Annotated in this window: 106 protein-coding genes, 1 tRNA gene and 2 pseudogenes (2 of these 109 only partly in view); 43 read left to right on the top strand and 66 right to left on the bottom strand. The window is 70.4% G+C overall.

Features of this window, described 5'->3' with window-relative positions; genetic code table 11:
- The 3 genes from ACLQ2T_RS07935 to ACLQ2T_RS07945 all read left to right on the top strand — a co-directional run.
- Positions 1-141: the final stretch of an osmoprotectant NAGGN system M42 family peptidase gene (locus ACLQ2T_RS07935; protein WP_425765337.1), read on the top strand. The gene continues 1,053 nt to the left of window position 1, outside the view; the window shows 141 of its 1,194 coding nt (coding positions 1,054-1,194); the start codon falls outside the window, past its left edge; its stop codon occupies positions 139-141.
- Positions 142-461: 320 nt separating this feature from the next.
- Positions 462-1,391, top strand: a complete 930-nt coding sequence (locus tag ACLQ2T_RS07940) for a ribonuclease Z (RefSeq protein WP_425765338.1) — start codon at positions 462-464, stop codon at positions 1,389-1,391.
- Positions 1,388-1,900 (top strand): GNAT family N-acetyltransferase, encoded by a 513-nt coding sequence (locus ACLQ2T_RS07945; RefSeq protein ID WP_425765339.1) that lies wholly within the window; start codon positions 1,388-1,390, stop codon positions 1,898-1,900. The genes ACLQ2T_RS07940 and ACLQ2T_RS07945 overlap by 4 nt, the downstream gene beginning before the upstream one ends.
- 122 nt (positions 1,901-2,022) lie before the next feature.
- Here the strand turns inward: ACLQ2T_RS07945 and ACLQ2T_RS07950 are convergent, their stop codons facing one another.
- A complete protein-coding gene (locus ACLQ2T_RS07950; protein WP_425765340.1) occupies positions 2,023-3,393 on the bottom strand; it encodes a cystathionine beta-synthase in 1,371 nt (456 codons plus the stop codon).
- Between the two features lie 86 nt (positions 3,394-3,479).
- Positions 3,480-3,836, bottom strand: a complete 357-nt coding sequence (locus ACLQ2T_RS07955; protein WP_425765341.1) for a YkvA family protein — start codon at positions 3,834-3,836, stop codon at positions 3,480-3,482.
- Positions 3,837-3,975: 139 nt separating this feature from the next.
- Between ACLQ2T_RS07955 and ACLQ2T_RS07960 the strand changes: the two genes are divergently transcribed.
- Genes ACLQ2T_RS07960 through ACLQ2T_RS07970 form a run of 3 tightly spaced genes read left to right on the top strand, consistent with a single transcriptional unit; the run spans position 3,976 to position 7,190 of the window.
- Positions 3,976-5,025, top strand: a complete 1,050-nt coding sequence (locus ACLQ2T_RS07960; protein ID WP_425765342.1) for an SGNH/GDSL hydrolase family protein — start codon at positions 3,976-3,978, stop codon at positions 5,023-5,025.
- Positions 5,026-5,077: 52 nt separating this feature from the next.
- Positions 5,078-5,881 carry an SGNH/GDSL hydrolase family protein gene (locus ACLQ2T_RS07965; protein WP_425765343.1) on the top strand — a complete coding sequence of 268 codons (804 nt, stop codon included), beginning with the start codon at positions 5,078-5,080 and terminating at the stop codon, positions 5,879-5,881.
- Positions 5,882-5,930: 49 nt separating this feature from the next.
- Positions 5,931-7,190, top strand: a complete 1,260-nt coding sequence (locus tag ACLQ2T_RS07970) for an acetyl-CoA C-acetyltransferase (RefSeq protein ID WP_425765344.1) — start codon at positions 5,931-5,933, stop codon at positions 7,188-7,190.
- A gap of 27 nt (positions 7,191-7,217) precedes the next feature.
- On the opposite strand, the gene ACLQ2T_RS07975 is transcribed toward ACLQ2T_RS07970, so the two are convergent.
- From ACLQ2T_RS07975 to ACLQ2T_RS08040, 14 genes are all read right to left on the bottom strand, one after another.
- Positions 7,218-7,574, bottom strand: coding sequence for a hypothetical protein (locus ACLQ2T_RS07975; protein WP_425765345.1), 357 nt, complete (start codon positions 7,572-7,574; stop codon positions 7,218-7,220).
- 204 nt (positions 7,575-7,778) lie between these two features.
- Positions 7,779-8,675: a Bax inhibitor-1/YccA family protein gene (locus tag ACLQ2T_RS07980; RefSeq protein ID WP_425765346.1), complete on the bottom strand. Its 897-nt coding sequence runs from the start codon at positions 8,673-8,675 to the stop codon at positions 7,779-7,781.
- Between the two features lie 103 nt (positions 8,676-8,778).
- Positions 8,779-8,859 (bottom strand) — tRNA-Leu (locus ACLQ2T_RS07985).
- A 207-nt stretch (positions 8,860-9,066) separates the two neighbouring features.
- Positions 9,067-10,380: an NAD(P)/FAD-dependent oxidoreductase gene (locus ACLQ2T_RS07990; protein WP_425765347.1), complete on the bottom strand. Its 1,314-nt coding sequence runs from the start codon at positions 10,378-10,380 to the stop codon at positions 9,067-9,069.
- A gap of 155 nt (positions 10,381-10,535) precedes the next feature.
- The gene (locus ACLQ2T_RS07995; RefSeq protein ID WP_425765584.1) at positions 10,536-11,099 is read right to left on the bottom strand and encodes a hypothetical protein; all 564 of its coding nucleotides are present in this window, start codon (positions 11,097-11,099) and stop codon (positions 10,536-10,538) included.
- A 58-nt stretch (positions 11,100-11,157) separates the two neighbouring features.
- Entirely contained in the window at positions 11,158-12,534 is a 1,377-nt protein-coding gene (locus tag ACLQ2T_RS08000; protein ID WP_425765348.1) for a DUF58 domain-containing protein, read from the bottom strand.
- 6 nt (positions 12,535-12,540) lie between these two features.
- Positions 12,541-13,548 (bottom strand): AAA family ATPase, encoded by a 1,008-nt coding sequence (locus tag ACLQ2T_RS08005; RefSeq protein WP_425765349.1) that lies wholly within the window; start codon positions 13,546-13,548, stop codon positions 12,541-12,543.
- Positions 13,548-14,132 (bottom strand): hypothetical protein, encoded by a 585-nt coding sequence (locus ACLQ2T_RS08010; protein WP_425765350.1) that lies wholly within the window; start codon positions 14,130-14,132, stop codon positions 13,548-13,550. The genes ACLQ2T_RS08005 and ACLQ2T_RS08010 overlap by 1 nt, the downstream gene beginning before the upstream one ends.
- Entirely contained in the window at positions 14,129-14,917 is a 789-nt protein-coding gene (locus tag ACLQ2T_RS08015; protein WP_425765351.1) for a DUF4129 domain-containing protein, read from the bottom strand. The genes ACLQ2T_RS08010 and ACLQ2T_RS08015 overlap by 4 nt, the downstream gene beginning before the upstream one ends.
- 18 nt (positions 14,918-14,935) lie before the next feature.
- Entirely contained in the window at positions 14,936-15,676 is a 741-nt protein-coding gene (locus ACLQ2T_RS08020; RefSeq protein ID WP_425765352.1) for a uracil-DNA glycosylase, read from the bottom strand.
- A complete protein-coding gene (locus ACLQ2T_RS08025) occupies positions 15,669-16,355 on the bottom strand; it encodes a dienelactone hydrolase family protein (RefSeq protein WP_425765353.1) in 687 nt (228 codons plus the stop codon). The genes ACLQ2T_RS08020 and ACLQ2T_RS08025 overlap by 8 nt, the downstream gene beginning before the upstream one ends.
- 155 nt (positions 16,356-16,510) lie before the next feature.
- On the bottom strand, positions 16,511-17,443 hold the full coding sequence (locus ACLQ2T_RS08030) for an exopolyphosphatase (protein ID WP_425765585.1): 933 nt from the start codon (positions 17,441-17,443) through the stop codon (positions 16,511-16,513).
- 22 nt (positions 17,444-17,465) lie between these two features.
- Positions 17,466-17,831, bottom strand: coding sequence for a hypothetical protein (locus tag ACLQ2T_RS08035; protein ID WP_425765354.1), 366 nt, complete (start codon positions 17,829-17,831; stop codon positions 17,466-17,468).
- Entirely contained in the window at positions 17,828-18,088 is a 261-nt protein-coding gene (locus ACLQ2T_RS08040) for a hypothetical protein (RefSeq protein ID WP_425765355.1), read from the bottom strand. Before ACLQ2T_RS08040 ends, ACLQ2T_RS08035 begins: the two co-directional genes overlap by 4 nt.
- Before the next feature lie 157 nt (positions 18,089-18,245).
- On the opposite strand from ACLQ2T_RS08040, the gene ACLQ2T_RS08045 reads away from it, so the two are divergent.
- The gene (locus tag ACLQ2T_RS08045) at positions 18,246-19,064 is read left to right on the top strand and encodes a helix-turn-helix domain-containing protein (RefSeq protein ID WP_425765356.1); all 819 of its coding nucleotides are present in this window, start codon (positions 18,246-18,248) and stop codon (positions 19,062-19,064) included.
- Positions 19,061-19,255, top strand: coding sequence for a DUF397 domain-containing protein (locus ACLQ2T_RS08050; RefSeq protein WP_425765586.1), 195 nt, complete (start codon positions 19,061-19,063; stop codon positions 19,253-19,255). The genes ACLQ2T_RS08045 and ACLQ2T_RS08050 overlap by 4 nt, the downstream gene beginning before the upstream one ends.
- Before the next feature lie 210 nt (positions 19,256-19,465).
- On the opposite strand, the gene ACLQ2T_RS08055 is transcribed toward ACLQ2T_RS08050, so the two are convergent.
- Genes ACLQ2T_RS08055 through eno form a run of 4 tightly spaced genes read right to left on the bottom strand, consistent with a single transcriptional unit; the run spans position 19,466 to position 22,522 of the window.
- The gene (locus ACLQ2T_RS08055; RefSeq protein ID WP_425765587.1) at positions 19,466-19,981 is read right to left on the bottom strand and encodes an amino-acid N-acetyltransferase; all 516 of its coding nucleotides are present in this window, start codon (positions 19,979-19,981) and stop codon (positions 19,466-19,468) included.
- An 8-nt stretch (positions 19,982-19,989) separates the two neighbouring features.
- Positions 19,990-20,547: a DUF501 domain-containing protein gene (locus ACLQ2T_RS08060; protein ID WP_327022702.1), complete on the bottom strand. Its 558-nt coding sequence runs from the start codon at positions 20,545-20,547 to the stop codon at positions 19,990-19,992.
- Positions 20,548-20,569: 22 nt separating this feature from the next.
- Entirely contained in the window at positions 20,570-21,208 is a 639-nt protein-coding gene (locus tag ACLQ2T_RS08065; protein WP_425765357.1) for an FtsB family cell division protein, read from the bottom strand.
- 30 nt (positions 21,209-21,238) lie between these two features.
- Positions 21,239-22,522, bottom strand: a complete 1,284-nt coding sequence (gene eno, locus ACLQ2T_RS08070; protein WP_357528403.1) for a phosphopyruvate hydratase — start codon at positions 22,520-22,522, stop codon at positions 21,239-21,241.
- A 210-nt stretch (positions 22,523-22,732) separates the two neighbouring features.
- On the opposite strand from eno, the gene ACLQ2T_RS08075 reads away from it, so the two are divergent.
- Complete coding sequence (locus ACLQ2T_RS08075) at positions 22,733-23,425, top strand: hypothetical protein (protein ID WP_425765588.1); 693 nt, start codon at positions 22,733-22,735, stop codon at positions 23,423-23,425.
- 3 nt (positions 23,426-23,428) lie between these two features.
- On the opposite strand, the gene ACLQ2T_RS08080 is transcribed toward ACLQ2T_RS08075, so the two are convergent.
- From ACLQ2T_RS08080 to mfd, 4 genes are all read right to left on the bottom strand, one after another.
- A complete protein-coding gene (locus ACLQ2T_RS08080) occupies positions 23,429-25,048 on the bottom strand; it encodes a DUF885 domain-containing protein (RefSeq protein WP_425765358.1) in 1,620 nt (539 codons plus the stop codon).
- Between the two features lie 119 nt (positions 25,049-25,167).
- Positions 25,168-26,163 carry a nucleoside triphosphate pyrophosphohydrolase gene (locus ACLQ2T_RS08085; protein WP_425765359.1) on the bottom strand — a complete coding sequence of 332 codons (996 nt, stop codon included), beginning with the start codon at positions 26,161-26,163 and terminating at the stop codon, positions 25,168-25,170.
- A 2-nt stretch (positions 26,164-26,165) separates the two neighbouring features.
- Entirely contained in the window at positions 26,166-26,939 is a 774-nt protein-coding gene (locus ACLQ2T_RS08090) for a hypothetical protein (protein ID WP_425765360.1), read from the bottom strand.
- A gap of 68 nt (positions 26,940-27,007) precedes the next feature.
- Positions 27,008-30,694, bottom strand: a complete 3,687-nt coding sequence (mfd, locus tag ACLQ2T_RS08095) for a transcription-repair coupling factor (RefSeq protein WP_425765589.1) — start codon at positions 30,692-30,694, stop codon at positions 27,008-27,010.
- 385 nt (positions 30,695-31,079) lie between these two features.
- Here mfd and ACLQ2T_RS08100 point away from each other — a divergent pair, with 385 nt between their 5' ends.
- Positions 31,080-31,751: a hypothetical protein gene (locus ACLQ2T_RS08100; protein ID WP_425765361.1), complete on the top strand. Its 672-nt coding sequence runs from the start codon at positions 31,080-31,082 to the stop codon at positions 31,749-31,751.
- Positions 31,752-31,849: 98 nt separating this feature from the next.
- Here the strand turns inward: ACLQ2T_RS08100 and ACLQ2T_RS08105 are convergent, their stop codons facing one another.
- The gene (locus ACLQ2T_RS08105; RefSeq protein WP_425765362.1) at positions 31,850-32,890 is read right to left on the bottom strand and encodes a S66 family peptidase; all 1,041 of its coding nucleotides are present in this window, start codon (positions 32,888-32,890) and stop codon (positions 31,850-31,852) included.
- A 251-nt stretch (positions 32,891-33,141) separates the two neighbouring features.
- Between ACLQ2T_RS08105 and ppc the strand changes: the two genes are divergently transcribed.
- Positions 33,142-35,928 carry a phosphoenolpyruvate carboxylase gene (gene ppc / locus ACLQ2T_RS08110; protein ID WP_425765363.1) on the top strand — a complete coding sequence of 929 codons (2,787 nt, stop codon included), beginning with the start codon at positions 33,142-33,144 and terminating at the stop codon, positions 35,926-35,928.
- A 188-nt stretch (positions 35,929-36,116) separates the two neighbouring features.
- Here the strand turns inward: ppc and ACLQ2T_RS08115 are convergent, their stop codons facing one another.
- The 7 genes from ACLQ2T_RS08115 to ACLQ2T_RS08145 form a co-directional block, all read right to left on the bottom strand.
- On the bottom strand, positions 36,117-37,016 hold the full coding sequence (locus ACLQ2T_RS08115) for an ROK family protein (protein ID WP_425765364.1): 900 nt from the start codon (positions 37,014-37,016) through the stop codon (positions 36,117-36,119).
- Positions 37,017-37,114: 98 nt separating this feature from the next.
- Positions 37,115-38,575, bottom strand: a complete 1,461-nt coding sequence (locus ACLQ2T_RS08120) for an argininosuccinate lyase (protein ID WP_425765365.1) — start codon at positions 38,573-38,575, stop codon at positions 37,115-37,117.
- Between the two features lie 46 nt (positions 38,576-38,621).
- Complete coding sequence (locus ACLQ2T_RS08125; protein WP_425765366.1) at positions 38,622-39,479, bottom strand: creatininase family protein; 858 nt, start codon at positions 39,477-39,479, stop codon at positions 38,622-38,624.
- The gene (locus ACLQ2T_RS08130) at positions 39,467-41,206 is read right to left on the bottom strand and encodes an ABC transporter permease (RefSeq protein WP_425765590.1); all 1,740 of its coding nucleotides are present in this window, start codon (positions 41,204-41,206) and stop codon (positions 39,467-39,469) included. The genes ACLQ2T_RS08125 and ACLQ2T_RS08130 overlap by 13 nt, the downstream gene beginning before the upstream one ends.
- 5 nt (positions 41,207-41,211) lie before the next feature.
- Complete coding sequence (locus ACLQ2T_RS08135) at positions 41,212-42,285, bottom strand: ABC transporter ATP-binding protein (protein WP_425765367.1); 1,074 nt, start codon at positions 42,283-42,285, stop codon at positions 41,212-41,214.
- 64 nt (positions 42,286-42,349) lie between these two features.
- A complete protein-coding gene (locus ACLQ2T_RS08140; RefSeq protein WP_425765368.1) occupies positions 42,350-43,408 on the bottom strand; it encodes an extracellular solute-binding protein in 1,059 nt (352 codons plus the stop codon).
- Positions 43,409-43,709: 301 nt separating this feature from the next.
- Positions 43,710-44,861: an ROK family transcriptional regulator gene (locus ACLQ2T_RS08145; RefSeq protein WP_425765369.1), complete on the bottom strand. Its 1,152-nt coding sequence runs from the start codon at positions 44,859-44,861 to the stop codon at positions 43,710-43,712.
- Between the two features lie 523 nt (positions 44,862-45,384).
- On the opposite strand from ACLQ2T_RS08145, the gene ACLQ2T_RS08150 reads away from it, so the two are divergent.
- The 3 genes from ACLQ2T_RS08150 (at position 45,385) to ACLQ2T_RS08160 (ending at position 52,837) form a co-directional block, all read left to right on the top strand.
- On the top strand, positions 45,385-48,111 hold the full coding sequence (locus ACLQ2T_RS08150) for a sugar-binding protein (protein ID WP_425765370.1): 2,727 nt from the start codon (positions 45,385-45,387) through the stop codon (positions 48,109-48,111).
- 124 nt (positions 48,112-48,235) lie between these two features.
- Positions 48,236-49,408: a DNA recombination protein RmuC gene (locus ACLQ2T_RS08155; RefSeq protein ID WP_425765371.1), complete on the top strand. Its 1,173-nt coding sequence runs from the start codon at positions 48,236-48,238 to the stop codon at positions 49,406-49,408.
- A 162-nt stretch (positions 49,409-49,570) separates the two neighbouring features.
- Positions 49,571-52,837, top strand: a complete 3,267-nt coding sequence (locus ACLQ2T_RS08160; protein WP_425765372.1) for a S8 family serine peptidase — start codon at positions 49,571-49,573, stop codon at positions 52,835-52,837.
- 111 nt (positions 52,838-52,948) lie between these two features.
- Here the strand turns inward: ACLQ2T_RS08160 and ACLQ2T_RS08165 are convergent, their stop codons facing one another.
- From ACLQ2T_RS08165 to ACLQ2T_RS08175, 3 genes are read right to left on the bottom strand one after another with little or no spacing between them, the layout of a single operon-like run.
- Complete coding sequence (locus tag ACLQ2T_RS08165) at positions 52,949-53,851, bottom strand: hypothetical protein (RefSeq protein ID WP_425765373.1); 903 nt, start codon at positions 53,849-53,851, stop codon at positions 52,949-52,951.
- Positions 53,852-53,902: 51 nt separating this feature from the next.
- Entirely contained in the window at positions 53,903-54,337 is a 435-nt protein-coding gene (locus ACLQ2T_RS08170; RefSeq protein ID WP_425765374.1) for a hypothetical protein, read from the bottom strand.
- Between the two features lie 55 nt (positions 54,338-54,392).
- The gene (locus tag ACLQ2T_RS08175) at positions 54,393-55,370 is read right to left on the bottom strand and encodes a 4-hydroxy-3-methylbut-2-enyl diphosphate reductase (protein ID WP_425765375.1); all 978 of its coding nucleotides are present in this window, start codon (positions 55,368-55,370) and stop codon (positions 54,393-54,395) included.
- A 156-nt stretch (positions 55,371-55,526) separates the two neighbouring features.
- Between ACLQ2T_RS08175 and xseA the strand changes: the two genes are divergently transcribed.
- Together xseA and ACLQ2T_RS08185 are read left to right on the top strand one after the other, a co-directional pair.
- Positions 55,527-56,756, top strand: a complete 1,230-nt coding sequence (gene xseA / locus ACLQ2T_RS08180) for an exodeoxyribonuclease VII large subunit (protein ID WP_425765376.1) — start codon at positions 55,527-55,529, stop codon at positions 56,754-56,756.
- An 85-nt stretch (positions 56,757-56,841) separates the two neighbouring features.
- A complete protein-coding gene (locus ACLQ2T_RS08185; protein WP_425765377.1) occupies positions 56,842-57,063 on the top strand; it encodes an exodeoxyribonuclease VII small subunit in 222 nt (73 codons plus the stop codon).
- 156 nt (positions 57,064-57,219) lie between these two features.
- On the opposite strand, the gene ACLQ2T_RS08190 is transcribed toward ACLQ2T_RS08185, so the two are convergent.
- The 3 genes from ACLQ2T_RS08190 to ACLQ2T_RS08200 all read right to left on the bottom strand — a co-directional run bounded on the left by ACLQ2T_RS08190 (position 57,220) and on the right by ACLQ2T_RS08200 (position 59,796).
- On the bottom strand, positions 57,220-58,059 hold the full coding sequence (locus tag ACLQ2T_RS08190; RefSeq protein WP_425765378.1) for a hypothetical protein: 840 nt from the start codon (positions 58,057-58,059) through the stop codon (positions 57,220-57,222).
- A 192-nt stretch (positions 58,060-58,251) separates the two neighbouring features.
- The gene (locus ACLQ2T_RS08195; protein ID WP_425765379.1) at positions 58,252-59,052 is read right to left on the bottom strand and encodes a hypothetical protein; all 801 of its coding nucleotides are present in this window, start codon (positions 59,050-59,052) and stop codon (positions 58,252-58,254) included.
- Positions 59,053-59,154: 102 nt separating this feature from the next.
- Positions 59,155-59,796, bottom strand: coding sequence for a DUF4245 family protein (locus tag ACLQ2T_RS08200; protein ID WP_425765380.1), 642 nt, complete (start codon positions 59,794-59,796; stop codon positions 59,155-59,157).
- Positions 59,797-59,953: 157 nt separating this feature from the next.
- Here ACLQ2T_RS08200 and glpX point away from each other — a divergent pair, with 157 nt between their 5' ends.
- Both glpX and ACLQ2T_RS08210 read left to right on the top strand, forming a co-directional pair.
- A complete protein-coding gene (gene glpX / locus ACLQ2T_RS08205; RefSeq protein WP_425765381.1) occupies positions 59,954-60,985 on the top strand; it encodes a class II fructose-bisphosphatase in 1,032 nt (343 codons plus the stop codon).
- A gap of 109 nt (positions 60,986-61,094) precedes the next feature.
- On the top strand, positions 61,095-62,006 hold the full coding sequence (locus tag ACLQ2T_RS08210) for a DMT family transporter (protein WP_425765591.1): 912 nt from the start codon (positions 61,095-61,097) through the stop codon (positions 62,004-62,006).
- 9 nt (positions 62,007-62,015) lie between these two features.
- On the opposite strand, the gene ACLQ2T_RS08215 is transcribed toward ACLQ2T_RS08210, so the two are convergent.
- From ACLQ2T_RS08215 to ACLQ2T_RS08235, 5 genes are all read right to left on the bottom strand, one after another.
- A complete protein-coding gene (locus ACLQ2T_RS08215; protein WP_425765382.1) occupies positions 62,016-62,669 on the bottom strand; it encodes a rhomboid family intramembrane serine protease in 654 nt (217 codons plus the stop codon).
- 147 nt (positions 62,670-62,816) lie between these two features.
- Positions 62,817-63,497 (bottom strand): transglycosylase SLT domain-containing protein, encoded by a 681-nt coding sequence (locus tag ACLQ2T_RS08220; RefSeq protein ID WP_425765383.1) that lies wholly within the window; start codon positions 63,495-63,497, stop codon positions 62,817-62,819.
- A 284-nt stretch (positions 63,498-63,781) separates the two neighbouring features.
- Positions 63,782-65,197 carry a PhoH family protein gene (locus ACLQ2T_RS08225; RefSeq protein ID WP_425765384.1) on the bottom strand — a complete coding sequence of 472 codons (1,416 nt, stop codon included), beginning with the start codon at positions 65,195-65,197 and terminating at the stop codon, positions 63,782-63,784.
- A 383-nt stretch (positions 65,198-65,580) separates the two neighbouring features.
- Positions 65,581-65,916, bottom strand: a complete 336-nt coding sequence (locus ACLQ2T_RS08230; RefSeq protein WP_425765385.1) for a hypothetical protein — start codon at positions 65,914-65,916, stop codon at positions 65,581-65,583.
- A 28-nt stretch (positions 65,917-65,944) separates the two neighbouring features.
- The gene (locus ACLQ2T_RS08235; protein ID WP_425765386.1) at positions 65,945-66,289 is read right to left on the bottom strand and encodes a hypothetical protein; all 345 of its coding nucleotides are present in this window, start codon (positions 66,287-66,289) and stop codon (positions 65,945-65,947) included.
- A gap of 264 nt (positions 66,290-66,553) precedes the next feature.
- On the opposite strand from ACLQ2T_RS08235, the gene ACLQ2T_RS08240 reads away from it, so the two are divergent.
- From ACLQ2T_RS08240 to otsB, 3 genes are all read left to right on the top strand, one after another.
- Positions 66,554-66,997, top strand: a complete 444-nt coding sequence (locus tag ACLQ2T_RS08240; RefSeq protein ID WP_425765387.1) for a helix-turn-helix domain-containing protein — start codon at positions 66,554-66,556, stop codon at positions 66,995-66,997.
- Positions 66,998-67,157: 160 nt separating this feature from the next.
- Entirely contained in the window at positions 67,158-67,511 is a 354-nt protein-coding gene (locus ACLQ2T_RS08245) for a hypothetical protein (protein ID WP_425765388.1), read from the top strand.
- Positions 67,512-67,578: 67 nt separating this feature from the next.
- Entirely contained in the window at positions 67,579-68,403 is an 825-nt protein-coding gene (otsB, locus tag ACLQ2T_RS08250; RefSeq protein ID WP_425765389.1) for a trehalose-phosphatase, read from the top strand.
- A gap of 19 nt (positions 68,404-68,422) precedes the next feature.
- On the opposite strand, the gene ACLQ2T_RS08255 is transcribed toward otsB, so the two are convergent.
- The 3 genes from ACLQ2T_RS08255 to ACLQ2T_RS08265 all read right to left on the bottom strand — a co-directional run bounded on the left by ACLQ2T_RS08255 (position 68,423) and on the right by ACLQ2T_RS08265 (position 72,014).
- Positions 68,423-69,193, bottom strand: coding sequence for an isoprenyl transferase (locus ACLQ2T_RS08255; protein WP_425765390.1), 771 nt, complete (start codon positions 69,191-69,193; stop codon positions 68,423-68,425).
- Between the two features lie 89 nt (positions 69,194-69,282).
- A complete protein-coding gene (locus ACLQ2T_RS08260) occupies positions 69,283-70,134 on the bottom strand; it encodes a hypothetical protein (RefSeq protein ID WP_425765391.1) in 852 nt (283 codons plus the stop codon).
- Between the two features lie 32 nt (positions 70,135-70,166).
- Complete coding sequence (locus ACLQ2T_RS08265) at positions 70,167-72,014, bottom strand: phosphoenolpyruvate carboxykinase (GTP) (protein ID WP_425765392.1); 1,848 nt, start codon at positions 72,012-72,014, stop codon at positions 70,167-70,169.
- Positions 72,015-72,430: 416 nt separating this feature from the next.
- On the opposite strand from ACLQ2T_RS08265, the gene ACLQ2T_RS08270 reads away from it, so the two are divergent.
- Together ACLQ2T_RS08270 and ACLQ2T_RS08275 are read left to right on the top strand one after the other, a co-directional pair.
- On the top strand, positions 72,431-72,958 hold the full coding sequence (locus ACLQ2T_RS08270) for a GtrA family protein (RefSeq protein WP_425765592.1): 528 nt from the start codon (positions 72,431-72,433) through the stop codon (positions 72,956-72,958).
- Positions 72,959-73,021: 63 nt separating this feature from the next.
- Positions 73,022-73,738 carry a GtrA family protein gene (locus tag ACLQ2T_RS08275; RefSeq protein WP_425765393.1) on the top strand — a complete coding sequence of 239 codons (717 nt, stop codon included), beginning with the start codon at positions 73,022-73,024 and terminating at the stop codon, positions 73,736-73,738.
- A gap of 122 nt (positions 73,739-73,860) precedes the next feature.
- Here the strand turns inward: ACLQ2T_RS08275 and ACLQ2T_RS08280 are convergent, their stop codons facing one another.
- Together ACLQ2T_RS08280 and ACLQ2T_RS08285 are read right to left on the bottom strand one after the other, a co-directional pair.
- On the bottom strand, positions 73,861-74,418 hold the full coding sequence (locus ACLQ2T_RS08280; protein WP_425765394.1) for a PH domain-containing protein: 558 nt from the start codon (positions 74,416-74,418) through the stop codon (positions 73,861-73,863).
- 253 nt (positions 74,419-74,671) lie between these two features.
- Positions 74,672-75,556, bottom strand: a complete 885-nt coding sequence (locus ACLQ2T_RS08285) for a biotin--[acetyl-CoA-carboxylase] ligase (protein WP_425765395.1) — start codon at positions 75,554-75,556, stop codon at positions 74,672-74,674.
- A 67-nt stretch (positions 75,557-75,623) separates the two neighbouring features.
- On the opposite strand from ACLQ2T_RS08285, the gene ACLQ2T_RS08290 reads away from it, so the two are divergent.
- A complete protein-coding gene (locus ACLQ2T_RS08290; RefSeq protein ID WP_425765396.1) occupies positions 75,624-77,207 on the top strand; it encodes an acyl-CoA carboxylase subunit beta in 1,584 nt (527 codons plus the stop codon).
- A 164-nt stretch (positions 77,208-77,371) separates the two neighbouring features.
- Here ACLQ2T_RS08290 and ACLQ2T_RS08295 read toward each other — a convergent pair whose 3' ends face one another.
- From ACLQ2T_RS08295 to ACLQ2T_RS08305, 3 genes are all read right to left on the bottom strand, one after another.
- Positions 77,372-78,286, bottom strand: a complete 915-nt coding sequence (locus ACLQ2T_RS08295) for a hypothetical protein (protein WP_425765397.1) — start codon at positions 78,284-78,286, stop codon at positions 77,372-77,374.
- The gene (locus ACLQ2T_RS08300; protein WP_425765398.1) at positions 78,279-78,779 is read right to left on the bottom strand and encodes a SigE family RNA polymerase sigma factor; all 501 of its coding nucleotides are present in this window, start codon (positions 78,777-78,779) and stop codon (positions 78,279-78,281) included. The genes ACLQ2T_RS08295 and ACLQ2T_RS08300 overlap by 8 nt, the downstream gene beginning before the upstream one ends.
- 89 nt (positions 78,780-78,868) lie before the next feature.
- The gene (locus ACLQ2T_RS08305) at positions 78,869-79,612 is read right to left on the bottom strand and encodes a M50 family metallopeptidase (protein WP_425765399.1); all 744 of its coding nucleotides are present in this window, start codon (positions 79,610-79,612) and stop codon (positions 78,869-78,871) included.
- Between the two features lie 41 nt (positions 79,613-79,653).
- Between ACLQ2T_RS08305 and ACLQ2T_RS08310 the strand changes: the two are divergent.
- Positions 79,654-79,920: pseudogene (locus ACLQ2T_RS08310) on the top strand (Uma2 family endonuclease); the annotation flags it as partial.
- 117 nt (positions 79,921-80,037) lie between these two features.
- Positions 80,038-80,790 carry a GH25 family lysozyme gene (locus ACLQ2T_RS08315; RefSeq protein WP_425765400.1) on the top strand — a complete coding sequence of 251 codons (753 nt, stop codon included), beginning with the start codon at positions 80,038-80,040 and terminating at the stop codon, positions 80,788-80,790.
- Between the two features lie 74 nt (positions 80,791-80,864).
- On the opposite strand, the gene ACLQ2T_RS08320 is transcribed toward ACLQ2T_RS08315, so the two are convergent.
- Positions 80,865-81,092: a hypothetical protein gene (locus ACLQ2T_RS08320; protein WP_425765401.1), complete on the bottom strand. Its 228-nt coding sequence runs from the start codon at positions 81,090-81,092 to the stop codon at positions 80,865-80,867.
- A 63-nt stretch (positions 81,093-81,155) separates the two neighbouring features.
- A complete protein-coding gene (locus ACLQ2T_RS08325; protein ID WP_425765402.1) occupies positions 81,156-83,354 on the bottom strand; it encodes a protein kinase domain-containing protein in 2,199 nt (732 codons plus the stop codon).
- Between the two features lie 92 nt (positions 83,355-83,446).
- Here ACLQ2T_RS08325 and ACLQ2T_RS08330 point away from each other — a divergent pair, with 92 nt between their 5' ends.
- Both ACLQ2T_RS08330 and ACLQ2T_RS08335 read left to right on the top strand, forming a co-directional pair.
- Entirely contained in the window at positions 83,447-83,659 is a 213-nt protein-coding gene (locus ACLQ2T_RS08330) for an acyl-CoA carboxylase subunit epsilon (protein WP_425765403.1), read from the top strand.
- Between the two features lie 123 nt (positions 83,660-83,782).
- Entirely contained in the window at positions 83,783-84,244 is a 462-nt protein-coding gene (locus tag ACLQ2T_RS08335) for a hypothetical protein (protein WP_425765404.1), read from the top strand.
- A 169-nt stretch (positions 84,245-84,413) separates the two neighbouring features.
- On the opposite strand, the gene ACLQ2T_RS08340 is transcribed toward ACLQ2T_RS08335, so the two are convergent.
- Positions 84,414-84,584: a hypothetical protein gene (locus ACLQ2T_RS08340; RefSeq protein WP_425765405.1), complete on the bottom strand. Its 171-nt coding sequence runs from the start codon at positions 84,582-84,584 to the stop codon at positions 84,414-84,416.
- Between the two features lie 1,024 nt (positions 84,585-85,608).
- Between ACLQ2T_RS08340 and ACLQ2T_RS08345 the strand changes: the two genes are divergently transcribed.
- The 3 genes from ACLQ2T_RS08345 to ACLQ2T_RS08355 all read left to right on the top strand — a co-directional run bounded on the left by ACLQ2T_RS08345 (position 85,609) and on the right by ACLQ2T_RS08355 (position 88,183).
- Entirely contained in the window at positions 85,609-86,790 is a 1,182-nt protein-coding gene (locus ACLQ2T_RS08345; RefSeq protein WP_425765406.1) for a S8 family serine peptidase, read from the top strand.
- Between the two features lie 73 nt (positions 86,791-86,863).
- On the top strand, positions 86,864-87,520 hold the full coding sequence (locus tag ACLQ2T_RS08350) for a Maf family protein (RefSeq protein WP_425765407.1): 657 nt from the start codon (positions 86,864-86,866) through the stop codon (positions 87,518-87,520).
- A 9-nt stretch (positions 87,521-87,529) separates the two neighbouring features.
- Complete coding sequence (locus ACLQ2T_RS08355) at positions 87,530-88,183, top strand: O-methyltransferase (RefSeq protein WP_425765408.1); 654 nt, start codon at positions 87,530-87,532, stop codon at positions 88,181-88,183.
- A gap of 42 nt (positions 88,184-88,225) precedes the next feature.
- On the opposite strand, the gene ACLQ2T_RS08360 is transcribed toward ACLQ2T_RS08355, so the two are convergent.
- Together ACLQ2T_RS08360 and ACLQ2T_RS08365 are read right to left on the bottom strand one after the other, a co-directional pair.
- A complete protein-coding gene (locus ACLQ2T_RS08360; protein ID WP_425765409.1) occupies positions 88,226-88,621 on the bottom strand; it encodes an ester cyclase in 396 nt (131 codons plus the stop codon).
- A 62-nt stretch (positions 88,622-88,683) separates the two neighbouring features.
- Positions 88,684-88,803 (bottom strand): annotated as a pseudogene (locus ACLQ2T_RS08365) (short-chain dehydrogenase); the annotation flags it as partial.
- On the opposite strand from ACLQ2T_RS08365, the gene ACLQ2T_RS08370 reads away from it, so the two are divergent.
- On the top strand, positions 88,802-89,128 hold the full coding sequence (locus ACLQ2T_RS08370; protein ID WP_425765410.1) for a hypothetical protein: 327 nt from the start codon (positions 88,802-88,804) through the stop codon (positions 89,126-89,128). The pseudogene ACLQ2T_RS08365 and the gene ACLQ2T_RS08370 sit on opposite strands and share 2 nt — an antisense overlap.
- A gap of 114 nt (positions 89,129-89,242) precedes the next feature.
- On the opposite strand, the gene ACLQ2T_RS08375 is transcribed toward ACLQ2T_RS08370, so the two are convergent.
- The 3 genes from ACLQ2T_RS08375 to ACLQ2T_RS08385 all read right to left on the bottom strand — a co-directional run bounded on the left by ACLQ2T_RS08375 (position 89,243) and on the right by ACLQ2T_RS08385 (position 92,241).
- Positions 89,243-90,433: an MFS transporter gene (locus tag ACLQ2T_RS08375; protein WP_425765411.1), complete on the bottom strand. Its 1,191-nt coding sequence runs from the start codon at positions 90,431-90,433 to the stop codon at positions 89,243-89,245.
- A 75-nt stretch (positions 90,434-90,508) separates the two neighbouring features.
- Positions 90,509-91,264, bottom strand: coding sequence for an ABC transporter permease (locus ACLQ2T_RS08380; RefSeq protein WP_425765412.1), 756 nt, complete (start codon positions 91,262-91,264; stop codon positions 90,509-90,511).
- A gap of 17 nt (positions 91,265-91,281) precedes the next feature.
- Complete coding sequence (locus tag ACLQ2T_RS08385) at positions 91,282-92,241, bottom strand: ATP-binding cassette domain-containing protein (protein ID WP_425765413.1); 960 nt, start codon at positions 92,239-92,241, stop codon at positions 91,282-91,284.
- Between the two features lie 183 nt (positions 92,242-92,424).
- Between ACLQ2T_RS08385 and ACLQ2T_RS08390 the strand changes: the two genes are divergently transcribed.
- Complete coding sequence (locus ACLQ2T_RS08390) at positions 92,425-94,173, top strand: acetyl/propionyl/methylcrotonyl-CoA carboxylase subunit alpha (RefSeq protein WP_425765414.1); 1,749 nt, start codon at positions 92,425-92,427, stop codon at positions 94,171-94,173.
- A gap of 23 nt (positions 94,174-94,196) precedes the next feature.
- Here ACLQ2T_RS08390 and ACLQ2T_RS08395 read toward each other — a convergent pair whose 3' ends face one another.
- Positions 94,197-95,093, bottom strand: a complete 897-nt coding sequence (locus tag ACLQ2T_RS08395; RefSeq protein WP_425765415.1) for a LysR family transcriptional regulator ArgP — start codon at positions 95,091-95,093, stop codon at positions 94,197-94,199.
- 70 nt (positions 95,094-95,163) lie between these two features.
- Here ACLQ2T_RS08395 and ACLQ2T_RS08400 point away from each other — a divergent pair, with 70 nt between their 5' ends.
- From ACLQ2T_RS08400 to ACLQ2T_RS08430, 7 genes are all read left to right on the top strand, one after another.
- On the top strand, positions 95,164-95,760 hold the full coding sequence (locus tag ACLQ2T_RS08400; RefSeq protein ID WP_425765416.1) for a LysE/ArgO family amino acid transporter: 597 nt from the start codon (positions 95,164-95,166) through the stop codon (positions 95,758-95,760).
- A 59-nt stretch (positions 95,761-95,819) separates the two neighbouring features.
- Entirely contained in the window at positions 95,820-97,259 is a 1,440-nt protein-coding gene (locus ACLQ2T_RS08405) for a GuaB1 family IMP dehydrogenase-related protein (protein ID WP_425765417.1), read from the top strand.
- 58 nt (positions 97,260-97,317) lie between these two features.
- Complete coding sequence (locus ACLQ2T_RS08410; RefSeq protein ID WP_425765418.1) at positions 97,318-97,785, top strand: MarR family winged helix-turn-helix transcriptional regulator; 468 nt, start codon at positions 97,318-97,320, stop codon at positions 97,783-97,785.
- Positions 97,779-99,512 (top strand): ABC transporter ATP-binding protein, encoded by a 1,734-nt coding sequence (locus ACLQ2T_RS08415; protein ID WP_425765419.1) that lies wholly within the window; start codon positions 97,779-97,781, stop codon positions 99,510-99,512. Before ACLQ2T_RS08410 ends, ACLQ2T_RS08415 begins: the two co-directional genes overlap by 7 nt.
- Positions 99,509-101,539, top strand: a complete 2,031-nt coding sequence (locus ACLQ2T_RS08420; protein ID WP_425765420.1) for an ABC transporter ATP-binding protein — start codon at positions 99,509-99,511, stop codon at positions 101,537-101,539. Before ACLQ2T_RS08415 ends, ACLQ2T_RS08420 begins: the two co-directional genes overlap by 4 nt.
- A 291-nt stretch (positions 101,540-101,830) precedes the next feature.
- Positions 101,831-102,445, top strand: a complete 615-nt coding sequence (locus tag ACLQ2T_RS08425; RefSeq protein WP_425765421.1) for a DedA family protein — start codon at positions 101,831-101,833, stop codon at positions 102,443-102,445.
- A 117-nt stretch (positions 102,446-102,562) separates the two neighbouring features.
- The gene (locus ACLQ2T_RS08430; protein ID WP_425765422.1) at positions 102,563-103,237 is read left to right on the top strand and encodes a DUF998 domain-containing protein; all 675 of its coding nucleotides are present in this window, start codon (positions 102,563-102,565) and stop codon (positions 103,235-103,237) included.
- Here the strand turns inward: ACLQ2T_RS08430 and ACLQ2T_RS08435 are convergent.
- Positions 103,194-104,597: an NAD(P)H-quinone dehydrogenase gene (locus tag ACLQ2T_RS08435; protein WP_425765593.1), complete on the bottom strand. Its 1,404-nt coding sequence runs from the start codon at positions 104,595-104,597 to the stop codon at positions 103,194-103,196. The two genes, ACLQ2T_RS08430 and ACLQ2T_RS08435, sit on opposite strands and share 44 nt — an antisense overlap.
- A 106-nt stretch (positions 104,598-104,703) precedes the next feature.
- On the opposite strand from ACLQ2T_RS08435, the gene ACLQ2T_RS08440 reads away from it, so the two are divergent.
- Positions 104,704-105,159 (top strand): gamma-glutamylcyclotransferase, encoded by a 456-nt coding sequence (locus ACLQ2T_RS08440; RefSeq protein ID WP_425765423.1) that lies wholly within the window; start codon positions 104,704-104,706, stop codon positions 105,157-105,159.
- A gap of 174 nt (positions 105,160-105,333) precedes the next feature.
- Here ACLQ2T_RS08440 and ACLQ2T_RS08445 read toward each other — a convergent pair whose 3' ends face one another.
- Genes ACLQ2T_RS08445 through ACLQ2T_RS08455 form a run of 3 tightly spaced genes read right to left on the bottom strand, consistent with a single transcriptional unit; the run spans position 105,334 to position 107,701 of the window.
- Positions 105,334-106,071 carry an SCO6745 family protein gene (locus tag ACLQ2T_RS08445; RefSeq protein ID WP_425765424.1) on the bottom strand — a complete coding sequence of 246 codons (738 nt, stop codon included), beginning with the start codon at positions 106,069-106,071 and terminating at the stop codon, positions 105,334-105,336.
- A 59-nt stretch (positions 106,072-106,130) separates the two neighbouring features.
- A complete protein-coding gene (locus ACLQ2T_RS08450; RefSeq protein ID WP_425765425.1) occupies positions 106,131-107,063 on the bottom strand; it encodes a hypothetical protein in 933 nt (310 codons plus the stop codon).
- A gap of 5 nt (positions 107,064-107,068) precedes the next feature.
- On the bottom strand, positions 107,069-107,701 hold the full coding sequence (locus ACLQ2T_RS08455) for an MBL fold metallo-hydrolase (protein ID WP_425765426.1): 633 nt from the start codon (positions 107,699-107,701) through the stop codon (positions 107,069-107,071).
- 116 nt (positions 107,702-107,817) lie between these two features.
- On the opposite strand from ACLQ2T_RS08455, the gene ACLQ2T_RS08460 reads away from it, so the two are divergent.
- On the top strand, positions 107,818-108,798 hold the full coding sequence (locus tag ACLQ2T_RS08460) for a DUF4349 domain-containing protein (RefSeq protein WP_425765427.1): 981 nt from the start codon (positions 107,818-107,820) through the stop codon (positions 108,796-108,798).
- Here ACLQ2T_RS08460 and ACLQ2T_RS08465 read toward each other — a convergent pair.
- On the bottom strand, positions 108,755-109,999 hold the full coding sequence (locus ACLQ2T_RS08465; RefSeq protein ID WP_425765428.1) for an amidohydrolase: 1,245 nt from the start codon (positions 109,997-109,999) through the stop codon (positions 108,755-108,757). The genes ACLQ2T_RS08460 and ACLQ2T_RS08465 overlap by 44 nt on opposite strands.
- Before the next feature lie 454 nt (positions 110,000-110,453).
- Positions 110,454-112,037, bottom strand: a complete 1,584-nt coding sequence (locus tag ACLQ2T_RS08470; RefSeq protein ID WP_425765429.1) for an acyl-CoA mutase large subunit family protein — start codon at positions 112,035-112,037, stop codon at positions 110,454-110,456.
- Between the two features lie 210 nt (positions 112,038-112,247).
- On the opposite strand from ACLQ2T_RS08470, the gene ACLQ2T_RS08475 reads away from it, so the two are divergent.
- Positions 112,248-113,669, top strand: the 5' portion of a protein-coding gene (locus tag ACLQ2T_RS08475) for a protein kinase domain-containing protein (protein ID WP_425765430.1). The gene runs 675 nt beyond the window's last position; the window shows 1,422 of its 2,097 coding nt (coding positions 1-1,422); its start codon is at positions 112,248-112,250; its stop codon lies beyond the right edge, outside the window.

Below are 113,669 nucleotides of genomic sequence, written 5' to 3' on the forward strand. Positions count from 1 at the left end.
TACCTCCAGAGCGACCTGGTCTTCCCCGAGTGGGACGCCGAGCCGGAGGGGGACCTGGCGAACTTCCCCTCCCTGTCGGTGCAGCCGGCAAACGAGGACGGCCCCCGCGAGGGCCCGATCGGCATCGCCCCCGGCGCGTGAGGTGGCCCGGCATTCCCGACCGGCGTGTGATCGAAATCCGTTGCCGCCGACCCCGGCCGTGGATAACGTGACGGGTACACGGGAAAGGAGGTGGTCCAGACTTGTATAGCAATCGGACTCGTGAGGTGGCTGTCCGCTAGCCGCTGTCCTCGACAGTGACCGTCTGATCCCAGGCGGGCAGTAAGAAGTCGTCGAGACCGTGTGGCAGCGGTGCGGCGAATCCACGACAAGCCACCCGACCCCCGGGGTGCCGACCCAGTCCAGTCGGCCCGCCTCAGCGCGGAAGCCCCGGGGGTCGCTTCATGTCAGCGGAGGCCAGGGTGTCCATGCGTGAGCTGGTGGTGCTCGGTACGGCCAGCCAGGCCCCGACCCGGGCCCGCAACCACAACGGGTACGTGCTGCGCTGGGACGACGAGGTGATCCTCTTCGACCCGGGTGAGGGCAGCCAGCGGCAACTGCTGCACACCACGGTCACCGCCACCGACCTGACCCGGATCTGCATCACCCACTTCCACGGCGACCACTGTCTCGGTCTGCCCGGCACCATCCAGCGGCTCTCCCTGGACCGGGTCTCCCGGCCGGTGGCGGTGCACTTCCCGGCCGAGGGTGCGGAATACTTCGCCCGGTTGCGGCACGCCAGTTCCTTCTACGAGACCGCCGAGCTTGCGGTGACACCGATCGAGGCGGACGGGCAGCGCATCGCGTTGCGTTGCGGCACCCTGGAGGCCCGCCGGCTGCGGCACCCGATCGACACGTACGGCTATCGGCTGGTGGAACCGGACGGCTGCCGGATGCTGCCGGAGCGGCTGGCCGCGTACGGCATCGGTGGGCCGGCCGTCGGCGAGTTGCAGCGCGTCGGCCACCTGGACCTCGACGGGCGACGCGTCACCCGCGACGAGGTGAGCGTGCCGCGACCCGGGCAGCGGTTCGCCTTCGTGATGGACACCGGCCTCTGCGACGGGGTGTACGCGCTGGCCGAGCACGCCGACCTGCTGGTGATCGAGGCGACCTTCCTGGAGTCGGAGGCGGCCCTGGCCGCCGAGGTCGGGCACCTGACCGCCGCTCAGGCCGCCCGGGTGGCCGCCGAGTCGGGGGTACGCCGTCTCGTGCTCACCCACTTCTCCCAGCGGTACCCCGACCTGCGCCGCTTCGCCGAGGAGGCCCGCGCCCACTTCGACGGCGACCTGGTGATCGCCGAGGATCTGACCACCGTGCAGGTCCCGCCCCGGCGGGTACCCTCGGCCGGGTGACTGTCACGCTGCGTGCCGCTACCGCTGACGACATCGCGGCGGTGGGACGGCTCCACCAGCGTTCCCGGGTCGCCGCGTACTCGTCGATCCTGCCGCCGGAGGCACTGGCCGACCCGACCCCGGAGGCGTTGGCCGAGTACTGGACGCTCCGGTGGAGCTATGAGCGGACCGACCACCGGATGACCGTGGCCGAGCGGGACGGCATCCTGGTCGGCTTCAGTTACCTCGGGCCGGACGACGAGGGCGCCCCGGACACCGGCCTGCTCAACGCCCTCCACCTGGAGCCGGCAGAGCTTGGTCGGGGCATCGGTCGGGTCTTGATGATCGACGCGCTGGCCACCATGGGAAGGCGCGGTTGGCGTCGCGCGGTGCTCTGGGTGCTGCGCGACAACGCGCACGCCCGCCGCTTCTACGAGCGCGGCGGCTGGCAGCCGACCGGGGCGGAGCGCGACGAATCGATCGGCAACATCAGCGTCCGGCAACTGCGCTACACCCGCGCTTTGGGGTAAGGAAGGGCCCCTTATTAACGCCTACGGTAGAGCAAGGGCCCCCTGTTAACAGCCGATCTAGCGACGTTAACAAGGGGCCCCTGCTATGCATGAGGCGTTAAAAGGGGGCCCTTCCTTTCACCTCAGCGGGCGCCGAGGTGGACGAGCAGGTCCTGGCGGGTGAGGACGCCCTTGGGCTTGCCGTCGATCAGCACCAGGGCGGCGTCGGACTTCTCCAGCAGGTTGACGGCCTCGCTGACCGGCTGGCCACCGCCGACCATCGGCAGCGGCGGGGCCATGTGCCGCTCGATCGTGTCGTGCAGCTGAGCCTGACCGGTGAACAGGGCGTCGAGCAGGTCCCGCTCGGCGATCGAGCCGGCCACCTCGCCGGTCACCACCGGGGGCTCGGCCTTGAGCACCGGCAACTGCGAGACGCCGTACTCCCGCATGTAGTCGACCGCGTCCCGGACCGTCTCGGTCGGGTGGACGTGCACCAGCTCAGGCAGGCCGCCCGGCTTGCCGGCCAGCGCCTCGGCCACGGTCGGCTCGGAGCCGGAGTTGTCGAGGAAGCCGTACCGGGCCATCCAGGTGTCGTTGAAGATCTTGGAGAGGTAGCCCCGGCCGCCGTCCGGCAGCAGCACCACGATCACGGCGTCCGGGCCGGCGGAACGAGCCACCTCCAGCGCGGCCACCGCCGCCATCCCGCAGGAGCCACCGACCAGCAGCCCCTCCTCGCGGGCCAGCCGCCGGGTCATCTCGAAGGACTGCTTGTCCGAGACCTCGATGATCTGGTCGGCCACGCTGCGGTCGTAGGTCTCCGGCCAGAAGTCCTCGCCGACCCCCTCGACCAGGTACGGCCGGCCGGTGCCCCCGGAGTAGACCGAGCCCTCCGGGTCCGCGCCGATGACCTTCACCGTCCCGCCCGAGGCCTCCTTGAGGTACCGGCCGATGCCGGAGATGGTGCCGCCGGTGCCGACCCCGGCCACGAAGTGGGTGATCCGCCCCTCGGTCTGCTTCCACAGCTCCGGGCCGGTCACCTCGTAGTGCGAACGGGGGTTGGCCGGGTTGGCGTACTGGTTGGGCTTCCAGGCGCCCGGGATCTCGCGGGCCAGCCGGTCGGAGACGTTGTAGTACGAGCGGGGGTCCTCCGGCGCCACTGCGGTCGGGCAGACCACCACCTCGGCGCCGTACGCCCGCAGCACGTCCTGCTTGTCCTGGCTGACCTTGTCGGGGCAGACGAAGACACACTTGTAGCCCCTGAGCTGGGCCACCAGGGCCAGTCCGACCCCGGTGTTGCCACTGGTCGGCTCGACGATGGTGCCACCGGGCTTGAGGATGCCGGCCGCCTCGGCGTCCTCCACCATGCGCAGCGCGATCCGGTCCTTCACCGACCCGCCGGGGTTGAGGTACTCCACCTTCGCCAACACGGTGGCCTGGATGCCCTCGGCCACGTTGCGCAGCCGTACCAGCGGGGTGTTGCCGATCAGCTCGACGACGTTGTCGTAGTACTGCACCTCGTTGTGCCCTTCTCCTTCGACGCCGGCGCCGCAGGCCTGGCGGGGATGTCTGACGTGAAATTCCCGCGCCAAGGGTACGTCGGTCAGGGCACCACGTGGCCGGGGACCACGGTGCTGGTGCGAGCCTCCCATTCCAGGAAGCGCTCGGTCTCGGCGAGCACGGCCCCGGCCAGCCAGGTGACCATCACCGCGTCGTCGATCAACCCGAACACCGTCAGGAACAACTCCGGGACCGCGTCGACCGGGGAGACGATGTACGCCGTCGCCGCCGTCATCATGGCCAACCTCAGGCCCCCGTCGTACCGGCCACGGGCGGTGGCGGCGATCATCCGGGGCAACGCGCCGACCCGCGCGCCGAGCGACGGTCCACCCCGGGCACCAGCGGTCAGCGCCCGGCCCAGGGCCACGAAGGCGGCACCCCGCTTCAACGTCCTTGCCATCGTCGTGCTCCTCTCCAGGTGCAGCGTGACGCCTGCACGCAACACCCTGCCATCAAATACCCAGACGGGTCGGAATCCAGGCACCGGGGTGCGGTCGCGAGCACCGCAGAAGGTCGTACCGCCGCGCTAATGTCGCTGTATGGGGCCCGTTGGTTCTGTCGTACCCGAACGTCCGCGTTGGCCGGGCGCCTGGCGGGTGGCCCGGGTGGCCGCGCTCGGCACCGGTGCCACCGCGGCGGCTGCGGCAGCGGCTACCGGCGTGCTGCTCGGGCAGGCCCGCCGGGCTCGCCGCATCATTCCGATGGCCGAGGCACCGCCACCACGCTGTGACGGGGTCTACGGGGCCAAGTTTCCCGGTCCGGCGCTCACCATGGTCGTGCTCGGCGACTCCATCGCCGCCGGTTACGGCGTGCACCGCCGCCGGGAGACCCCCGGTGCCCTGCTGGCCACCGGTCTGTCCCGACGCCTCCAGCGCCCCGTACGCCTGCACCGCTTCGCGGTGGTCGGTGCCATCTCCGCCGGCCTCAAGTTCCAGGTCGAGGCGGCTCTGGAGTGCGAGCCGGATGTCGCCGTCATCCTGATCGGTGGCAACGACGTGACGAACCGTGCCCCCCTCGGTCTGGCCGTGCGACACCTCGTCGAAGGGGTCCGGGCACTGCGCACGGCCGGCGCCGAGGTGGTCGTCGGCACCTGCCCTGACCTGGGCACGATCCGTCCCATCAAGCCACCCCTGCGCTGGCTGGCCCGCCGGTGGAGCCGACAGCTCGCCGCCGCCCAGACCGTGGCCGTGGTCTCGGCCGGTGGTTGGACGGTCTCCCTCGGTGACCTGCTGGGGCCACGCTTCACCGCCGAGCCGGGGCGAATGTTCGCCTGGGACCGGTTCCATCCCTCCGCGGAGGGGTACGCCGTGGCCGCCGCCGCCATCCTGCCCACCGTGCTCGCCGCACTCGGTCACGGAGCGGAACGCAGGCCTTCGCCAACCCGCGTCGAAGGCGTACGGTCGTTGCCGAGGGCCGCTCACGAAGCGGCGAGGCATCCGGGCACGGAGGTCAGCGGCACGCAGGTTCGTGGCAGTGAGAGCGGTCCCGGTGGCCGCTGGGCGCAACTGCGTCGCCGAGGGCTGTTCGGTATCGGTGCGATGTCATCGCCGACCGGTGCCGACTCACCCGCAGTGGAGGAATTCAGATGATCGACCGGACGAGGCTCGCGTTCACCAGGGCTACCCGGGCTGGGGCAGCGCGATGACCAGCAACGTACCCGGGGGCCGGGTAGCCGGCTGGCTGGCCCGTACGGCCGCAGCCTCGCTGCTCGCCGGGACCCTGGGCGGCGCGGCGGTGCTCGCCGGTCAGGCCGTGGTGGCCCGCAGCCGCCGCTACGCCCAACCCGAACTGGGGCTCGCCCTGCGGGCCACGGTCGGCCGTGTCGACGCCCCGCCGCTGCGGCTGGTGCTGCTCGGTGACTCCTCCGCTGTGGGGGTCGGTGTCGACCGTCTCGGCGACACCATCGGCGGGCAGTTGGCCGAGTTGCTGGCGGAGGGTCCGGCCGGACGCCGGGTGCGGCTGTCCAGTGTCGGTGTCTCCGGGTCGCGCTCCACCGACCTGGCAACCCAGGTGGCCCGGGCGTTGCTCGGCGAGCAGCCGGATGTGGCGGTCGTCCTGATCGGAGCGAACGACGCCACCACCCTGCGCAGGCCGTCGGATGCCGCCGCCTACCTGGGTGCGGCCGTGCACCGGCTCCGCCAGGCCGGGGTGGAGGTCGTCGTCGGCACCTGCCCGGACCTCGGCGCGGTACCGGCCATCGCCCCACCCCTGCGCCAGGTCGTCGGCTGGGTCGGCCGCCAGGTCGGCCGGGCACAGATCAAGGCGGTCCTCGACGCCGGGGGTACGGTGGTCGACCTGGCCGCCGAGACCGGGCAGGTGTTCCGCGCCGACGTCGGCACCTTCTGCCACGACGGCTATCACCCCTCCGCCGACGGCTACCGGGTCTGGGCCCACGCCCTGCTGCCGGCGGTGGCCGCCGCAGCGGCCGTCACCCAACGCCGCTGACCCTCGCTGGCGACTTCCACACAAGTTACTCGCGGGTTAACGTTGGGTCATGCCGATTGAGTCGCCACGCGATGCCGTGATCGTCGCCACCACCCGCTCGCCCATCGGTCGGGCCCACAAGGGGTCCCTCCGTAATGTTCGTCCGGACGACCTCGCCGCCACCATCGTGCAGGCCGCCCTGGACAAGATCCCCCAGCTCGACCGGCAGGAGATCGACGACCTCTACCTGGGTTGCGGCCTGCCCGGCGGCGAGCAGGGCTTCAACATGGCGCGGGTGGTCGCCGTCCTGATGGGCCTCGACCGCCTGCCGGGTGCGACCCTGACCCGGTACTGCGCCTCCTCCCTCCAGACCACCCGGATGGCGATGCACGCGATCCGGGCCGGCGAGGGGGACGTGTTCATCTCCGCCGGCGTCGAGGCCGTCTCCCGGTACGCCCGGGGTAGCTCTGACGGCCTGCCCCCGGAGGCGCAGGCCCTGCTGGGCCGCTGGGAGAACCCCCGCTTCGCCGAGGCCCACCAGCGTTCCAAGGCCCGCTCCGAGGCCGAGGCCCCGGTCTGGACCGACCCTCGCGAAGAGGGCGCCCTCCCGGACGTCTACCTCGCCATGGGGCAGACCGCAGAAAACCTGGCCCAGGTGTACGACATCTCCCGCGCGGACATGGACGCCTTCGGTGTGCGCAGCCAGAACCTGGCCGAGAAGGCGATCGCGGACGGTCTCTGGGCCCGCGAGATCACCCCGGTGACCACCCCGGACGGCACGGTGGTCAGCACGGACGACGGACCGCGTGCCGGGGTGACCCTGGAGGCCGTCTCCGCCCTCAAGCCGGTCTTCCGGCCGGACGGTCGGATCACCGCCGGCAACTGCTGCCCGCTCAACGACGGCGCCGCCGCCGTGGTGATCATGAGCGCGCAGCGGGCGCAGGAGTTGGGCGTCACCCCGCTGGCCCGGATCATCTCCACCGGCGTCACCGCCCTGTCCCCGGAGATCATGGGGCTCGGCCCGGTCGAGGCGAGCCGGCAGGCGCTCAAGCGGGCCGGCATGACCATCGACGACGTGGACCTGGTCGAGATCAACGAGGCCTTCGCCGCCCAGGTCATCCCCTCGTACCGGCAGCTCGGGATCCCCGAGGAGAAGCTGAACGTGATGGGCGGGGCGATCGCCGTCGGCCACCCGTTCGGGATGACCGGCGCCCGGATCACCGGCACTCTGCTCAACGCCCTCCAGTGGCATGACAAGACCATCGGCCTGGAGACCATGTGCGTCGGCGGCGGACAGGGCATGGCCATGGTCCTGGAGCGCCTCAGCTAAGCGGCACGGCGACGGGCAGCAGGTTCCTCAGAGTGCGGCTCGGGTCGCGGCCACCTCGGCCGTGGCCCGAGCCAGCACCTCCTCGGACGGACCGGCGGCGAGCAGATCGGCCGCGACCACCCGCAATTGGTCGGCCAGAGCCAGGTCGTTGTCGAGCCGGGGCACGACCCGCCGTGGCTGCCCCGCCGTGTCGGCACCCAGGTCGGCGAGGTCCTGAATCAGTCGATGCACCAGATCGGCCCGGGACACGTTGCCGGTCGAGGCGGTAACCGACCACCGTCCCTGCTGCCAGTGCCCCACCTGACGCACCAGCAACTCCACACCCCGCCCCAACTCCACACCCCGCCCCAACTCCACATCCCGCACCCCCAAAACCCTACCCACCCCCTCCCCTCCCACCCGCACCCGTCGCACCCCCAGACCGCGTTGATCATGAGGTTGACGGCAGCGTGGAGATCAACGAGTGCGCCAACCTCATGATCAACGGGGCGGAGGGCGGAGGGCGGGGAGGGCGGGGTCCGGGGATGACGACGGCGCCCGTCCCCTGGGTGGGGGGCGGGCGCCGGTCGGTCGTTGGGCGCGGTGAGGTCAGTCGTCGCCCTGGAAGTAGCTCAGCAGTCGCAGCATCTCGATGTAGAGCCAGATCAGGCTGACCAGGATGCCGAACGCGGCCACCCAGGAGTAGCGCTGCGGCAGGCCCATCCGGACGCCGTCCTCGACCTCCTTGAAGCTGAGCACGAAGCTCAGCGAGGCGACCACGATGCAGATCAGGCTGAAGCCGATGGCCAGCGCGCCACCGTCACGCAGGCCGGTGTTGACGCCGAACAGCGACAGCACCAGGTTGATCATCATGACCGCGAACAGGCCGGCCATCACCGCGATCAGACCCTTGGTGAACTTCGGCGTGGCCCGGATGACCCGTGCCTTGTAGAGCATGGTCATCACGAAGAAGACACCGAAGGTCGCGACGACCGCCTGGATGACGATGCCGGGGTAACGCGCCTCGAAGAACTTACTGATCGCGCCGACGAGGACACCCTCGACGAGGGCGTACGCGACGATCAGCGCCGGGTTCGCCATCTTCGAGAACGAGATGATCAGGCCGAGCACCAGGCCGACGATGGCCGCGCCGATCCAGGCGACACCGAGCAGCGCGTCCGGCACCAGGGCCCAGGCCGCTGCGGCGGAGACACCGACGATGGCCAGGAGCATGACCGTCTTGACCACCACGTCGTCGATCGACATGGGGGTGACCGCCTGCGGCGCCGCGGGGAAGCCGGGCGCACCGGGGTAGCCCGCCTGCGGCGGGTACTGCTGGGGGTAACCAGGCTGTGGCGGGTAGCCGGGCTGCTGGGGGTAGCCGGCCTGCGGGTACTGCTGGGGGTAACCGGGCTGTCCGTACGGCCCGGTGGGGGCGTACCCGGCGGCACGCTCCCGCTCGGCCGCCTGGCCGAGCCGAGCGAGTACCGGGTTCGAAGTCTTCACTGTCTGGCCTCCCTAAGGGGGTCGTGGCACGTCAACGCGCCCTATAAGAGTAAACGGCCGAAACAGCCGGGTGGACGTCGGAAGGCTGAAGGAACGCTGAGAGTGCCCGGGGCGGGGGTCGAACCCGCACGCCTTTCGGCAGCCGCTTTTAAGGCGGCCGTGTCTGCCGTTCCACCACCCGGGCGGGTGACCCCGACGCGCCGGCACGCGCGGTGCAGTGCCACGGTAGCGGTTTCCCGGCCGGTGCGACGTCCCGTGTGCCGGCCGCCCCGGCCCGAACTCGCAACGACGCACGTCAACGCGCTGCGCCCTGCCGCAACGAGGCAGCACAGGGGGCAGGCGTTAAAAGGGGGCCCCTCCTCTACGCGAGACGTTAAGAAGGGGCCCTTCCTTACTTGCGGGAGGCTTCGGCGAAATCCTCGCGGGGGTCGTGCAGCTGGCCCAGGGCGACCACCTCGCGCTTGAGGACGAAGGCCAGCGTCCAGTCGACCACCACTCGGATCTTGCGGTTGAACGACGGGATCCGGCTCATGTGGTACGTACGGTGCATGAACCAGGCCGGCCAACCGGTCATCTTGATGCCGTAGACCTGGGCCACACCCTTGTGCAGGCCGAGGCTGGCCACACTGCCGGCGTGCTTGTGCTTGTAGGCGACCGGTTCCCGTCCTCGGATCACGGCCGCGATGTTGTCGGCCATCCGCTGGGCCTGCCGTACGGCGTGCTGGGCACTCGGCGAGCAGTAGTTGCCCGGTGCCTTGGTCAGGTCCGGTACGGCGGCACAGTCGCCGGCACTCCACGCGCCCTCGACGATCCGGTCGCCGTCGACCACCTGAAGGGTCGGCAGGCAGGTGACCCGGCGCCGCTCGTCGCGGGGGAAGTCGGTGGCGTCCAGCATCGGCGAGGGCTTCACCCCGGCGGTCCAGACGATGGTGTCGGAGGCGAAGCTGTCTCCGTCGGAGAGCTTGACCACCCCGTCGACGCAGGACTCCAGGCGGGTGTCCAGCCGGATGTCCATGTCCCGCTTCAGCAACTGCTGCACCGTGTAGGCACCCATGTCCCGGTCGACCTCCGGCAGCACCCGCTGGGTGGCCTCGACCAGCACCCACCGCATGTCCGAGGTCTTCAGCTCCGGGTAGTACCGCAGCGCGTCGCGGGCCATGTCCTCCATCTCGGCCAGGGCCTCGATGCCGGCGTACCCGCCACCGACGAAGACGAAGGTCAGCGCCCGGCGGCGCACCTGGGGGTCGGTGGTCGCGGCGGCCACGTCCAACTGCTCCAGCACGTGGTTGCGCAGGTAGATGGCCTCACCGATGGTCTTGAAGCCGATGCCGTGCTCGTGCAGCCCGGGGATCGGCAGGGTGCGGGAGACCGAGCCGGGGGCGACGATCACATGGTCGTACGCGATCTCCCGGGGCGGGCCCACGATCGGCTGGACGGTGGCGATCTTGCGGTCGTGTTCGATGCGGGTGACCGCACCGGCCAGCACCGTGCACTTGCGCAACTCCCGACGCAGCGGCACCACGGCGTGTCGCGGAGAGATGTTGCCGCCGGAGGCCTCCGGCAGGAACGGTTGGTACGTCATGTGCGGCTGGGGGTCGACGACGACGACCTCAGCCTCACGGGAACTCAGCTTCTTCGACAGGCGCAGCGCCGCGTAGAGACCGACGTGCCCGGCACCCACCACAAGGATCCGCTTCGGATTCACGCCTACCATCTTTCCCCCAGCGACGGCGCTAATCCCGCTCACGGCGGCCTTCTGTGACCGAGCACAACCTCCCTGTGATCTGGGCTACTCAGTCAATCAACCGCACTTCGGGCATGGGTGGCGCAGCGCCCCACCGGGCCCGCAAACCCCTCAGGTCACCGGCGTTTCAGCAGCCAGGCCAGCCACGCGGTCACCCCTAGAGCGACCACGAGACCGGCGATCGTGACGGACTGCCAGCCGGCCGTGCCCGCCCCGATGCGGCCCACCTCCAGCAGCAGCACCCCGAGCACGGCAGTGGCGAGCAACACCCACCCGGTACGCGTGAGCCAACGCACGATCAGGTCCGGGTCCACCACCGCGTCGTACGGCAGGACCGCCACCAGGGCGCAGAGGGTGTGGGTGAGATAGAGGAGCACCGCCACCGCCATCAGTCGCCACAGGGCGACCGGTCGGCCGTACCCGTCGGTGGCCATCAGCCAGCCCCCGACGGTGACCAGCGCGGCGAAGGTGGGCCAGAACCGGTGCGGCGCCAGCGCGGGCAGGGCCGCGACCCCGAGCAACGCCAGCAGTGCCTGCCCCAGGACGACCTCGGCCGGGTACGCCAGCAGCAGCCCCGCCAGAGCGCTGATGAAGATCCCCAGGCGGACCAGCACCGGGGCCAGTGCGATCCGGCTCGCCACCGTCTGCAACGCCCGGATCCGACCAGTGAGGGTTCCGATCACCGGGCCGGCCTTTCGTTCGCGACTGCGGGACTCCGCTGCGCTGCATTCCTCGCGCTCACCGGCCACCGACCCGGGGGGCGGTAGCCAGGCGGGCCACGTCACGCAGTACCTGGTCGAGGCTGCCCGCGCCGGCCCACGGTACGACCGGCACGCCGTGCTCGCGTAGTTGCGCGATCATCGTGTCCCGGTCCAGCCGCCACAGCCGGTACGCCACCTCGGCCCAGCCACGATCCTTCGGCGGCGACAGGTCGGCCGGCAGGGTGTCCACGGCGACCACGAACCGTCCCGAGCGGGCCAGCCGGGCCAGCATCTGCGCGGACCGCTCCTCCAGCAGTGGGGTGAGCACCACCACCAGGGCGTCCGCGGAGAGCAGCTGCGAGCCGAAGACCTGGTCGTACGGCTCGTGCGGGGAATGCTGGGCCTTGACGTCCAACAGCCATTCCAGGACGGTCAGGTACTGCCGCCGCCCGGTGGCCGGGCGCAGTCGCCGGGCGTTCGGGCCGTACTCCAGCAGGGACACCCGGTCGCCCCGGTGCAGGTAGTGCTCGGCGATGGCGGCGGCGGCCCGGACGGTGGTGTCCAGCACCGTGGCCGTGCCGGCGATGCCGCCGGAGCGGCCCGCCTCGGCCAGCACGTCGAGCAGGACGACCACCTCGGCGTCCCGGTCGGAGAGGGTGGCCGCCACGTGCAGTTGCCGGGCCCGCAGCGACACCCGCCAGTCGATCCGGCGGAGCCGGTCGCCGGGGGCGAAGACCCGTACCCCGGCCAACTCTCCGCCTTCCCCGGCCCGCCGGGAGTGGTGCGCGCCGACCAGCCCGGCCGCCCGGGGCATCGCGTTGACCGCCTCGAAGGGCTCGGTTCTCGGGTACACCCGGTTGACGACCGGTTCGACGATCACCGCGCGGGAGACCAGCAGGCCCTGCGCGGCGGCGACCCGGGCCCCGGCCGGGCCGAACGGGTGCCGCCCCCAGCGCAGAGCGGTGCCGGTCAGTTCCAGGTCCACCGCGGTGTCCGGGTCCACCGAGGTGACGAACGGCCGGTCGGTCACCGAACGGCGGTCGCCGCTGCGCCCGCTGACCGCCCCACCGGCCAGGGCGGCCCGGTCGATGCGCAGCCAGGGCGAGACCCGGGTACGCAGCACGGCCACGTCGTACGGTGTCGCGTCCGGGTTGCCCACGCTGACCCGCCCGACCAGCTCGCCCCCCTCCACCAGGTGTCCCTCGTCGACACTGACCCACACCCGGGGCAGCTCGGTGGGCCGATTGCGCAGCGCGTACGCCGTGCCGAGGGCGAAGGGGGCAGCCAGCACGATCAGGTCCACCCGACCCAGCAGCACCGCCGCGACCAGCAGCAGGCCGGTGAGCAGCACCGCCCGACCGAGCGCCGGGGTGGGCGCCCAGTTGGCCGGTGCCGATCGATCCGCGAGCCTCACGTCGGGTCAGATCCCCTGCCGACCGGCGGCGTAGCTGGGCAGTGCCCCGCTGGCCGGTGCCGGGGTCTGGTCGAGGACCTCACCGACCACGAAGGACGGATCGACCCGACGCAGCCACATCTCCGGCCGCAGGGTGATCCGGTGGGCCAGGGCCGGCACCGCCACCTCCTTGACGTCCTCCGGCACCACGAAGTCCCGCCCGGAGAGCACCGCCCGTACCCGGGCCAGCAGCAGCAACGCCAACGAGCCGCGCGGGGAGGCACCGACCAGCACCGAGGGGTGTTCGCGGGTGGCCGCGGTCAACGCCACCATGTAGCGGCCCACCGAATCCTCCACGGTGACGTCCTCCAACGCCCCCTGCATGGCCCGCAGGGTCGCCGCGTCGACCACCGGCTTGATCTCGGCCTCCTCACGGCGGCGGGCCATCCGACGGCGCAGCACCTCCCACTCCTCGTCCTGGGGCGGATAACCGAAGGACACCCGCAACAGGAACCGGTCCAGCTGCGCCTCCGGCAGCGGATAGGTGCCCTCGTACTCGATCGGGTTGGCGGTGGCCAGCACGTGGAAGGGCTCGTCGAGCCGGTAGGTCACCCCCTCCACCGAGACCTGCTTCTCCTGCATCGCCTCCAGCAGGGCGGACTGGGTCTTCGGCGGAGTCCGGTTGATCTCGTCGGCGAGCAGCAGATTGGTGAAGACCGGCCCGGCCCGGAAGGCGAAGTCCCCGCTGCGCTGGTCGTACAGGAAGGAGCCGGTGACATCGGCCGGCAACAGATCCGGGGTGAACTGCAGGCGCCGGAAGTCCAACCCGAGCGCCTGGGCGAAGCACCGGGCGGTGAGGGTCTTACCCAGGCCGGGCAGGTCCTCCAGCAGCACGTGGCCACCGGCGAGGATGCCGGCGAGCACCAGTTCCAGGGCGTCCCGCTTGCCGACCACGACCTGGCCCACCGCGTCCAGTACCGCCCGGGCGAGGTGACCGACCTCGGTGGGGGGCATGGTCCGGGCGGTGTCGTTCATCAGATCTTCTCCAGTTCGGCGACGATCACCGCGAGGTCGCGCGGTGAGGGGGTACGGCGAGGCGGGTTTTCCAGGAACGTGCACAGACGCTCACCCAGCAGAGCACGGGCCCGGGTCGGGTCCGACTCACGGGTCACGCCGTGCTTGAGGCGGAGCCGCTCGTCGGCCAGTTCCGCCAGCCGAGGCAGGACCAGCCCGCTGAACCGCTCCGGGCGGGACTTCGTCCACTCCAGCGGCACTTCCCAACGGTTGATCGCGGTACGCAACGCGTCCCGGGAGTCCCAGTTGTACATGCCGTCCTCCTCGCCACCGGCACCTGAGGTGGACCGTGGGGGCTTCGGCTGCGGGGCGAGCAGGACGACGATGCGACGCACCAGCAGCAGGGTGACGACCGCGGCCACCAGCACCAGCAACGACACCCGCAGGCCGACGGCGCGGAGCCCGGCGACGAGCACCACCGTGCTGGCGGCGGCGACACCGAGGAAGGTGGCGACGGACCGTACCCGCCCGGCCGGGCGCTGCTCGGGCTGGACCGACCGGTCCTCGGAGAAGCTGAGCAGGTCGTCGATGCTGGTGCTGCTCATGTCGTCACCTGCTCGACCGTGGCGGCGAGTTCACCGCGCAACCGGCGCAGGGCGGCCCGCGCCTGGTCGCGGGTGTGTTCGTCGACCGGCCGGGTGGCGTACCGGGCCTCCCGGTAGACGTTCGCGAACTCGCCCAGCACATCGGCGCTGACGATGGCCGGCACACCGGCGGAGGGGTCGCCCCGCAGCAGCCGGGTGACCAGGTCGGTCGGGGTGTCGCCGGTCAGTCGGGGCACCCCGGCCGCAGCGGCGGCCTCTTCGAGGCGTACCCAGCAGGCGATCACCGCGGTCCGGGGGTCGGTGGAGCGATCGTCCAACTCGACCAGACCGGCGTCGACCGCGGCGACGACCTCCCGGGCGGTGCCTTCGGCGTTGCGTCGGGCGACACCGACCGGCAGCCGCCGGGTGACCCGCCGGGCCAGCGACCGCATCACACTCCACCCCAGATAGCTGAGGGCGGCCAGCAACGCCATCCCCAGCAGCACCACGGCCACCAGGCCCAGCCAGGCGGGCAGGGCCGTGCTGGCCTGCTCGGCGGCTTGCCGAGGCTCGGCCGGAATGGAGGGTCTGGGGTCACCGGTCGGGTATTCCAGCACGAAGGGAGCGTCCTGCACGGCGGGCGGGATCCGGCTGGCCCCGATGGAGGAATGGGTGGCGGCCAACGCCACGGCAGCCAGCAACGCGGCCACCACCGCGACCGGCCACCACCTGCGTACGAGGTCCATTCGGTCTACCTCCGGGCCACCGGGGCGTACGCCGGGCAGGTCAGGGGTCCTGTCCGTCATCGCCACCACCCCGCAGCCTCAGTCCACCTCGGCCAGTCGTTTCGCCTCGGTGAACACATCGTCCAGCATCTCTGGTGTCAGCCGTCCCGTGAAGGTGTTCTGCTGGCTCACGTGGTAACAGCCGAGCAGTTCCGGTACGGCCGTGCCGGACCAGTGTGCCCCATGGCCGAACGACGGTCGCGGGCTGGGCGCGGCGACGCCATAGACGTCTCGCGACACCGGCCACCACGCGGCCCAGGCGAAGGCGCCCAGTGCGACCACCACCCGCAGGGTCGGTCGGATCAGAGCGACCTCTCGATGCAGCCAGGGCGCGCAGGTGTCCCGCTCGGCGGGGGTGGGCTTGTTGTCCGGTGGGGCGCAGCGCACGGCGGCGAAGATCCGGGTGTGCCGCAGGGCCAGTCCGTCGTCGGCGGCCACGCTGGTCGGCTGGTTGGCCAACCCGGCGCGGTGCAGGGCGGCGAAGAGGACGTCGCCGGAACGGTCACCGGTGAAGATCCGCCCGGTGCGGTTGCCGCCGTGCGCCGCCGGGGCCAGCCCGAGGATGCCGATCCGGGCCATCGGGTCGCCGAAACCGGGCACCGGTCTACCCCAGTACTCCTGGTCCCGGAAGGCGGCCCGCTTGGTGCGCGCCACCTCCTCCCGCCAGGAGACCAGCCGGGGACAGGCGTAACAGTCGCTCACGGCCGCGTCGAGGTCGGTCAGGTCGGTCGCCCGCGCAGCGCGGGCGACCACCTCGACGGGGGTACGCGACTCAGCCAAGCTTCGCCCGGAAGAGTTTCAGGCTGCGGGCCCAGGCACTGGTGGCGGCCCGCTGGTCGAAGTGCTCCGGCCGGTCCTCGTTGAAGAAGGCGTGCGCGGTGCCCGGGTAGTCGTGCAGGTGGCAGGTGCCCCCGGCGTTCTCGATGGCCCGGCGTACGGTCTGCACCCCCGGGTCGGCCGAGGTGCCGTCCGCCTCGGAGCAGTGCACGAGGGCGTCCTTACCGGCGTAGTCCGGCCACTCCGACCGCATCCCCTCCCAGGGCAGGCGGGGATAGAAGGCGGTCGTGGCGACGATCCGCTCGGAGAAGTTCCCGGCCCACAGGGCCAGGCTGGCCCCGGCGCAGAACCCGGCACAGCCGATCTTGCCGGCGACCTCGTGTCGGCCGGCGAGGTACTCGGCCGCTGCGGCGATCTCCCGCGCCGCCTCGTCCATCTGCGGCCCGTTGAGCATCTGTCGAGGCTCGGTCGGCTTGCCGGCCGGTTCCCCGCGCCGGAAGTCCGGGGCCAGGGCCACGAAGCCCGCCTCGGCGAACCGGTCCACCACCGACTGGATGTGCGGCGCCAGCCCCCACCAGTCCTGGATGACGATGACGGCGGGGCTGGCCGTGCCGGTGGCCGGTATCGCGAGGTATCCCTCGTACGTACCGCCACCACCACGGTAGGTAACCATTTCGCCCATTGGCCCGTCCTCCTAGCGGTCAGTCATCGTTGGCTGGTCGCCCAGTGGTCCTACGTGCCGGTAGCCTGCCACGCGGTTACCTCCCGCCGGAAGATGCCGGGACAGTGGCATACACCTCCCCGAAGAGATCCGGGTTCGTCCATCGCGGGGGCCGTTCAGTCGGCGAGACTCCAGGCGATGCCGTCGAGGATGTCGTGCTCGGAGGCGACCACGGAGTCCAGGCCGGCCCGTTCCATGATCACGCGGAGGACGAGGGCGCCGGCACCGATCACGTCGGCCCGGCCGGGGTGCATCACCGGGATCGCCAGCCGCTGCTCCCGGGTCATCGCCAGCAACTGTGCGGTCACCTCGGCCACCCGGTCGTACGACACGCGGGCGTGGTGGATGCGGCTCGGGTCGTACTCGGTGAGGTCCTGGGCGATCGCGACCACGGTGGTGACCGAACCGGCGAGCCCGACCAGGGTGGCCGCCTCGCGTCCCGGCACGGCGGTCAGCGCCCGGTCCACCGCGACCGCGATGTCCGCCTGCGCGGCGGCGATCTGGTCGAGGCCGGGCGGGTCGTCGTGCAGGTGCCGCTCGGTCATCCGGACACAGCCGATGTCCATCGAGATCGCCGCGTGCACCCCCGCCTCCCGGCTGCCGACGACGAACTCCGTCGAACCACCCCCGATGTCCACCACCAGGTACGGCGACCGGGCCTCGGCGGGCAGCCCGCGCACCGCCCCGGTGAAGGAGAGCCGGGCCTCCTCGTCGCCGCTGACCACCTCGGGCGGCACACCCAGGGTCTGCTCCACCATGGTCCGGAAGTCGGCCGCGTTCTCGGCGTCCCGGCTGGCCGAGGTGGCGCACATCCGCACCCGTTCGGCCCCCAGCTTCGCGATGTCGGCGGCGTAGTCGGTCAAGGCGATCCGGGTCCGCTCGATCGCCTCCGGCGCCAGTCGGCCGGTGGCGTCCACCCCCTGACCCAGCCGCACGATCTCCATCCGCCGGGTCAGGTCGACCAGGGGTGCGGTCGAACCCGCCGACGGGTCAGGCAGGTCGGCGACCAGCAACCGGATGGAGTTGGTTCCGCAGTCGATGGCGGCCACACGCGTCGTCACGTCGGTCACCTTATAGCGCCGCCGCGTCGCGAACGGCTACTCGCCGGTCGGCGTCCCGCCGGGCTTTCCGTCCCCGTCCCGCCCACCCGACGAACCGGTCGAACAACGCCGTCGGCTCGGGCCCGTCATGTGGGTTGAGGTGGTAGAGGTCGCGCATGGCCTCGTACATCAGGCCGGCGAGGTAGATCGTCAGGCCGACGGCGTTGCGGTCGAACTCGGCGCGGAGCAGGAGCCGCGCCTCGGTGCAGGGCCAGGGCTGCCCGTCGACCCGACAGCACCACAGCGGCCGCAGCGGGGTGTGGGGAGCGTTCGCCCCGCTGGCGTACGGGCGCACAGGGTGCGGACCCCGGCCCGGCACGAGTTGAGTGGTGATCATCGTTGCCCGCCGTTCGCCCGCCACTGCTGGCCGGGGGTGAGCCAGCCGGGGCGACCGGGGCGTTGGGTCGGCAGCGGCTGGGTGGGCTCGCGCAGCCATTCGGGCAGATGGGTGCCGCGCCTGCGGCGGGGCAGGACGGCGAGGAGCACCGTCGGGCAGAGAAACGGTCGGGTACGCACATCGGCCTCCGGCAGGTGATTGAGAGGGGCCGCCCCGAGACGGGGGAAGGCCAGGGGCGGCCCCGACACGAAATCCACCCCGTCCCTTCTTGGATAGGAGCAGATCCGTATGTGTGGGAGTCTGCCTAGGACCACACGGGTGTCGATACGTGCTCGCGACATCTGCGCAGGTGGAAGCGGCTAGAGAGCCGGTTTGACGAGACGTCGGGCGGAATTGGGCAGAGGTGAGGAATCGATGGGCAACGCGATCGACTACGTACGTGAGGAACTGCGGCTGCTCCGGGCTCACCTCGGGTTGAGTCAGGACGATTTCGGCCGGGCCATCGGCTATTCCGGCTCGCACGTCAGCTCGGTCGAGACCGGCGGCCGGCCACCCACGAAGGACTACATGCTGGCCGTCGACCGCGCCCATGACCCGGCCTTCGACGCGGAGGCGGCGGAGGGGCGGTTCGGCCGGATGCTGCGGGAGTTGTCGAAGCTGGAGCAGACCCCGTCGTGGCTGCGGGAGTGGATCGAACTGGAACGCGAGGCGGCGCTGCTGCGCTGGTACGAACCGGCGTTCGTGCCCGGCATCTTCCAGACCGAGGCATACGCCCGGGGAATGATGGACAACGGCCTGCTCTTACCCGACCAGATCGACCAGCGGGTCGCGTCCCGGCTGGACCGGCAGGCGATCCTCACCCGGGACGTGCCGGTGCCGGTGGTGGCGGTACTCGACGCGATGGTGCTCCGGCGGGGCATCAACGGGCGCCCCGACATCATGCGGGAGCAACTCGAACGACTCGTCAAGATCACCGAGCTGCCGCACGTGCAGATCCTCGTGGTGCCGGAGGAGACCGAGATCTACCCTGGGTTGCAGGGAGGGTTCATCCTCGCCACTCTGGGCGACGGCTCAGTGGTGGCCCACCTCGACCACCAGGTCCGGGCGCAGATCGTCAACCACACCGACGATCTGGCCGCCCTGCAACGGACCTGGGAGGCGGTCCGGGGCGAGGCGCTCCCCCGCAGACAATCCCTCGACCTGATCAAGGAAGCGGCCCAGACATGGACATGACAGATGCCAGGTGGCGCAAGTCGACCTACTCCGGCACCAACGGCGGGTCGTGCGTGGAGGTGGCCGACAACCTGAGCGGGGTCGTGCTCGTCCGCGACACCAAGGACCGAGACGGCGGCACCCTCGCCTTCACCCCGACCTCCTGGGCGAGTTTCATCGCGCTGGCGAAGACGACCGCCCCGACCCCCTGACCGCCCGCTGACGCCGAAGCCCCGACCAGCCGAAGCCCCGACTGGGCGGGCTTCGGTGTGTCGGCCCAGCGGGCGACCCCTACTTGGCGAACCCGTGTCCCGAAGAACCGCGAGAGCGCAAACGGCTCAGCTCGACAGGGCCTGAAGCGGCAACCTCACCCGGCTCGCAGGCATCCCGCCACGCCGGGCGGGCAGCCCGTTACGCCGAGGTCAGAGGCGCAGCAGCATCCGGGTGTTGCCCAGGGTGTTCGGCTTGACCCGTTCCAGGTCGAGGAACTCGGCGACACCCTCGTCGTAGGAGCGCAGCAACTGCTCGTAGACGGGATGCGGCACCGGCGCACCGTCGATCTCGGTGAAGCCGAACGAGGCGAAGAAGCTGGTCTCGAAGGTCAGCACGAAGATCCGGGCCACCCCCAGCCCCCGGGCCGCGTCGATCAGCTCGGCGACGATCCGGTGCCCGATCCGCCGCCCTCGACAGGACGGGTCGACGGCGACGGTACGGATCTCGGCCAGGTCCTCCCACATGACGTGCAGCGCGCCGCAGCCCACCACCCGGCCGTCGCTGACCCGGCTGGCCACCCGGAACTCCTGCACTTGCTCGTAGAGGGTCACGGTGGCCTTGCTGAGCAGCCGCCGGTCGTCGGTGTAGGTGTCGACCAGTCGCCGGATGGCCCGTACGTCGGCGGTACGGGCCCGCCGGATCACGATGTCGTCAGGCACCGTCACCTCGGCGGTCACTCAGTCTCCGGCAGGTCGACGCAGCGCCCGGCCGCCCACCAGGGCTCGACCAGGTCGAGGGTCTCGTCCCCGAACGGGTTGACTCCGGGCCCGGCGCCGAGGGCGTGACCCAGGTGCACATGCAGGCACTTGACCCGCCCGGGCATGCCACCGGCGGAGATGCCGGCGATCTCCGGTACCTCCGCGATGGCCTCCCGGCGGGTCAGGTAGTCCTCGTGCGCGGCCCGGTAGCGGGCGGCCAGCTCCGGGTCGGTGGCCAACCGGTCGGCCATCTCCCGCATCAGTCCGGCCGACTCCAGTCGGCTGCACGCGGCCGTCGCCCGGGGGCAGGTCAGGTAGTACAGCGTGGGAAACGGGGTGCCGTCGGCCAGCCGGGGGGTCGTCTCCACCACGTCGGGCAGGCCGCAGGGGCAACGGTGGGCCACCGCACGGGTCCCCCGGGGCGGGCGGCCGAGCTGGGCGGCCACCGCCGCCAGGTCGGCCTCGGTGGCCGGCTCACGCTTCGGTGGGGGTACGGAAGCCGCCGCCGGCTCCGGCGGTGGTACGACAGTCACGGTGCCATCTCTCGTTCGGTGCTCACTCGTCCAACTGCGAGTCGGTCGTCGGGTCTAGCTGCGCGGCGTCAGCGGCCCGCACACTCGACCAGAGGGTGTCGTACCAGGGGTCCGGCTCGACCGGTACCTCCGGTTCCCCGCTCCGGCCCGCGTCCCGGGCCGCCCCGACCGGATCCTCCAGCAGGATCACCATCTTCTCGCCGGGCCGGTGCATGAAGAACCGTTCCCGGGCCTTCGTCTCGATGTACGCCTCGTCCTGCCACTTCTCGGCCTGGCTGGTCAGCTCGGCGATCAGTTCCCGTTGGGCCGCCTGCGCGGCCTCCATCCGTTCGATGTCGGCCTGCTGATCCAGGTAGACCCGGACCGGATAGGTGTAGGCCAGCGCCAACGCGATCAACACCGCGACGAGGACGGTGGCGCGGCCGGTGAGACCTCGGGGTCGGGGGGCGGCCATCCGGGTCACCCCGCCGGCCGCCGCCCGCCTGGCGGCAGGCCGCTTGGCGGAGCGTACGCCCTCGGCACCGCGGGCGGCCGACGGTGCGCGACCGGCGGTACGCGACTGGGCGCGCACCCCGCTGTCACGGACCGTGCCTCGCCCGGTGCCGGGGCGGACCGGCCGGCGGGCCGGACGCTGACCACCCGGCGTGCGGCGCTGCTGCATCACACCCCTCCCCCGAGGTCTCGCTTCGGCTCAGGCGGAACGGTAGCGCGGGAAAGCGCCCGCGCCGGCGTACCGCGCCGCGTCGGCCAACTCCTCCTCGATCCGCAGGAGCTGGTTGTACTTCGCCACCCGGTCCGAGCGGGCCGGGGCACCGGTCTTGATCTGGCCGCAGCCGGTGGCCACCGCCAGGTCGGCGATGGTGGTGTCCTCGGTTTCCCCGGACCGGTGGCTCATCATGCACTTGAAGCCGGCCCGGTGGGCCAGGTCGACCGCGTCCAGGGTCTCGGTCAGCGAACCGATCTGGTTGACCTTCACCAGTACGGCGTTGGCGGCCTTCTCGGCGATGCCCCGGGCGATGCGCTGCGGGTTGGTGACGAACAGGTCGTCGCCGACGATCTGGATCCGGTCCCCGATCGCGGCGGTCAGGGTCTGCCAGCCGGTCCAGTCGTCCTCGGCCAGGGGGTCCTCGATCGACACGATCGGGTACGCGTCGGCGAGCTTGGTGTAGTACTCGCTCATCTCCTCGGCGGTCTTGGCGACCCCCTCGAAGGTGTAGCGGCCGTCGGCGAAGAACTCCGTGGCCGCCACGTCCAGGGCGAAGACGATGTCCGTACCGAGCCGGTAGCCGGCCTTCTCCACCGCCTCGGCGATCAGGTCCAGCGCGGCGGCGTTGGTGGGCAGGTTCGGCGCGAAGCCCCCCTCGTCGCCGAGCCCGGTCGACAGGTCCTTCTTCTTCAGCACCGACTTCAGCGCGTGGTAGACCTCCGCACCGGAGCGCAGCGCCTCCCGGAAGCTGGGGGCGCCGATCGGCGCGATCATGAACTCCTGGATGTCGACATTGCTGTCGGCGTGCGCCCCACCGTTGAGGATGTTCATCATCGGCACCGGCAGCAGGTGCGCGTTCGGGCCGCCCAGGTAGCGGAAGAGGCTCAGCTCGGCGCTGCCGGCCGCGGCCTTGGCCACCGCCAGCGAGACGCCCAGGATGGCGTTGGCGCCCAGCTCGGCCTTGTTGTCGGTGCCGTCGATGTCGAGCATCTTCTGGTCGATGACCCGCTGCTCGCTGGCCTCGTAGCCGATCAGCTGGTCGACGATCCGGTCCTCAATGTTGGCGACCGCCTTCTCCACTCCCTTGCCCAGGTAGCGGCTCTTGTCACCGTCGCGCAGCTCGATCGCCTCGAAGGCGCCGGTCGAGGCGCCGGAGGGCACGGCCGCCCGGGAGATCGTCCCGTCGTCCAGCCCGACCTCGACCTCGACGGTCGGGTTACCCCGCGAGTCCAGGATCTCCCGAGCCTCGATTACCTCGATGGTTGCCACTGAGTCGCTCCCTTTGTGTGGTCTCGTCCGGTATCGGCCGCGACGGTGCGGCTGAGGCAGGTGTTGAACGCAGCGTATCGGTCCCGGCCTGCCCGCATGGCGACCGGGCGGGTCCTGGGCGGCCGGGGCAGGTCGGACATTCCCGGATTCTCGTGCGCCAACCGGCAACGAGTTTGCGTGAGCGGGACCCGATCGATCAGGCTTGTCGCCATGCCCGCCGCCTCGACCACCCTTCGCACCCTCGCCGCGTCGGTCGCCGTGTTGCTCACCGTCACCGGATGCCAGGCTCTGGACGACGCCGGGCGGGCCATGGGACGGTCCGACATCGTCAATGATCTGGCCGCCCGGATCGACCGGGCCCTGGAATTGACCTACTCGGCGGAGTACCAGCTCGGCGGAGGGCGGACCGCCCTGATCACCCAGGCCCAGGACCCGGCCCGGTCCGCGTACGAGTGGCCCGGCGGGAAGCTGACGGTCACCGCCGAGGCGACCACCCACTGCGAGACCGAGGGCAAGCGCCCGGTCTGCACCCTGGAGGCGCCACCGGCCGTCAACAGCAAGCCCTCCGTGGTGGTCTACGCCGCCGCCGAGCGGGAGGGTCTGGTCACCCCGCCGATGGTGATGGGGCTGCTGACCGCCGCCGCCCTGGACCCGGGGACGGTCATCACCCAGAGCAGCACCACCGTCGCCGGGCTCCTGGCCACCTGCGTCGAGGTGCGGCAGGGCAGCGAGGACTTCTCCGCCTGCGTGACCGGTGAGGGCGCGCTGGGCAGCTTCACCGGCCGGGTCGACGGCGAGCCGGTGGAACTGGCGCTGAGCCGATTCCAGGAACAGGTCGACGGGACGGCCTTCGAGCTGCCGCAGGGCGCCGGGATCGTGGATCGTCGGCAGGCCGGCTCCTGAGCCTCACACCCCCAGCAGGGTGCGCAGATGCCGTGGCGGCGGACAGTTGTGGGCCAGCATCTCGTCGTGCCAGTCGCGTAGCGACACCTCGGCCGGACGGGCGGCGGCGATCTCCGCCACCTCGCTGTAGCCGACGAAGTAGGTGGACAGCTGGGTGGAGGTGAGCAGGGCACGCCGCCACTTGCCCGCCGCCTCGCCCTCCTCCTGGAAACCACGCCCGGTCAGCAGTGCCATCGCCTCGGACTCGGGCAGGTCCTCGGCGTGCACCAACTGGTCGAGCAGGGCGTTGATGGTCATCCGCAGCTGCATCTTGAGCTGCTGAAGGCGTACCGGCAGGCCGCCGAACCCGTGCTCGACCATCAACTGTTCGGCGTAGACCGCCCAGCCCTCCACGAAGGGGCCGGATCGGGTCAGCGCCCGTACCCGGGTGGAGCCCAGGTGGCGACGGGCGTGGGCGAGCTGCAGGAAGTGCCCCGGCATCGCCTCGTGCACGGTCAGGTTGCGGATCATGTGGTCGTTGTATTCACGATAGAAGGAGTCGACCTTGTGGGCCGGCCAGTCCGCCGGGGCGGGTGCGATGCAGTAGAAGGTGGGCAGGTCGGCCGTCTCCAGGGCACCGGGGGCGTCGCAGTAGGCCACCGCCACCCCCCGGGCGAACTCCGGCATCACCTGGATCACGCACGGGTCCTGCGGCACGGTGACCAGGTCGTGGGCACGGACGAAGTCGCTCGCCTCGTCCATGGTGATCGAGGCCAGGTCGACGATGGTCTGGTCGTCGGGATGTTCGGCGGCGAGCAGGTCCAGGGCTCGGCGTACCGCCTGGTCGTCAGCCGGGCCGCCGACCAGGTCCACCGCGGCCGCGCGGATCTCCTCGCCGATCCGGTCCAGGGCCTCCCAGGCCCGACGCTGGATCTCGGTGGCGCTCAGCTCGGTGTCCAGGGCGTACCACAGTTTCGCCTCCCACCGGCGGCGGCCCAGTCGCGGATCGCGGCCGGGCCCCGCGTCGGCGGCCAGACCGGCGCGTAGCCAGGCGACGAACTCCTCCAGGGCGGCGATCGCGCCGGTGGCCGCCAGCTCGACCTCGTCCAGCAGGGCCGGGGCCTGGTCGACCAGGTCCGGGACCCGGTCGCGGATCAGCGCCGCCGCGCCGGTGAACTGCCCGACGGCGGTCTCGGCATGGATGCGGGGCATGTCGCCCAGCGTGGCCCTGGCGGTGGCCAGAACATCCGGTACGGCCGTCAGCCGACCCACCAGGGCGGTCAGCCGCTGCTCGGCCGGGGCGTACGGCCGGGCCAGGAGCTGATACAGCAGGGGCCCGGGGTTGTGCACGAGGGGGTTCCACTCGTGCTCACGGATCTCGGTCAGCTCGAACAGCTGCCGGTCGACCAGGGTGGCCAGCAGTGCGTGGTCCACCCGCTCATCGACCTCCAGGGCCTCCGGGTCGATCTCACACAGGACACTCGCCGCGTCCACCAGCATGGCCCGGTCCCCGGCTACGGCCTCGGCACTGAGATCCGTCAACCGGTCGTCGAACCGATGGTCCCCGGCCGCACTGGCCATCCCCGGCCGGCTGACCAGCAGCGCCTCGACGATCCGCTCCCCCACCACCCCAAACGGTTCCACCCCCCGACCCTACCCACCGACCCGCCCTCCCGCCCCCATCCCGTTGATCAAGCCGGCCATCCCCGTTGATCAAGAGGTTTGCGTCTGTCGGGGCGCGAATCCAGACGCAAACTTCTTGATCAACTCGACGGGGTGGGGGGTTCGGGGGTGGGTTCGGCGGGGGTGGGGAGGGTTTGGGCGTAGGTGAGGGTGGTTTGGCGGAGGGCGGATTCGGGGTTCAGGCCGGCGGCCTGGGCTTGGGCCACTGTGGATAGGAGGGTGGCGCCCAGGGTCTGTTCGGGGGTGGGTTGGGATTCGGGGGTGGGGAGGGGGGTCGTCAGGTTGGCGCGGGAGGCGCGGTCCAGGATCTGGGTGGCCAGGGAGAGGGCGGGTTGGCTCAGCGCAATGCCGTCCAGCACCGATCTGCGGGCCTTCTCGGACTGCTTGATCCGCTCCCAGTTGGCCGTGATCTCCTCCAGGCTGCCCGCCTCTTCACCGGCGAAGACGTGCGGGTTACGGCGGATCATCTTGTCGACCAGGCCACCGGCCACATCGTCGATGGTCCACCGCTCGTCCTCGGGCAGCTCCTCGGCCAGCCGGGCGTGCAGCACCACCTGGAGCAGCACGTCGCCCAACTCCTCGCGGAGCCCGTCGGTGTCCGAGGCGACGATCGCGTCGTACGCCTCATAGCACTCCTCCAGCAGGAAGCCGGCCAGGCTCTGGTGGGTCTGGGCCCGCTTCCAGGGATCGCCGCCGGGCGAGAGCAGCTGGTCCAGCACCGCCACCGCGTCGAGCAGCCGAGCACCTGGCGGATCCCAGGAGCCGTACATCAGCTCCATCTCGGCCAGCCCCGGCTCCCGGGCCAGGCGCAGGCCGAGTTCCCGGGCCAGGGCCTCGTCACCGGCCGGGCCGGCCAACCAGACCACCGTGTCGTGGGCCGCCGCGGCGTCCAGCAACGCCGGCACCGCCGGGCCGTCCGGCACCCGCACCTGCCCGCCCGCCGACCGGATCGCCGTGGCCAGCTCACTCTCCGCCCCGGCCAGCACCACAGCGGTGCGTACGACATCCCAGGCGGCTGCGGTGAGCAGACCGGCCGGCAGCCGAGGTGAGGTCACCAGCAGGACGATCCTGGGCATGCTCAGCCGTGCCCGTGACCCGCGTGGTCCCCTTCGTCCGCGTGGTCCGCCAACTGCGGCTTGGGGGTGCTGATGTCGGTGACCGCCGTGGAGGCCGGCTCACCCAGCGGCACACCCACCGCGACGATCGGAGTCTCACCGGAGAAGCTCAACACCGGGAACACCAGCGGACGGTAACGGGGGTTGACCGTCACGTCGTACGCCTCCACCGCCTCGGCCAGCGAGTTGCGGTTGGCCAGGGCGTAGCGCAGCTGCTCCCCGTCGAGCTGGCCGGCCGCCTGCTCCACGGTCACCTCGGCCGGTACGGCACCGGCCCGCTTGCCGGCCGCGACCAGATCGGCCAGCTCCTGCTGGGTCGGGGCCACCGGCTCGCCGACCGGGATGCCGGACAGGCAGCTGTACAGCTCGGCGGTGCGCCGCACGTAGTCGGTCTCGGGGTTCAGGCCGACACCCTGGGCGATCTGCGCGGGGTCGACCACGTTCTGCGGCCGGTAGTTCTCGGCGGCGGAGACCCGCTCGCACACCTCGCCGAGCACCAGGACACTCACCACCTCGCTGCGCCCGGGCAGCCGCGGGGCCTGGCCCGGCACCGCCCCGTCCTCCTCGGTCGGCGCCGGGTTCTTCACCCGGGCGTCGTCGATGAGCGCGGTGACCGCGTCCTCGGTGACCGCATGGTCACCGATATAGGCGGCGACACCGGGTTCGGAACGACAGCCGGCGAGGGCGATGAGGCCGACCGCCACGCTGGCGACGGCGACAAGACGGCGAGCACGCATTCCGTCACTCTCTCATGAGCGGTCCCCGCCCTGGCTGGGAGGGTTCCGCCGCAGCCGCGTGAAGTGGGTCAGCGGGCGGCGGCGGTGGCGGGTTGGGCGGGGGTGGGGGCGCCGAGGACGTCGGAGAGCAACTGGGCACACCAGTCCAGCAGGGCCTGGTCGCGCAGGGGCTCGCCGCCGATCCGGCGGGTCGTCGGACGCGGGACGCTGACCTGGTCCAACGCGGTCTTGTAGACCGAGTCGGGGTGGTAGCGCTTGAGCCGCATCTGCTTCGAGTCGGGCAGCGGCAGCGGACTGAACCGCAGATGCTTGCCCTGCACGCTGACGTCGGTCAGGCCGTAGCGGCGGGCCAGCAGCCGGAACCGCGCCACCGCGATCAGGTTCTGCACCGGGGCCGGTGGCTCGCCGTACCGGTCGGTCATCTCGGCGGCCACCTCGCGCAGCCGCTCCTCGTCCCGGGCCTCGGCGAGCTTGCGGTACATCTCCAGGCGCAGCCGTTCCACACCGACGTAGTCGTGCGGCAGGTGGGCGTCCACCGGCAGGTCGATCTTGACGTCGGTCTCCTCCTCGGGCTGCTCGCCCTTGAAGGCGGACACCGCCTCGCCGACCATCCGGACGTACAGGTCGAACCCGACTCCCTCAATGTGCCCGGACTGCTCGCCGCCGAGCAGGTTGCCGGCCCCCCGGATCTCCAGGTCCTTCATCGCCACGTACATGCCCGCACCCAGCTCGGTGTGCTGGGCGATGGTGGCCAGCCGCTCGTGCGCGTGCTCGGTCAGCGGCTTGTCCGGCGGGTAGAGGAAGTACGCATACGCCCGCTCCCGGCCCCGGCCCACCCGGCCACGGATCTGGTGCAGCTGGGCCAGGCCGAGCAGGTCGGCCCGCTCCACGATCAGGGTGTTGGCGTTCGGGATGTCGATGCCGGACTCCACGATCGTGGTGCAGACCAGGACGTCGAACTCCTTCTCCCAGAAGCCGACCATGACCTTCTCCAGGGCGTCCTCGCCCATCTGGCCGTGGGCCACCGCCACCCGGGCGTCGGGCACCAGTTCCCGCAGCTTGCGGGCGGTCCGCTCGATCGACTCCACCCGGTTGTGCAGGTAGAAGACCTGGCCGTCGCGGAGCAGCTCGCGGTGGATCGCGGCGGCCACCTGCCGGTCGTCGTACGCCCCGACGGCGGTGAGCACCGGGTGCCGCTCCTCCGGCGGGGTGGCGATGGTGGACATCTCCCGGATGCCGGTGATCGCCATCTCCAGGGTTCGCGGGATCGGGGTGGCCGACATGCTCAGCACGTCCACCGCGGCCCGCATCGACTTCAGGTGTTCCTTGTGCTCCACCCCGAAACGCTGCTCCTCGTCGACGATCACCAGCCCCAGCGACTTGAACCGGGTGGCGGCCTGCAACAGCCGGTGGGTGCCGATGACGATGTCGGCGGTGCCGTTGGCCACCATCTCCAGCGTCTGCTCGGCCTCCTTGGGCGTCTGGAACCGGGACAGCTGCCGGATGGCCACCGGGAACTGGCTCATCCGCTCGGCGAAGGTGTTGTAGTGCTGCTGCACCAGCAGGGTGGTCGGTACCAGCACGGCCACCTGCTTGCCGTCCTGCACCGCCTTGAAGGCCGCCCGTACCGCGATCTCGGTCTTGCCGTAGCCGACGTCGCCGCAGATCAGCCGGTCCATCGGGATGCCCTGCTCCATGTCCCGCTTGACCTCATCGATGGCAGCCAGTTGGTCGGGGGTCTCCTGCCAGGGGAAGGCGTCCTCCAACTCCCGCTGCCAGGGAGTGTCCGGCCCGAAGTTGTGGCCCTTGGAGGCCTTGCGGGCGGCGTAGAGCTGGATCAGCTGGGCGGCGATCTCCTTGACCGCCTTGCGGGCCCGGGCCTTGGACTTCTGCCAGTCCGAGCCGCCCATCTTGTGCAGGGTGGGCTGCTCGCCGCCGACGTACCGGCTGAGCTGGTCGAGCTGGTCGGTGGGGACGAAGAGGCGGTCGCCCGGCTGGCCCCGCTTGCTCGGGGCGTACTCGATGACCAGGTACTCCCGGGAGGCGCCGTTGACCGTACGCTGCACCAGCTCCACGTACCGGCCGATGCCGTGCTGCTCGTGCACCACATGGTCACCGGCCCGCAGCTCCAACGGGTCGATGGTGTTGCGCCGCCGACTCGGCATCTTGCGCATGTCCCGGGTGGAGGCACCCCGTCCACCGGTGACGTCGTTGCCGGTCAGCAGCACGAACCGGGCCGCCTCGTCGACGAAACCACCGGTCAGGCTGCCGCAGGTGACCAGCAGTTCACCGGCGGTGGGAGCCACCGGCACCTGCTCGGTCATCCTGGCGCCCAGGCCACCGTCGCGCAGCACCTGCACCGCCCGCTGGGCGGGACCGTGCCCCTCGAAGACCAGTGCGATCGACCAGCCCTCGCCGGTCCACCGCTTCAGGTCGTCGACCACCCGGGCGGTCTCCCCGTGGTAGAGGGGCGCCGGCTGGGCGGCCAGGGTCACCGCTATCGCGTCGTCCGGGGTGACCTCGACGGTGTCCGGTTCGTCCTCCCAGGGCTGCCGTTGCACGGTGCCCGATTCGGCCAGCCCGAAGGGGGACAGGGTCCACCAGGGCTGGCCCAGGGTGGCGGCGTGCGCGCGTACCTCGGCCAGGTTCCGGAAGGCGGCGGCGCCCAGGTCGATCGGGGCCTGGCCCCCGACGGCGGCGGCGGCCCAACTGGCCGCCAGGAACTCGTCCGAGGTACGCACCAGGTCGTGGGCGCGGGTGCGGATCCGCTCCGGGTCGCAGAGCAGTACGTGGGTGCCCTTGGGCATGCAGTCCAGCAGCAGTTCCATGGAGTTCGCGCCGATCAGCGCCGGGGCCAGGGACTCCATCCCCTCCACCGGTACCCCGCCGGCCAGCTTGTCCAGCAGCTCGGCCAGTTCCGGATGCTGCCCGGCCAGCGCGGCGGCCCGCTCCCGTACCGCCGGGGTGAGCAGCAGTTCCCGACAGGGCGGCGCCCACAGTTGGGCTACCTGCTCGATGGTGCGTTGGTCGGCGACCGCGAAGGTGCGGATCTCCTCCACCTCGTCGCCCCAGAACTCGACCCGGGAGGGGTGCTCGTCGGTGGGCGGGAAGACGTCCAGGATGCCGCCGCGCACCGCGAACTCGCCCCGCTTGGTGACCAGGTCGACCCGGGCGTACGCCATGTCGGTCAACCGGCGGGCGACCTGCTCCAGGTCGGCCTCGTCCCCGGCGGACAGCCGCACCGGCTCCAGGTCACCCAGCCCCTTGAGCTGCGGTTGCAGCAGCGACCGCACCGGGGCGACGACCACCCGCAACGGCCCGGTACGCCCGTGGGCGTCGGTGGAGTCCGGATGGGCCAGCCGGCGCAGCACCGCCAGCCGCCGACCCACCGTGTCCGAGCGCGGCGAGAGCCGCTCGTGCGGCAGGGTCTCCCAGCTCGGGAAGATCGCCACCTGCTCGGCCGGCAGCAGGCCGCCCAGCGCGGCGACCAGATCCTCGGCCTCCCGGCTGGTCGCCGTCACCGCCAGCACCGGCCGTCCCGCGCCGCCGCCCTTCGCTCCGGCGCCCGGCCTGTCGGCGGCGGTCTCGGTGGTGGGGTCGGCCGCGACGGCGGCTACCGCGAACGGGCGCAGGGCCGGCGGGGCGGTCAGGTCGAGACCGTCGACCTGGGCCGCACCGGAGCGCGCCAGGTCACGAACCCGGGTCAGACCGGGATCGGCGAGAGCGGCGGCGAACAGTCCGGTGAGCGCAGTCATGATCACTTCCGAGTGCGGGGACACGACGAGCACCCCGCGTCCGGCCGGACGGGGGGTCACACCGGTCGACACTATCGCTCCGGGCCGACGATCCACCGCCGTCCACGGCTGTTGCCGTGCTCGGGTTCACCCCGCACCGGCCGATTGACCTTGACGCTGCCACCGGTCTGTGATCGGCTGCCCAGACTGGACGGGGATTTCGTACGTGGTCCGCCGCGAAGGGCGTTTCACCGGCGGCCGACTGCGCTCGGAACCGGCTGAACGCCGACTTCGTCCGAACCTGGGCCGGGCCCTGGAACCTGACCGAGACTTCGGTTGGACACACCCGGCGACGACACCTTCCCGGCCCGCGCAGACGCCCGTACCCGCCTGAGACCGGAGACCCGTGACCAACCCGCCCCCCGGCTATCCGCCGCAACCGCCGTACGGCGGCCAGCAGCCCTCCGACCACCCGCCGCCCTACAGTCCTCCCCCGCCACCGGCACCTCTGGTCGCCCGCATTCCGCAGGACCAACCCTTCGTCGTACGCCCCAACCTCACCAAGCGTGCGCTGCTCTCCGGCGGCATCGCGCTGTTGATCACCACGCCGATCGCCGCCTGCGGCGGCGTCGGCATCCTGGACGCCGCCGGCCCCGACCAGCGCGCGAACGCCGCTCTCGGCATCCTGGCGGGGTTGGGCTGCCTGCTGGCGGTGGTCGCCCTCCCGATCGGAATCCAGCTGTGGTTGATCGGTTCGCGTGGCCCGGTGCTGGCCCTGAGCCCGGCCGGGCTGTGGATCCGCACCCGACCCACCCGCGGCCAGGCGATCTGGCTGCCCTGGGAGGCCATCGCGCAGATCTCCCGCCGCCGGTGGAGTCTCGAGAAGATGCTGGTGGTCAAACCCCATGATCCCCGGGTGCTGCCGCAACTCGGCACCTACACGGCGCTGGACAGCGCGCCGCTCAACGCCCTCTACGGCTCCGGCCTGGTGGCCACCCTCAACTTCGCCGACAAGTCCGAGGCGGAGATCCTCGCCGCCGTCGCCCACTTCAGCGCCAACCGCTGCCGCCTCAGCTGAGGGCACTCTTGATCGACTCCGTTACGCCGATACGGCGGCCTCCCACACCTGCGGACCCCGCCGTTTCGGCGAAACGGCGGGCCAGCCCGATTGCCCCCTCAGTAGCGGACGGAGATGCGGCGGGTCAGGGGGTCGACGCGGACCTGGCCGCCGTAGGGGATGATCAACTGGGGGTCGGTGTGGCCGAAGTCCACGTCGAAGACCAGCACCGCCTCCGGGGCGTACTCGGCGAAGGCCCGGCTGACCGCGGCCCGCTGCTGCTGGGCGTACGCCGTCTTCTCGGATGGGGTGAGCCGGCGGCCGGACTCCCACGCCTTGGCGCGGCCGACCAGCGCGGCGGGGAAGCCGGCTAGCAGACCCCGCTCGCCCAGGTTGCGCAGCATCCGGTAGACCTCGACGGCCGGCGGCAACTCCTCGGAGGTCTCCATCAGGAAGACCGAGCCGTGCAGCGACTCCGCCGGGGCGACCCGGTCGGCGGCCAGCAGCCAGTGCAGCACCTCCAGGTTGCCGCCCCAGGTGGGCCCCTCGACCACCCTCGCCGGGCCCTGCCAGTGCCAACCGGTGCCGGGGAACATCACCGGCTCCTCGGCCAGGCAGTCGGGGTCGTTCCAGTCGTTCGGTTCGTCGCCCCACTGCGGCGCCGGGGACAGGTCGTACCAATCGGAGTCGAACAGGGCCGCGCGCAGCGAGTCGGCGGTGAGCGGATGCAGGGCCCCGGGCCGCCCGAGGTGCACCAGCACCGACCCGCCGTGGTAGCTCACCACCCCCAGCCGGTGCAGGTGGTTGAGCAGGTTGGTGTTGTCCGAGTACCCGAAGTAGGGCTTCGGGTTGGCCCGCAGCACCTCGTCGTCCAGGTGCGGGGTGACGGTGATCAGGTCGTCGCCGCCGATGGTGGCCAGGACGGCGGTGATGCTCGGGTCGGCGAAGGCGGCGGTCAGGTCGCGGGCCCGGTCACGCGGGTCGGCGCCCATGACCCGGGTGGTCGGGTACTCCACCGGTGTCAGGCCGAACTCCTCGCGCAGCCGCCGCAACCCCAACTCGTGCACCTGGGGGAAGAGAGCCGGCAGACCGGCCGAGGGGGAGACCACCGCGACGCGGTCGCCGGGCCGGGGCTTGGGCGGGTAGATCAACGTTGGCATGGCCCGACGGTACGGCGTGGTATTGATCACCGCAGCCCGGTTTCGGCGGCCCGCACCTTGGCACCGGTCGGGGCTACCCCACCGCCCCGACCAGCACCGACATCCGCGATCGACGGTCCATGATCTCAAGCAGGAAACCCTCCGCCACCGAAAGCGATAACGAGGGTCCCCTCCTTTCAACCGGTCGTTCGCGGATACGATCGGGGGAAGTCGGACAGCGCTGTCCTTCGCACCAACGTGAGGAGCGCATGGTGACCGACCAGCACGATCACGACGGCCCCGACGCCGCCCTTCGCGCCGACATCCGCAGGCTGGGCACCCTGCTCGGGCAGACCCTGGCACGCCAGGAGGGTCGGCCCCTGCTCGACCTGGTGGAGGAGATCCGCGCCCAGGTCCGTACGGACGCCCCGGCCGCCGCCCGCCGCCTCGGTGGGCTGGACGTCACCACGGGCACCAAGCTGGCCCGCGCCTTCTCCACCTACTTCCACCTGGCCAACATCACCGAGCAGGTGCATCGGGCCCGTGACCTGCGGCGACGCCGGGCGATGCACGGTGGTTGGCTGGACCAGGCAGCCAAGATGATCTCCGAGCGGGGGGTGCCGGCGGAGGAGATCGCCGCGGTGGCCCGCCGGTTGGCGATCCGTCCGGTCTTCACCGCCCACCCGACCGAGGCGGCCCGCCGCTCGATCCTGTCGAAGCTGCGCGCCATCGCGGACGAGTTGGATGCCGAGACCGCGAACGCGATCCTCTACGGCGCCAGCGACGAGGGCCCGGCCAACCGTCGGCTGGCCGAACTGCTCGACCTGATGTGGCAGACCGACGAGCTGCGGCTGGATCGGCCCGACCCGACCGACGAGGCCCGTAACGCCATCTACTACCTGCGGGACCTGTACGCCGAGGCCGCCCCGCAGGTGCTCGACGACCTCGCCGAGACCCTGCGCACCCTGGGTGTGGAGACCTCACCGACGGCCCGCCCGCTGACCTTCGGCACCTGGATCGGGGGCGACCGCGACGGCAACCCCTTCGTCACCCCGACGGTCACCCGTGAGGTGCTGGCCATCCAGCACGAGCACGGGCTGACCGCCACCGAGGCGGCGATGGAAGAGCTGATCAACGAGGTGTCGGTGTCCCGCCGACTGCGCGGGGTGTCGCTGGACCTGTCCGCCAGCCTCGCCGCCGACCTGGACGCCCTGCCCGAGGTAGCCCCCCGGTTCCGCCGGGTCAACGCCGAGGAGCCGTACCGGCTGAAGGCCCGGTGCGTACGCGCCAAGCTGGCCAATACCCGGGCCCGGCTGCGCCAGGGCACCCCCCACGTGCCGGGGCGGGACTACCGTGGCTCGGCCGAGCTGATCGCCGACCTGGAGCTGCTGCGTGCCTCCCTGGCCCGCAACTCCGGCCAGCTCACCGCCGTCGGGCGACTGGCCTCGACCATCCGTACGGTCTCCGCCTTCGGCCTGCACCTGGCGACCATGGACGTACGGGAGCACGCCGAGAAGCACCACGAGGTGCTGGCCCAGTTGTACGCGGCCGTCGGCGAGGTGGACGACTACCCCTCGTTGACCCGGTTGGAGCGCACCAAGCTGCTCGCCGACGAGCTGACCGGCCGCCGCCCCCTGTCGGCTGCGGACACCCCCCTGTCCGAGTCGGCCCGCAAGACGTTCGACGTGTTCGGCACCATCCGGGAGGCCCAGGACCGGTTCGGCAGCGAGGTCATCGAGTCGTACATCATCTCGATGACCCTGGGGGTGGACGACGTACTGGCCGCGGTGGTGCTGGCCCGGGAGGCCGGGCTGATCGACGTGCACAGCGGCCGGGCCCGGATCGGCATCGTGCCGCTGCTGGAGACCCCGGCCGAGTTGGACGCCGGTGGTGAACTGCTCGACGAGTTGCTGTCCCTGCCGGCGTACCGGGCCCTGGTGGCGGCCCGGGGTGACGTGCAGGAGGTGATGCTGGGCTACTCCGACTCCAACAAGGAGGCCGGCATCACCACCAGCCAGTGGTCCATCCACCGGGCCCAGCGGGCGCTGCGGGACGTGGCCGCCCGGCACGGGGTGCACCTGCGGCTGTTCCACGGCCGGGGCGGGACGGTGGGGCGCGGCGGCGGCCCCACCCACGACGCGATCCTGGCCCAGCCGTACGGCACCCTGGACGGCGCGATCAAGGTGACCGAGCAGGGCGAGGTCATCTCCGACAAGTACACCCTGCCGGCGTTGGCCCGGGAGAACCTGGAACTGACCGTGGCCGCCGTGCTCCAGGCCACCCTGCTGCACACCGCGCCCCGGCAGCCGGCCGAGATGCTGGAGCGCTGGGACGCCACGATGGATGTGGTCTCCGCGTCCGCCTACCGGTCCTACCGGTCCCTGGTGGAGGATCCGGATCTGCCGGCGTACTTCTGGGCCTCCACCCCCACGGAGTTGCTCGGCGCGTTGAACATCGGCTCCCGGCCGGCGAAGCGGCCGAACACCGGGGCCGGGCTCGCCGGGCTACGGGCCATCCCGTGGGTGTTCGGTTGGACCCAGACCCGGCAGATCGTGCCCGGCTGGTTCGGCGTGGGCTCCGGCCTGGCCGCCGCCCGGGAGGCCGGCCTGTCCGAGGTGCTCGCCGAGATGCACCGCAACTGGCACTTCTTCCGCACCTTCCTGTCGAACGTGGAGATGATGCTGACCAAGACCGACCTGGGCATCGCCCGGCGGTACGTGGAGACCCTGGTGCCGAAGAAGCTGCACCCGATCTTCGACAAGATCGAGCAGGAGTACGAGCTGACCCGGCGCGAGGTGCTGGCCGTCACCGACTCACCGGACCTGCTGGAGAACTCCCCCGTGCTGCAACGCACCCTCGCGGTGCGGGACACCTACCTGGAGCCCCTGCACCACCTCCAGGTAGCCCTACTGCGGCAGTACCGCGACTCCGGTGCGGCCGGACGTGCGGTGATCACCGCCCCCGGTGGCCGCCGAGCCCCCAACGACGGCACCGCCCTGGAACGCGCCCTGCTCACCACCGTCAACGGCATCGCCGCCGGCATGCGCAACACCGGCTGAGTCCTCACCCCGCCCACCCCGCCCCTTCATCGTTGATCATGAGGTTGGCGGCACTGGTTGATCTTCAAGGTGCCGCTAACCTCATGATCAACGCGGCTCTCTGGGTGCACGTGGTGGGGTTGGGTGTTGGTTGAACGGCGAACCGGCCCAAGCGGCAGCTTGGGCCGGTTCGCCGTTTCGGTCGGGGGTTAGACGGTTGCCGGCAGTGCGTCCACGGCCATGGCCAGGGAGCCGAGTAGGGCGGCGTCCTGCGCGAAGGCCGACAGGACGATCTCCGGCTGGTACGGCAGGGCGTGCTTGAGCCGCGCGATGAGCAACTCCCGGACCACCTCGTTGCCGGCGACGCTGCCGACCAGCACGATCCGGTGCGGGTCGAGCAGCAGACAGCAGGTGACCAGGTGTCGGGCCAGCTCGTCGACCCGCTGGCGCAGCTCGTCCCGGAAGCGGCCGGGTTGCACCGCGGCGGCGCAGAGGGCGGCGGCCTGGCCGGTCAGTCCCAGACGCTGCGCCAACTCGTCCAGGGCCCGACCGGAGAAGGTGCTCTCCAGCATCGGCTCCAGGCCCGGGGGCCAACTGTGATCCGTCAGGCCGTAGGCGATCTCACCGGCCGCGCCGTGATACCCGGCGACCACCTGGCCGCCGACCGTCACCGCTGCGGCCACGCCGGTCCCCAGCCCTATCACCAGACCCGGATCGACCCCCCGCAGGGCCCCCAGGCGCAGCTCGGCGTAGGCGGCGGCGTTGAGGTCGTTGGCCACCCGTACGGAGGCCACCCCCAGGTGGGCCCGGACCTCGTCGGCCAGCCGCAACTGCTCCCACCCGGGGACGTTCGGCGCCAGCTCGATGGAGTGGTCGTGCACCACCCCGGGGGAGGCGATGCCGGCTGCCACCAGGGTGCCACCGGTCCCGTCGGCGAGTTCCCGAGCCCGGTCGAGGGCCCGGGTGAGGGCCTGCTTCGCACCCTGCTCGGCGTTGGTCGGCAGTCGCTCGGAGACGAGCAGCCGACCGTTGACGTCGCCCACGCCGATCGCCATCTTCGTGCCGCCGAAATCGATACCGAGCAGTCGCGGGTTTGCCGGTTGTTCCATGGTGTTGTCAGATCGCCCTTCGGGCCGTCGGTCCAGGTACTTCTGCGCTCGCGGCGGCAGAACCGCCGCTGTCGCACCGTGCTGCGTCTGCTGACCGGTCACGGGCTCACCCTCGCGGCGACCGCCTCGGCCAGCGCAGCATCGGCCCGGTGCAGCCGGTCCCGCAGGGTGTCCACCCGGGCTGCCACATCGTCCATTATCGAGCGCAACTGCGCCACCTGCCGGCGCACCGCGGTCTCTCCGGGGCCGTCCGCCTGGGCGCGTCGCAGCACGAATTCCGGGCGGACGGCGGCGGCCAGCAGATCGTCGATCGCGGCCTCGTCGAGTTGGTCGGCCAGCCCGAGGTCGACCGCCGCCCTCCGGACCTCCTCGACGGTCCAGGTGGCCGGCGCACCGGCGCGTACCAGCCGACCCAGCAGGGAGTGGGCGCCCCGGAACGGTACGCCGTGGCGGGCCAGCGCGTCGGCGGCGGCCGTCGTGGTGGCACCCGCGGCGACGACCTCCTCGCTGGTCGGCGGACGCAGCGGATCGAGCTCCGCGATCAGCCCACCGAGCAGGGAGAAGAAGCGGTACGCCCGGTCGTCGCTGTCCCAGAGCCGGGCCTGCACGTCGGTGGTGGCGTTGTTGGAGTCCTCCCACCAGGCCGCGCCGACGTTGTTGAGCACGCTGGCGGCGTCGGCCGCCGCGGCACCGGCCATCGAGACCAAATGCTCCAGTACGACCGGATTGCGCTTCTGCGGCATGATGCTGCTGCCCTGGGTGAACGAGCCGGGGGTGACCACCCAGCCCCAGGTCAGCCAGTCCATCAGGGTACGGGCCAGCCGGGCCCCGGTGGCCAGTGACTGCGCGTTGAGGGTGGCCACCCGCACCAGGTGGTCCGCACCGGCCACCGCCTCGTAGGAGTTGACGATGAGCTGCTCGAAGCCGAGCAGGTCCGCCAGGCGGCGGGGCGAGATGTCCAGGTCGGTGCCGGCGAAGGCGCAGGAACCCAGGGGCGAGCGGTTCATCTCGTCCAGCAGGTCGGCGTAGGCGACCCCCTCACCGGCCAGCGCCTCGGCGTAGCCGGCGAAGACGTGCCCGATGCTGGTCGGCTGGGCCGGGCGACGGTGGGTGTAGCCGGTGATCACCACGTCGGCGTGCCGGTCGGCCCGGTCCAGCACGGTCCGGCCGGTGGCCAGCACCGCGTCGAGCACCTGGAGCAGCTGATCCCGCAGCACCATCCGGAACACCCCGGCGTCGAGGTCGTTGCGGCTACGAGCCAGTTGCACGCTGAGCTGGGCGGGCTCCACCCCACAGGCGGCGGCGAGGCGCTTCTCCAGCGTGTAGTAGACGTCCTCGACGCTGCCGTCGTAGTCGAGATCACCGGGCCGGTCCTTGGCGAGCACCAGCAGGCCACGCAGCATCATCGCGGCGGAGTCGGCGGGGATCAGCCCCTGCTCGGCGAGCATGACGACGTGCGCCTGGCTGGCCTTGACCATGGCCGGGTACAGGTTGGCGACGTGATGCTCGAACACGACGCGAAGGTGGTGCTGTTGATACGTGGTCAGTGAAGGGGTCATCGTGGCCTCCCAAGTGGTCCGTCGTCCTGCGCAACCGACATGCGGGTCATCCGAGGGCCTGGTCCGACCGCCCGGTCCCGTCGGGTCGGTCGGACCAGTCGGGCTGGTCCGACCCGGGCGGGCTGGGTAACGGTGCCGCCAGCCACGCCTCGATCACCTCACGCAGCCGCGCGCCGGCCAGGTGCCGGATCCGTTGCCCGGCCGCCTCCGTGGCCAGCGAGACATGACCCGACCAGCCCTGCCAGGGGTCGGGCCGCGACTCGATGAGCACGTACGGGTAGGGGGTGGGCAGCTTCGGCTTCGGCGGTAGGTCCGGGGTGGCGGCCAGGTGCACCGCCTCGGGGTCGAAGGCGAGCACGGCCGAACTCTCGTACGCTCCGCCGTGTCCCCGGGCCGGCAGGTCGCCGAAGATCTCGCCGGTCTCCTCCGGGCCGACCAACTGGAACCAGTTGACCAGCAGCAGGCTGGCCAGGTGTCGGCCGGAGACCCACTCCATCGCGGCGCGGACGGTGGAGAGGTTGGCGTCGTGACCGTTGACCACGAGCAGCCGGGGGAAGCCCGACTCCACGATGCCGGCCAGCACGTCGCTGAGATAGCCCACGGCGATCTCCGGTCGCAGCGCCACCGTGCCCGGCCAGGGACGGGTCTGGCCGGGGCAGGCGGCGTACGGCGCGGCCGGAAAGAGCACCGCGCGGGCCGTGCCGGTGGCCAGTTCCCCGGCGAACCCCTCGGCGAGCAGCAGGTCGGTGCCGAGCGGCAGGTGCGGACCATGCCACTCGACGGCACCGACCGGCAGCACCGCCAGGTCGGCTGCCTCGGCCACTGCGGCCAACGCGTGGCCGGGTACCCGGGTGATCGGCAGCAGTCCGCCCTCGGCCTTCCACCGTTCGATCAGTTCGTCCACTGCTCGGCCCTCCGGGTGGCGGTGCGGCTGCTCTCCAGCCGGCCGGAGAACCACATCACCACGAAGATCAGCGCCACCTGGAGCATGCCGTAGGCCGCAGCCGTGCCGAGTTCGAACGAGTACATCCGGTTGTTGATGGCAACCGAGATCGGCACGGTCGAGGAGGTGTAGATCAGCACCGAGGCGACGAACTCGCCGACACCGTGCACGAAGGCCAGCAGGGCACCGGCGAGCACGCCGGGCAGCATCAGTCGTACGGTGATGGTGTAGAAGGCCCGCAGCCAGGAGGCGCCGAGGTTACGGGCGGCCTCCTCCAACGAGGGGTCGATCAGCGCCAGCGCGGCGGAGCTGGACCGGAACACGATCGGCAGGAACCGCACGAAGTAGGCCAGCGGCAGGATCCAGAAGGTGCCGATCAGGACCTGCCCGAAGCTGAAGGCGTTGCCGGTGCTGAAGGCCGAGATCAGGTTGATCGCCACGACCGTTCCGGGCAGCGCCCAGGCGATCATCACCGCCACGTCGAGCAGCCCACGGCCGAAGAACTTCAGGCGCCGCACGGCGTACGCGACGAGCACACCGATCACCACACAACCGACGGCGGCGAGCAGGCTCATCTGCAGCGAGTTGAGGATCGGCTCGAACGCCTTGGGGTCGGAGAAGATGGTGACGAAGTTGTCCAGGGTGTACGTCTCCGGCAGCACCTGGGTGGTCCAGGTCCGGTTCTCCGAGAAGGCCACGAGGGCGATCGTGGCGACCGGGGCGAGCAGCACCATCGTGGCCAGCACCGAGGCGATCGGGGCCAGCCACCGGCCGATCGGGTTGTTCAGCTCCCGACGGTTCGCCGAGATGCCCTTCGACTGCGACTGGTAGCTGCGCCGACCCTCGTACCAGCGCATGGCCAGCAGGAAGATGATGGAGACGATGCCCAGCACGGAGGCGTACGCCGAGGCCATCGGCAGGTCGCCGTTGGTGCGGTTGATGTAGATCTGCATCGTCATGGTCTGACTGACGTTGAACAGCAGAGGCGCGGTGTAGGACGCCAGCGAGGTCATGAAGACCAGCAGGGAGGCCGAGACCATCGCGGGGGTGAGCATCGGCAGCAGGACGGTACGCCAGACCCGTACCCGCCCGGCGCCGAGGTTGTACGCCGCCTCCTCGACCGAGGGGTCCATCCCGGCCAGCGCCGCGGCGGCGGCCAGGTAGAAGAAGGGGTACATGGTGAAGGTGTGCACCACGAGCACCCCGGCGATCCCGTCGAAGGCCAGGATCGGCCGTTCGGTGCCGAAGATGGCCTGCAGCCCACGGGGCAGGATGCCGATGTTGCTGTAGAGCAGCTGGAAGGACACCGCGCCGATCAGCGGCGGCAGGGCGGCCGGCACCAGGATGATCGCCTCGATGAGGCGGCGACCGCGGAAGCTGAACCGCTTGAGCAGGAACGCCATCGTCACGCCGACGATGCCGCAGAGCAGCACGCTGGCCGCCGAGATGAACAGGGAGGTGAACAGCGACTCCCGGGCCACCCCGGAGGAGGTGAAGAACTGGAGGTAGTTGCGGGTGCCGTTCTCGCTGACACTCTCCGAGAAGGTGGCGAACATCGGGTGCACGACATAGCCGTAGAGCACCAGGACCAGCGGCAGCACGAGCAGGTAGGGGAACCACTGCGAGTTGGTGCCGCCGGCCAGGCGCTGGCGCAGCCAGGCCAGCCGGGGCGGGGCGGTTTCGGGCATTGCGGTCACGGCTTGACCACCCAGAGGCGTTCCCGGACGAGCCGCAGGCCCACCAGGTCACCGACGTTGATGCTCGACGGCGCGTCGATGACGGCTGCCATCACCTCGGTACCGTCGCTGTCCACGGTCAGGTTCGTGGCCATTCCGGTGAACTCGACATGGGTGACCCGACCCCGCAGGGCGGACTCGTCCTCCCCACCGGCGATGGTGATGTGCTCGGGACGGACCGACACCAGCGCGGTGTCGCCCTCGGTGAGGCCGTGTCCCGGGGCGGCGCCGACCTCGATGGTCGTGCCGTTGGGCAGGCGCACCTCGACCTTGTTCTCCGCAGCGCCGGCCACCGGCAGGCTCAGCACGTTGCTGCGCCCGATGAAGCGGGCCACGAAGGCGTTGGCGGGCCGGTAGTAGATCTCCTGCGGGGAGCCGACCTGCTGGACCTTGCCGGACTGCATGACGGCTATCCGGTCCGACATGGCCATCGCCTCGGCCTGGTCGTGGGTGACGTAGATGGCGGTGTTGCCGCTCTCCCGCTGGATGCGCCGGATCTCGGTGCGGGTTTCCTCGCGCAGCTTGGCATCCAGGTTGGACAGTGGCTCGTCGAGCAGCAGGGTGCGGGGCCGGATGACCAGGGCCCGGGCCAGGGCGACCCGCTGCTGCTGGCCGCCGGAGAGGGCGTCGATGCGCCGGCCACCGTACCCGGCGAGGTGCACCTGGGCCAGGGCCTCGGAGACCCTCCGGTCCCGCTCGGTCCGGGAGACCCGGCGCACCCTGAGTCCGTACGCGACATTCTGCGCCACCGTCATGTGCGGAAAGAGCGCGTAGTTCTGGAACACCATGCCGGCGTCCCGCTTGTTCGGCGACAAGTGCGTGACGTCGTCGTCGCCGAAGTGGATCTGCCCGGAGGTCGGAAAATAGAAGCCCGCCACCATGCGCAGGGTCGTCGTCTTGCCGCAGCCACTGGGTCCGAGCAGAGTGAAGAACTCGCCGGCGCCGATGGTGACGGTGACCTCGTCGACCGCCGCGCTATCGCTCGACTTGTCGAAGCGCTTGCTGACGGCAGTCAGCCGGACATCGATCATTTCTGGGGTCCTTCCAGGACGAGGCCGGGTCGTGCCGGGGGGCACGACCCGGACCCCGATCAACTCAGCCCTTGTCCTTGATCTCCGCGTTCCAGTGCGTGATCCACTCGGTCTCCTTCTGGCCGATCACGTCCCAGTCGACGTTCATCGGCCGGAGGTCGAGCTGAGCCAGCCACTCCGGCTTCTCGGCGATCTCCACCGCGGGGATCTGGAAGTAGTCCTTGGCGAGGGTGGCCCGCAGCGAGTCGTCGAAGAGGAACTCCAGGAACTTCTGCGCACCGGCGGTGTTGCCGCCCTTGATCGCGGCCACGCCGTCGACCAGCACCGGAGCGCCAGCGGTCGGCATGATGTAGCCGAACGGCATGCCCTCGTTGGCCTGGAGCAGGATGTCCTGCAGGTTCCAGGCGCTCACCACGCCCTGCTCACGCGACATCTTCAGGTAGAGGTCGGCCGGGTTGGCGGCGTACTCGACGGTGTTGGTGTCGAGCTTGAGCAGCCAGTCGTAGCCAGGCTGCGGGTTGGAGCCGTCCGGCGAGAGCCGCTGGATCATCGAGGCGTAGATCGAGCGCATGGTGCCGGAGGCGGCCACGTCCCGGATGATGATCTTGTCTTTCCACTTCGGGTCGATCAGGTCGTCCCAGTCCTGCGGCGCGGTCTGCGGGGTCAGCGCCTTGTTGTTGTACATGATGACCTCGGGCAGCAGGATCTCGCCGAACCAACGGCCCTGCGCGTCCTTGTACCGCTCGTCCATCTTGGCGGCGAAGGTGGGCTGCCACGGCGCCAGCAGATCCTCCGCGGCACCGGCGGACAGACCCTGCTGGGTGCCGCCCCACCAGACGGAGGCCTGCGGGTTGGCCTTCTCGGCCCGGACCCGCTCCAGCACCTCCTGGGCACCCATGTTGAGCACCTCGACCTTGCCCTTGTACTCAGGGTTCTTGGTCGTGAACTGCTCGACGACGTAGTCGGTGACCGACTTGTCGCGGGCGCTGTAGATGACGAGCTTCTCGGCCGACGGGGCACCGGACGCGCCGGCCTCGCCCTCGTTGTTGTCGCTGCTACCGCAACCAGCGGTGACAGCCAGCATCGCGCCGATCGCGATGGCCATGGCCAAAGGACGTCTCATTGGTACCTCCACTTGACGGGGGAATCTATGGGAAGTTTCCGATAGACAGCTGTAAATCGGACTCTGCCGGAAACAGGGTGGTTCGGGCGTTGAGGGATGCGGACGGGACCGGAGCGGGACACGTCGTGACGCACCGCCGATGCCGGCTGTCACCCCGGGGCGGGGGCGGCAAGGGCGGACGCGTGTCGGTGCTCTGGGGTGGTGGTGTCGCGGGGCGGGTACGGCGGTGGTGGCTCTCGCAGGGTCGGGGTGGTGGTTTCTCGAAGGGTGCGCAGGGACGGTGTGGTCGGCGGTGTTCTGGTCAGGGCAGGGAGGGCAGAGGGACCGCTGCCGACAGCGCGTAGCTGATCGCTCCGTGCAGTACGGCCTGGTCACCGAGGGTGGCCCGACGCACCTCGGTGGGTGCGGGGGTCTTGGCGGCGAGAAGACTCTGGATCTGTTCGAGCGCGGCGTCGTCGAGCTCCGCGGCGGCACCGCTGAGCAGCACCAGCCCGGGATCGATCACGCAGACGCAGGAGAGGATGAGCCGCGTCCAGGCGTCGAGCACCTCGTCCAGGTACTCGCGGGCGGGCTTCGAGGTGGCGGCCAGTTCGATCAGTTCCCGTACCGGCGACTCCGGTCGTCGCCCCGGGTTCAGCGCGACCAACCGCTCCGCGATGGCGTTGACCGACCAGCGAGCCTCGAACTCGCCGACGCCGCTGTAGCTGCGCACCGGCGCGGCGTCCACGGGCAGGAAACCCACCTCGCCGGCGGCTCCGCTGGCGCCCCGACGGACCTTGCCGTCGAGCACCAGCCCGGCGCCGATGCCGTCGGCGACGTGGATCAGCAGCAGGTTGGCGACGTCGGCTCCGGCACCGGCCACGCATTCGCCGGCGGCCATGAGGTTGACGTCGTTGTCGACGACGACGGGCACCCCGAGTCGCTGTTGGACGGACTCACCGATAGGCCACGCCTCGACCAGCCCGACGGAGGGGGCCAGGCGTACCGCACCGTTGGTGGAGACCCCCGGCACCGCGATCGCCACCCCACGCAGTGAGGGCAGGTTGTCGCCGACCAGGTCCAGGACGAAGGCGCAGACGGTCTCGACGACGTCGCCACCGAAGCGTGCGGTGCGGTGCGCGATGAGCGCCCCTTCGCTGTCGGCGATCTCGCAACTGATCCGGGGGGGTTCGAGCGAGACTGCGGCGACGAGCTCGGCACGCGGGTTGAACTCCAGCATCTCCCGAGGTCGCCCGGTGGTGGGGGTGCCTGGTCCTCGCTCGATGAGATAGCCCTCGGCGATGAGCTCCCGCACGAGCGCGGTCACCGTGGCCGCCGGCAGGCCGGTCATCTCCGCCAGGTCCACTCGGGACAACAGCCGCGCCTGCCGGGCGGCCAGGATCACCGAGAGGCGCTTGATCTCTCGGGACCGCTCACGGCTGACCGGGCTGGTCGCTGCTGCTCTGTCGGACACGATTAATTCCTACTGAGAAAAAAGTGGACCGTCAAGTAACGAGATGATCTCAGCTCCGACCAGGCAAAACGATAGATCGACAAGCTATCTCCACCCGCCAGGGTGAGCCTAAGGCACACATGGGACTCCAGCGGAGAAGTTGATCACCACAAAGTCGGGCAAAGGTTGCTTTTGATCTAGCCGCACCGATGGTCGATGCCTCCTGAACAGGCACATCGTTTCTTCGGAAAAGGAAGAAAGTAGCGCGGAGCCCTTGACTATCGGAGCGCAAGATTCCTAGCGTTACGGCCCGAAGGCCTTCCGGTGGAGCTACCCCCGCCACCGTCGCACCGCTCACGCCGTGACGGTGTGTGCGCACAACCCCACCCCCAACAACAGAACCATCGCCTAAGGAGACCGCACCGGTCTCCAGTGGGTAGCTGTCTGTCATCAGGGCCCGGCACGAGTCACGTGTCAGGGGGCCTCGGCCGGTCCTTCATCCGTCCCAGACGCAGCACGCGCTCCCTTACGAAGAGGTATGCCCATGAGATGGCGCACCACGGCGACGATCGCAATGTGCGGTCTGCTCTCGCTGGGCCTGGCCGCTCCGGTACAGGCTCACCCCAAGGGCTCGTCGCCCAAGCACCCGTCACCTTCGAAGAGCCAGTCCAAGAAGTCCGACAAGCCCGTCGACCTGGACATCATGTTCATCGGCGCGCACCCCGATGACGAGGCCGGCCAGCTCGGCATGCTGGGATACTGGAACGAGTATCACGGTATGAAGGCCGGCGTCATCACCACCACTCGTGGCGAGGGTGGCGGTAACGCCACCGGCTTCGAGGAGGGCCCGGAGCTCGGCATCCTCCGGGAGGCCGAGGAGCGCAAGGCCGTCGCCTACGCCGGCATCGAGCACATCTACAACCTCGACGCCCTCGACTTCTGGTACACCGCCAGTGCTCCGCTGACCGCCGAGGTCTGGGGCTACGACGAGACGCTGTCCCGCATCGTGCGGGTGCTGCGGACCACCAAGCCCGAGATCATCCTGACGATGAACCCCTCGGCCACCCAGGGCAACCACGGTAACCACCAGGAAGCCGCGATGCTGGCGGTGGACGCCTTCTACGCCGCGGCCGACCCGAAGAAGTTCCCGGAGCAGATCACCAAGGAGGGCCTCGAGCCCTGGCGGGTCTCCCGGATCTTCCAGACCGGTGGCAGCGGCTCCGGCAACCTGGGTCCCTCCTGCGAGACCAGCTTCACGCCGGCCGAGGCCAGCAACGTCATCTTCGGCACCTGGCAGGGTTACGAGTCGGCGCGTCACGACGGCAACCGGTGGAACACGGTCACGACCTGGGCCCGCCGGGAGTACGTGTCGCAGGGCTGGGGCAACAGCTCCTTCCCGACGACCAACCCGGACAACATCGGCTGCAACCGGCTGACCCTGATCGACACTCGCACCCCGCACCCGGACCCGAACGTGGGCGCCGGCACCGGTGCGCTCCAGGGCGCCACCCTCCGTGCTCCGGGTGGCCTGCCGCTCGGCACCGAGATCCACGTGCGTCCGGAGAAGTGGGAGGTGCTCGCCGGCAAGTCCGTCAAGGTGGACACCGTCCTCTACGCCACCCAGGACATCAAGGGTGCCAAGGTCTCGCTCCAGGTTCCGGCCGGCTGGCGGGTCAGCGGCAACGGCAACGTCGGCACGCTCAAGAAGGGCAAGGAGGTCGTGAAGAGCTTCACGGTCACCCCGCCCGCGCAGCTTCCGGTGGGTACCCGCTTCAAGATCGAAGCGACGATGACCAGCAACAAGGACGGTAGCGGCACCAGCAGTGGACGGGTGCAGGCGACCGCTCCGGTTCGGGGCACCCTCGAGCCGCTGGAGGAGATCGCGGACTTCCGGGCGTGGACCGAGCAGAAGAACGTCAAGCAGCTCGACGCCCTCATCGAGTCGCTGCTCAACATCCCGAGCGGTAAGAGCCGCAGCGTCCGGGTGGACCTGGCCAACCACAGCGACACCGTCCAGTCCGGCACCGTCCGGCTGAACCTGCCGGCCGGGTTCTCGGCGACCCCGCAGCAGCTGCCGTACAGCGGGCTCCAGCCCGGTGCCCGCAGCTCGGTGACCTTCACGGTGACCAACACCGACGCCACGCTGCCGACCGCCAACCGCGCGCCGGACAACGGTGCGTACCGGCTCCAGATCGAGACCACCTACAACGGTGGCAGCGCCACCGAGCCGGGTGCCTTCAACCTGGTGCCGACCACGGTGATCCCGAAGGCCACCACCGCGCCGACCGTCGACGGCCACGGCCACAGCCACGAGTACACCGGCGAGGTCATCGACATCTCGACGCGCTGGGAGGGTACCGCCACCACGGCGGCGGACATCTCCGGCACCGCCCAGATCGCCCACACCGACGACGCCCTGTACGCCATCTTCAACATCACCGATGACGTGCTCGGCCGGTTCCTGCTGCCGGAGGACTGCAAGCGTCCGCGTCGTGCCGACGCCGTCGAGTTCGGTATCGACCCGCGGGGCAACTCGGCGAACACCTCCACGGTGTTCAACGTGGCGCTCTTCCCGGCCACCAACGACCCGGCCAACGGCAACCCGCCGTGCTTCGCCCGGGAGCGGGACAACCACCAGGGTGGCCCGGAGACCGCACCGGGTCTCGAGGTCGCCTCGGTTCTCACCGGCACCGGGTACCAGATCGAGGTCAAGGTTCCGTTCAGCGTGCTGCCGGACACCATCGACCCGAACAACATGGGCATGAACATCCTGGTCAACGACTCGGACACGCAGGACCTGTCCACGCAGACCCGGATCGGCTGGTCGACCTGGAGCGGCGTACGGGCCGACGCGTGGCGCTGGGGTGTCGCCACCCTGCCGGGCCTGCCGGCGCGGCCGTCGGCGCCGAAGGCTCCGATCATGCCCGACACCGCGGCGCAGAGCGTCAAGTCGCCGCAGACCATCCTCCAGTCCGCCTCGGACGGGGTGGCACCGGGTGGCTACGCGGCTCTTGACGAGAAGATCGTCAAGATCAAGAAGGTCACCAAGTCCTCCTCGAAGGTCTCGGTGGAGTTGAAGGTGAAGAAGTCCGGCGTGGCCCGGGTCTTCATCTGGGACGGTGAGCGGGTCGTAGCGCAGACCGAGGTCTCGCTGAACAAGGACCGCACCCTGGTCCTGCCCCTCAACGGCGCCCTGCCGGCCGGCTCCTCGCTGCTCGTCTCGTACGAGCGCGACGGCGCCACACTCGGTCTCGCTCACAAGCTGAAGTGACCGAACCCGGTCACCGCGTCGACCTGATGCGGTGACCGGCGATGGGCCGGGCCTTGTGCCCGGCCCATCGGCATTTCCGGCCCCAGCGCGGCACCGCCGGCACATCTTTGGCAAGCTCGTGAAGATGGAGCTAGCGACCCTGGCAGTGGTCGTCGTCTGTCTCGGTGCCGGTGGCGCGGTGGGTTGGTTCGCGGCCCGGTCCCGGGCGGCCACCGAGATCGCCCGGCTGGACGCCACCCTGCGCGCCACCCGCGAGGGCGAGGGGCGGCTGGAACAGTCGATGCGGGCGCTGAGCTACGAGGCGACCGCCCAGTCCCAGGAGGCGGTCGCCCGGGCGGTGGCACCCCTGCACGACACCCTGCGCCGCTACGAGCAGCGGGTGACCGAACTGGAACGTGACCGGGTGGACGCGTACGCCGAGCTGCGTGAGCAGGTCAGGGCGATGAGCAGCGTCTCCGGCGAGCTGCGCACCGAGACCAAACAGCTGGTCGCGGCGCTGCGGGCCCCGCAGGTACGCGGGCGGTGGGGCGAGCACCAACTGCGTCGGATCGTCGAGGCGGCCGGCATGTTGGAGCACTGCGACTTCTCCGAGCAGGTCACCGCCGCCACCGACCAGCAGACCGTACGCCCAGACCTGGTGGTCCGGCTGCACGGCGGCCGGACGGTGGTGGTGGACGCCAAGGCCCCCTTCGACGCGTACCTGACCGCGATGGAGGCTCGCGACGAGCGCAGTCGCGACACCCAGTTGGACGCCCATGCCAGACATCTGCGGGCCCATGTGGACGCGCTGGCGGCCAAGTCGTACTGGACGGCCTTCGAGTCGACCCCGGAGTTCGTGGTGCTGTTCCTGCCGGCGGACCCCTTCCTCGATGTCGCATTGCAGCGCGATCCGACCCTTCTGGAGCACGCCTTCGCCCGCAACGTGGTGCTGGCCACCCCGGCCACTCTGGTCGCAATGCTGCGTACGGTGGCCTGGTCCTGGCGGCAGGAGCAGCTGGCCCGCAACGCGGTCGCGGTGCATTCCCTGGCCCGGGAACTCTATGGTCGACTTTCCACCCTGGGTGATCATGTAGGTAAACTCGGCGCCTCACTCGGCAGCGCGGTGACCGCCTACAACCGGGCGGTGGGGTCCTTGGAGGCGCGGGTGCTGGTCAGCGCCCGCAAGCTGGCTGAGCTGGGAGTTTCTGATCAGGAGCTGTCCACACCGGCGCAGGTGGAGTTGGCTCCCCGGCAGCCACAGGCCCCTGAGCTGCTGTTTGAAGAATCCAACTGGGATGGTCGAAGTCGGTCAGCCTAATCGGGTTCTTATCACCTTCGATGTGACATTGGGCGTCCCACGTATCACGAGATGGTCACAACGTACCTGTCGGTAGTGACATTGACGGTCGGCACCACGAAGGATTTCGCTCACGCGTGCCCTGCATCTGAGGGCGCCTGAGTTCTCTGGAGGAAAGAGAACGTGAGCAGACCCCGAAACCTGAGCCGGCGTACTTCCGCCGCGCTCTTCGCCTCGGTCATGGCGGCGGGTGCCGTGTCCGTGGTGGGCGGTACCGCCACCGCGAGCGCCGCTCCTGCCGGATCCGACCCGGCCCAGGTCACCCCCGCCGAGGTCCTGGGCGAGCACGACGCCAAGCTGCTCGCCGAGGCGGAGGCCAAGAAGGCCCCCAACGTCACGATGATCGTCGCCACCGACAAGGGCAAGGCCAAGGAGGTCGCCGACGACCTCAAGGACCTGGGTGCTGCGGTCACCCAGCGTTTCGACACCATCGGTTACGTGCTGGCCAAGGTGCCGACCAGCAAGGCCATCAAGGCCGCCACCCTGCCCGGCGTCTCGGCCGTCGACCTGGACGAGAAGATCCAGCTGCCCGACCCCAAGCCGGAGGTCGTCCAGGGCGGCAAGAAGGGCGACAAGCAGGGCAGCACGCTCAGCGGTCCGGGCGCCAAGACCCCAGCCGACAACCCCTACATGCCGACGGGCGAGACCGGTGCGGTCAAGTTCGTCAAGTCCAACAAGAAGTGGGACGGCCGGGGCGTCACCATCGGCATCATGGACTCCGGTGTGGACCTGGAGCACCCGGCGCTCCAGAAGACCACCACCGGTGAACGGAAGATCGTCGACTGGGTCACCGCCACCGACCCCCTGGAGGACGCCAGCTGGCGCCCGATGCTCAACCAGGTGACCGGCCCGTCGTTCACCCTCGCCGGCCGCACCTGGACCGCACCGGCCGGCACCTACCGGTTCAACCTGTTCAGTGAGTCGATCACGGGCAACAGCGAGCCGGCCGGTGACGTCAACCGCGACGGCGACCGCACCGACCAGTGGGGCGTCCTGTACGACCCGGTGACCAACAACATCTGGGTCGACACCGACCAGGACGGCGACTTCACCGACGAGGCCCTGATGCGGCCGTACAAGGAGAAGTTCGACGTCGGTTACTTCGGCACGGACGACCCGGCGACTCCGGTCAAGGAGCGGATGTCCTTCGTGGTCGAGTACCGCAAGAACGTCGACACCACTCCGGTCGGCGGTCCTGGCCTGGTCGACTACGTCAACATCGGCATCATCGAGAGCGCGCACGGCACCCACGTTGCCGGCATCACCGCCGCCAACAGCATGATGGGCAACAGCGCGTTCAACGGTGCCGCCCCCGGCGCCAAGATCGTTTCCTCCCGTGCCTGCTCCTGGGGTGGCGGCTGCACCTACGCCGCCCTCACCACCGGCATGGCCGACCTGGTGATCAACCGTGGGGTCGACGTCATCAACATGTCGATCGGTGGTCTGCCGGCGCTCAACGACGGCAACAACGCCCGCGCCACCCTCTACAACAACCTGATCACCACGTACGGGGTGCAGATGTTCATCTCGGCCGGTAACTCCGGCCCGGGTGTGAACACCATCGGCGACCCCTCGGCCTCCAGCAACGTGGTCAGTGTCGCCGCCAGCGTCAGCAAGGACACCTGGCTGGCCAACTACGGCTCCGTGGTGAAGAAGAAGAACGCCCTGTTCAACTTCTCCTCCCGGGGTCCGCGTGAGGACGGCGGTGCCAAGCCGAACATCGCCGCGCCGGGTTCGGCCATCTCCACCACCCCGGTCTGGCAGGACGGCAGCCCGGTCGCCGAGGCCGGCTACGCACTGCCGCCGGGCTACGCCATGTTCAACGGTACGTCGATGGCCTCCCCGCAGGCCGCCGGTGCCGCCGCCCTGCTGCTCTCGGCCGCCAAGGCCAACCACCTGGGGGTCACCCCGGAGGCGCTGCGTCGGGCGATCTACACCTCGGCCAAGCCGATCGCCGACACCCCCACCTACGGTCAGGGCTACGGCATGTTCGACGTGCCGGGTGCCTGGAAGCTGCTCCGCAAGGGCGTCCAGACCCGCTCGTACACCGCTGACGCCCCGGTCTGCACCCCGCTGTCCGGCCAGTTGGCCACCCCGAACCAGGGCACCGGCATCTACAACCGCTGCGACTCGGCAAACGGTGGACACAAGATCAACCAGTCGAAGTCGTACCAGGTGAAGCTGACCCGGACCAGCGGCCCGGCCGGCAACATCAAGCACTCCATCGGCCTGCGTGGCAACAACGGCACCTTCTCGGCGCCGAAGAACGTCACCCTGCCGCTGAACCAGACCGTCACCATCACGGTCACCGCCAAGCCGAAGACGGCCGGTGCGCACAGCACCATCGTCACCGTGGACGACAAGGCCACCAACACGATCGACTTCGAGTTCTCCGCCGTCGTGGTGGCCTCGAACGACGTCGTGAAGCCCAACTTCGCCTACTCGGCGCAGGGCTCGGTGGACCGCAACCACACCACGTCGTACTTCGTGACGGTGCCCCCGGGCGCCGGTGCGTTGCAGGTGAACCTCTCCGGCATCGCCACCGCGTCGCAGACCCGCTTCATCGCAATCAACCCGTACGGCGTTCCGGTGGAGAGCACCTCCAGCCTGGCCTGCTTCACCAACCACGTCAGCACGGTGGTCTGCAACCCGTTCGAGCGTGACTACGCCGACCCGATGCCGGGCATCTGGGAGATCGAGGTGGAGTCCCGGCGTACCTCGCCGTCGCTGAACAACCCGTACCAGATCCAGGCCCGGGTGCAGGGCGTCGCGGTCGAGCCGGCCGTGGTCGAACTGCCCTCGGTCACCACCGGTACCCCGACCCCGGTGACCTGGTCGCTGAAGAACACCTTCGGCCCGGTCACGGTGACCGGTCAGGGCGGTCCGCTGTCCAGCACCCACATCGAGCGCCCGACCATCGTGGAGCTCGCCGTGCAGGAGTTCACCGTCGAGGTTCCGGCGGGGGCCACCAGCTTCACCGCCCGCATCGGCAACGTCTCCAACGCCAGCGCCGACCTCGACCTGTTCGTCTACCGGGGCGCCACCCTGGTGGCGTACAACGCCGACGGCGACTCGGAGGAGTTCGTCACCCTCAACAACCCGGCGGCCGGCACCTACACGGTCGTCGTGGAGGCGTACTCGGTCGACGGCGCGGGTGGCAGCACCGCGTACGACTACCGGGACTCGTACTCCTCCCCGGCGCTGGGCACCCTGACGGCGCCCAGCAACAGCCTCACCCTGGCGCACGGCGCCACCGGCACCCTCACCGGTACGGTGACCGCCCAGTCCGCCCCGCCCGCGGGCCGGACCCTCTCCGGTGATCTGTCCGTGGTGACCAGCGAAGGCGCGGTCGTCGGCCGCGGCTCGGTCACCATCGGCGCGGTGAACTGACCCACCACCACCGCACCACCCAGGGAGCCCGCCTCCGGATCCATCGGAGGCGGGCTCCCGCCCGTCCACCCCCAGGCGGGGCTCTGGCTGCGGGCTTCCCTCGCTCCTGGCCTATCCGACCGTCGGCCTCGGATGATCACCCGTCGCCCGGTGCCGTACCGGCCGGTCGGGGCGCAGTCCCGCCACGAGCAGCAGGTATCCGGTCAGTTCGGCGGCGACAGCCAGTGCCGGTGCCATGACCAGGATCGGGCTGACCACGACGCCGGTGAACACAGTCCCCCGGGCCGGGGACAACGGCAGCAGTGTGTACGGGGCTAGAGCCGCATCGATGTGGAACAGCGCGGCCACCACCAGCAGAACCGCACCACCGGTAGCCCGCCACCGACCCTGACGCAGCAGTAGCACAGCTAGCAGGAGGGCGGCCAGGGCGAGCGCGAGGGGCGCGAGCACCGCGGCGGCGAGCACACCAATGCCGGGCTGCCCGTCGTGCTGGTCGGCCAGCTCGATCTCCATCGTGTTGCGGCGCACCTCGACCGCCCGGAACACCGCGTACCCCAGCATCGCCCCGGCGGCCAGCAACAGCCCGATCACCAGCCGTCCACTCGCAGGGCGGTCGGTTCGCGGCCGTCCACCGGCGGTTACCCTCCGACCAGCAGGCCGGTTCACGAAGGCCAGCAGCAGCACGAAGACCAGTGCCGCCCAGGTCAGCTCAAGCCCGGTCCACAGTCCCTCGGTGAACTTGGGAGGCGGACCGGGCTCAAGGACGTGCCAGCGGTAGCCAGCGTCGGCAGGATCGACCGGCATCGTCGACCATGCGTCGACGGCCACCACGACGAGCCCGGCCGGCACCACCCAGAGCGGCGACGGCAGACCGACGACCAGCGCGTACGCCAGGATCAAGGCCACCGCGAGGACCTCGGCGTGGCGCAGGATGGGCGCGGAGGTGAGCACACCCACCACGTGTACGGCGAGCAGGAGCCCTGCCGACGGCAGAAGCAACGATCGTGGACGCATCGATGCATCCTGCCGTCCGGACAGGATCCTCGCGCCTCCGGCCGGGCTGCCTCAGGCGCGCTTGGCGGAGGCGACCTTGAAGGGGGTGCCCTGCTGGCAGGTGGTCATCAGGCCAGGTTCGGGTCGGCCGGTGACCGTCACGGCGGCGCCTGCGGTCAGCACCTCGCGCGGGCCGCCGAGCAGCAGGTAACCGTCGAGCAGCAGGCAACCGGGCTCGACCCCGGACTCGATCTGACCGGTCAGGGTCATCTCACCGGTGGAGGTCGGCTGCGGCGGGCCACCGGGGCGCTTGCCGGGTCGGCCCAGCGGGCCGCTCGTGTCCGTCGGGTCGACCGACGGAGGCACGGTCGGGTCCGGGGTGGGCAGCTCGGTCACGGATGGCGCTCCCGTCGGGGCGGCGGAGCCGTCCCCGGCGTCCTGACCGGCGCAGGCGACGAGCGCGGTGCAGACGATCAACGCCGCGGCGGCGATCCGAAGGGTCCTCATGCCAGACTTTGACGCGGTAGCCGGGTGATCCGTTCCATCATGCCGGGTGGACCGCTCAGCCGCGGGCCGCCGCGGCGGCCTTCATGTCGCGCTTGAGCTCCTGCGGCAGGGAGAAGGTGAGTCGCTCGTTGGCGGTCACCACCTCCTCCACGTCGGTGTAGCCGCGCGCGGCGAGATGGGTCAGCACCTCCTGGACCAACTCGTCCGGAACGCTGGCTCCCGAGGTCAGGCCCACCGTCTGCGCACCGGCCAGCCAGGCGTCGTCGATCTCGTGGGCGAAGTCGACCAGGTGCCCGGCCCGGGCGCCCGCGTCCAGGGCCACCTCCACCAGGCGTACGGAGTTCGACGAGTTGCGCGAGCCGACCACGATCACCACGTCGCACTCGGCCGCGATCTCCTTGACCACGTGCTGACGGTTGCTGGTGGCGTAGCAGATGTCGTCGCTGGGGGGCGACTGGAGCATCGGCAGCCGCTTCTTGAGCCGGGCCACCGTCTCCAGGGTCTCGTCCACCGACAGGGTGGTCTGGGACAACCAGACGACCTTGTTCGGGTCACGCACGGTGATCCGGTCGGCGTCCTCCGGGCCGTCCACCAGTTGGATGTGCTCCGGGGCCTCGCCGGCGGTGCCGATGACCTCCTCGTGGCCCTCGTGACCGATGAGCAGGATGTCGTAGTCCTCGGCGGCGAACCGCTTCGCCTCCTGGTGCACCTTGGTCACCAGCGGGCAGGTCGCGTCGATCGCCTTGAGGGAGCGCTGCTTGGCCTGCTCGTAGACCTCGGGTGCCACCCCGTGGGCGGAGAAGATCACCGTGGCGCCCTCGGGCACCTCCTCGTTCTCCTCCACGAAGATCGCGCCCTTGGCTTCCAGCGTCCGCACCACATGCTTGTTGTGCACGATCTGCTTACGCACGTAGATCGGCGCACCGTAGAGCTTGAGGGCCTCCTCGACGGTCTGCACCGCCCGGTCGACGCCCGCGCAGTAACCGCGGGGCTTGGCCAAGAGCACGCGCTTCCCGATGCCAGCCTCAGTCACCCCCCCATCCTACGCCCGCCCCCACTCCCCCACCGTCTACCACTGTTGATCATGAGGTTGGCGGCAGTGTTCGATCTCCACGCTGCCGCCAACCTCATGATCAACGCAGCTCGATGGGGTGGGGTGGGTGGGGTGGGTGGGGGTTAGGGTGGGGAGGTGGGTGATGGGGTGGGTGGGGGGACGGGTGCCAGCAGCTCGGAGGAGCCGTGGCCGGTGCGGGTGGTCAGTCAGAAGATCGGCGCCTGGGTGGCTCGGCTGGGCTGGGTGTGGGTCGACGGGCAGGTGGCGCAGATCAGCCGACGGCCCGGGGCCAGCACGGTCTTTCTGACGCTGCGTGATCCGTCGGCGGAGCTGAGCCTCACCGTCACCACCAACCGTGACGTGCTCGACTCCGGCGCTCCCGAGCTGCGTGAGGGTGCCCGGATCGTGGTGCACGCCAAGCCGGAGTTCTACGCCGCCCGGGGCACCCTCAGCCTGCGGGCCGACGAGATCCGTCAGGTCGGCCTGGGCGAGCTGCTGGCCCGGCTGGAGAAACTCAAGAAGCTGCTCGCCGCCGAGGGGCTGTTCGACCGGGCCCGCAAACGCCGGCTCCCCTTCCTGCCGCAGCGCATCGGGCTGATCACCGGTCGGGCCAGCGCCGCCGAACGGGACGTGCTCACCAATGCCCGCCGCCGCTGGCCGGCCGTGGAGTTCCGCACCGTGAACGTCGCCGTACAGGGCCCCGGCGCCGTCACGCAGATCATCGACGCCCTCAAGGTGTTGGACAGCGACCCGAGCGTCGACGTGATCATCCTGGCCCGTGGTGGCGGCGGCATCGAGGATCTGCTGCCCTTCTCCGACGAGGCGTTGTGCCGGGCCGTCTTCGCCTGCCGTACCCCGGTGGTCAGCGCGATCGGCCACGAGACGGACGCACCGCTCGTCGACTACGTGGCCGACGTACGTGCCTCGACCCCCACCGACGCCGCCAAGCGGGTGGTGCCGGACCTGGCCGAGGAGATCCGCCTGATCAACCAGGCACGGCACCGGCTGCACCGGGCGGTGCACCACCTTCTAGACCGGGAGAACCACCGGATCGAGGCCCTACGCTCCCGGCCGGTGCTGGCCCGGCCCCAGGTGATGGTCGACCAGCGGGCCGCCGACCTGGCCGCCCTGCGCCAGCGGGCGGAACGTAGCCTGGGCCACCGCCTGGCCGCCGCCGACGACGATCTGCGGCACACCCTGGCCCGGCTGCGGGCCCTGTCCCCCGCCGCCACCCTCGACCGCGGGTACGCCATCGTGCAACGGGCCGACGGTCATGTCGTCCGCGCGGCCGACCAGGTCGGCCCCGGTGACCCCCTGCGGGTACGCCTGGCCGACGGCGAACTGGCCGCCACCGTGACCACCTGACCACCGCCACCGGCCACCCCGCCGAATCGAGTGGCGGGCGGTGCGGTGGTGGGAGGTGTCGGAGGGTTGTGTTGAGATGAGTGCGATGACTGACGAGCAGACCAGCGGGCCCGACGAACGGCTCAGCTACGAACAGGCCCGCGCCGAACTCGCCTCGGTGGTGGATCGGCTGGAGGCCGGCGGGACCTCCCTGGAGGAGTCCCTGGCGCTCTGGGAGCGGGGCGAGGCGCTCGCGGTGATCTGCCAGCGTTGGCTGGACGGGGCCCGCGCCCGCATCGAGGCCAGCCGCCAGAACACCCCCGGCTGACCACCCGGCGACAAGCCAGCCGGCAGAAGACTCGCCGGCTGACCAGACGGCGCAAGGTCAGCCAGCGCAGGCGCGTGATCGCGGTCAGCCGGCGGAGCGCAGAAAAGTGATCGCGCGGCGCCAGGTGACGAACCCGCGCCGCGCGATCGGTAGTGCTCAGTTGAACAGGTTGTACAGCTCCGGCGGCGCCTCGACGACCTGGTCGGCCGGGGGCTTCTGCGCGGCGGTCGCGTTGCCGTAGTCGCTGTAGGTGACCCGGATCTCCTGGGTCGTCACCCCCGCCTGAACGCCGGGGACCTGAAGGACCAACTCGGTGAGCCGACCCTGCGCATCGGTGGTCGCGGTGAACGGCACCGAGTTCGCCTGCGCGCCGAGCGCGGTGATCATGCTTTGGTCCAGCGAGCCGGCCTCGGCCGCCTTGGACAGGTCGATGGTGCCGGCGTACGCGCCGTCGCCGGTGCGGCGTACCTCGGTGATGGCCTGGGTGAGCACCGCGCTGCCGGCGGGGTCGACCTTGTCGAAGTCGAAGCCCAGGTTGCGGTTGCCCTGGATACGGGTCTGGTCCAGGTGCTGGTACTTGCCGAGGCTCAGCTTGTCCCGCCCCGGGACGCTGGACGCCGCCGAGCCCTGAAGGTCCAGCTTGACCCAGCTGTCCGGCTTGGCGTGGATGAGGTCGAGGGTCATCGCCAGGTCATCGGTCGGTTCGCCGATGCTCACCTTCATCTGGGCGCTCTGGCTGGGCTCGTGGACCTGCCCCTCGGCGGTGGAGCCGGCACCGGACATGCGGAACCGGAAGTTGCCGTTGCTGATCTCCCGGGTGGAGTCCAGCAGTGCCTGCTTGGCGTCGGCGTCGCCGGCCGCACCACTGGCGGTGGTGGTGGCTGACGGCGTGGCGGTGGTCCCGGCGGTGCCGTCACCGGTGGTGGTGCAGGCGGCGACGCCGGGCGTAAGCAACGCGGCGGCCATCAGGCCGGCGCTCAGTCGTCGAACGGTCATCGGTGTCTCCCAGCAGGGTCGCCCGACGCATCTCGCGCGCCGGAAGGCTGTCTTCTCTGTTCCCTGCCGGCCGGTCGGGCAATCACCTACTCCGGCACCGAGTCCCGGGATCCCGGTCCGCCACCCACCCCACAGACGCCGGACGGGGAAGCGGATCATGCCCGCTCCCCCGTCCGGGTGACACCTGTCGACCTAGCTGAACATCTCCAGGAGCTGCTCGTTGGCCTCGACGATCTCGTCATCCGCCGGCTTCTTGGCGGGGCTGGCCGCACCGTAGTCGGCGTACTTGATCGTGATCTCCTGCGCCTTGACCTCGCCGGCGGCCGGCACGGAGAGCACCAGCTCGGTCAGTCGGCCCTGGCCGTCGACCTTCGCGGTGAAGGGGATTTCCTTGGCCTGGTCACCCAGGGCCTTGAGCATGTCCTCGTCCGCGGCCACGGAGTCCTTGGCGGCGGTGATGTCGATCTTGCCGCTGTAGGTGCCCGACCCGGTCTCCTGGACCTCACCCAGACCCTTGAACATATCGGCGGCGTTGGCCGGGTCGGTGCCGTCCTTGAAGATGTCCAGGCTCTTGGCGTCGCCGGCCTTGGTGGCGTCGACGTGCTGGTACTTGCCCTTCATGTCTTCCGCTCCCGGGAGGCCGGCGAGCAGCTCACCCAGGTTCATCTTCACGTAGCTGTCGGAATCGATCTTGATGATCTCGACCTCCATCGTGAAGGTCTCGTCGCCGGCCGTCATGGAGAACTGCGCGCTGTTGCTCGGCTTGTGGACGCTGCCGCCCCCCTTGATCGACTCCGAGTCGATCGTGAAGGTGAAGTTCCCGTCGTTCAACTCCTTGGTGGAGGCGACCAGGGCCGTCTTCGGGTCCTTCGGGATGGAGGCTGACGAGCCCGACCCGCTGGACGAGTCGGTGGCGTCGGAATTGCAGGCGGCTACGCCGGGAACCAGCAAGGTGGCGGCGAGGACGCCCACGCTCCAGCGTCGAATCTTCACAGACAATCTCTTCTCAAACTGGGAAAGCCGGACGGTTCACACCATCCGAGGAACGAACGCCGGGAGCGTAACGGATCGGAGCGACATCTCGCGGCCCGTTAATCAGTCCACGGCGCCGGCCATCTCCCGCAGTTCGTTGTCCCGGGCATCGCCGACCACGATCACGGTGCGGTCCGGCTGAAGCAGCACCAGGGCCTGCTCGTTGCCCCGCGCGGTGTACCGCTGCCAGGTGCCAGCACCGAGATCCATCTGTCCCTGCGGTCGTCCCGCGTCGGTGAGTTCGGTGGGCAGCAGGTGCTCCGGCGGCACGTTGCTCTGCACCAACTGGATGCCACGTCCTTCCGGGGTGACATATCCCACCCGCAGGGTGGAACCCCCCTCGACCGCGCGGTAGGAGGCCCGGATGGGTTGCCATTCCTTGCTCAACCCGGAGGGCACGCTCACCGGGAACTCCCCGGCGGACCGCGCCTGCTCGAAGGCCGGCACCGGATCGATCGGAGTCGGCTGGTCGCCGCCGAGAAAACCCCGGTAGAAGGCGAGCAGCAGGGCGATCGGGATCAGCAGCACCAGCAGGGAGATGGCCATGTCGCGGGGCGAGCGGGTGGAGGCCCGCTTCCCGGGAGCCGCCGAGGGGCCCGGTAGTCGGTCAGGCCCACCCGGGCCGCCCTGCCGGTCGGCAGTCGGCCGGTCATCGCCCGGCGGCTGGTCTGCGGGTACGCGGTCGGCAGGCTGTGCAGGTTCCACCCGACCATTCTGGCAGCCGCCCGACCGGCGGTATCCGGCCCATCACCGCCCCGGCCCCGCTCCGCGTCCGCCATCGTGTGAGGATCAGGGACACCGCCGGCAGCTGCCCACTGTCGGCCCGGTCAACCCCGCACCGCCGCGAGGAGGAGCCGTTCAGATGACGACCACCAGGACGCGTACCCCACAGGATCTCGACCGCAACCTCGCTCTCGACCTCGTCCGGGTCACCGAGGCGGCAGCGATGGCTGCCGGCCGGTGGGTCGGACGGGGCGACAAGGAGGGCGGCGACGGCGCCGCCGTCGACGCCATGCGCAAGCTGATCAACTCGATCCCCATGCGCGGGATCGTGGTGATCGGCGAGGGCGAGAAGGACAACGCACCGATGCTCTTCAACGGGGAAGAGGTCGGTGACGGCAGCGGCCCGGAGGTGGACGTCGCCGTCGACCCGATCGACGGTACGACGCTGATGAGCAAGGGGATGCCGAACGCCCTGGCAGTGCTGGCGGTCGCCGAGCGGGGTGCGATGTTCGACCCTAGTGCGGTCTTCTACATGGAGAAGCTCGCCGTCGGACCGGCCTACGCGGACGTCGTCGACATCAACGCCGGTGTCGCCGAGAACCTGCGCCGGATCGCCAAGGTCAAGGGCACCAGCGTCTCCGAGGTGACGGTCTGTGTGCTCGACCGGCCCCGCCACGACGACCTGGTCGACCAGATCCGCCGGGCCGGTGCCGGCATCCGCTTCATCTCCGACGGCGACATCGCCGGTGCCATCGCCGCCGCCCGCGGGGAGTCCGACGTCGACGTGCTCATGGGCATCGGCGGCACCCCCGAGGGGATCACCGCGGCCTGCGCCCTCAAGTGCATGGGCGGGATGATGCAGGCCAAGCTGTGGCCCCAGGATGAGGCCGAGCGGGAGAAGGCGCTGGCTGCCGGGCACGACCTGGACCGGGTGCTGACCACGGACGACCTGGTCACCGGCGACAACTGCTTCTTCGTGGCCACCGGGGTCACCTCCGGTGACCTGCTGCGGGGAGTGCGGTACCGGGCCGGTGGGGCGTACACCCAGTCGATCGTCATGCGGTCCAAGAGCGGCACCATCCGGGTGATCGACTCGTACCACCGGTTGGAGAAGCTGGCGCTCTACTCGGCGGTGGACTTCGACGGCCGGCCGCTGGCCGAGCAGGCGTGAGCGGACCCGACAGACGAACCCCCACGACGGCGATGGCGTGAGTCTGCCCCGAACGGCACCTCCCGTAGGGCGCCGGGTCGGCGCGGTGGCACTGGCGGCGGTGGCCGGGATGGGGGTGGCCGTCCAGTCGCGGATCAACGGCGAACTGGGCGTACGCCTCGGCGACGGCCTGGCCGCGGCCGTGATCTCCTTCGGGGTCGGCCTGCTGCTGCTGATGGTGCTGCTGCCCGCCACCCGCAGTGGGCGGCGCGGGCTGGCTGCCTTGCGTGGCGCGCTGGCCTCGGGCGCCCTGCGCCCCTGGCAGTGCCTCGGCGGGGCCTGTGGGGCTCTGCTGGTGTTCACCCAGGGGGCCACGGTCGGCACCCTCGGGGTGGCCGCCTTCACGGTGGCGGTGGTCGCCGGGCAGTCGGGAAGCAGCCTGGCGGTCGACCGGGCGGGCATCGGCCCGGGTGGCCGCCAGTCGGTGACCGGCACCCGACTGGCCGGTGCGGTCCTGACCGTGGTCGCGGTGCTGCTGGCCGTCGGCGGTCGAGGGCTGGAACCGGAGACTCTCGGACTGATCGCGCTGCCGTTGATCGCCGGGATCGGGGTGGCCTGGCAGCAGGCGGTGAACGGGTGGGTCCGGGTGGCCAGCGGCAGCACGCTGACCGCCACGGGAGTGAACTTCGCCGTCGGGACCAGCGTTCTGCTCATCGCCTTCGCCGTCAGCCTCGTGGTGCGCGGCGTTCCCTCGGGCAGCCTGCCGACAGAGCCCTGGCTCTACCTGGGCGGGCTGGTCGGGGTGTCGTTCATCGCGGTCGCCGCTGCGGTGGTCCGCCTCATCGGCGTACTCGTGCTCGGGCTGGCGACCATCGCCGGCCAGGTCATCGGTGCGGTGCTGCTCGACGTGGTGCTGCCCACGGCCGCCTCGCAGCCCGGCCCGAGGACCTTCCTGGGCGCGCTGCTCACCCTGGTCGCCGTCGCCGTCGCCACCCTGGGCGGTCGGCTCCGCCGACTGGCCGGCCGCCGAAGGTCCCGGTGAGGGTACGGCTCAGGGCATGGTCATCGGCGACTGGGAGCCGTACGGGCCGTCGTACTCCGAACGTCGACGGCGGAAGATGATCGCCGCCACGATGCCGCCCAGCAGTCCGAACAGGTGCCCCTGCCAGGAGATCCGTTCGTCGGTCGGCAGGACGAGCGCCAGTTGACCGCCGTAGAGCAGGCCCACCAGCAGAAAGACGGCGAAGTTCCACCAGCTGCGCTCGAAGATCCCCCGGGTCAGCAGGATGCCCAGGTAGCCGAAGATGACTCCGCTGGCCCCGACGACGATCGTGTTGGGGGACCCGGTGAACCAGACGCCCAACCCGCTGGCCAGGACGATCACCAGGGTGGACCAGAGGAACCGCCGGGCGCCGGCGGCCAGCACGAAGGTGCCGAGCAGGATCAGCGGGATGCTGTTGCTGTAGAGGTGCTCGAAACCGTGGTGCAGGAAGGGTGAGAAGAAGATCCCGTCCAGTCCCTCGATGCGTTGCGGGATGATGCCTGCGGCGGCGTCGAATCCGGCACCGAGCCAGGTGTCCAGGCCCTCGATCAGAAAGAGCACCGGCACCACGGCGCACATGGCGACGAAGGCTCGGCCGATGGACGCATAGAAGGCTTCCGTGCCGAACCGGTGCGGGTCGCCGTTGACAGGGTGCAGGGTCACCTGTCAACAGCTATCAGCAAACTCCGGCAGCCGCCACTCTTCGTCCCAGGGCACCGTCCCCTCGGCAGACGGTCAGGGCGGCCGGCGCAGGGTCGGCGGGAACGCGGGAGGTACCCCTTCGTTCTCGCCGACCCAGCGGTCAAGCGGTCAGTACCAGCCGCGGTTCTGCGAGTGGTTCCAGGCGCTGCACGGCGTACCGTGGCGGCCCTTGATATAGCCGAGGCCCCACTTGATCTGGGTGACCGGGTTGGTCTCCCAGTCCGCGCCGACCGTGGCCATCTTGTTGCCCGGCATGGCCTGCGGGATGCCGTGGGCGCCGGAGCTGCTGTTGTGGGCCCGGGGGTTCCAGCCGCTCTCCTTGTTCCAGAGCCTGTCCAGACAGGGGAACTGGTCGATCTTGAAACCGGCGTCGATCATCAGGGCGCAGCCGGTCTTCCGGTGCCCGCTGTACTCCTTGCAGGAGGCCGGGACCGGTCCGTCGTACGGCTTCAGGGCCCGAGCCCGAGCGGCGGCAGCCTCCTTGGCGGCCTTCTCCGCAGCAGCCTTCTTGCGCGCCGCTTCCTCGGCCTTGCGGGCCTTCTCGGCGGCCGCGCGGGCCTGCTTCCTGGTCTCGGCAGCCTGCTGACGCACCGCCCGCAGCTGGCGGGAGACCTGCTGCTCCTGCCGGTAGTCGACGTCGATCTCGGTGACACTGCCGGCCACCTGCGCGCCCGGATCCGGGCGCGGCGTCTGGCGGTCATCGCTGAGGTAGAAGCCGCCGGCGATGCCCCCGGAGAGCAGCACGACAGCGACGCCACGAGCGGCGAACCGGCTCCACAGCCGACTCACGTGGTGATCCCTTCGTCGGGGTCAGGGACGCGGGGTGACCCAGCCCACCGGCCGAAGCACACCGCGAGCGCCGGTGACCGGCTTCCCGGTCACCGTAGCCACACCTCCTCCACCCGGTGATCATCCGTCTCCCTCAGGGGAGGTGACGTTTGGCCACCAACGTTTCCGGCGGTGCTTGGGCGCCGTGGGACACGATCGCGCACAGTGAGGCGGTTGGGAAACGCCCGGACTGTATTGTGACGTGGGTCACTTACAAAATGCCGGTAAACACGCCCAAAAGGTCATCATTGCGGGATGTCCTCCAGCAGATCGGTCACCATCGCAGCGATCGGGGACCGCTCCGAACGGCTGAGGGTGACATGCGCGAAGAGTTGATGCCCCTTGAGCGCCTCGATCACCGCGGTGACGCCGTCGTGCCGGCCGACCCGGAGGTTGTCCCGCTGGGCGACGTCGTGGGTCAGCACCACCCGGGACCCCTGGCCGATCCGGGAGAGCACCGTCAGCAGGACCCCACGCTCCAGTGACTGGGCCTCGTCGACGATGACGAAGGCGTCGTGCAGGCTGCGCCCCCGGATGTGGGTCAGCGGCAGCACCTCCAGCAGACCCCGCGAGGTGACCTCCTCCAGGACGTTCTCGTGCACCACCGCACCAAGGGTGTCGAAGACCGCCTGGGCCCAGGGCGACATCTTCTCCGACTCCGAGCCGGGCAGGTAGCCGAGTTCCTGGCCGCCGACGGCGTACAGCGGGCGGAAGACGATGACCTTCTTGTGCCGGCGGCGCTCCATCACCGCCTCCAGCCCGGCGCAGAGCGCCAGGGCCGACTTGCCGGTACCGGCCCGGCCGCCCAGCGAGACGATGCCGATCGACTCGTCGAGCAACAGATCCAGCGCGATCCGCTGCTCGGCGGAGCGGCCGTGCACCCCGAACGCCTCCCGGTCGCCACGTACCAACCGGACGGTCTTGTCCGGCAGCACCCGACCGAGGGCCGACCCCCGGGTGGAGTGCAACACCAGGCCGGTGTGGCAGGGCAGGCCCGCCGCGGCGTCCACATCGATGGCCTCCCCGGCGTAGAGCCGACCGATGTCCTCCTCGGCCAGATCCAGTTCGGCCATCCCCGTCCAGGTCGGGTCGCTGGCCTGGCCGTGCCGGTACTCGTCGGCCCGCAGCCCGACCGAGGCGGCCTTGACCCGCAGCGGCATGTCCTTGCTGACCAGGGTCACCTCCCGCCCTTCGGCGGCGAGATTCAGCGCGACGGAGAGGATCCGGGCGTCGTTGGACTCGTTGCGGAAGCCCGGCGGCAGTACCCCGTCGTCGGTGTGGTTCAGCTCCACCCGCAGGGTGCCACCCTCGTCGTTGGCGGGCACCGGGAGATCCAACCGCCCGTGCCGGATGCGCAACTCGTCCAACATGCGCAGCGATTTGCGGGCGAACCAGCCCAGCTCGGGATGGTGTCGCTTGCCCTCCAGTTCGGAGATCACCACCAGCGGCAGGACCACCTCGTGCTCTGCGAAGCGGTGGAACGCCGCCGGGTCACTGAGCATGACGGAGGTGTCCAGCACAAAGGACTGTCCCGCTGGTCGAGGCTCCCTGGTGTCGGCCGATCCGGCAGCCGAGCCACGGCGGCTCCGGGCGGCACGGCGGATCGTGGCAGTCGCGGCCGGGCCTTGGTCGGCACCGGCGGTTGTACGGCGAGTGGTCACAGGCCTGCTCCGGCGGATGGGCACCCGGCCACCCGCGGTCCGCCTCCTCCGGTGCCCGACGGACGCGGGGTCGGATGCGGGCCCCGTGCGCGAGGTCGCAGGCCGGGCGGGCCGGCTGGCTCGGGACAGTCCCGCGCCATGCCTAGACGCTAGCTGCCCGCACCCGTCCCGGCTAGAGCATGATTCAGGGAGCCCACCCGCAGCGGGCACGACCCGGACCAGGGGTGGCCCCGCGACAGCGGTGCACCGGCCGGGATGCATGCCCCCTGCGCGCACCCCGGCCGGTCGGACCACCGTCCCGGTCTGACGTGATCCCCGCGGTGCCCGCCCGAGCAGGCGGTACGCCGCGGTCCTGGACGGGCCCGCAGGCCCGTCGACCGGTCTCAGCCGGTTCGTCGTACGAGTGCGCCGGTCGGGTGCCGCCCGGTGACCGTGGCGGTCGGCGTCGTGAACGACGATCCGGTGTACGTGGTGCCCGGGCGAGCCACCGCAGCGGGTGCCCGGCTGTTGCCGGGCCCGGTGACCGCCAGGGCGGTGGCGATCGCGGCCTGGGCGTCCCGGCGTCGCCGGTTCCAGGCTCCACGGTCACCGTCGAAGTAGCCCTGCCGGTAGCCGAAGCGGTAACCGATCCGGTAGCTGAGCTGCCCGTGCAGTCGCCCGGCGGCGTAGCTCGTCGCGGCGAGCACGAGCACCAGGAAGATCGCGAGGAAAGGACTCATCCGGCGGCTCCGGTACCTCGCACGTTGTTCATCGTTCCTCCGGCTCGACAGTCGTCGGGTCGATCACCAGCAGCCGGTCGAGGTCGTCCGTACCGACCTCCTCCACCAGCTCGACGGTGATCCGGCAGCCGTCCAGGATCACCTCGGCCACCGAGGACCGCCGGATCTCGCCACCGGCGTCATAGACCCGGACGCTGAGCTCCGGGCAGCCGAGGTGGGTCCGCCAGGCGTCCCACTCGGCCCGGTCGCCGACGCTGAGCGAGAGGTAGCGACATCCCTGGGCCAGGTAGAGGCGCCAGGGTGCGCTCAGCCCTGCGGCGACACCCTCCGCGACCAGACCGAAGGCCTGGGCACGGGTCGCGAGTTCGGTCACCACACCTCCCACGCAACGGACGCGTGACGCAGGCGAGCACCATTCGTCTCATGCACGTGACACACCGTAGGTTGTCCCATGGGCGTGACAGTATCAGCTTTTCGCATGTTTGCCTCGGCACCTACGTACATCTATCCTGCCCAGGTGAGACCCCTCAGGAGCAGTGATTGGCCGCAGTACGACCACCCACCGCCAGCGTCACGCAAGCGTGACAGTAGCGCGCCGCAGTCCCCCACCCAGACTCAACGGTCGTACGGTCGCGAGGTGACCGAGACCACCAACGCCCGGAAGATCGCCTTTGCCACCTTCGTCCGTCGTGCCCTGGAGGAGGCGCGTGCCACCCGGGCGTGGAGCGGCACCGAGGTCTCCCGGCGCACCGGGGTCTCCCGACAGACGATCAACCGCTGGGTACGCGGCGACTGGGCCAGCGACCCGGAGGCCCAGCGGGTGGTGGCGTTCTGCGACGGTCTCGGTCTCGACCCGGCAGCGGCCTTCGCGACACTCGGTTGGGACCGGACCGCCTCCCGGCACCGGGCCGACCCGACGCCCCCGCCGATGGATCCGGACGTCGAGGCCCTGCTGCGTCGCCTGGTCGACCCCGAGGTGTCGGATGCGGAGAAGTTCCACATCCGAGAAACAATCCGTTACCTCGCATACCGTCCCACTCTGCCGCCTGCCGGGCGAAAACGGGAAGAAGCGGCCAGCTAGTTCCTCAGATGGCGAAAGAACAGCAGGTCAGGCTCATTCGTTTCGCTACGGGGCGGGAACGGGCGCGCTAGCGTCCGTATCTGTACTGCTTGGGCTCGTCGTCGGCGGGGGGACGGGACAAGGCCGAACCCAGCCCTGCGGGACAGAAGGAGGGTCTTTCATGACCCTGAAATGGTCGGCAGTCGTGGTCGCGACAATCTCGGTGACACTCTGCGTCACCGGTAACGCAGTGACCCTGGCCCTCAACGGCGGGCAGCTTCCCCTGCTCGTCAACCTCTTCGCGCTCGCCGCCGCGAGCACCGCGATCGTCCTGGCCGTGCTGGCGGAGCTGCACGAGCGGCTCAACGACCGGGTCACCGCGCTCACCGAATTCCTGGTCGAGCGGCTGCGGGAGATCGAGGCGCACACCGGCGACCGCAACGCCGGATTCGTGGAGGGCTACCTGCTCAGTCACGGTCAGGATGCGGCCGTGGTGCCCTTCGGACGCCGAGGACGAGGAGCCGCCGAACGCTGAGCGCAAGGGCCGAACGAGCTCACTCGGGCCAGGATTCATCGCCGAAACCCGGGGTACGCTGTCGCGCGTGCCACCGTTGAATCTGGGCGACCAGCAGCCAAAGATCCCGTTGAATGCCGACCAGGCCTGGCGGGCCACCGCCGATCGGGCGGCCGACACAGTTCTCTTCTTCGACTTCGACGGCACCCTGGCGCCGGTCGCCGACGACCCCACGAAGGTGCAGCCGGCGCCGAAGGTGCTGGCCGCGATCGAGGCGCTGGCCCCGGTGGTGCGGCGGATCGCGATCGTCTCCGCCCGGCCGGTCGAGTTCCTGCGGGAGCACTTCGACGGGCTGCCCGGCGTGGACCTCTACGGCCTGTACGGGTTGGAGCACAGCCACTCCGGCGGCGAGATCGTCACCGAGCCGGCCGCCCTGCCGTTCGTGCCCACCATGAGCGAGCTGGCCGAGCAGGCCCGGGCCGAACTTCCCGCCCAGGCTCTGGTGGAGTACAAGCGGCTGTCGGTGGCCCTGCACTGGCGTACCGCACCTCAGCTGGCGGAGACGGTCGAGCAGTGGGGTCGGGCCCAGGCCGAGCGGCTGGGGCTGCGGGTGCAGATCGGGCGGATGGTGCTGGAGATCAAGCCCCCGGTCGACCGGGACAAGGGCATGGTCATCGACGAACTGGTGCAGGATGCCGGCGGGGCCTGGTACTTCGGCGACGACGTCTCCGACATCAAGGCCTTCGCCGCGTTGCGGGCCCGCGCCGCCGCGGACGCCGACTTCCTGGGGGTCTGCGTCGCCGTGGCCAACCCGGAGACCGGTGCCGAGGTGGCCGAGGCCGCCGACCTGACCATCGACTCCCCGGCCGCCCTGGGCGACTTCCTCACCGAGGCCACCCACCACTTGACCTGACGCCGGACGACCCCGGCGGTCAGCTTCCGAAACGCCGCTGGCGGGTGGCGTACGAGCGCAGCGCGCGGAGGAAGTCGACCCGCCGGAAGTCCGGCCAGTTGAGTTCGCAGAAGTAGAACTCCGAGTGCGCCGACTGCCACAGCATGAAGCCGGACAGCCGCTGCTCCCCACTGGTACGGATGATCAGATCCGGGTCCGGCAGACCACGGGTGTAGAGGTGCTCCGAGATGTCGTCGACATCGAGCGAGCCGGCCAGATCCTCCAGGGTGCCGCCGTTGGCCGCGTGCTCCAGCAGCAGCGAGCGGACCGCGTCGGCGATCTCCCGGCGTCCGCCGTACCCGACCGCGATGTTGACCTGGGCACCGCCGCTGCGGTCCCGGGTCCGCTCCTCGGCGGCCTTGAGCGCCTCGGCGTGGTGTGCCGGCAGCACGTCCAGAGCGCCCACCATCCGCAGCCGCCAGGGGTTGCCCTCCTCGGCCAGCTCGGTGGTCAGATCCTCGATGATCTGAAGCAGCGGATTCAGTTCCGCCGCCGGGCGGGAGAGGTTGTCGGTGGAGAGCAGCCAGAGGGTCACGTGCCCGACGCCGGCCGCGTCACACCACCGCAGCAACTCCTTGATCCGCTCGGCACCCCTGCGGTGCCCGTCGTTCGGATCCAGGAAGCCCATCTCCCGGGCCCACCTGCGGTTACCGTCGCACATCACCCCGACATGACGGGGCACCGGACAGCCCGCGAGCTTGGCCGTCAGCCGCCGCTCGTAGACGGAGTAGAGAAGTTTCCGCAGAGTCATCACTTGCAGAGTAGCGAGCCCTCGCGCCGGTGGGCGGGCCGGTGGCCGATACCGCACGCAGGCGGCGAAGGGCGGTCGAATGCCCCAGGTCAGGATGAAGGTGCGGCGGTGGCGGCGCGGCGTACCCCGTAGAGGGCCAGCGCCGCCGCGGCGACCAGTGGGGTGCCGTCGCGGATCAGGCCATCCACACCGAGTAACCACCAGCACAGCGGAAGGTCCACGGCCAGGACGGCCAGAGTGATCACCACCAGCAGGGTGCCCGCCCACCGACTGCCGCGCATCAGGAACGCGGTGCAGAACAGCACCAGGTAGCTGGTGGCGATCCCCGCCGCCAGCCAGAACAGCACCGCAGGCAGGGCGAAGGGTCGACCGTCGAGGATCGCCGCCCCCGCCACCAGGGCCGGTACGAGCATCAGTGGGCTGTAGGTGAAGGCGGCCACCCGGCTGGTCAGCAGCCAGGCGTTGGCCTCCGGTCTGCGGGGTGGGGTCTCCCGCCAGGAGATGCCGGACCGGTCGATGACCAGGCGGGGCCGGTGCCGCACCAGATGCTCCGCGATGGCCGGGGAGCGGTACAGCATCCAGACCACCGTGGCGCACAGCAGGGTGAGCAGGGCGAAGCCGAGCAGGCCGGGCAGCGGCGGCACGCCGTGCCGGGGCACGATCAGGCGACCCACCGCGAAGACCGTGGTGACGGCGAGGATCAGGCCGAGCGGACGGGCCACCGTACGCCCTCGGCGAACGTGACCGATCAGCAGCAGGAAGCCGAACGACCGCAGCATCGCCCAACCGGTACGCACCGCGAGCCCGAAGCCCTGCTCCGGGGCGTACCACCAGTTGAGCACCTCGACCACGACGGTGGCCAGGGCGGTCATGGTGAGCAGCACGGTCATGGCCCGGACGGCGGACGGCCGCCGGACCTCGGTCTCGGCGGCCGTCCTCATGGGATCCGATGATGCCTCGAATCCCGCCTCGATCACACCCCGCGCGGCTGCTCCGCGTCGAGTCGGGCCCGCAGGGCGTCCAACTCCGCCCAGAGGACCCCGGGCAGCTTGTCACCGAACTTCTCGAACCACTCGGTGACCATCGGCAGCTCGTTGCGCCACTCGTCCGGGTCGACCTTGAGCGCGATCCGGACATCCTCCGGAGTCATGTCCAGGCCCTCGACGTCCAGGGAGTCCAGGGTCGGGACCATGCCGATCGGGGTCTCGACGGCCTCCGCCCGACCCTCGATCCGCTCGATGACCCACTTGAGGACGCGGGAGTTCTCCCCGAATCCGGGCCACAGGAAGCTGCCCTCGGGGTCCTTGCGGAACCAGTTGACGTAGTAGACCTTGGGCAGCTTCGACTCGTCGCCGTCGGTGCCCTTGCCCATCTCGATCCAGTGCCGGAAGTAGTCGCCGCCGTGGTAGCCGATGAACGGCAGCATGGCCATCGGGTCCCGGCGGACCACACCTACCGCACCGGAGGCGGCGGCGGTGGTCTCCGAGGACAGGGTGGCGCCCATGTAGACACCGTGCACCCAGTCCCGGGCCTCGGTCACCAGCGGTACGGTGTCCCGCCGCCGGCCACCGAACAGGATCGCGTCGATCGGCACCCCGTTGGGGTCGTAGTAGTCCTCGGCCAGGATCGGGCACTGGGTGATCGGGGTGCAGAACCGGCTGTTGGCGTGCGAGGAGAGGCTGTCGCTGTCCGGCGTCCAGTCGTCGCCCTTCCAGTCGATCAGGTGCGCCGGCGGCTCACCCATCCCCTCCCACCAGATGTCGCCGTCGTCGGTCAGGGCGACGTTGGTGAAGATGGAGTTGCCCTTGTCCAGGGTCCGCATGGCGTTGGCGTTGGTCTTCCAGTCCGTACCGGGTGCCACGCCGAACAGGCCGTACTCCGGGTTGACCGCGTACAGCCGGCCGTCCGGGCCGAACCGCATCCAGGCGATGTCGTCGCCGATGGTCTCGACCTTCCAGCCCGGGATGGTCGGCTCCAGCATGGCCAGGTTGGTCTTGCCGCAGGCCGAGGGGAAGGCCCCGGCGATGTGGTAGACCTTGCCCTCCGGCGAGGTGATCTTGAGGATCAGCATGTGCTCGGCGAGCCAGCCCTCGTCGCGGCCCATCACGCTGGCGATCCGCAGCGAGTAGCACTTCTTGCCGAGCAGCGAGTTACCGCCGTAGCCGGAGCCGAAGGACCAGATCTCCCGGGTCTCCGGGAAGTGCGAGATGTACTTGGTCTCGTTGCAGGGCCAGGCCACGTCCTGCTGGCCCGGCGCCAGCGGGGCGCCGATCGAGTGCAGGGCCTGCACGAAATCCGCGTCGTCGCCCATCGCGTCGAGGATCTTCGCACCCATCCGGGTCATGATCCGCATCGACGCGACAACATATGGACTGTCGGTGATCTCCACGCCGAACATGGGCTTCTCGGCCTCGACCGGACCCATCACGAACGGGATGACATACATCGTCCGACCGCGCATCGAGCCGCGGTACAGATCCGTCATCGTCCGCTTCATCTCGGCCGGCGCCATCCAGTTGTTGGTGGGGCCGGCGTCCGCTTCGTCCACCGAGCAGATGAATGTCCGCTCCTCGACGCGGGCGACATCGGTCGGATCGGTCCGAGCGTAGAACGAGTTGGGTTTCTTCTCGGGATTGAGCCGGATGAGGGTACCGGCCTCGACCAGTTCATCGGTGAGGCGGCGCCACTCCTGATCGGACCCGTCCACCCAGACCACCTGGTCAGGGGTGGTCAGCTCAGCGACCTCACGGACCCAGGCGAGCAATTTGGGGTGGGACGTCGGGGCCTGATCGATACCCCGAACAGTGGCCGGAGCAACCATGACACATCTCCTTGTGGTCGACGCTGACCTGTCTATGGGATGCACGAGTCTTGGCGCGCGTTGTGCGTCGCCTTCGTGGAAACCTGGGATTGGGCTCAGCGTAAACCGAGGGACCTCCCCAGTCAGTGGGACTGGTTGTGAAGAACTGCACAAGGCACGGGCGCGCTGCCGCTTCACGGCCCTTTACCCGCTTTCGCGCGCAGTTTCACGCAAATCTTGCGGCCGACCTCTATCCGCTGCACCCGACGGCGGCGTTTTGTCACCTGCTGGGAGGTAGGGCAATTCAACTCCGGATCGCACAAGTCCGGTTACGCTCCGTTGACACCCGAGCCCACCGCCGCGCCGACGGATACCGGAAGCGGTCGATCCACGTCTGGGGGGTCACAAACCGGTACGCTCGCACGGTGGCCGCCACGATGACCGGGGAGCCAGGCTCCCGGCAGACCCGCCCAGGTCTGATCCACTCCCTGCGCGACCGTTTCGGTCACCTGGTCCGCGAGATGAGCAAGTTCGCGACCGTCGGCGGAGTGGCCTTCATCGTCGACTTCGCCCTGTTCAACTACCTGATCGGCCCTGCCGGGGTGGAACAGATCACAGCGAAGACGATCGCCACGGTGATCGCCGCCACCTTGGCCTTCCTGGGCAACCGCTTCTGGACCTGGCGGCACCGCAAGCGCTCCCACCCGGCGCGCGAGTACGCCCTGTTCTTCTTCTTCAACACGGTGGGTCTGGGCATCGCGGTGGCCTGCCTGGCTCTCAGCCGGTACGGCCTGGGCAGCATCTGGCCGCAGGTCTTCCAGACCCGGCTGGCCGACAACATCGCCAGCTTCGTCGTGGGCACCGGCCTGGGGACCCTGTTCCGATTCTGGTCATACCGACGGTTCGTCTTCGTGGATCCGGGAACCCCTGTCGACACGGAAGTGAATCGGGACCGCGGGGCGTGACCTGCCGCCCACCCGTCCAGCCGGAGCCTGCCGGCCCCAGCCCACTGCCCTAAGGTGTTACGCATGCCTCTTGTCCGTCTGCTGCCTGAGCGCTGGCAGAAGTTCATCCATGAGGCGCTCAAATTCGGCCTGGTCGGTGGCGTCAACACCGCAATCAATTACGCGGTGTTCAACGCCCTGGCACTCACCGTTTTCGTCGATGGTCAGCTGAAAGCGACAGTGGTCGCCACAGTGGTGGCGACCATCACGTCGTATCTGATGAATCGGCACTGGACGTACCGAGATCGCCCGAAATCCGCCATGCAGCGGGAATACGCCCTGTTCTTCCTTTTCAACGGGGTGGGCCTGCTGATCGAACTCGGGGTCCTGGCCGCCGCCAAGTACGGGCTGGGCATGACGAGCCTGCTGGCGCTGAATGTCGCCAAGACCGGTGGTGTGGTGTTGGCGACCCTGTTCCGCTTCTGGTCGTACCGCACCTTCGTGTTCCAGTCCGCGCCCGCCGAGCCGAAGCAGGCCTGGCAGGGTCTGCCGCGCGACGAGTGGGACACCATGGCCGGGATGGATCCGGTGGCCGAACTCGCCGAGTCCGTCACCGAGCTGGAGGAAGAGGAACCACCGGCCCGGCGGCCTTCCGGCCTCACGCCTCGGCCGCTTCAGCCTCGCGCCGCCGCCCTGAGCAGCGAGGACGAGCTCACCGCCGCGCTGGACAAGGAGCTGGAGGCCGAACTGGCCACCGAACTGGCGCCGGCCCCGGCCCACCGCCGCTTTCGGCGTCGCTGATCCCGTACCAACGCAGAACGCCCGCCGATACCGGCGGGCGTTCTTCATGTCATGAGACACCCTGGGCCGGTGTCATGCGGCCCAGGGCCGGGCCGCGCGCTACTCGCCTACCCCGGTCGGGTTCAGAGGCCGGGACGGTTGTCACGTTCGGCGAGGATCTCACGCAACTCCCCGTCGCCCAACGAGTGCTTGTCGTGGAACGCCTCGACCAACTCGTAGAGCTTGGTCTGGACCCGGTCGACCTTCGGCACATCGGGCAGCACCGACTGGCCCCGCTCACCGGCCGATTCGATGGTGAGGGTGCCGTAGCCCAGCAGACGCCCGACGAACTGCTGGTTCATCGAGTGGTCGTTGACCCGGCTGAGCGGAATGTCCCGCCGCTCCCGGGAGAACACCCCGTGCTGGAGCACCACCCGCTCATTGGTGAACAGATAGTGCGTGGTGCGCCAGACGATGTACGGCCACAGTCCCAGCACCAGTACGGCCAGCACCGCCAGCCCGCCGATCACGGCGAGAGTGACGGATCCACCTCCGCCGGAGGGTAGAAAGATCAAACCGACCACCACCGCGGCGATGGCGAGCACCAGCACCGCCACCGGCCGGATCAGGGCCTTCCAGTGCGGACGCAGATGCAGCACGACGTGCTCGTCCTCGGTGAGCACGTCTTCGGGGAACGCCACGGATACCTCCTCGCAGAACCGGACGCGCAGACGTTAACCCCCCACGCCCCCTCCCCCACATCCACCACGCGGCCACCCTCCCCACCCCTTTCCCCGCGATCTTGCACTTTCGGTCGCCCTTTCGCCCCGTTACTCCCCATTCATCCCGACCAAAACTGCAAGATCGACGCGCAGGGGCGGGGGCGGGGGCGGCGCGCAGGGGCGGGGGTGGGGGCGGCGCGCAGGGCGGGGTGGGGTGGGGTGGGGTGGGGGTTTAGCGGAGGTGGAGGAGGTCGGCGGCGGGGAGGGAGTGGGTGGTGGGGGTGGGGTGGGGGGTGGTGAGGAGGAGGTGGCCTTCGCCGGTGATGGTGGTGGCGGTGCCGGTGAGGGTGGTGCCGTCCGGGAGGACGGCGCGGACCTCGCGGCCGACCGTGGCGCACACCTTCAGGTACGCCTCGCGCAGGCCGCTGGCGCCCGCGTCGCCGTCGGCGTCCCGCCAGCGGGCGTACCAGTCGGCCAGCGAACGCAGCAGGGCCCGCAGCAGTGGGTCCCGGTCGGTGGCCGCCGCGCCGGCCAGTTGCAGCGAGGTGGCCGGCAGGCCGGTCGGATTCTCCGGCAGCTCATCGGCCCGCAGGGTGACATTCAGCCCGATGCCGAGCACGACCGCAGGCGGGTCACCCAGGGTCGGACCGGGCACCGCCTCGGCGAGGATGCCGGCGCACTTGGCTTCGTCGACCAGCAGATCATTGGGCCACTTCAGGCCGGCCTCCAGCTCGGCCAGCCGACCGACCGCCTCCACCAGCGCCACTCCGGCCAGCAACGGCAGCCAGCCGTACCCCGCCGGTGGTGCGGGCCGCCAGCCACGGTCCGGCACGGCCTCCCCGGGCCGCAGCAGCACACTCGTCGCGATGCCGGCCCGAGGCGGCGACTGCCAGGTCCGTCCGCGCCGCCCTCGCCCGGCGGTCTGCTGCTCGGCGACCACGACCAGCCCCTCCGGCTCGCCGCGCCGGGCCGCCTCGGCGACATCGGCGTTCGTCGAGCCGGTCTCGGTGTGCAGTTCCAAGCGCGCCCATGGGCCGTACGGCGTGACCAACGCCCGGCGCAGCCGCGCCGCCGACAGGGGCGGACGATCCAGATCGATGTACGGCGAGCCCGGCATCCCACCAGCGTACGGACTACCCCTCCTGCCGCACGCCGCTGACCTGAACCATCGTTATATTCCCAGGGTGACTACCGAGACCGGGAGCAATCTGCACAGCACCGCCGGCAAGCTGGCGGACCTGGCCCGACGGGTCGACGAGGCGGTGCACGCCGGGTCGGCCCGAGCGGTGGAGAAGCAACACGCCAGGGGTAAGAAGACCGCCCGTGAGCGGATCGAACTCCTACTCGACGAGGGCTCCTTCGTCGAGCTGGACGAGTTCGCCCGGCACCGGTCCACCAACTTCGGCCTGGACCGCACCCGACCCTACGGCGACGGGGTGATCACCGGCTACGGCACCGTCGACGGCCGGCAGGTCTGCGTGTTCGCCCAGGACTTCACGGTCTTCGGCGGCTCCCTGGGCGAGGTCTTCGGCGAGAAGATCGTCAAGGTGATGGACCTCGCCATGAAGATCGGCTGCCCGGTCATCGGCATCAACGACTCCGGTGGGGCCCGCATCCAGGAGGGTGTCGTCTCCCTCGGCCTCTACGGCGAGATCTTCTTCCGCAACGTACGGGCCAGCGGAGTAATCCCGCAGATCTCGCTGATCATGGGCCCGTGCGCGGGTGGTGCGGTCTACTCCCCAGCGGTCACCGACTTCACCGTGATGGTCGACCAGACCTCGCACATGTTCATCACCGGTCCCGACGTCATCAAGACGGTCACCGGTGAGGACGTCGGCATGGAGGAGCTGGGTGGGGCCCGCACCCACAACAGCCGCAGCGGCAACGCGCACTACCTCGCCACCGACGAGGAGGACGCGATCGACTACGTCAAGGCCCTGCTGTCCCACCTGCCGTCGAACAATCTCGACGAGCCGCCGGTCTTCCCGGTCGAGGCGGAGCTGAGCGTCACCGACGCCGACCGGGAACTGGACACCCTGATCCCCGACTCGGCCAACCAGCCGTACGACATGCACCGGGTGATCGAGCATGTGCTCGACGACGGTGAGTTCGTGGAGGTCCAGCCGCTCTTTGCGCAGAACATCGTGGTCGGCTTCGGCCGGGTGGAGGGTCGACCGGTCGGTGTGGTGGCCAACCAGCCGATGCATTTCGCCGGCACCCTGGACATCGCGGCCAGCGAGAAGGCGGCCCGCTTCGTGCGTACCTGCGACGCCTTCAACATCCCGGTGCTGACCTTCGTGGACGTGCCCGGCTTCCTGCCCGGCACCGGCCAGGAGTGGGACGGCATCATCCGCCGCGGCGCCAAGCTCATCTACGCGTACGCCGAGGCCACCGTGCCGAAGGTCACCGTGATCACCCGCAAGGCGTACGGCGGGGCGTACGACGTGATGGGCTCCAAGCACCTGGGGGCCGATCTCAACTTCGCCTGGCCGACCGCCCAGATCGCGGTGATGGGCGCCCAGGGGGCGGTGAACATCCTCTACCGCCAGGAGTTGGCCGCCGCCGAGGACCCGGCCGCCGTTCGCGCCGAGAAGATCGCCGAGTACGAGGACACCCTGGCCAACCCGTACGTCGCCGCCGAACGCGGGTACGTCGACGCGGTGATCGCGCCGCACCAGACCCGTACTCAGATCATCCGGGGACTGCGGGTGCTGCGTACCAAGCGGGAGACCCTGCCGCCGAAGAAGCACGGCAACATCCCACTCTGACCGGCGGTCAGCGCCTCCCGCGATCTTGCACTTTGTGTCGCCATTCTGCACCTTTCATCCCGTTACGCCCCGACAGAAAGTGCAAGATCGCCGGGCCGGGCCGGGGCGGGGCGGGGCGGGTGCGAGGGCGGGGCGCGGGGCGCGGGGGCGGGGGTGGGTGGGGGTTAGCAAGGGGGGGTGGCGGCGGGGCAGAGGCGGGTGGCGGCGATGGTGGCGACGCGGCGTAGTTCCGAGTCGGTGGCGTCGCGGCCCAGGGTCAGCACCGTGACCAGGTCGCCGACGCGTACGACGGCCCTCGTGTCGGGGCTGGTCGGTCCCCGGTTCTCTCCGGTGTCCAGGTTGCGAGCCGTCACGACGACGTGTCGGATCAGCATCGCCTCGTCACCGGCGAGGGCCCGGTCGGTCACCTCCCAGCGGTGCTCCACCTCGGCCCGCGCGATCCGGTCCTCCCACATCACCTCGCCCGTCACCCGCCAGCTGGCGCACGGCGCGATCAGCACGTCGAGCCGCTGGAGGAAACCGGCGGCGGTCTCCGCGGCCAGCCGGTAGACGGCCTGATTGAGCACCACGTCAGCGGGCCGACGGGCACCATCCGCGCTCGCCCGTAGCAGGGTCTGCGACCGTGAGTACCGGGACACCTCCCAGGCTTCGGCCTGCCCCTGTTCGGTGAGGCAGGCCAGCAGCAACTCGTCGACCCGCACCGGCTCGCTGAAGCCCGCCTGGCTCAGTGGAGGGTCCGTCTTCGTCGTCAGGTCCTCCGGCTGCACCAGCGCCTCGTGAGGAATCTCGGCGTACGCCGGCAGCGAGGTCTGCGGCTGCGAGGCGGCCGACTGAGGCGCGGTCGGCTGAGACGCGGTCGGCTGAGGCGCGGTCGGCTGAGGCGCGGTCGACTGAGGCGCGGTCCGGCGCACCCCCGCGATCGCGGGTCCGGCCGCCAGGAGCACCACTGCGGTCGCCGCGCCCAGCATGGCTCGGCGCCGCCGACGGCGGGCCCGTTCACGCAGTACGGCCGGTTCCGGCCAGCGGACGTCCCGCAGCTCGTTGTGGAGCCGCTCGACGAACATCATCTCGTCACGCACCGGGTGCCTCCTCCAGGTCGGTGACGGCGAGCAGCCCGGCGAGCGCGGTACGCCCCCGGGACAGGCGGGCCTTGACCGTGCCGACCGGAACTGAGGTCTGCCGCGCGACCTCGGCGACCGGCAGGCCGACCAGGTAGTACAACGCGATCGCCACCCGCTGCTCCTCGGGCAGGCGACGCAGGGCGGCGACCACCTCGACGGTCTCCGTACCGGGTGCGGGGACACTCTCCACCGCGCCGTGTCGCAGGTAGGCCCGGGCCCGACTGCGCAGACTGCGCCACCGGCTCACCGCCAGCCGGCTGGCCACCACCCGCACCCAGGCCTCGGGGTCGTCGTAACGCCCCACCGTGGACCAGCGTTGCCACGCCCGCACGTACGCCTCCTGCACGGCGTCCTGGGCTTCGCCCAGGTCACCGGTGAGCACGTAGACGAAGCCGAGCAGCCGTTGTCGACTGCCCCGGTAGAACTCGTCGAACCCGTCGACGTCCGGCACCTGCCACCTCCTGCGGGTCGTAGACAACACGCACCAGGGGGTCAGGCGGTTGCCGCCAGGCCCTAGACGATCGAGGCCGGAGGCTCAGGTCACCAGGTGATGCCGGCTTCGGTGAGCAGCGGACCGGCCAGCATCAGACCGCCGACGATCAGCACGGCAGAGTTGGCCAGGCCGAAGAGGACGACCCAGAAGAAGGCCGGAAGGCCGGTGATGCCGGCTAGTTGGTCGGCGTCGGAGGCGGGCATCCCTCGTCGGGTACGCAGCCGTTGCAGCTCGATCACCGGTCGTACCCCGCCGAGCAGCAGGAACCACACACTCGTCCAGGCGAAGGCGGCCTGCACCTGCGGGCTGGCGTACCACGAGACGGCGAGCACCACCCCGCCGGTGACCAGCAGCGACAGCACCCCGAACAGATTGCGGATCATGACCAGCATGGCCAGCAGAAGGAGCACCGCCAGCCAGAGCAGCAGGGTGATCCGGTTCCCGGCCAGCAGCCATGCCCCGCCCAGGCCGACCAGCGGCGGTGCCAGGTAGCCGGCGAGCAGGGTAAGCACCATCCCCGGGCCGGTGGGGCGACCGGCGGAGAGGGTCAGTCCCGAGGTGTCCGAGTGCAATCGGATGCCGCGCAGTTTGCGTCCGGTGAGCAGCGCGGCCAGGGCGTGACCGCCCTCGTGCGCGATGGTGATCGCGTTGCGGGCGATCCGCCAGGGCAGCCGGGTGCTGACCACCAGCAGCGCGGCCACACCGGTGAGCAGCACCAGCAGCGGGGGCGGGTCGGGCTGCGCGCCGACCAGGCGGTCCCAGAACTCCGTCATGCCCTCGATCGACACCATGGGGCGCGAGCCTACCGGCCGCGTTCCGGCGTCACTGCCGGGCCAACCGCCCGTATCCCGTAGCGCTCGTCGGCGAAATCGTCTCGCCGGGCAACGCGGCCGCCGACCGGATGCTCAAGATGCAGCTCTACGCGATCGCCCAGATTCCCTGGTACCTGTTGGTAGAGCAGGACGGTGACACCCATTCGCTGCGGCTGTACCGGCTCGACGGCGGGCACTACGTCGAGGACCGGGTGGCCAAGGCCGGGGAGACTCTGACTCTCGCCGAGCCGTTCCGGTGGCAGATCGATCCAGCCGCCCTGCGCTGACACCAGGTAGGCTGACGCCACAAGCCGGACATCGAAAATTATCTTTGCCCCTATTGCTCGACCGGGCAGCTCCATCCAAAGATGACTGTCTATTGACCGTCGTCTCAGGAGGACGCCATGGGTCAGGTCAGGTCTTCGCTGCGTCGGCTGACCGCCGCCGCACTCACCATGCTCGCCACCGCCGCCGCCGGGCTCGTCGCCACCGCGACCCCCGCTGCGGCGGCCACCGTGCCCGGCATCGACGTCTCGCGGTACCAGGGCAGCATCAACTGGACCAGCGTCCGCAACGCCGGCATCCAGTTCGCCTTCATCAAGGCCACCGAGGGTACGAGCTACAAGGACCCGAACTTCAACACCAACTACGTCAACGCGTACAACGCGGGGGTGATCCGGGGGGCGTACCACTTCGCCCTGCCCAACGTCTCCTCCGGCGCGGTCCAGGCCAACTACCTGGCCTCCAACGGCGGCGCCTGGTCGGCCGACAGCCGTACCCTGCCTGCCGCCCTGGACCTGGAGGCGAACCCGTACAGCGGCGGCTACTGCTACGGCCTGAGCACCACCGCGATGCGCAACTGGGTGCAGGACTTCCTGAACACCTACCGCTCCCGCACCGGCCGCTACGCGGTCATCTACACCACCACCAGCTTCTGGAACCAGTGCACCGGTAGCTGGAGTGGCCCCTGGAACAACCACCCGCTCTGGATCGCCCGCTGGTCGTCCTCCGTGGGTGCCCTGCCCGCCGGCGCTCCCTTCTGGAGCTTCTGGCAGTACACCGACTCCGGCCGGGTAGCCGGTATCAGCGGGGCCGTGGACCGCAACTACTGGAACGGCGACCGCAGCCGGCTGATCGCCCTGGCCAACAACACCTGACGTACGCCACCGGCGGCGGGCCGCGTCCTGTCGCGGACTCCGGCCCGCCGTCGGTGGCGCTCGTCGTCGTGGGCTCAGGCCCGGCGTCGCGAGGCCAGTACGACCGGCACGGTCATGCCACCACTGCGGGTGACGCTACCTCGGCGGGTCAGGTGCCAGCCGGTGAGCGCGGCCCCGGCCAGCAGCATCAGGCTCATCAGCATCGCGACTCCGGCGGCGGCGACCAGCAGTACGACGCTGCCGAGCACCGCGAGGGTCCACAGTGCCAGCCGGGATCGGGTGTCCCTTCCTCGGTAAGCCATCTCGGCCTCCCTTCCGTCGTCGGAGATCAGATACCCCGATCGACGAAGGGTCATGCCTGTCACTCAGTCCTGACGGTCGGGTACGAACTCCCGGAAGGCGGTCTCGAAGTTCGGCAGCTGCGCTTCCCACTCGCTGTTCGGCACTTCCCAGCGCAGGGCGAAACCCCGGTTGCCGGCGGTGACGAAGCCTCGGTTACGCACCCGGATCTCAACCCCGTTGCGGGTCTGGTACCAGTCCCAGTCGCCGCAGGTCCGCCACTTGCAGTCGAACGACCAGATGTCGATCAGCCGGTAATTCTGCACGCCCCTGACGTTCCTCCGACCCGGCTCAAGCTCTCGCCAGGTGGCGGCCGCGTCCCGTCCTGGGCGATCCGTGCGGTCGATGGTCAACTCGCTGACGCCGTTGGGGTCCCGATACTTCACCCAGGTACTGCCGGAGCTACGCCGCCAACCCTCCGGCACGGGCACCTTGAAGCCGACCGGGTCGTTGCGCATCGTCCAGCCGGCCGGCAGCCCGCCGCTGGTCGGCGCTGCCGTGCTGGGCGAGACCGAAGGGCTGGGCGGGGCGGCACTGGTGGCCGGGGTGTCGCTGGTGGGCGGCGGTGCAGCCGGTTCACTGCTCGCCGGGGCCGAGGCTGTGGGGCTGCCGGTCGAGCCCTGCGGAGTGCGATCGTCATCGCCGTCGTCGCCGGTCAGCAGCGGCACCGCCACCACCAGACCGACCACCAGCAGCGCTACCAGAGCGCCGACGAGCAGCCCACGCCGGTTGCGCTCCGAACGCAGGAAGCCCGAGGTGAAGACAGCGCCGCGGGCCGGTTCCGAGCCCACCGGAGCCGAGGGCAACTGCGCGGTCCCCTGCGATACGACCCGGGTGGCGTCCCCCGCCGTTCCGGAGGTCACCCGGCGGGTGGGTTCGGCAGCTGAGCCCGCTGCCGCCGCACTGTCGTCGTCGGACTGTCCCAAGTCGGGGGGCGTCGTCGCACCACCGGCGTCCACCTGGTCCGTCGATCCCGCCTCGACGGAAGTCTCCGCCCCGGACCCCGAACCCTCAGTGGCCTGCGAGCCCGTCGGCTCGACGACCTCCTCGCCCGCAGCCGAATCGTGCCCCTCCACCCGGGCTGAGCTGCCCGGACCGGAGGCGACCAGAGCGGTGGGTGCGGCGTCCGAACTCGTCGACTCCCCCCGGTCGGAACCGGTGTCGCCAGCGTCCATTCTGGCCGTCGCTGCGGCGTCGGCGGGGACGCCCTTCGTCGACGCCCCGGCGTCCGCGCTCGTCGATCCGGCGGCGGCCGGCGGCGTACGCGGGGCAGGTGGGCTGACCGGGGCGGACGGCTGTTCCCCGGACGGTCGGGGTGCCGGCACCAACGGTGGGCGGGGCTCCCGCGGACCGTTCGGCCCCGGCCGGCGTACGCCATCGAGCAGTGAGATGGTCCGCGCCCGCCGGCCGCTGGCCTTACGCAGCATGCGCTCGGCGGAGTCGGCGGTGATGCGCTCCTGGGGGTCCTTGCGGAGCAAGCCGTTGAGCACGGACTTGAGTGGGCCGGCGTTACGCGAGTGCGGCACCGGCTCGGTGGCCAGCGCGGCAAGGGTGGCGATCGCCGAGGGCCGGGCGAACGGGGACTTTCCCTCCACGGCGGCGTAGAGAGTGGCGCCCAGCGACCACAGGTCGGCCTCCGGCCCGGCGGTGCCGTCGCGGGCCCGTTCCGGGGCGATGTAGGCCGGCGATCCGAGCACCATGCCGGTACGGGTGACGTTCGGATCACCCGGGATGGTGGCCAGCCCGAAGTCGGTCAACACCACCCGACCGTCCGTGCCGAGCAGCACGTTGCCGGGCTTGACGTCGCGGTGCATGATGCCGGCCCGGTGCGCGGCCTTCAGGGCGTTCAGCACCCCCAGCCCGATCTCCACCGCCTGGGCCGATGACACCGGCCCGTCCTCGGCGAGAGTGTCCTGCAACGAACGCGACGCGACGTACTCCATCACGATCCACGGGTCACCGTCGGTGCGGAGCACGTCGAAGATGCGTACCACGTTGACGTTGTTGAGCCGGGCGATGGCCCGCGCCTCGCGCAGCGAGCGCTCCCGCATCTCGCGGCGCTCGTCGTTGGTCAGACCCGGCGGCGGTACGAGTTCCTTGATGGCGACATCGCGGTGCAGCACCTCGTCGCGCGCCTTCCACACCCGACCCATGCCGCCCTGACCGAGCGGCGAGATGAGCCGGTACCGGTCGGCGACGAGCTGGGAGGCGGAAGCGTCTGACATCGCTGAGACGGTACCCGGCAGCGCTCACACCTACACCGTCGGCACGCCATTCTGCGACCAAGGTCAACTTCGGGCCGCGTACGCTGAGTGGCATGTCTGGGGAAGAGCCGCTGTTGCGCATTGTGCGCGGCATACCGACCGCCGAAGAACTGGCCGCGCTGGTGGGTGTGATCGTCGCCCGCCCCCGGCCCGCCGTCGGGCCCACCCCGGCACCGACCTCCACCTGGGCCCGCAGCGCCCGACCGGCAAGCAACGGGCACCTGCCCGGCCCCGGCGCCTGGCGCGTGTCCGGCCTGCCCCGCTGACCCTCCGGCCCGTTTCTCCGGCCTTCAACCGGGGCGCGACCGGCCCGGTACGGGGCTGCCGAGGGCGGCCTGCACCCATTAACCTCACTCAGGGGAATCGGGCCGTGACGGTTGGGAGGGAACGTGATCCCTGAAGAGGACCGACCTGCGTCCTGGTTGGGTGGTTACCGCACCATCGAGGCGGACATTCGCCAGATGCGGGAGTTCGCCGACCGGCTCCGTGCCGAGGTGGAGAGCAACTACACCCCGCATCTGCGGTACATCGCCAACGACATGCTTACCCAGGTGTCCAACCCCGCTGACGCGTTCATCGAGCTGGTGCAGTTCATGCGCGCCCACTGGGAGACCCAGCAGGCCGCCACCAACGCGGTCTGGGGCGTCGGTCACACCACCGGCCACCTGGCGGAAGCCGCCCAGCAGGTGGCGCTGCGTTACGGCGACGCCGACGCCTTCTCCGCAGCCCGGGTCGCCGACATCCAACGCGCCCTGGCCAGCCCCGGCATGACCACCACCGCACCGATGCCGTCGCCGTCATTCGCCGACCCCACCGGCCCCGACCAGCCGGGACCGGTGGTGCTGCCATGAGAGACGTGGGCGTCGGCCGCAGCGGCGGCCTCACCGACTGGTACCTGATGAACGTCGCCGACATGTGGGCCTGCGTGCAGGACCACCAGACCGAACAACACTGGCGACACGTCGCCGGCTGGCGCAAGGTCTGCGACCTGGCCGGCCAGCACCTCACCAGACTCAAGGCCTACCGCGAGGGTCTGGCCCGCGCCTGGCCGCCGGAGACCAACGCCGCCGCCCGGGCGTACGTCACCGAACTGGACAACCTGATCGACCAGGTGCAACGCACCCACGACGCCGCCGCCGCCAACCAGACCGCACTGTCGGCCGCCACCCAGGCCATCACCAGCACCCGCACCGAGTTGAGCAAGATCTACGAGGAGTACGCGGGCAAGCTTCGACAGAAGCGGACCTGGGAAGAGATCGCCGCCGACCCCAAGGCCGCCGCCGGAAGCCGAGCCAGCGAGTCTCCGGTGACCGACGCGGACCTTGAACGCCTCAACATCCGAGCGCGCGGCATCATGTACGGCCTCAGCAGCGAACTCCAACAAGCCCAAGCAATGCTCCGCCAGCCCCCTCCCCCACCCTCCGTGGGCCGAGGCATCAACCAAAACGAACCGAATTTTTACGGCACTGGCGCCGGGCAAATCCCAATCATTCCACCAATCGTTCCTGCTCCTACGCCCACGGCTCGGACAAGATCGGGCAGAAAGCCTCAAGGCGAGCGAACTCCCACCCCCAAGGCTCCAGGAATCGGACCAGTTCTCGGTGAAGCCAGACCTGGCTCCACCACACCGCTAATTCCAGAGCCAACCAGCAAGACAGTCCCGACCACGCCTCCTCCCCCCACCAGCCCGAGCGTCCAACCTGAACCACCACCCCGCCTCGACCACCAGATAGGGCGCCTCGGAGCAGGACAAATAAGGCCCGCACCCATCAGTCAACCAACTTCCGGATCCCGCGCACCGGCTGCGCCTCGACCCGCAGCCAATAATGGAATAATTGGCGGGATTCCCGGAATGATGGCTAGCCCGTCCGCCGCAGGCGCCGCACAGACTCGACGCGTCAATCCAGTCGGGGGAGTAATTGGAGGCGGTGCGGCTGGCACTGCCCCCACTGGTGCGGCAGGTTCGCGGCCTCGAGGAGGCCGAGGAATTCCGAGTACCAACTCTTCCCTCAGCGGCACGCCAGCGACCGGCTGGTTCGGTTCACAGGGAATGGCGGGCACGCGAGGCGTCGATAGCCAAGGCCGTAATACCGACGGGATGGAAAAGTGGGACCCAGATCAGCCCTGGCAAGTAGACCAAGGGGTCCCTCCAGTTGTTAGACCAACCGATGATGACGGCCCAATCGACCCTGGACCCACAATCGGACTCAAATAGATGAGCATCAAGTCACACCTGGCTCGTGCCGGTAAAATTGCCTTAATCGCCGCCATCTTGACTCCTTCCACAGCAGGTGCAGGCTGGGCAGAAGGAACATCTGCAGACGGTGCGGATCTAATCCGAAATGACCAATGGCATCTGACGTACCTCGGCGCCTCCAAAGCACATGAGATCAGCCAAGGCGAAGGTGTCATAGTCGCAGTGCCGGACACGGGAATCGACCCACACCCTGACTTGATAAAAAACTTACTTCCGGGAATCGATATCACGCCAGAAGGCAACAGGGACGGAAGGCGAGACAGCGACGGCCACGGAACCATCCTTGCAGGCCTGATCGTTGCACATGGGAGAGGGTCCACTAAAGGAGCCCTCGGAATCGCCCCAAAGGCGAAGGTTGTGCCCATACGGGTCAGTCTCGACAGCCACCAGGTAAGCACCGATGACCTAGCCCGCGGGATTGATTACGCAGTCAATCAGGGCGCGAAGGTAATCAGCATCTCCATAGCGGCGGGGCCAAATATTAAGCTACAACAGGCCATTGCCTCTGCCCTTCGCGCGGATATAGTTGTTGTTGCAGGGGCCGGCAACAGGCCGCAGGAAGTCCCAGTAGCCTTCCCTGCCGCTTATCCCGGCGTGATAGCCGTAGGCGGGATAGATCGGCTGGGAAGCCAAGCACCCATATCTGTGACCGGTCCTGAAATAGACGTTGTAGCTCCTGCCGAGGAGATACACAGCACAAGTATTGATGGGAAGTACAGTCGCAGTAGAGGCACTTCGGACGCTACGGCGATTGTGGCGGGGGCGGCGGCGTTGGTGCGGGCCAAGTATCCCTATCTGCCTGCGGATGAGGTGGCGCACCGGCTGACTGCCACTGCGATCGACAAGGGGCCGCCGGGGCGGGACGACCAGTACGGCTACGGGGTCATCGATCTGGTGGCGGCGCTGACGGCAGACGTACCGCCGAGGGGTTTTGAGTCGGTGCCTGCGACCTCGCCGGATGCGGCTGGCCCGACCACGGCGGCGGCGGATGGGCCGCGGGCCGAGGGCGGGGGTGACGGTTCGGCGACCGTGCGGGGGTGGGTCACGTTGGGGGTGCTGCTGGCGGCGGGTGGGGTCTGGGCTTTGTTCGCTCGCCACCGCCGCAGGTCCGATGATCCCCCGCCGCGGATCAGTCGCTGACCGCCTACGCGACACGGCGACCGGGGGTGGAGGCGACGGCATGATCGGGTTGGCAACCGGTAACGTCGGCGGGATGCCTGATGTCATGCCGATCCGATTGGTGCTCGCCTCGGCGAGTCCGGCCCGCCGTAAGACCCTGCAAGCCGCCGGCATCGAGCCGGACGTGCTGGTCAGCGGGGTCGACGAGTCAGTTGTCGTGACGGAACGGGCGGAGGATCTCTGCCTGGAGTTGGCCGGATTGAAGGCGCAGGCGGTGCTGGCCCGGTTGCGGCCCGCCGCTGACCAGCGCACCCTCGTGCTGGGCTGCGACTCGGTGCTCGCCTTCGACGGGCAGATCCTGGGCAAACCGGCTGATTCTGCCGACGCTACCGCCCGGTGGGAGCGGATGCGTGGGCGCAGCGGGGTGCTGCACAGTGGGCACTGCCTCCTCGATGTCGAGGCGGGTCGCCGCGCGGAGGCGGTGGCCTCCACGGTGGTGCACTTCGCCGACATCGATGATCACGAGATCGCGACCTATGTCAGGTCCGGTGAGCCGCTCGCGGTCGCCGGGGCGTTCACCATCGACGGGCTGGGCGGGCCGTTCGTGGAACGGATCGAGGGTGATCCGAGCACGGTGATCGGGCTGTCCCTACCACTGCTGCGGCGGCTGCTGGCCGAGCTGGACCTGCGGATCACCGATCTGTGGACGAAGGTCGCGCCGGGCAGCCAGTCGATCGAGCCTCTCGGCTAACGTCCGGGCATGACCCGCAAGTCGATTCCGCTCACCGACGAACTGCACGGGTATCTCGTGGCGCACGGCGCCCCGCCCGACGAGGTGATCCGTGACCTGGCCGAGGAGACCTTGGCCCTGCTGCCGGAGCGTGCCTCCATGCAGGTGGCCCCCGAGCAGGCCGCCTTCCTGACCTTCCTGACCCGGCTCATCGGTGCCCGGCACGCGGTGGAGGTCGGCACCTTCACCGGGTTGTCCGCGCTGGCGATCGCCCGGGGTCTGGTCGATGGTGGGCAACTGACCTGCTTCGACATCTCCGAGGAGTACACGAGGGTGGCCCGCCGGTACTGGGACCGTGCCGGCGTGGCCGACCGGATCGACCTGCGGATCGGCCCGGCCGGGGACACCCTGCGGGAACTGCCGAACGAGCGGTACCTGGACTTCGCCTTCATCGACGCCGACAAGACCGGCTATCCGGTGTACTGGGCGGAGCTGGTGCCCCGAATGCGGCCAGGCGGGGTGATCGCGGTCGACAACGTGCTCCGGCACGGCCGGGTCATCGCCCCGCAGAACGCCGACGACCGGGCCATCGCCGCCTTCAACGACCAGGTCCTGGCCGATGTACGGGTGGAGGCGGTGATGCTGCCGATCGCCGACGGCCTGACCCTCGCCCGGGTGCATTGAGCCAGGGCGAGGGTCATCCGCCAGAGAACCTGTTCTCGTTGCTCAGGCGGTCAGTTGCCGAAGCAGTTCGGCAGAGTCGTGCAACGCCGTCATCTGCGCGAACCGACCGTTACTGACCTCGTAGATGGCGTACTCGACGATTTCGAAGGAGGCGCCGGACGGGGCGACACCTAGCCACTCCTTGACCGGAGTGCCGGTGTTGATCGCGCGTACGGCGATGCGGTCGCGGTCGAACAGCAGTTCCTTGACCTCCCAGTGGAGGTCCGGAACGGCGTCGATGTCCTGCCGCTGGACGGTGAGCACATCATCGCGGGTGCCCATCCTGCCGTTGAGCAGGACCTGGTCGTTGATGAACTCGTGCATCCCGTCGAACTCGTGGGCGTTGAGCGCCGCGACGTAGCGCAGGTACCAGTTGCGGAGATCCTCTTGCGTCTTCATGTCGCCCTACCAGCCCAGTTCGCCGTGTTCGTCGGTGAGAGTCCCGGTCGGACCGTCCACACCGAGCTGCCCCGCTCCAGGTCGCGGGCGCCGAGGTAGACGACGTGGCCCAGGTCGAGAAGCTGCCTGGCGGTTTCGAAACCGATGCCCTTGTTGGCTCCGGTGACCAGTGTGACGGTCATGCAGTTGTTCCAACGCGCCTTCGGCCGCTATCACGAGACCCAGGTGGCCGCCGCCCGTGCCGCGCTCGACCAGCCCAGCGCGTACGCGGCGATCGAGGCCTTTCTGCGCTCAAGCGCCGACGGCCTGACCGCCACCGACCACCCGGCTGGTTGCCTCTCCATCCAGGGCGGCCTGGCCTGCTCGCCGGAGAACGCCGGCATTTCCGAGATCCTGGCCGCCGGTCGCGCCGCCACCGAGCCGGCCTTGGAGGAGCGCCTGTCCCGGGCCGTGGCCGAGGGGATCTGGCGGACGACACGGATGTCCGGGCACTCGCCCGATTCGTGATGGCGCTGAGCGAGGGGCACGCGGTGCACGCCGCAGCCGGGGTCAGTCGCGAGGAGCTTCACGGCTCGGTCGACATCGCCCTGCGGGCCGTCGGCACCCTGCACCGCCGGTGAATCACACGGCAGCGGAGGCCGGGGTCGGCAGGGCCCGGCCGAGTCGTACCGCCAGCAGCGCGGCCAGCGCGATGAAGCCGGGCAACAGCAGAAACGCCAGGTGGGTCCCGACCCCGTCGGCCACCCACCCGAGGGCGACCGGCGCGATCCCGAAACCCACCCCCATCGAGTACGCCGACCAGCCCGCCGCCTGATCCGTGGCGTCTCCGGCGACGGCCAGGGCCAGGGAGATGGCCAGCGGATAGTGCAAGGCGTTGCCCAGGCCCAGCACCACCAAGCCGACGACGGCCAGCCAGCCGACCGAGGCCACCCAGAAGAGACCGAACCCGACCAGGGACACCCCCAACGCGGCCAGCAGGAGGGGTATCGGGCGGAACCGGAGGGCCACCCGGCCGCCGAAGATCCGGCCGACGAACATGCCGGCGACGATCGCGGCCACCGCCGCCGAGGCGGCACCGGGCGCCATTGCGGCGTGTACCCGCAGCACGTCCGCGGTCCACAGGGAGAGGCAGACCTCGATCGAACCGGTGACCGCCATCAGCCCCCAGGCGATCCAGTAGGCCCTGGGTAGCCGCCGCGTACCGGCCGGAGGCGGCACCGGCATCCGGCGGGCCTCGACGACGGCGATCTGCGGTGCGCGTACCCGGGAGGTGCGGGTTGTCACGGCGACCAGGGCGATCAGGGCGACCACGACGGACAGGCCGGGGCGCCAACCCCAGCCGGCGTTCACGGTGTATCCGATCACCAGCGGGGCGAGGATGCCCATGCCGGCGCAGGCGGCGTTGGCCTCGGCCAGGGCTGCGGGAGCGGCCGGTCCGTGCCGGGTGGTGAGCAGCACGTTCACGCCGCTGACCACCAGCATCCCTCCGGTGGCGATCACCACGACGATGGCGAGGGTGGCCGGTAGCGGGCGGAGCAGGGCCAGCCCGCTCACCCCGGCGGCCACCCCGGCCAGCCCGAGCCAGATCGTCGGGCTGCGACCGAACCGACGGGCGACCGGGGCGAACAGTGCGCCGCCGGCCAGCGCACCGGCCGCCAGGGCGGTGCTGTGCAGGCCGGCGACGGCGGCGCTGGTGCCCTGCTCGTCACGCAGCAGGGGCACCACCGGGCCGAACCCGTAGAGGAAGAAGCCCCACAGACCGAGCTGGGCGTACGCCAACCAGGTGATCCGGTCGTGACGGAGGCGTGGCACCCGCCCACGCTACAAGCGGCTGCCGCCTGCCCGACCGGCCCTGAGAGCGAACTCTCCTCCCGCTGAGCCGGGGTGTCAGCGGACGCTGCGGGCGAACTGGCGGGCCGCCCAGTAGACCCCAGCGGCGGCGAGCACCGCGATGATGGTCAGCCCCTGCCAGACCTTGTCGTTGCCGATGTCCCCGCTGAACAGGGCCCGGGTGCCGTCCACCGCCCAGGAGAAGGGGTTCCACTTGGCGATGCCCTGCAACCAGCCGGGTGCGAAGGCCAGCGGGAGCAGGATGCCGGAGAGCAGCAGCACCGGTTGGGCGACCGTGTTCATCAGCGGGGCCAGCGCGTCCTCGCTCTTGACCTTCAGCGCGACCCCGTAGGAGACCGCCGAGGTCATCAGCGCGATCAGGGCGAGCATGAGGTAGGCCAGCAGCAGGTCGCCGATGAACACCCGCAGCTCGAACAGGAGGGCGAGCAGGGTGATGATCACCGCTTGGACCAGCAGCGACACCACGTCGCGCAGGGAGCGGCCGAGCAGCAGGGCCAGTCGGCTCACCGGGGTCACCCGGGAGCGTTCGATCACCCCGGCCCGCAGCTCGGCGATCAGACCGAAGCCCTGGAACAGGCCCCCGAAGATGGCCAGCAGCACCAGCAGACCGGGCACGAAGATCTTGTACGCCTCGGCCTGGGTGGGCGCGTTCAGGGCCGGCTTGAGCAGTGGGGCGAACAGCAGCAGGTACATCACCGGCTGGAAGACGCCGACGAACACCCACACCGGGTTGCGCAGCAGCAGGTTCAGTTGACGCTGGAAGATCAGCCAGGTGTCGCGGGCGAGTTTCATCAGATCTCCTGGTCGGGTCAGGACTCGCGCAGCGAGCGGCCGGTCTTGGTGAGGAAGACGTCGTCGAGGCTCGGGCGGTGCAGTTCGATCGACCTGAGCTCGATTCCGGCGCTGTCGGCCCGGCGCAGGATGCGCGGAATGGCGGTCGCGCCCTCGTCGACGAAGAGGCGCAGGCCGCCTTCCTCAAGCGCTTCCAGCCGGCTGACGTACTCCTCGGTGGCGAGGAGCTTCTCCGCCTCGGCGGCGGCGTTGTGGCCGAGGCCGAGCTGCACCACGTCGCCGGAGATCTCCCGCTTGAGCCCGGCGGGGGTCCCCTCGGCGACCACCTCGCCGTGATCCATGATCGCGATGCGGTCGCAGAGGGCGTCGGCCTCGTCGAGGTAGTGGGTGGTGATGAAGACCGTCATGCCGTCGGTGCGCAGCCGGCGGATCTCGTCCCACATGTGCGCCCGGCTCTGCGGGTCCAGGCCGGTGGTCGGCTCGTCCAGGAAGACGATCTTCGGCTCGTGGATGATGCCGAGGGCGATCTCGACCCGGCGGCGCTGTCCACCGGAGTAGGTCTTGCACTTGCGGTCGGCGAACTCGGTCAGCTGGAAGGCCTCCAGGGCGCGCACCGCCCGACGTTGCGCCTCGGCCTTCGAGATGCCGTACAGCCGGGCCTGGAGCACCAACTCCTCCCGACCGGTGGACTCGTCCCAGGTGCTGCCGCCCTGGGCCACGTAGCCGATGCGGCGGCGTACCTCGCCCGGATCCTTGCGCAGGTCGGCACCGGCGATGGTGGCCTGGCCCCCGTCCGGCTCGATGAGGGTCGCCAGCATCCGCAGGGTGGTGGTCTTGCCGGCGCCGTTCGGGCCGAGGAACCCGAAGATCTCACCCGCCGCCACATCCAGGTCGACCCCGCGTACCGCGTCGACGGTCTTCGTCTCCCGACCGGCCCGGCTGCGGTACGACTTGCGCAGCCCTCTGGTCTCGATCATCGCTTCTCCCCGCTTGAGGCCGCTGTCGGCCACCATCGTCATCGGTAGCGGATCACATCGGTACGACACCACGCCGTATCGATATCGGGCCAATCCGTGCGCCATCCCACAATGAGCGCCCGTTAGGTTTGCCGGTTCGGTCGCTAAACTCCCGGTCAGTAACCCCCGGGAGGAGCCACCAAGGTGCGCAAGGTTCTCATCGCCAACCGAGGCGAGATCGCGGTACGCGTGATCCGCGCCTGCCAGGACGCCGGCCTGGGCAGTGTCGCCGTGTACGCGGACTCCGACCGGGACGCCCTGCACGCCACCCTGGCCGACGAGGCGTACGCCCTGGGCGGTGACACCGCCGCGGAGACCTACCTGCGCATCGACAAGATCATCGATGTGGCGGCCCGCTCCGGCGCCGACGCGGTGCACCCCGGCTACGGCTTCCTCGCCGAGAACGCCGACTTCGCCCAGGCGGTCATCGACGCCGGTCTGACCTGGATCGGCCCCACCCCACAGGCCATCCGGGACCTCGGTGACAAGGTCACCGCCCGGCACATCGCCCAGCGGGCCGGTGCGCCCCTGGTCCCCGGCACCCCCGACCCGGTAGCCAGCCCCGACGAGGTGATCGCCTTCGCGGTCGACCACGGCCTGCCGGTGGCCATCAAGGCCGCCTTCGGTGGTGGCGGGCGGGGTCTGAAGGTGGCCCGGACGATGGAGGAGATCCCGCAGCTGTTCGAGTCGGCCACCCGGGAGGCGGTCGCCGCCTTCGGCCGGGGGGAATGCTTCGTGGAGCGGTACCTCGACCGGCCCCGCCATGTCGAGGCGCAGGTCCTGGCCGACCAGCACGGGAACGTGATCGTGGTGGGCACCCGGGACTGCTCGTTGCAGCGCCGGCACCAGAAGCTGGTCGAGGAGGCGCCCGCGCCGTTCCTCACCGCCGAGCAGCGGGCCCAGATCCACGACAGCGCCAAGGCCATCTGCCGGGAGGCCGGCTACCACGGCGCCGGCACGGTGGAGTACCTGGTCGGCAACGACGGCACGATCTCCTTCCTGGAGGTCAACACCCGGTTGCAGGTGGAGCACCCGGTCACCGAGGAGACCGCCGGCATCGACCTGGTACGCGAGCAGTTCCGCATCGCCGACGGCGAGAAGCTGCGCTTCACCGAGGACCCGGCGCCGCGCGGGCACTCCATCGAGTTCCGGATCAACGGTGAGGACCCGGGGCGCAACTTCCTGCCCGCCCCCGGCACGGTCACCGCTCTGCGGCTGCCCACCGGCCCCGGCGTACGGGTGGACACCGGCATCTCGGCCGGTGACGTGATCGGCGGCAACTTCGACTCGCTGCTGGCCAAGGTGATCGTCACCGGGGAGACCCGGACCGAGGCGTTGGAGCGGGCCCGCCGGGCGCTTTCCGAGATGGTGGTCGAGGGGATGGCCACCGCGCTGCCCTTCCACCGTCTGGTGGTCTGCGATCCCGCCTTCACCGCCGAGCCGTTCACCGTGCACACCAGGTGGATCGAGACCGAGTTCGACAACACCGTGCCGCCGTTCACCGGCGCGGCCGACCCCACCGCCGGCCCCGGCGAGCGGGAGACCGTCGTGGTAGAGGTGGGCGGCAAGCGCCTGGAGGTCAGCCTGCCCGCAGGCCTCACCAGCGGTTCGGCCTCCGCCGCCCCGGCCGCCCGCAAGCCCACCCGTCGTGGTGGTACCGCCGTCAGCGCGGTGGTCGGTGGCGACTCGCTTGCCTCCCCCATGCAGGGCACCATCGTCAAGATCGCAGTGGCCGAGGGGGACACCGTCGCCGAGGGTGACCTGGTGGTGGTGCTGGAGGCGATGAAGATGGAGCAGCCGTTGCACGCCCACAAGGCGGGCACGGTCAGCGGCCTCGCCGCCGAGGTGGGCGCGGTGATCACCGCCGGCGCCGCCATCTGCACCATCTCCTGAGGTGCACCCCTCCGCCGTACGGATCAGCGGAGGGTTTCGGCGGCGACGGCGCACACCGCGGCGGTGAGTGCGGTCAGCACCGGTGAGTCGAGTCGCCAGTGCTGCCAGTACAGCGGGATGTCCACCACCCGGCCCGGGGCCAGGTCCAGGCAGCGGGCGGAGTCCAGGTCCTCGTCGGCGATCTGCTCCGGCACCATCCCCCACCCCAGCCCGAGGCGGATAGCGGCGCTGAAGGCGGGCACCGACGGCACGTAGTGCACCGGTGGGTCCAGGTCGCGACCGGTCAGGGCCTTCAGGAAGCGGTACTGGATGCGGTCCTTGCGGTCGAAGACCACCACCGGTGCGGCGGCCAGGGCCGAAGGGGTCAGCCCTTGCGGGAACCACCGTCGTACCGCCGCCGGGGTGGCCAGGGCCCGGTACCGCATCGCGCCGAGTGGGCGTACCCGGCAGCCCTGCACCGCCTCCCGTTGGGCGGTCACCGCGGCCATCACCGCTCCCGCGCGCAGCAGTTCGGCGCTGTGATCCTGGTCGTCCTGTCGGAGGTCGAAGGAGAGTTCCGGCGAGGCGGGCAGCCGGGCCAGGGCGGCCGGGAACCAGGTGGCCAGGGAGTCGGCGTTGACCACGACGGCCACCCGGGTACGACCGGGGTCGCCACCGAGGGGTCCCCGCGCGTCGGCCAGGGCCTCCCGTTCCAGCAGCGCGAGCTGCCCGGCCAGGCGCAGCAGGGGACGCCCGGCCTCGGTGGCCTGGCAGGGCCGCTGCCGTCGGACGAGCACCTGCCCGACGGCCTCCTCCAGGGCCTTGATCCGTTGACTGACCGCCGAGGGGGTGACATGCAGCAGCCGACCCGCCGCCTCGAAGCTGCCCTCCTCGACCACGGCGGCCAGGGTGCGGAGCTGGGCGGAATCCAGGCCGATCATGAAGCTCAGCTTAACCACCTGAAGAATCTTTAGTTGGACTGATGATCCACTCCACCCCTACGGTCGACCCATGCTCACCTCGGCCGTTGCCGGTTTCACCCTGTCCATCGCCCTCATCGTCGCGATCGGAGCGCAGAACGCCTTCGTGCTCCGCCAGGGCCTGCGCCGGGAACACCTGGTGCCGGTCGTGCTCACCTGCGCGGTGTCGGACGCCCTGCTGATCGGAGTCGGAATCGCCGGGGTGGGTTCGGTGGTGACCGGTCGACCGGAGGTACTCACCGCGATCCGCTGGGGCGGCGCCGCCTTCCTGATCGGGTACGCGGTTCTCGCCGCCCGCCGCGCCCTGCGCCCGAGCGCCCTGACTCCCGCGGACCGCCCCCCGGCCCGGCTGGGTGCGACCCTGGCGGCCTGCCTGGCCTTCACCTACCTCAACCCGCACGTGTATCTGGACACCGTGCTGCTGCTCGGCGGCATCGCCCAGCAGCACCAGCACCGCTGGTGGTTCGGGGTAGGGGCCGCCCTGGCCAGTGTGTGCTGGTTCACCGCACTCGGTGTCGGCGCCTACCGGCTGGCTCCGCTGCTGGCCCGTCCCCGGGTCTGGCAGGTGCTCGACGGCCTGATCGCGGTGGTGATGGTGGCGGTGGCGGTGGCGTTGGTACTGGGCTGAGCGGGTGGTTTCCTCCACCAGCGGCGGCGCGGACGGGCATCGGCGGCGATGATGGCCGGGTGCGTTTCCTCAATGGCGCCACCCCGGCGTACGACCTGACCTACAACGATGTCTTCATGGCCCCGGCCCGATCGGAGGTGGCCTCACGGCTCGATGTCGACCTGGCCACCGGCGACGGTACCGGCACCACCATCCCCCTGGTCGTGGCGAACATGACCGCGGTCGCCGGCCGGCGGATGGCCGAGACGGTGGCCCGCCGTGGCGGCATCGTGGTGATTCCCCAGGACATCCCGATCGAGGTGGTGGCCGAGGTGGTCGCCTGGGTCAAGCAGCGACACCTGGTGTACGAGACCGCCATCGCGCTCGGCCCCACGGACACCGTCGGCGACGCGATCCACCTGCTGCCGAAGCGGGCGTACGGCGCGGTGGTCGTGGTTGACGAGGCCGGTCGCCCGATGGGGGTGGTGACCGAGGCGGACACCGTGGGGGTGGACCGCTTCGCCCAGTTGCGCGACGTGATGTCGGCCGAGTTGCACACCGTGCCGGCGGGCGCGGATCCGGGTACCGGATACGACCGGCTCTCCGTCGGGCGGCGCCGGTTGGCCCCGGTGGTCGACGAGGAGGAGCGGCTGGTCGGGGTACTCACCCGGCAGGGGGCGCTGCGGGCCACCCTGTACCGGCCGGCGGTGGACGAGAAGGGGCGGCTGCGGATCGCGGCGGCGGTGGGGATCAACGGAGACGTGGCCGGCAAGGCGGCGGCACTGCTGGAGGCCGGGGTGGACACCCTGGTCGTGGACACCGCGCACGGCCACCAGGAGCGGATGATCTCCGCCTTGCGGACGGTGCGTGGGCTCGATCCGGGGGTCCCGGTCGCGGCCGGCAACGTGGTCACCGCCGACGGGGTACGCGATCTGGTGGAGGCCGGCGCGGACATCGTCAAGGTCGGGGTCGGTCCGGGGGCGATGTGCACCACCCGGATGATGACCGGGGTGGGTAGGCCGCAGTTCTCGGCGGTGCTCGACTGTGCGACCGCCGCCCGGGAACTGGGCCGGCACGTCTGGGCCGACGGTGGGGTGCGCCATCCCCGGGACGTGGCCCTGGCGCTGGCCGCCGGGGCGTCCAACGTGATGATCGGCTCGTGGTTCGCCGGCACCTACGAGTCCCCCGGGGACCTCTACACCGACGAGGACGGCCGCCGCTACAAGGAGAGCTTCGGGATGGCCTCCGCGCGGGCGGTCAGCGCACGCACCAGTGAGGACAGCCCGTTCGACCGGGCCCGCAAGGCGATCTTCGAGGAGGGCATCTCCTCGGCCCGGATGTACCTGGATCCGACCCGACCCGGAGTGGAGGACCTGATCGACGAGATCATCTCCGGGGTACGCAGCGCGTTCACCTACGCCGGTGCGCGGACCCTGCCGGAGTTTCACGAGCGGGCCCTAGTCGGCGTGCAGAGCACCGCCGGCTACACCGAGGGGATGGCCCTGCCGACGAGTTGGTGAGGGGGCACATCCCCGAAAATACTTTGGCCCCTGACTGTCTGGTATCTAATCTACCGGCATGAAACTGGTCCAACTCAGGGACGTTCCGCTCGGCCGACTGCTGGTAGTCGCCGGGCACCTCACCGGCCAGCGGTGGAACCGCTATCTGGCCGAGGAGCACGGCCTCACCCAGGCCGGGATGGTCACCCTGATGGCCCTCGCCGAGCACGGGGAGCTGCCGCACCGCGCGGTGGCCGAGCTGTGCTTCGTCCGCCCGGCCACCCTCACCGGCATCGTCGACACCCTCGAACGCGACGGCCTGGTGCAGCGACGTAGGGACGGCACCGACCGGCGTACCGTCAAACTGACCCTGACCCCGACCGGCCGTGACCGGGTGGACGCCCTGACCGCGATGATCCAGGCGCGCCGCCCCCTCACCTCGGTCGACGCCGACCCGACCAAGGCGGCCGTCATCCGGCAGTTCCTCCTCGAGGTCATCGGCCAGGAGGAGCCCACCGGCAGAACCGCAGGAGACCCGACATGCTGATCCGGTTGCTGCGCAGCAACCTGCGCCCGTACCGACGGCCACTGGCCATGGTGGTGCTGCTCCAGTTCGTCAGCACCATCGCCTCGCTGGCCCTGCCGAGCCTCAACGCCGACATCATCGACCTCGGGGTGGCCCGGGGAGACACCGACTACATCCTGCGTACCGGCGGTTGGATGCTGGCACTCACCGTGGTGCACATCATCTGCCTGATCGCGGCGGTCTACCTGGGTGCGCACATCGCCATGGGCTTCGGCCGGGACCTGCGGGCGGCACTGTTCGGGCATGTCAACCGCTTCTCCGCCCGGGAGGTGGCCCACTTCGGCGCCCCCTCGCTGATCACCCGCAACACCAATGACGTGCAGCAGGTGCAGATGCTCGTGTTGATGAGCTGCACCATGCTGGTCGCCGCCCCGATCATGAGCGTCGGCGGGGTGGTGATGGCCCTGCGGGAGGATGTCGGGCTCTCCTGGCTGCTGCTGATCTGCGTACCCGTGTTGGCGATCCTGCTGGGCCTGATCATCCGGCGGATGGTGCCCAGCTTCCGGCTGATGCAGACCCGGATCGACACCATCAACCGGGTGTTGCGGGAGCAGATCACCGGCATCCGGGTGGTCCGGGCCTTCGTCCGGGAGCCGTACGAGACGGCCCGGTTCGCCAACGCCAACACCGACCTGACCGCGACCGCCCTGCGTACCGGCCGACTGATGGCGTTGATCTTCCCGGTGGTGATGCTGGTGCTCAACGTCTCCAGCGTCGCGGTGCTCTGGTTCGGCGGTCAACGGGTCGACGAGGGCGCCATCCAGGTCGGCGCGCTGACCGCCTTCCTGCAATACCTGATGCAGATCCTGATGGCCGTCATGATGGCCACCTTCATGTTGATGATGGTGCCGAGGGCGGCGGTCTGCGCGGAACGCATCACGGAGGTGCTGGACACCGAATCCTCCGTGGTGCCCGCCCCGGACCCGGTCGTCGAGGTGACCAGCCGAGCCGAGTTGGAACTGCGCGAGGTGCGGTTCCAGTACCCGGGGGCCGCCGAGCCGGTGCTGCGGGACATCTCCTTCCGGGTGACACCGGGAAGCACCACGGCGATCATCGGCAGTACGGGGGCCGGCAAGAGCACCCTGCTCTCGCTGATCCCCCGGCTGGTCGACGTGACCTCCGGTGCCGTACTGGTCGACGGGGTCGACGTACGGCAGTTGGCGCCGGAGCAACTGTGGAACCGTATCGGGCTGGTGCCACAGCGGCCGTACCTGTTCAGCGGCACGGTGGCCAGCAACCTGCGCTACGGCAACCCGCAGGCCACCGACGAGGAACTCTGGACGGCCCTGGAGATCGCCCAGGCCCGGGACTTCGTCGAGGCCATGCCGGAGGGGTTGGCGGCCCCGATCGCACAGGGCGGCACGAACGTCTCCGGCGGCCAGCGACAGCGGCTGGCGATCGCCCGCGCCCTGGTCCGACGGCCGGAGATCTACCTCTTCGACGACTCCTTCTCCGCACTGGACCTCGGCACGGACGCGCGCCTACGGGCGGCCCTGCGGCCGGTCACCGCCGACGCCGCGGTGGTCATCGTCGCGCAACGGGTCTCCACCATCATCGACGCCGATCAGATCATCGTGCTGGAGAACGGCGGGGTGGTCGGCCTGGGCCGGCACGAGGACCTGCTGACGGCCTGCCCCACGTACGCCGAGATCGTGGCGTCCCAACGCACCACGGAGGTGCCGGCATGACCGAGCGGCGACCCGGGACGGCGGCCATCCCCGCACAGCAACCGGCCGGCGAGAGTACGCCGAGACGACTGCCCGGCGGGGGTCATCGTGGCGGTCCGCACGGCGGCATGGGTATGGGGATGCCCGCCGAGCGTTCGATGAACTTCGGGCCCAGCGCCCGACGCCTGCTGGGCCGACTGCGTCCGCATCGCCTGCACCTGACGGCGGTCATCGCCCTGGCGGTGCTGAGCGTCGGGTTCACCGTGATCGGCCCCAAGGTGCTAGGGCACGCCACCGACCTGATCTTCACCGGGGTGATCGGCCAGCAACTGCCGGCGGGCACCAGCGCCGAGCAGGCCGTCGCCGCGGCCCGGGCGGCCGGCAACGACAACTTCGCCGACATGCTCGCCCGGATGGATGTGGTGCCCGGAGTGGGCATCGACTTCGCCGCCCTGGGCCGGGTGCTGATCTTCGCGTTGGTCCTCTACCTGGCGGCCAGCGTGCTGATGTGGTGGCAGGGGTGGCTGCTCAACGGGGTGGTCCAGCGCACCGTGTTCCAACTGCGGGCCGACGTCGAGGAGAAGCTGAACCGGCTGCCGCTGCCCTACTTCGACCGGCAGCCGCGCGGGGAGTTGCTCAGCCGGGTCACCAACGACATCGACAACATCTCGCAGACCCTCCAGCAGACCCTCAGTCAACTGCTGACCGCGCTGCTCACCGTGGTCGGGGTACTCGGCATGATGTTCTGGATCTCACCGCTGCTGGCCCTGGTGGCGCTGGTCGCGGTGCCGTTGTCGGTGCTGGTGACCGGGCAGATCGCCAAGCGGTCGCAGCGCAAGTTCATCGCCCAGTGGGCCCACACCGGCGAGTTGAACGGGCAGATCGAGGAGGCGTTCACCGGCCACGAACTGGTCAAGGTCTTCGGCCGCCAGCGGGAGGTGGAGGCGGCCTTCCACGCCAAGAACGACGAACTGTTCCAGGCCAGCTTCGGGGCCCAGTTCATCTCCGGGATCATCATGCCGGCGATGTTCTTCATCGGGAACCTCAGCTACGTGGCGATCGCGGTGGTCGGCGGGTTGCAGGTGGCCTCCGGTGCGATGAGCCTCGGCGACGTGCAGGCGTTCATCCAGTACTCCCGCCAGTTCACCCAGCCGCTCACCCAGGTGGCCTCGATGGCCAACCTGCTCCAGTCCGGGGTGGCCTCGGCCGAGCGGGTCTTCGCGGTGCTCGACGCCGAGGAACAGGAACCGGACCCGGCGGTGCCGGCCCGGGTCAGCGACCCGCACGGTCGGGTGGAATTCCACGACGTCTCCTTCCGGTACGACCCGGACACGCCGCTGATCTCCGACCTCTCCCTGGTCGCCGAGCCGGGACACACCGTGGCCATCGTCGGGCCCACCGGGGCCGGCAAGACCACCCTGGTCAACCTGATCATGCGCTTCTACGAGTTGGATGCCGGCCGGATCACCCTCGACGGGGTGGACATCACCACCCTCAGCCGGGACGACCTGCGCGGCCGCATCGGCATGGTCCTTCAGGACGCCTGGCTGTTCGGCGGCACCATCCGGGACAACATCGCCTACGGGCGGCCCGAGGCGACCGAGGAGGAGATCCTCGCCGCCGCCCGGGCCACCTTCGTGGACCGGTTCGTCCGTAGCCTGCCCGAGGGCTACGACACCGTGATCGACGAGGAAGGCAGCAATGTCAGCGCGGGTGAGAAGCAGCTCATCACCATCGCCCGGGCCTTCCTGGCCGAACCCGCACTGTTGATCCTCGACGAGGCGACCAGCTCGGTGGACACCCGCACGGAGGTGCTGCTCCAACGGGCCATGGCGGCCCTGCGGTCGGAGCGGACCAGCTTCGTCATCGCGCACCGGCTCTCCACCATCCGCGACGCCGATCTGATCCTGATGATGGAACAGGGCCGCATCGTCGAGCAGGGCACCCATGCCGAACTGCTCGCGGCCGGCGGCGCCTATCACCGGCTCCATCAGGCCCAGTTCCAGCAGCCGGTCGGCGGCGAGGACCCGGTGGCCGTGCCCGCCTGAGGGTGCCGGGCCGCTGACACGGGACCTGTCAGCGGCCCGGCCGCGGCCGACATCGGGAACGGGGGACCCGACGCACACGGGGCCGCGCCGACAACGGTACGCCGCCGGGCGAGATTCCGGCGACCGTCACCGCACACCAGCCGATTTCGATATTCCCCGCTCAAAGCCGTCACCGGCCACACCACCAGCGAGTGTTGCTGGTCACGACGGGGCAGGGCCCTCCATGGTGACCCCGAACACATCGTCAGGCTCGGTAACTGTCCGAACCGCCCACACCACGAGGGGATCGCGGTGCCCGACCTACTTACCCAGGTGGCGTCACCTGGCTGGGCATACCTCGTGCTGTTCGTGCTGCTGCTGGTGGACGCCTTCGTACCGGTGGTGCCCACCCAGTTGTTGATGATCACTGGCGGCGCCCTCACGGTGTACGGCGGACTGGACCTGCCGCTGGCCATCGGCATCGGCGCTCTCGGGGTGTTCACCGGCGACCTGGCCTGTTACCTGCTCGGCCGCAGCACCTCGCGGCGTCAACCACCTCGCCCGCAGACGCGGGGGCGGACCCGGCGGTTGGCCGGTCGCCTGGCCGCCGGCCTGCGTCGGCCCGGCCCCACGGGGTTGCTGCTCTGCCGGTTCGTGCCGGGCGGCCGGATGACGGTCTGCTTCGCCTCCGGTCGGGGCCGGTATCCCCTGCGACTGTTCCTGCCCTACACCGCCCTGGCGGCGACCGCCTGGGCCTCGTACGGGGGTCTGGTGGGACACCTGGGCGGGGCGGCGCTGACCGGGTCGACCTGGCGGATGTTGGTGATCGCGGCGGTGGCCGCCGGTGGGTTCGCCCTGACCGGCTGGGCCCTGGCGGCGATCGCCGCCCGGTTCACCCCGGCACCGGCCGAACTGCCTGCCGACTGAGCCGACCGGGCGGTCACCCTGGGGGTGATGCCGGATGGCCTGTCGGGGTGCACCCGGGGTCGAATTTCGGTGCTCGTCCCGGATCCCTCTGGGGTGGGTTCGGCGACAGGCTGAGCCATGCCTGGAATCCGGAACATCGGTGCACTGGCCCTCGGGGGGATCGCCCTGGCCGCACTGCTCGCCGTCGTCGGCCATCTTGCCGTGCGGGACCTGGACCCGATGCGCCTGACCGTCAGCGACTACGCGGTCTCCGACTCCGGCGGAGCCATTCACCTGGCGATGGTGACCCTGGCGGTGGCCTCGGCTCTGCTGGTACCGGCCCTGCGCCGCCTGGCCGGACCGGGCGGTCGACTGGGCACGGCTCAACTGCTGCTCGCGGTGTGGGCCGGTGGGCTGCTGATCGCCGGTCTGGTGCCGACGAATCCGCCCGGCACCGAGATGGGCACCGCCGCCCACGTACACCGGTACGCCTCCGTGCTGGCCTTCCTGGCCCTGCCCCTGGTCGGCTGGCTGCTCGCCGCCCACCTGCCCGCCGGAAGCCGTACCGGCCGGTGGTTGCGGATGCTCGCGGTGGCCAGCCTGCTGCTGGCCGCCGCCCAGGTCTGGTCGGCCTATCCCGGTGACCGCGCCCTCTACGGCCTGATCGAACGGGCCCTCATCCTCACCGAGGTCGGCCTGCTCGTGCTGCTGGCCACCGCCCTGCCCACCCCCGGTCGGAGGCGGACAGGGCGGCCGCCGGCGATGCAGGTCACTCCAGCTCGTGCAGCATCAGTTGGCGGGCGGCCTCGGTGATCGAGCCGGAGAGGCTGGGGTAGATCGTGATGGTCTGGGCCAGCTCGTTGACGGTCAGGTTGTTCTCCACCGCCATGGTGATGGGCAGGATCAGCTCGCTGGCCTTGGGAGCCACCACCACTCCGCCGATCACCTGGCCGCTGGCCGGGCGACAGAACAGCTTGACGAAGCCGTCGGCCATCTCGTCCATCTTCGCCCGGGCGTTGCCGTCCAGCGGCAGCATCACCTGGCGGGCCGGCACCTTGCCGGCGTCCACCTCGTCCTGCGAGACCCCGACCGTGGCCAGTTCGGGATCGGTGAAGACATTCGCCGAGACCGTACGCAGCCGAAGGGGCCGCACGGCCTCGCCGAGGGCGTGCCACATGGCGATCCGGCCCTGCATGGCGGCGACGCTGGCCAGGGGCAGCACCCCGGTGCAGTCACCGGCCGCGTAGATGCCGGGCACGTTGGTACGGGAGACCCGGTCCACCGTCACGTAACCGCCCCGGGCCAGTTCCACGCCGTACTCGGCCAGCCCCAGCGCCTCCGTGTTCGGGATCGAGCCGACCGCGATCAGGGCGTGCGAGCCGTACACCTTGCGGCCGTCGGAGAGCTCGACCTCGACGCCGTCGGCGGTACGGCGGACCCCCTCGGCGCGGGAGTTGTTCAGGATGCTCATGCCCCGGGCCCGGAACACCCGCTCGATGGCCTGCGCGGCGTCGGCGTCCTCGTGCGGCATCACCCGGTCCCGGCTGGAGACCAGGGTGACCTGCACACCCATGGCCAGGTAGGCGCTGGCGAACTCGGCGCCGGTCACCCCGGAACCGACCACGATCAGGTGCTCCGGCAGCTCCGGCAGGTCGTAGACCTGTCGCCAGGTCAGGATGCGCTCGCCGTCCGGCACGGCGGTGGGCAGCTGACGGGGGGTGGCCCCGGTGGCGACCAGCACCGTCGAGGCGCCGATCGCGTACGCGGCCTCCTCGCCGTGCGGGGTGACGATCACCCGGTGGGTGTGCCCCAGGGTGTCCTCGCCCATCCGGGCCCGCCCGGAGACGAAGGTGACCCCGGCCTTGACCAGCTTGGCGTGGATGTCACTGGACTGGGCCAGGGCCAGCCGCTTGACCCGCTCGTTGACCGTCCGGGCATCGACCGTCACGGCCTCCAGGCCGTCGGAGTGCACCCCGAAGACCTCGGTGTCGCGGTACCCGGTCACCACCTCGGAGCTGGCGATGAAGGTCTTGGACGGCACGCAGTCGGACAGTACGCAGGCACCCCCGGCGCCTTCGTCCTCCACGACTGTGACATCGGCGTCCAACTGGGCCGCCACCAGCGCCGCCTCGTAGCCCGCCGGCCCTCCGCCGATGATCACGATCCGGCTCACCACGACCGCCCCTCATCCATGCTCACAGTGACTTTCTTCTCCCCGGTACGTGCGACACGCACTGTCGTATTCTCCCCCGGGCGCCTGCCGGGCTATCGTCATCGCCGTGCGTCATTACGCCGCCTACGGCTCGAACCTGGACCCTGCTCGGATGCGCGCCTACTGCCCGCATTCGCCGATGGTGGGCATCGGCTGGCTGGAGGGCTGGCGCCTCACCTTCGCCGGTGAAGATGTCATCGGCTGGGAGGGCGCGGTCAGCACGGTGGTCGAATCGCCCGGCGACCGGGTCTTCGTGGCGCTCTACGACATCCATCCGTACGACGCGGCCCAGCTCGACGAGATCGAGGGGGTCACCGCCGGCACCTACCGGAAGCTGACCGTACGGGTGTCGACCCTGGACGGCGACGTGACCGCCTGGGTGTACGTGTTCGACGGCTACGAGGGCGGGCTGCCCACCTCGTGGTATCTGTCCGAGATCGCGAACGCCGCCGAGAAGGCGGGCGCGCCGGACGACTACGTCCTCGAACTGCGGTCCCGCCCCACCGGCACCGCATCGGCGTAGCGCGTCTCCCACACCCTCAGTCTGCTACCGGCCGCCGACACGGCGGGCGTCGACCCCGGAACCCGGGCGATCTGTCCCGGTCAGCCCGCTTTATCCCCCGTCCGGTAGGGTGCCCGGGCCGCTGGGCGCCCCCGGGTGGTGTCGGGCCGACCGGCCTGCGGGCGGTCCGGGCGGTCAGCTCTCGGTGCGGGTCCGGGCTGTCGCCAGCAGTTCCACCAGTTCCGCGCCGCCGGCGGGACCGAGGGCCACGAAGGCGGGTGCCACCAGGCGGTCGGTCACCGCCTCGGCCCACAACCGCCGCCGCACCAGCGGCCCGACCGGCGGGTACGGCGGTGGCCACCCGCAGGCGATCGCCCCGCTCTCCCCCTCCGGCCCGGCGAGCACCGCTTCCAGCGGGGTCATCCCGCTGGCCCGTACCGCCACCAGATGGGCACCGGTGAAGTGCTCCCGCAGCAGGCGCAGCCCGGCGGCCAGTCGGCCGGCCGGGGTCACGGCCGGCGAGGGCATGGCCCGCCAGGCCGCGAACAGCGGCATGGCGCTGGCGTCGGCCGCCGTCACGGCCCGCTCCACCAGGTCGACCAGCCGGTCCAGGTGGGGCAGGTCGGCCAGCCGGTCCTCGCCCCAACGGCAGCACTCGGCCAGGCTGGCGGCGGCCACCTCCAAGGGGCGTACCGTCCGGGCGGCGCCCTCCCAGCCGTCGGCCACCGCCTCCGGGGCGATGAAGCCGAGGGCCGCGGCGGCCGTCTCGGCGCGTACGTCCCCCAGGGCACCGGCCCGGCCGGTGATGTAGAAGGCCCAGCCCGAGATGCCGAGCAGCCGGGCCCGCCGCAGGGTGCTGGGGCACCGGCCGTACGCCTCACCCAGGGCGAGCACCGCAGGCTTGCTGGCCGCCGCCACCTGTTCCGGCGTCATCCCCAGCCACCCGAGGGTCCGTCCGTCAGGGAGCGCGCCGATGGTCCGTCCATGGGACATCAGTCTGCCCCGCCACCGGCCGAGCCGGCATCCTCCTCCTCGGCGTCCAACGCCTCGACGGCGGCTTCGACCTCACCGGTGCGGCGGCGGGCCGCACCGGCGGCCCGTTCGGCCGCCCGGCGGGCCAACCGGGCCCGGCTGAGTTCCTGCTCGGCCACGGCCCGTCGGCGCTCCAACTCGGCCAACTCCGCTTCCAGTCGGTCCAGGGCGGCGGCGCCGTCCCGCTCGGCCGCCGCCGCGCCCGCCAACTCCTCCTCGGCCCGGTCCTGGTCGGTACGGGCCCGGTTCAGCTCCTTGGCCAGGGCCCGACGGCGGCGCTCGCGCTCGGCGCGGGCCGCCCGCTGGGCCTGTTCGGCCCGCAGCGCGCTGCCCTGGGCGGGCTGTTGTCGCGGCGGTACGGCCGGCGGCTCCTGCCCACCGGTCACCAGGCGCAGTTGCGGCCGGGGTACCTCACCGAAACCGGCGTAGTGGGCGGAGCGCAGCAGGCGACCGGAGCGGATCTGCTCGGCTACCTGGGCGTCGGACAGGGCGGCGTTCAGGGTCGCCTCGACCTCGGCCAACGGCAGCTTCCCGCTCGACGGGGCCCCCTCGACCTCGGCGGCCAGCCGGCGTACCTCGGCGACCAGGGCAGCCACCACGGCCCGCCGCTGCGCGGACAACTCCCGCAGGCGCGGGCCACGCAGCTCCCGCTGCGCGGTCCGCAGGGCCTCGGCCAGCTGCACCAGGTCGGCCACCAGCTCGGGCCGCTCCAGGGCCAGCAGGTTCACCAGCCAGGCGGCGACGGTGGGCCGACGCAATCGGGCGATCTCCCGGGCGGCACCCGGATCTCCGGCACGACGGGCCTGGGCCACGGCGGCGTCCCGGGCCGCGACGAACCGGTCCGGCGGCGTCCGGTAGAGCTGCTCGACGAGGTCGGGCGCCGATTCGGGCATCGGGCTCAGCCGTCGATCCGGCTGCCCGGCTCCAGCCGTCGGTACTCGCTGCCCGACAGGGCCGTGTACTGCCGGTCGAGCACCATCAGGCCGTTCGCGTTGAGCAGGCCCTCGTGCAGGGCGAAAACCCGGCGCGGAGCGACCGCGCGGATGAAGTCGACCACCTCGGAGAACTTCGACCAGGGGGCGTGGATCGGCGCGAAGAGGGTGTCCACCTGCACGTCCTCGGGCGCGTAGAGGGCGTCGCCGGGGTGGTAGACGACCTCGTTGAACAGGTACCCGATGTTGTCGATCACCGGGATGTCGGGGTGGATCACGGCGTGTCGACCGCCGTAGGCACGTACCGGCACCCCGGCGGCGGTGAAGGAGTCCCCGGGGCGTACCGGGCGCAGCGCCTCGGCCGCCTCACCCAACATCCCGGACAGCGACTCCGGACCGTGGATGACGAAGGGGCGCCGTTCCAACTGCCGGTTGACCGCCTCGGCATCCAGGTGGTCGGTGTGCTCGTGGGTGATCAGCACCGCGTCTGCGCCGTCCAGCGCCACTGCCGATTCGCTGAATATGCCCGGATCGACGACCAGCACCGCCCCGTCGTGCTCGATCCGCACGCACGAGTGCGCGTACTTGGTGATCCGCATCGTGATGCCTCCCATACCGAATCGTGATGTCTCCAGCGCAGTCTGCCGGAACCCGTCAGGTGGTGCGGCACGTCCCACCTATCGCCCCACCGCGGGTCCAGGAAAGGGGAACGGGGATGGAACTGCAAGGAGCACGCCGAGCCGCCACTGCGGCGGTGGGCGCCCTACTGGCCCTGCTGATGCTCGCCGGGTGCGGCAGCGGCGACTCGGGTGGCCACGACTCGGCCGCGGCCGACGAGCGGGCCGCCGGACCGGCCATGGCCGAACGGGAGCCGGCCGGTGAGCCGGCCCCGGGCGGGGCGGGTGCGGCGACGGACACCCGGGTCGAGCAACGCGCCATCATCTACACCGGATCGCTGGAGGTCCGGGTGGACGATGTGGAGGTCGCGGCCCGGGAGGCCGTGGCGGTGGCGACCCGAGCCGGTGGCTTCGTCGGCGGTGACCGGCGTCGCAGCGCGGCGGCGGACGCGGTCGCGGAGTTGGAGCTACGGGTGCCGGCCGACCGGTTCCACCCGGTGGTGGAGGAACTCGCCCGGCTGGGCAGCCAGCAACGTCGGACGATCGAGACCCAGGACGTCACCGAGGAGACCGTCGACCTGGACGCCCGGATCGCCACCCAGCGGGCCCGGGTGGACAGCGCCCGGCGGTTGCTGGCCCAGGCCGACTCGATCAGCGACCTGATCAGCCTGGAGAACGAGCTGGGACGCCGAGAGGCCGACCTGGCCTCGCTGGAGGCGAAGAAGCGGCGACTGGCCGACCTGACCGCCCTGTCGACGATCACCGTCTCCCTGGCCGGTCCGAACGCGAGCACCGAGGAGGACGATCAGCTCGGCTTCCTGACGGGGCTCAGCGGCGGCTGGAAAGTCTTCCTGACCTCGATGACCGTGCTGGTCACCGTGCTCGGCGCGGTCCTGCCGTGGCTGCTGGTGTTCGGCGTACCGCTGGGGTTGCTCTGGTGGTGGCACCGGCGGCGGCGCGGCCACCGGCCCACCGAGCCGGCCCTGGTAGCGCCGATCGGGGCACCGCCACCGCCGGGAGTGACCGGGGGCGGGGTCAGCGCAGCGCCGCCAGTGCCTGGAGCGCGGTCTGCACCATGAGCCGTACGCCGGCCGGGATGGCCCGCTCGTCCACGTCGAAGGACGGCCGGTGCAGGTCCACGTTGGGCCCGGCCCGGCCGACTCCGAGTCGGGCCAGGGCTCCGGGGACGTACTCCAGATACCAGGAGAAGTCCTCGCCGCCCATGCTCTGCGGGGTCTCCGCGACCCCCTCCGGGCCGAGGGCGGCGATGGTCGCCGCGGTCAGCACGCTTATCGCCTGAGCGTCGTTGCTGACCGGCGGACGGCCGCGCAGGTACTCGATGTCGACCGTGGCGCCGGTCGGGGCCAGGACGTCACGGACCACCTGGGTGACGATGTCCGGGGCACCGTGCCAGGTGTCCCGGTCCATCACCCGCAGGGTGCCGGACGCGGAGGCCTCGGAGGGAATGACGTTGTACTGGGTGCCGGCGGAGGCGTGGCCGAAGACCAGCAGCAGGCCGCTGTTCGCCGGCACCCGGCGGCTGACCAGGGCGGGCACCTCGGTGACCAGCCGACCCAGGGCGTCGACCAGGTCGACCGTCAGGTGTGGACGAGCGGTGTGGCCCCCGGGCCCGGTCAGCCGTACGGTGACGTTGTCGGCGGCGGCCGTGATCGGGCCGATCCGCAGGCCGATCCGGCCCACCGGCAGGCTCGGGTCGCAGTGCAGCGCGAAGATCTGCACCACGTCGTCCAGACCGCCGGCCTCGATCACCTCCAGCGAGCCGCAGGGCAGGATCTCCTCGGCGGGCTGGAAGATCAGCCGGACCCGGCCCGGCAGCTCGCCCTGGTCGGCGAGCTGGGCCAGCATCATGCCGACGCCGAGCATGACCGTGGTGTGCACGTCGTGACCGCAGGCGTGGCAGACCCCGTCCACTGTGGAGCGGTACGGAACCTCCTTGGCGTCGGCCAGCGGCAGCGCGTCGATGTCGGCGCGCAGGGCGATCACCGGGCCGTCCGGGCGGCCGTTGATGTCGCAGATGACCCCGTTGCCCTTGGGTAGCAGGCGCGGACTGAGCCCGGCCAGGGAGAGTTCCCGGGCGATCAGGGCGGCGGTCTCGAACTCCTCGCCGGACAGCTCCGGATGCGAGTGGAGGTGACGGCGGGTGGCGATCAGGCCCGGCACCCGCAGCGCGAGCAGGTGGTCCAGCTCGGCGGGCAGGGGCTGGCCACCGGGCGGCGGCACCAGCTGCTCGCCGGTGGGCATCGTCAGCGCAGTCGTCACGTCGAAATCTCGATCACTAGAGATGGATGGATCATCGGGGACAGCAGACAGGGTAGACCTTCGATGGTGACTCTGCGCAACTTCGTTCCGGTGATCGTCGGACCGCACAGCGTCACGTATGCCCTGCTGAGAGCCCCCAGAGCGGAGCGAGACAGCAGGTAGATCGCCGTTGAACGACCTCATCCGCCCCCCACCTCCTACAACCTGTAACCGGCCGGTCGAGCCGAAAAATCCGTTGATGGGTTTTCCGAATTGTCGCATTAGTCGCTCGATCAACTGACCCTACGACAATTACCCGACCACAGCCGGCGACGGGCGCACCGTGGCACGTTCACACGTACGGTCACCCCCCGACCGGACACGGTGTGCGTCAAAGATCAGCCGGGAGGGCCCGCCGGAACCCTGCCGAACGGCATACCCCGCCCGGCGGCCCTCCACTCGGCGCTACGGAAAGTCAGAACCGGTCGGTCGGCTGGTATCGGCCCCACACCTCGCGCAGCGCCCCACACACCTCACCGACGGTGGCCCGCAGCCGCAGCGCCTCCTTCATCGGGTACAGCACGTTGGCGCTGCCCTTGGCGGCATCCTGAAGGTCCGTCAGGGCCTGCTGCACGGCGGCGTTGTCGCGCTCGGCGCGCAGCCGGGCCAGCCGCTCGGCCTGGGCCGCCTCGATCGCCGGGTCCACCCGCAGCGGCTCGTACGGCTCCTCGGCGTCGACCGTGAACCGGTTGAGCCCGACCACCACCCGCTGCCCCGAGTCGATCTCCTGGGCGATCCGGTACGCGGACTGCTCGATCTCCCGCTTCTGGAAACCCGCCTCGATCGCCTCCACCGACGAGCCGTGCTCGAAGACCCGGGCCATCAGCGCGTCCGCCGCCGCCTCGATCTCCGAGGTCATCGCCTCCACCACGTACGACCCGGCGAAGGGGTCGACCGTGGCGGTCAGGTCCGTCTCGTACGCCAGCACCTGCTGGGTCCGCAGCGCCAGCCGGGCCGCCTTCTCGGTGGGCAGGGCGATGGCCTCGTCAAAGCTGTTGGTGTGCAGCGACTGGGTGCCGCCGAGCACCGCCCCGAGCCCCTGCACGGCCACCCGGACCAGGTTCACCTCGGGCTGCTGGGCGGTCAGCTGCACCCCCGCGGTCTGGGTGTGGAACCGCAGCATCATCGACTTCGGGTTCTTCGCCCCGAACTCGTCGCGCATCAGTCGGGCCCAGATCCGCCGGGCCGCCCGGAACTTGGCGACCTCCTCCAGCAGGGTGGTCCGGGCGACGAAGAAGAACGACAGACGGGGGGCGAAATCGTCCACGGCCAGCCCGGCGGCGATCGCGGCCCGGACGTACTCGACGCCGTTGGCGAGCGTGAAGGCGATCTCCTGCACGGGCGAGGCCCCGGCCTCGGCCATGTGGTAGCCCGAGATGGAGATGGTGTTCCACTTCGGCACCTCGCTCCGGCAGTAGCCGAAGGTGTCCGCGACCAGCCGCAGGGAGGGCTTCGGCGGGAAGATGTAGGTCCCCCGGGCGATGTACTCCTTGAGGATGTCGTTCTGGATGGTGCCGTTCAGGGCGGCGCCCGGCACCCCGTTCTCCTCGGCGACCAGTTGGTAGAGCAGCAGCAGCACCGAACCGGGGGCGTTGATCGTCATCGAGGTGGAGACCTGGTCCAGCGGGATGCCGTCGAACAGCAGCCGCATGTCCTCGATCGAGTCGATGGCCACCCCGACCTTGCCCACCTCGCCGGAGGCGATCGGGTCGTCGGAGTCGTACCCCATCTGGGTGGGCAGGTCGAAGGCGACCGAGAGGCCCATCGTCCCGGCCCGCAACAACTGGTGGTACCGCGCGTTGGACTCGGTGGCGGTGCCGAAACCGGCATACTGGCGCATGGTCCACGGGCGAGAGGTGTACATCGTGGGGTACACGCCACGGGTGTACGGATACTGGCCCGGGGTGCCCAGTCGGGAGTCCAGGTCACCGGGAAGGTCGTCGACCGTGTAGACGTCCTTGACAGGGAAACCGGATTCGCTCGACCGCCGTTCACTCATCACCGGATGGTAGGCCGAACAGGTCGATCAGCGGGGTGAGGGGGGACACACATTCCCAGGTCGACAACGCAATGACGAGAGGTGAAGGGCCATACACGTACCGTTCGGTACGGTAAACGTCCGTCGCGGCGGGTTTCGCATCGGGCGTCTGAACCAGCAAGATAGGGGGGTTGTGTCCCAGCCCTCTCGACTTCCCCCGGTGGCTTTTCTGTGACTCAGATCCCAACGTGGAGCGGCGGACCAGTCAGCACTCCCACCAATGGACGCGCGACACCCGGCACCGTCATCGGTGACCGCTACTCGCTGCGATCGGCGGTGGGCAACGGTGGCATGGGCACGGTCTGGCGAGCCACAGACACGCTGCTGCGCCGCGACGTGGCCGTCAAGGAGGTCGTCCTACCGCCGGGGCTGGCCCCCAGTGACCGCGACGCGATGTACGAACGCACCCTGCGCGAAGCCCGCGCCGCCGCCGCCATCGCCCACCCGGCCGTCGTGCAGGTGTACGACGTGGTGACCGAGGCGGGTCGGCCCTGGATCGTGATGGAGCTGCTGGACGCCCGCAGCCTGGCGGACATGGTGATCGAGGACGGGCCGATCGCCCAACGGGTGGTCGCCAAGATCGGCATCGCTCTGCTCGGTGCCCTGGAGGTGGCCCACGCGATCGGTGTGCTGCACCGCGACGTCAAGCCGGCCAACGTGCTGATCTGCTCCGACGGCAGGTGTGTGCTCACCGACTTCGGGGTGGCCCGGATGCCGACCGACGTGCAGCTCACCACGCCGGGCATGGTGCTCGGCTCACCGCACTTCATCTCGCCCGAGCGGGCCATGGGGCAGGAGTTCGGCCCGCCCAGCGATCTGTTCTCCCTCGGCGTGACCCTCTACACCGCGGTGGAGGGTCGGCCCCCCTTCGACCGGGGCGACCCGATCGAGACCATGCACGCCGTGGTCGAGGACCCACCGGCCCCGCCGCAGCGCAGCGGCCCGCTGACCCGGGTGCTGATGGGCCTGCTGGAGAAGGACCCGGCCCGCCGACTCGACGTGCACACCGCCCGCGCCATGCTGCGCGAACTGCTCGCCGGCCCGCTCAGCAGCAACGCCGCCGCGGTCAACTCGATGACCGACCCGTACTCGGTGATGCAGATGCCGCAGCAGCCCGCGGCGATCAGCGCCCCACCCACCCCGGCCAAGGGCAAGCCCTCCGGCCAGATCGGCGGCTCGGCGATGCTGGCCCCCGGCGAGTCGCTGACCGACCGGCTGGCCGCGCTGCGCCGGGGGGAACGCCCCGGCCAGACCACCCCGGTCAACGCCGTTGCGATGGAGGAGACCAGCGCCGACACCCTGGCCCGACCGGCACAGCACGGCGCGATGTCCCCGCCACCGATCGGCCGGACCTACGGCGGCGGTGCCGACGCCACCCAGCACATCGGCGGCGCGGCGGCGACCCAGCGGATCGGCGGTGCGGACGCCACGCAACGGTTCGGCGGAGCCGAGGCCACCCAGCACATCGGCGGGGCGGACGCCACGCAACGCGTGGGGCCGGGGGCGTTCGGTTATGGCGGCGGGCAGCCGGAGGCCACCCAGCACATCGGCGGTGACTACGGCGGCCAGTGGCCGGCCGCACCCAGCCAGCCG

Origin of the sequence: Micromonospora sp. DT229 (genome assembly GCF_049844505.1) — a bacterium.
GTDB lineage: Bacteria > Actinomycetota > Actinomycetes > Mycobacteriales > Micromonosporaceae > Micromonospora.

What these genes read in the sequence shown, in the direction of transcription:
- ACLQ2T_RS07955 (WP_425765341.1), bottom strand. Translation starts at nt 3,836, where the DNA reads ATGGCAAGGACGTTGAAGCGGGGTGCCGCCTTCGTGGCCCTGGGCCGG.
- ACLQ2T_RS07960 (WP_425765342.1), top strand. Translation starts at nt 3,976, where the DNA reads ATGGGGCCCGTTGGTTCTGTCGTACCCGAACGTCCGCGTTGGCCGGGC.
- ACLQ2T_RS07965 (WP_425765343.1), top strand. Translation starts at nt 5,078, where the DNA reads ATGACCAGCAACGTACCCGGGGGCCGGGTAGCCGGCTGGCTGGCCCGT.
- ACLQ2T_RS07970 (WP_425765344.1), top strand. Translation starts at nt 5,931, where the DNA reads ATGCCGATTGAGTCGCCACGCGATGCCGTGATCGTCGCCACCACCCGC.
- ACLQ2T_RS08005 (WP_425765349.1), bottom strand. Translation starts at nt 13,548, where the DNA reads ATGAACGACACCGCCCGGACCATGCCCCCCACCGAGGTCGGTCACCTC.
- ACLQ2T_RS08010 (WP_425765350.1), bottom strand. Translation starts at nt 14,132, where the DNA reads ATGAGCAGCACCAGCATCGACGACCTGCTCAGCTTCTCCGAGGACCGG.
- ACLQ2T_RS08015 (WP_425765351.1), bottom strand. Translation starts at nt 14,917, where the DNA reads ATGACGGACAGGACCCCTGACCTGCCCGGCGTACGCCCCGGTGGCCCG.
- ACLQ2T_RS08025 (WP_425765353.1), bottom strand. Translation starts at nt 16,355, where the DNA reads ATGGGCGAAATGGTTACCTACCGTGGTGGTGGCGGTACGTACGAGGGA.
- ACLQ2T_RS08035 (WP_425765354.1), bottom strand. Translation starts at nt 17,831, where the DNA reads ATGATCACCACTCAACTCGTGCCGGGCCGGGGTCCGCACCCTGTGCGC.
- ACLQ2T_RS08045 (WP_425765356.1), top strand. Translation starts at nt 18,246, where the DNA reads ATGGGCAACGCGATCGACTACGTACGTGAGGAACTGCGGCTGCTCCGG.
- ACLQ2T_RS08050 (WP_425765586.1), top strand. Translation starts at nt 19,061, where the DNA reads ATGACAGATGCCAGGTGGCGCAAGTCGACCTACTCCGGCACCAACGGC.
- ACLQ2T_RS08065 (WP_425765357.1), bottom strand. Translation starts at nt 21,208, where the DNA reads ATGCAGCAGCGCCGCACGCCGGGTGGTCAGCGTCCGGCCCGCCGGCCG.
- ACLQ2T_RS08075 (WP_425765588.1), top strand. Translation starts at nt 22,733, where the DNA reads ATGCCCGCCGCCTCGACCACCCTTCGCACCCTCGCCGCGTCGGTCGCC.
- ACLQ2T_RS08085 (WP_425765359.1), bottom strand. Translation starts at nt 26,163, where the DNA reads ATGCCCAGGATCGTCCTGCTGGTGACCTCACCTCGGCTGCCGGCCGGT.
- ACLQ2T_RS08090 (WP_425765360.1), bottom strand. Translation starts at nt 26,939, where the DNA reads ATGCGTGCTCGCCGTCTTGTCGCCGTCGCCAGCGTGGCGGTCGGCCTC.
- mfd (WP_425765589.1), bottom strand. Translation starts at nt 30,694, where the DNA reads ATGACTGCGCTCACCGGACTGTTCGCCGCCGCTCTCGCCGATCCCGGT.
- ACLQ2T_RS08105 (WP_425765362.1), bottom strand. Translation starts at nt 32,890, where the DNA reads ATGCCAACGTTGATCTACCCGCCCAAGCCCCGGCCCGGCGACCGCGTC.
- ACLQ2T_RS08115 (WP_425765364.1), bottom strand. Translation starts at nt 37,016, where the DNA reads ATGGAACAACCGGCAAACCCGCGACTGCTCGGTATCGATTTCGGCGGC.
- ACLQ2T_RS08120 (WP_425765365.1), bottom strand. Translation starts at nt 38,575, where the DNA reads ATGACCCCTTCACTGACCACGTATCAACAGCACCACCTTCGCGTCGTG.
- ACLQ2T_RS08130 (WP_425765590.1), bottom strand. Translation starts at nt 41,206, where the DNA reads ATGCCCGAAACCGCCCCGCCCCGGCTGGCCTGGCTGCGCCAGCGCCTG.
- ACLQ2T_RS08135 (WP_425765367.1), bottom strand. Translation starts at nt 42,285, where the DNA reads ATGATCGATGTCCGGCTGACTGCCGTCAGCAAGCGCTTCGACAAGTCG.
- ACLQ2T_RS08140 (WP_425765368.1), bottom strand. Translation starts at nt 43,408, where the DNA reads ATGAGACGTCCTTTGGCCATGGCCATCGCGATCGGCGCGATGCTGGCT.
- ACLQ2T_RS08150 (WP_425765370.1), top strand. Translation starts at nt 45,385, where the DNA reads ATGAGATGGCGCACCACGGCGACGATCGCAATGTGCGGTCTGCTCTCG.
- ACLQ2T_RS08155 (WP_425765371.1), top strand. Translation starts at nt 48,236, where the DNA reads ATGGAGCTAGCGACCCTGGCAGTGGTCGTCGTCTGTCTCGGTGCCGGT.
- ACLQ2T_RS08165 (WP_425765373.1), bottom strand. Translation starts at nt 53,851, where the DNA reads ATGCGTCCACGATCGTTGCTTCTGCCGTCGGCAGGGCTCCTGCTCGCC.
- ACLQ2T_RS08170 (WP_425765374.1), bottom strand. Translation starts at nt 54,337, where the DNA reads ATGAGGACCCTTCGGATCGCCGCCGCGGCGTTGATCGTCTGCACCGCG.
- ACLQ2T_RS08185 (WP_425765377.1), top strand. Translation starts at nt 56,842, where the DNA reads ATGACTGACGAGCAGACCAGCGGGCCCGACGAACGGCTCAGCTACGAA.
- ACLQ2T_RS08190 (WP_425765378.1), bottom strand. Translation starts at nt 58,059, where the DNA reads ATGACCGTTCGACGACTGAGCGCCGGCCTGATGGCCGCCGCGTTGCTT.
- glpX (WP_425765381.1), top strand. Translation starts at nt 59,954, where the DNA reads ATGACGACCACCAGGACGCGTACCCCACAGGATCTCGACCGCAACCTC.
- ACLQ2T_RS08210 (WP_425765591.1), top strand. Translation starts at nt 61,095, where the DNA reads ATGGGGGTGGCCGTCCAGTCGCGGATCAACGGCGAACTGGGCGTACGC.
- ACLQ2T_RS08230 (WP_425765385.1), bottom strand. Translation starts at nt 65,916, where the DNA reads ATGAGTCCTTTCCTCGCGATCTTCCTGGTGCTCGTGCTCGCCGCGACG.
- ACLQ2T_RS08245 (WP_425765388.1), top strand. Translation starts at nt 67,158, where the DNA reads ATGACCCTGAAATGGTCGGCAGTCGTGGTCGCGACAATCTCGGTGACA.
- ACLQ2T_RS08255 (WP_425765390.1), bottom strand. Translation starts at nt 69,193, where the DNA reads ATGACTCTGCGGAAACTTCTCTACTCCGTCTACGAGCGGCGGCTGACG.
- ACLQ2T_RS08260 (WP_425765391.1), bottom strand. Translation starts at nt 70,134, where the DNA reads ATGAGGACGGCCGCCGAGACCGAGGTCCGGCGGCCGTCCGCCGTCCGG.
- ACLQ2T_RS08265 (WP_425765392.1), bottom strand. Translation starts at nt 72,014, where the DNA reads ATGGTTGCTCCGGCCACTGTTCGGGGTATCGATCAGGCCCCGACGTCC.
- ACLQ2T_RS08270 (WP_425765592.1), top strand. Translation starts at nt 72,431, where the DNA reads ATGACCGGGGAGCCAGGCTCCCGGCAGACCCGCCCAGGTCTGATCCAC.
- ACLQ2T_RS08275 (WP_425765393.1), top strand. Translation starts at nt 73,022, where the DNA reads ATGCCTCTTGTCCGTCTGCTGCCTGAGCGCTGGCAGAAGTTCATCCAT.
- ACLQ2T_RS08285 (WP_425765395.1), bottom strand. Translation starts at nt 75,556, where the DNA reads ATGCCGGGCTCGCCGTACATCGATCTGGATCGTCCGCCCCTGTCGGCG.
- ACLQ2T_RS08305 (WP_425765399.1), bottom strand. Translation starts at nt 79,612, where the DNA reads ATGGTGTCGATCGAGGGCATGACGGAGTTCTGGGACCGCCTGGTCGGC.
- ACLQ2T_RS08315 (WP_425765400.1), top strand. Translation starts at nt 80,038, where the DNA reads ATGGGTCAGGTCAGGTCTTCGCTGCGTCGGCTGACCGCCGCCGCACTC.
- ACLQ2T_RS08320 (WP_425765401.1), bottom strand. Translation starts at nt 81,092, where the DNA reads ATGGCTTACCGAGGAAGGGACACCCGATCCCGGCTGGCACTGTGGACC.
- ACLQ2T_RS08325 (WP_425765402.1), bottom strand. Translation starts at nt 83,354, where the DNA reads ATGTCAGACGCTTCCGCCTCCCAGCTCGTCGCCGACCGGTACCGGCTC.
- ACLQ2T_RS08330 (WP_425765403.1), top strand. Translation starts at nt 83,447, where the DNA reads ATGTCTGGGGAAGAGCCGCTGTTGCGCATTGTGCGCGGCATACCGACC.
- ACLQ2T_RS08345 (WP_425765406.1), top strand. Translation starts at nt 85,609, where the DNA reads ATGAGCATCAAGTCACACCTGGCTCGTGCCGGTAAAATTGCCTTAATC.
- ACLQ2T_RS08350 (WP_425765407.1), top strand. Translation starts at nt 86,864, where the DNA reads ATGCCTGATGTCATGCCGATCCGATTGGTGCTCGCCTCGGCGAGTCCG.
- ACLQ2T_RS08355 (WP_425765408.1), top strand. Translation starts at nt 87,530, where the DNA reads ATGACCCGCAAGTCGATTCCGCTCACCGACGAACTGCACGGGTATCTC.
- ACLQ2T_RS08360 (WP_425765409.1), bottom strand. Translation starts at nt 88,621, where the DNA reads ATGAAGACGCAAGAGGATCTCCGCAACTGGTACCTGCGCTACGTCGCG.
- ACLQ2T_RS08370 (WP_425765410.1), top strand. Translation starts at nt 88,802, where the DNA reads ATGCAGTTGTTCCAACGCGCCTTCGGCCGCTATCACGAGACCCAGGTG.
- ACLQ2T_RS08380 (WP_425765412.1), bottom strand. Translation starts at nt 91,264, where the DNA reads ATGAAACTCGCCCGCGACACCTGGCTGATCTTCCAGCGTCAACTGAAC.
- ACLQ2T_RS08385 (WP_425765413.1), bottom strand. Translation starts at nt 92,241, where the DNA reads ATGATCGAGACCAGAGGGCTGCGCAAGTCGTACCGCAGCCGGGCCGGT.
- ACLQ2T_RS08395 (WP_425765415.1), bottom strand. Translation starts at nt 95,093, where the DNA reads ATGATCGGCCTGGATTCCGCCCAGCTCCGCACCCTGGCCGCCGTGGTC.
- ACLQ2T_RS08400 (WP_425765416.1), top strand. Translation starts at nt 95,164, where the DNA reads ATGCTCACCTCGGCCGTTGCCGGTTTCACCCTGTCCATCGCCCTCATC.
- ACLQ2T_RS08410 (WP_425765418.1), top strand. Translation starts at nt 97,318, where the DNA reads ATGAAACTGGTCCAACTCAGGGACGTTCCGCTCGGCCGACTGCTGGTA.
- ACLQ2T_RS08415 (WP_425765419.1), top strand. Translation starts at nt 97,779, where the DNA reads ATGCTGATCCGGTTGCTGCGCAGCAACCTGCGCCCGTACCGACGGCCA.
- ACLQ2T_RS08420 (WP_425765420.1), top strand. Translation starts at nt 99,509, where the DNA reads ATGACCGAGCGGCGACCCGGGACGGCGGCCATCCCCGCACAGCAACCG.
- ACLQ2T_RS08430 (WP_425765422.1), top strand. Translation starts at nt 102,563, where the DNA reads ATGCCTGGAATCCGGAACATCGGTGCACTGGCCCTCGGGGGGATCGCC.
- ACLQ2T_RS08445 (WP_425765424.1), bottom strand. Translation starts at nt 106,071, where the DNA reads ATGACGCCGGAACAGGTGGCGGCGGCCAGCAAGCCTGCGGTGCTCGCC.
- ACLQ2T_RS08450 (WP_425765425.1), bottom strand. Translation starts at nt 107,063, where the DNA reads ATGCCCGAATCGGCGCCCGACCTCGTCGAGCAGCTCTACCGGACGCCG.
- ACLQ2T_RS08455 (WP_425765426.1), bottom strand. Translation starts at nt 107,701, where the DNA reads ATGCGGATCACCAAGTACGCGCACTCGTGCGTGCGGATCGAGCACGAC.
- ACLQ2T_RS08460 (WP_425765427.1), top strand. Translation starts at nt 107,818, where the DNA reads ATGGAACTGCAAGGAGCACGCCGAGCCGCCACTGCGGCGGTGGGCGCC.
- ACLQ2T_RS08470 (WP_425765429.1), bottom strand. Translation starts at nt 112,037, where the DNA reads ATGAGTGAACGGCGGTCGAGCGAATCCGGTTTCCCTGTCAAGGACGTC.